102 protein-coding genes and 1 tRNA gene (1 of these 103 running past the window's edge) are annotated in these 115343 nt (G+C 56.5%); 70 read left to right on the top strand and 33 right to left on the bottom strand.

The features are described from left to right. A protein-coding gene (locus O4G22_RS10995; protein ID WP_306701789.1) for a hypothetical protein crosses the window boundary here: on the top strand, nt 1–1560 show its 3' portion. The gene continues 1350 nt to the left of window position 1, outside the view; the window shows 1560 of its 2910 coding nt (coding positions 1351–2910); its start codon lies off the left edge, out of view; the stop codon is at nt 1558–1560. Between the two features lie 18 nt (nt 1561–1578). Then, nucleotides 1579–2688, top strand: a complete 1110-nt coding sequence (hemW, locus tag O4G22_RS11000; protein ID WP_306701790.1) for a radical SAM family heme chaperone HemW — start codon at nt 1579–1581, stop codon at nt 2686–2688. 129 nt (nt 2689–2817) lie between these two features. On the opposite strand, the gene O4G22_RS11005 is transcribed toward hemW, so the two are convergent. The 3 genes from O4G22_RS11005 to O4G22_RS11015 all read right to left on the bottom strand — a co-directional run bounded on the left by O4G22_RS11005 (nt 2818) and on the right by O4G22_RS11015 (nt 6091). Beyond that, nucleotides 2818–3597, bottom strand: coding sequence for a hypothetical protein (locus tag O4G22_RS11005; RefSeq protein ID WP_306701791.1), 780 nt, complete (start codon nt 3595–3597; stop codon nt 2818–2820). Between the two features lie 36 nt (nt 3598–3633). Then, nucleotides 3634–4914, bottom strand: coding sequence for a serine--tRNA ligase (serS, locus tag O4G22_RS11010; RefSeq protein ID WP_306701792.1), 1281 nt, complete (start codon nt 4912–4914; stop codon nt 3634–3636). 319 nt (nt 4915–5233) lie between these two features. Next, on the bottom strand, nt 5234–6091 hold the full coding sequence (locus O4G22_RS11015) for a carbon-nitrogen hydrolase (RefSeq protein ID WP_290488570.1): 858 nt from the start codon (nt 6089–6091) through the stop codon (nt 5234–5236). A gap of 103 nt (nt 6092–6194) precedes the next feature. On the opposite strand from O4G22_RS11015, the gene O4G22_RS11020 reads away from it, so the two are divergent. The 8 genes from O4G22_RS11020 to O4G22_RS11055 all read left to right on the top strand — a co-directional run bounded on the left by O4G22_RS11020 (nt 6195) and on the right by O4G22_RS11055 (nt 16795). Next, nucleotides 6195–7199: an AAA family ATPase gene (locus tag O4G22_RS11020; protein WP_094136184.1), complete on the top strand. Its 1005-nt coding sequence runs from the start codon at nt 6195–6197 to the stop codon at nt 7197–7199. A 38-nt stretch (nt 7200–7237) separates the two neighbouring features. After that, nucleotides 7238–8140, top strand: coding sequence for a DUF58 domain-containing protein (locus O4G22_RS11025; RefSeq protein ID WP_290488571.1), 903 nt, complete (start codon nt 7238–7240; stop codon nt 8138–8140). A 117-nt stretch (nt 8141–8257) separates the two neighbouring features. After that, entirely contained in the window at nt 8258–8830 is a 573-nt protein-coding gene (pth, locus tag O4G22_RS11030; RefSeq protein ID WP_094136216.1) for an aminoacyl-tRNA hydrolase, read from the top strand. 150 nt (nt 8831–8980) lie between these two features. Then, entirely contained in the window at nt 8981–11506 is a 2526-nt protein-coding gene (locus tag O4G22_RS11035; RefSeq protein ID WP_297546316.1) for a transglycosylase domain-containing protein, read from the top strand. A gap of 12 nt (nt 11507–11518) precedes the next feature. Next, a complete protein-coding gene (locus tag O4G22_RS11040) occupies nt 11519–12961 on the top strand; it encodes a hypothetical protein (RefSeq protein ID WP_297546319.1) in 1443 nt (480 codons plus the stop codon). Between the two features lie 26 nt (nt 12962–12987). Continuing rightward, a complete protein-coding gene (locus tag O4G22_RS11045; protein WP_295980452.1) occupies nt 12988–14376 on the top strand; it encodes a TonB-dependent receptor in 1389 nt (462 codons plus the stop codon). Between the two features lie 263 nt (nt 14377–14639). Further along, nucleotides 14640–15302, top strand: coding sequence for a hypothetical protein (locus tag O4G22_RS11050; protein ID WP_297546322.1), 663 nt, complete (start codon nt 14640–14642; stop codon nt 15300–15302). A gap of 221 nt (nt 15303–15523) precedes the next feature. Beyond that, nucleotides 15524–16795, top strand: a complete 1272-nt coding sequence (locus O4G22_RS11055; protein WP_297546324.1) for an adenylosuccinate synthase — start codon at nt 15524–15526, stop codon at nt 16793–16795. A 420-nt stretch (nt 16796–17215) separates the two neighbouring features. Here the strand turns inward: O4G22_RS11055 and O4G22_RS11060 are convergent, their stop codons facing one another. Continuing rightward, nucleotides 17216–17926, bottom strand: a complete 711-nt coding sequence (locus O4G22_RS11060; protein WP_297546326.1) for a PEP-CTERM sorting domain-containing protein — start codon at nt 17924–17926, stop codon at nt 17216–17218. Nucleotides 17927–18397: 471 nt separating this feature from the next. Between O4G22_RS11060 and O4G22_RS11065 the strand changes: the two genes are divergently transcribed. The 7 genes from O4G22_RS11065 (at nt 18398) to O4G22_RS11095 (ending at nt 26112) form a co-directional block, all read left to right on the top strand. Continuing rightward, nucleotides 18398–19879 carry a carbohydrate porin gene (locus O4G22_RS11065; RefSeq protein ID WP_306701793.1) on the top strand — a complete coding sequence of 494 codons (1482 nt, stop codon included), beginning with the start codon at nt 18398–18400 and terminating at the stop codon, nt 19877–19879. Nucleotides 19880–19964: 85 nt separating this feature from the next. Then, on the top strand, nt 19965–21185 hold the full coding sequence (locus O4G22_RS11070; protein WP_256943544.1) for a hydrogenase small subunit: 1221 nt from the start codon (nt 19965–19967) through the stop codon (nt 21183–21185). Nucleotides 21186–21212: 27 nt separating this feature from the next. After that, nucleotides 21213–22970 carry a nickel-dependent hydrogenase large subunit gene (locus O4G22_RS11075; protein WP_306701794.1) on the top strand — a complete coding sequence of 586 codons (1758 nt, stop codon included), beginning with the start codon at nt 21213–21215 and terminating at the stop codon, nt 22968–22970. Continuing rightward, nucleotides 22967–24139, top strand: coding sequence for a cytochrome b/b6 domain-containing protein (locus O4G22_RS11080; RefSeq protein WP_094136195.1), 1173 nt, complete (start codon nt 22967–22969; stop codon nt 24137–24139). Before O4G22_RS11075 ends, O4G22_RS11080 begins: the two co-directional genes overlap by 4 nt. Before the next feature lie 21 nt (nt 24140–24160). Beyond that, nucleotides 24161–24706 (top strand): HyaD/HybD family hydrogenase maturation endopeptidase, encoded by a 546-nt coding sequence (locus tag O4G22_RS11085; protein WP_306701795.1) that lies wholly within the window; start codon nt 24161–24163, stop codon nt 24704–24706. After that, nucleotides 24699–25040, top strand: a complete 342-nt coding sequence (locus O4G22_RS11090) for a hydrogenase maturation nickel metallochaperone HypA (protein WP_295980437.1) — start codon at nt 24699–24701, stop codon at nt 25038–25040. Before O4G22_RS11085 ends, O4G22_RS11090 begins: the two co-directional genes overlap by 8 nt. A 157-nt stretch (nt 25041–25197) precedes the next feature. Then, the gene (locus tag O4G22_RS11095; RefSeq protein WP_290488580.1) at nt 25198–26112 is read left to right on the top strand and encodes a hypothetical protein; all 915 of its coding nucleotides are present in this window, start codon (nt 25198–25200) and stop codon (nt 26110–26112) included. Between the two features lie 95 nt (nt 26113–26207). Here the strand turns inward: O4G22_RS11095 and O4G22_RS11100 are convergent, their stop codons facing one another. After that, nucleotides 26208–26609 carry a DUF4870 domain-containing protein gene (locus O4G22_RS11100; protein ID WP_306701796.1) on the bottom strand — a complete coding sequence of 134 codons (402 nt, stop codon included), beginning with the start codon at nt 26607–26609 and terminating at the stop codon, nt 26208–26210. A 187-nt stretch (nt 26610–26796) separates the two neighbouring features. Between O4G22_RS11100 and O4G22_RS11105 the strand changes: the two genes are divergently transcribed. Further along, nucleotides 26797–27528: a hypothetical protein gene (locus O4G22_RS11105; RefSeq protein ID WP_306701797.1), complete on the top strand. Its 732-nt coding sequence runs from the start codon at nt 26797–26799 to the stop codon at nt 27526–27528. Between the two features lie 195 nt (nt 27529–27723). Here the strand turns inward: O4G22_RS11105 and O4G22_RS11110 are convergent, their stop codons facing one another. From O4G22_RS11110 to O4G22_RS11130, 5 genes are all read right to left on the bottom strand, one after another. Continuing rightward, nucleotides 27724–29994 carry a beta-hexosaminidase gene (locus O4G22_RS11110; RefSeq protein WP_306701798.1) on the bottom strand — a complete coding sequence of 757 codons (2271 nt, stop codon included), beginning with the start codon at nt 29992–29994 and terminating at the stop codon, nt 27724–27726. Between the two features lie 377 nt (nt 29995–30371). Further along, nucleotides 30372–31019 (bottom strand): NAD(P)H-dependent oxidoreductase, encoded by a 648-nt coding sequence (locus O4G22_RS11115; protein WP_306701799.1) that lies wholly within the window; start codon nt 31017–31019, stop codon nt 30372–30374. A gap of 31 nt (nt 31020–31050) precedes the next feature. Next, nucleotides 31051–32142, bottom strand: a complete 1092-nt coding sequence (hisC, locus tag O4G22_RS11120) for a histidinol-phosphate transaminase (RefSeq protein WP_295980427.1) — start codon at nt 32140–32142, stop codon at nt 31051–31053. A gap of 326 nt (nt 32143–32468) precedes the next feature. Then, entirely contained in the window at nt 32469–32606 is a 138-nt protein-coding gene (locus O4G22_RS11125) for a hypothetical protein (RefSeq protein ID WP_179218369.1), read from the bottom strand. Further along, nucleotides 32603–32815: a hypothetical protein gene (locus O4G22_RS11130; protein ID WP_012421162.1), complete on the bottom strand. Its 213-nt coding sequence runs from the start codon at nt 32813–32815 to the stop codon at nt 32603–32605. Before O4G22_RS11130 ends, O4G22_RS11125 begins: the two co-directional genes overlap by 4 nt. 155 nt (nt 32816–32970) lie before the next feature. Here O4G22_RS11130 and O4G22_RS11135 point away from each other — a divergent pair, with 155 nt between their 5' ends. Beyond that, nucleotides 32971–33462: a helix-turn-helix domain-containing protein gene (locus O4G22_RS11135; RefSeq protein WP_094136206.1), complete on the top strand. Its 492-nt coding sequence runs from the start codon at nt 32971–32973 to the stop codon at nt 33460–33462. Between the two features lie 227 nt (nt 33463–33689). On the opposite strand, the gene O4G22_RS11140 is transcribed toward O4G22_RS11135, so the two are convergent. Next, nucleotides 33690–34841 carry an acyltransferase family protein gene (locus tag O4G22_RS11140; protein WP_306713887.1) on the bottom strand — a complete coding sequence of 384 codons (1152 nt, stop codon included), beginning with the start codon at nt 34839–34841 and terminating at the stop codon, nt 33690–33692. A 140-nt stretch (nt 34842–34981) separates the two neighbouring features. Between O4G22_RS11140 and O4G22_RS11145 the strand changes: the two genes are divergently transcribed. Next, complete coding sequence (locus tag O4G22_RS11145; protein WP_094136209.1) at nt 34982–36628, top strand: fumarate hydratase; 1647 nt, start codon at nt 34982–34984, stop codon at nt 36626–36628. A 141-nt stretch (nt 36629–36769) separates the two neighbouring features. On the opposite strand, the gene O4G22_RS11150 is transcribed toward O4G22_RS11145, so the two are convergent. Further along, nucleotides 36770–37306, bottom strand: coding sequence for a hypothetical protein (locus tag O4G22_RS11150; protein ID WP_306701801.1), 537 nt, complete (start codon nt 37304–37306; stop codon nt 36770–36772). Between the two features lie 174 nt (nt 37307–37480). On the opposite strand from O4G22_RS11150, the gene O4G22_RS11155 reads away from it, so the two are divergent. Further along, a complete protein-coding gene (locus O4G22_RS11155; protein WP_094136211.1) occupies nt 37481–37933 on the top strand; it encodes a 6-pyruvoyl trahydropterin synthase family protein in 453 nt (150 codons plus the stop codon). Nucleotides 37934–38032: 99 nt separating this feature from the next. Here the strand turns inward: O4G22_RS11155 and O4G22_RS11160 are convergent, their stop codons facing one another. From O4G22_RS11160 to ffh, 3 genes are all read right to left on the bottom strand, one after another. Beyond that, complete coding sequence (locus O4G22_RS11160; protein WP_290488589.1) at nt 38033–38791, bottom strand: hypothetical protein; 759 nt, start codon at nt 38789–38791, stop codon at nt 38033–38035. A 119-nt stretch (nt 38792–38910) separates the two neighbouring features. Beyond that, nucleotides 38911–40560 carry a beta-N-acetylhexosaminidase gene (locus tag O4G22_RS11165; RefSeq protein ID WP_306701802.1) on the bottom strand — a complete coding sequence of 550 codons (1650 nt, stop codon included), beginning with the start codon at nt 40558–40560 and terminating at the stop codon, nt 38911–38913. A gap of 128 nt (nt 40561–40688) precedes the next feature. Next, on the bottom strand, nt 40689–42128 hold the full coding sequence (gene ffh / locus O4G22_RS11170) for a signal recognition particle protein (protein ID WP_295980412.1): 1440 nt from the start codon (nt 42126–42128) through the stop codon (nt 40689–40691). Nucleotides 42129–42239: 111 nt separating this feature from the next. On the opposite strand from ffh, the gene nadA reads away from it, so the two are divergent. The 15 genes from nadA (at nt 42240) to O4G22_RS11245 (ending at nt 60829) form a co-directional block, all read left to right on the top strand. Further along, nucleotides 42240–43175, top strand: a complete 936-nt coding sequence (gene nadA / locus O4G22_RS11175) for a quinolinate synthase NadA (RefSeq protein WP_306701803.1) — start codon at nt 42240–42242, stop codon at nt 43173–43175. A 16-nt stretch (nt 43176–43191) separates the two neighbouring features. Further along, nucleotides 43192–44205 carry an SAM-dependent methyltransferase gene (locus O4G22_RS11180; protein WP_306701804.1) on the top strand — a complete coding sequence of 338 codons (1014 nt, stop codon included), beginning with the start codon at nt 43192–43194 and terminating at the stop codon, nt 44203–44205. Nucleotides 44206–44559: 354 nt separating this feature from the next. Continuing rightward, a complete protein-coding gene (locus O4G22_RS11185) occupies nt 44560–50289 on the top strand; it encodes an RHS repeat-associated core domain-containing protein (protein ID WP_306701805.1) in 5730 nt (1909 codons plus the stop codon). Nucleotides 50290–50295: 6 nt separating this feature from the next. Further along, the gene (locus tag O4G22_RS11190; RefSeq protein WP_306701806.1) at nt 50296–51099 is read left to right on the top strand and encodes a hypothetical protein; all 804 of its coding nucleotides are present in this window, start codon (nt 50296–50298) and stop codon (nt 51097–51099) included. A 698-nt stretch (nt 51100–51797) separates the two neighbouring features. After that, nucleotides 51798–52106 (top strand): hypothetical protein, encoded by a 309-nt coding sequence (locus O4G22_RS11195; RefSeq protein ID WP_306701807.1) that lies wholly within the window; start codon nt 51798–51800, stop codon nt 52104–52106. 68 nt (nt 52107–52174) lie between these two features. Continuing rightward, nucleotides 52175–52345 (top strand): hypothetical protein, encoded by a 171-nt coding sequence (locus O4G22_RS11200; RefSeq protein WP_306701808.1) that lies wholly within the window; start codon nt 52175–52177, stop codon nt 52343–52345. Between the two features lie 808 nt (nt 52346–53153). Next, nucleotides 53154–53345, top strand: a complete 192-nt coding sequence (locus O4G22_RS11205) for a hypothetical protein (RefSeq protein WP_143245555.1) — start codon at nt 53154–53156, stop codon at nt 53343–53345. Nucleotides 53346–53392: 47 nt separating this feature from the next. Continuing rightward, nucleotides 53393–53734: a hypothetical protein gene (locus tag O4G22_RS11210; protein WP_306701809.1), complete on the top strand. Its 342-nt coding sequence runs from the start codon at nt 53393–53395 to the stop codon at nt 53732–53734. 358 nt (nt 53735–54092) lie between these two features. Then, nucleotides 54093–54674 (top strand): NADH-quinone oxidoreductase subunit NuoB, encoded by a 582-nt coding sequence (gene nuoB, locus O4G22_RS11215; RefSeq protein ID WP_094135966.1) that lies wholly within the window; start codon nt 54093–54095, stop codon nt 54672–54674. 45 nt (nt 54675–54719) lie between these two features. Further along, nucleotides 54720–55304: an NADH-quinone oxidoreductase subunit C gene (locus O4G22_RS11220; protein ID WP_297405681.1), complete on the top strand. Its 585-nt coding sequence runs from the start codon at nt 54720–54722 to the stop codon at nt 55302–55304. A gap of 35 nt (nt 55305–55339) precedes the next feature. Beyond that, nucleotides 55340–56146, top strand: a complete 807-nt coding sequence (locus O4G22_RS11225; RefSeq protein ID WP_306701810.1) for a hypothetical protein — start codon at nt 55340–55342, stop codon at nt 56144–56146. Next, nucleotides 56143–56454, top strand: coding sequence for a hypothetical protein (locus O4G22_RS11230; protein WP_012421181.1), 312 nt, complete (start codon nt 56143–56145; stop codon nt 56452–56454). Before O4G22_RS11225 ends, O4G22_RS11230 begins: the two co-directional genes overlap by 4 nt. A gap of 12 nt (nt 56455–56466) precedes the next feature. Continuing rightward, on the top strand, nt 56467–57594 hold the full coding sequence (locus tag O4G22_RS11235; RefSeq protein WP_306701811.1) for an AMP-binding protein: 1128 nt from the start codon (nt 56467–56469) through the stop codon (nt 57592–57594). Between the two features lie 280 nt (nt 57595–57874). Continuing rightward, nucleotides 57875–60655 (top strand): tetratricopeptide repeat protein, encoded by a 2781-nt coding sequence (locus O4G22_RS11240; protein ID WP_306701812.1) that lies wholly within the window; start codon nt 57875–57877, stop codon nt 60653–60655. 30 nt (nt 60656–60685) lie between these two features. Next, nucleotides 60686–60829, top strand: a complete 144-nt coding sequence (locus O4G22_RS11245; RefSeq protein WP_179218344.1) for a hypothetical protein — start codon at nt 60686–60688, stop codon at nt 60827–60829. 122 nt (nt 60830–60951) lie between these two features. Here O4G22_RS11245 and O4G22_RS11250 read toward each other — a convergent pair whose 3' ends face one another. The 8 genes from O4G22_RS11250 to O4G22_RS11285 form a co-directional block, all read right to left on the bottom strand. Continuing rightward, on the bottom strand, nt 60952–64653 hold the full coding sequence (locus O4G22_RS11250; RefSeq protein ID WP_306701813.1) for a LamG-like jellyroll fold domain-containing protein: 3702 nt from the start codon (nt 64651–64653) through the stop codon (nt 60952–60954). Between the two features lie 152 nt (nt 64654–64805). After that, a complete protein-coding gene (locus tag O4G22_RS11255) occupies nt 64806–65504 on the bottom strand; it encodes a PEP-CTERM sorting domain-containing protein (protein WP_306701814.1) in 699 nt (232 codons plus the stop codon). 399 nt (nt 65505–65903) lie between these two features. After that, nucleotides 65904–67226 (bottom strand): Gfo/Idh/MocA family protein, encoded by a 1323-nt coding sequence (locus tag O4G22_RS11260; RefSeq protein WP_290488379.1) that lies wholly within the window; start codon nt 67224–67226, stop codon nt 65904–65906. Between the two features lie 31 nt (nt 67227–67257). Continuing rightward, a complete protein-coding gene (locus O4G22_RS11265; RefSeq protein ID WP_306701815.1) occupies nt 67258–69360 on the bottom strand; it encodes a M3 family metallopeptidase in 2103 nt (700 codons plus the stop codon). A gap of 327 nt (nt 69361–69687) precedes the next feature. Then, nucleotides 69688–71301, bottom strand: a complete 1614-nt coding sequence (locus O4G22_RS11270) for a tetratricopeptide repeat protein (RefSeq protein WP_306701816.1) — start codon at nt 71299–71301, stop codon at nt 69688–69690. Between the two features lie 13 nt (nt 71302–71314). Next, nucleotides 71315–73072, bottom strand: coding sequence for an arginine--tRNA ligase (gene argS / locus O4G22_RS11275; protein ID WP_306701817.1), 1758 nt, complete (start codon nt 73070–73072; stop codon nt 71315–71317). Nucleotides 73073–73237: 165 nt separating this feature from the next. Next, nucleotides 73238–73381: a hypothetical protein gene (locus O4G22_RS11280; RefSeq protein WP_164907766.1), complete on the bottom strand. Its 144-nt coding sequence runs from the start codon at nt 73379–73381 to the stop codon at nt 73238–73240. Between the two features lie 274 nt (nt 73382–73655). Further along, nucleotides 73656–74510 (bottom strand): hypothetical protein, encoded by an 855-nt coding sequence (locus O4G22_RS11285; RefSeq protein WP_306701818.1) that lies wholly within the window; start codon nt 74508–74510, stop codon nt 73656–73658. A gap of 184 nt (nt 74511–74694) precedes the next feature. Between O4G22_RS11285 and O4G22_RS11290 the strand changes: the two genes are divergently transcribed. After that, nucleotides 74695–75195: a GNAT family N-acetyltransferase gene (locus tag O4G22_RS11290; RefSeq protein ID WP_094136078.1), complete on the top strand. Its 501-nt coding sequence runs from the start codon at nt 74695–74697 to the stop codon at nt 75193–75195. Next, a complete protein-coding gene (locus O4G22_RS11295) occupies nt 75192–75461 on the top strand; it encodes a TlpA disulfide reductase family protein (RefSeq protein WP_256943539.1) in 270 nt (89 codons plus the stop codon). Before O4G22_RS11290 ends, O4G22_RS11295 begins: the two co-directional genes overlap by 4 nt. Nucleotides 75462–75545: 84 nt before the next feature. Here the strand turns inward: O4G22_RS11295 and O4G22_RS11300 are convergent, their stop codons facing one another. Beyond that, nucleotides 75546–75920, bottom strand: coding sequence for a TfoX/Sxy family protein (locus O4G22_RS11300; protein ID WP_306701819.1), 375 nt, complete (start codon nt 75918–75920; stop codon nt 75546–75548). Nucleotides 75921–76136: 216 nt separating this feature from the next. Here O4G22_RS11300 and O4G22_RS11305 point away from each other — a divergent pair, with 216 nt between their 5' ends. Both O4G22_RS11305 and O4G22_RS11310 read left to right on the top strand, forming a co-directional pair. Next, complete coding sequence (locus tag O4G22_RS11305; protein WP_306701820.1) at nt 76137–76949, top strand: phosphotransferase-like protein; 813 nt, start codon at nt 76137–76139, stop codon at nt 76947–76949. 129 nt (nt 76950–77078) lie between these two features. Continuing rightward, nucleotides 77079–77166, top strand: a tRNA-Ser gene (locus O4G22_RS11310). Between the two features lie 124 nt (nt 77167–77290). Here the strand turns inward: O4G22_RS11310 and uvrA are convergent. Further along, complete coding sequence (gene uvrA / locus O4G22_RS11315) at nt 77291–82813, bottom strand: excinuclease ABC subunit UvrA (protein WP_306701821.1); 5523 nt, start codon at nt 82811–82813, stop codon at nt 77291–77293. 212 nt (nt 82814–83025) lie between these two features. Between uvrA and secA the strand changes: the two genes are divergently transcribed. The 24 genes from secA to O4G22_RS11435 all read left to right on the top strand — a co-directional run bounded on the left by secA (nt 83026) and on the right by O4G22_RS11435 (nt 106615). Further along, nucleotides 83026–86379 (top strand): preprotein translocase subunit SecA, encoded by a 3354-nt coding sequence (secA, locus tag O4G22_RS11320; protein ID WP_306701822.1) that lies wholly within the window; start codon nt 83026–83028, stop codon nt 86377–86379. Nucleotides 86380–86453: 74 nt separating this feature from the next. Next, entirely contained in the window at nt 86454–87554 is a 1101-nt protein-coding gene (locus tag O4G22_RS11325) for a GNAT family N-acetyltransferase (RefSeq protein ID WP_094135981.1), read from the top strand. Nucleotides 87555–88254: 700 nt separating this feature from the next. Beyond that, a complete protein-coding gene (locus O4G22_RS11330; protein WP_306701823.1) occupies nt 88255–88836 on the top strand; it encodes a hypothetical protein in 582 nt (193 codons plus the stop codon). After that, nucleotides 88830–90554, top strand: coding sequence for a terminase gpA endonuclease subunit (locus O4G22_RS11335; protein WP_306701824.1), 1725 nt, complete (start codon nt 88830–88832; stop codon nt 90552–90554). Before O4G22_RS11330 ends, O4G22_RS11335 begins: the two co-directional genes overlap by 7 nt. A 3-nt stretch (nt 90555–90557) precedes the next feature. Next, entirely contained in the window at nt 90558–90836 is a 279-nt protein-coding gene (locus tag O4G22_RS11340) for a hypothetical protein (protein WP_306701825.1), read from the top strand. Between the two features lie 34 nt (nt 90837–90870). Beyond that, entirely contained in the window at nt 90871–92415 is a 1545-nt protein-coding gene (locus O4G22_RS11345; protein WP_306701826.1) for a phage portal protein, read from the top strand. 18 nt (nt 92416–92433) lie between these two features. Continuing rightward, the gene (locus O4G22_RS11350; RefSeq protein ID WP_306713888.1) at nt 92434–93567 is read left to right on the top strand and encodes a head maturation protease, ClpP-related; all 1134 of its coding nucleotides are present in this window, start codon (nt 92434–92436) and stop codon (nt 93565–93567) included. A 66-nt stretch (nt 93568–93633) separates the two neighbouring features. Then, nucleotides 93634–94017, top strand: coding sequence for a hypothetical protein (locus O4G22_RS11355; RefSeq protein WP_065529383.1), 384 nt, complete (start codon nt 93634–93636; stop codon nt 94015–94017). A gap of 39 nt (nt 94018–94056) precedes the next feature. Further along, entirely contained in the window at nt 94057–95061 is a 1005-nt protein-coding gene (locus tag O4G22_RS11360; RefSeq protein ID WP_306701829.1) for a hypothetical protein, read from the top strand. 85 nt (nt 95062–95146) lie between these two features. Then, complete coding sequence (locus O4G22_RS11365; RefSeq protein WP_131072323.1) at nt 95147–95479, top strand: hypothetical protein; 333 nt, start codon at nt 95147–95149, stop codon at nt 95477–95479. Then, complete coding sequence (locus tag O4G22_RS11370) at nt 95476–96246, top strand: hypothetical protein (protein ID WP_306701830.1); 771 nt, start codon at nt 95476–95478, stop codon at nt 96244–96246. The genes O4G22_RS11365 and O4G22_RS11370 overlap by 4 nt, the downstream gene beginning before the upstream one ends. Before the next feature lie 21 nt (nt 96247–96267). Next, complete coding sequence (locus tag O4G22_RS11375; protein WP_306701831.1) at nt 96268–97599, top strand: hypothetical protein; 1332 nt, start codon at nt 96268–96270, stop codon at nt 97597–97599. Nucleotides 97600–97657: 58 nt separating this feature from the next. After that, entirely contained in the window at nt 97658–98362 is a 705-nt protein-coding gene (locus O4G22_RS11380) for a hypothetical protein (protein ID WP_131072326.1), read from the top strand. A gap of 4 nt (nt 98363–98366) precedes the next feature. Continuing rightward, the gene (locus O4G22_RS11385; RefSeq protein WP_306701832.1) at nt 98367–98825 is read left to right on the top strand and encodes a hypothetical protein; all 459 of its coding nucleotides are present in this window, start codon (nt 98367–98369) and stop codon (nt 98823–98825) included. Nucleotides 98826–98860: 35 nt separating this feature from the next. Next, the gene (locus tag O4G22_RS11390; RefSeq protein WP_131072328.1) at nt 98861–99067 is read left to right on the top strand and encodes a hypothetical protein; all 207 of its coding nucleotides are present in this window, start codon (nt 98861–98863) and stop codon (nt 99065–99067) included. Then, the gene (locus O4G22_RS11395) at nt 99057–99809 is read left to right on the top strand and encodes a hypothetical protein (RefSeq protein WP_102758870.1); all 753 of its coding nucleotides are present in this window, start codon (nt 99057–99059) and stop codon (nt 99807–99809) included. Before O4G22_RS11390 ends, O4G22_RS11395 begins: the two co-directional genes overlap by 11 nt. A gap of 3 nt (nt 99810–99812) precedes the next feature. Beyond that, the gene (locus O4G22_RS11400; RefSeq protein ID WP_306701833.1) at nt 99813–100229 is read left to right on the top strand and encodes a hypothetical protein; all 417 of its coding nucleotides are present in this window, start codon (nt 99813–99815) and stop codon (nt 100227–100229) included. A 15-nt stretch (nt 100230–100244) separates the two neighbouring features. Further along, nucleotides 100245–100694, top strand: a complete 450-nt coding sequence (locus O4G22_RS11405) for a hypothetical protein (RefSeq protein ID WP_306713889.1) — start codon at nt 100245–100247, stop codon at nt 100692–100694. 12 nt (nt 100695–100706) lie between these two features. Next, entirely contained in the window at nt 100707–103043 is a 2337-nt protein-coding gene (locus tag O4G22_RS11410; protein WP_306701834.1) for a hypothetical protein, read from the top strand. Nucleotides 103044–103073: 30 nt separating this feature from the next. Then, on the top strand, nt 103074–104732 hold the full coding sequence (locus O4G22_RS11415; RefSeq protein WP_306701835.1) for a hypothetical protein: 1659 nt from the start codon (nt 103074–103076) through the stop codon (nt 104730–104732). Then, on the top strand, nt 104729–105130 hold the full coding sequence (locus O4G22_RS11420) for a hypothetical protein (protein WP_306701836.1): 402 nt from the start codon (nt 104729–104731) through the stop codon (nt 105128–105130). Before O4G22_RS11415 ends, O4G22_RS11420 begins: the two co-directional genes overlap by 4 nt. Before the next feature lie 12 nt (nt 105131–105142). Beyond that, nucleotides 105143–105583 carry a hypothetical protein gene (locus tag O4G22_RS11425; protein ID WP_306701837.1) on the top strand — a complete coding sequence of 147 codons (441 nt, stop codon included), beginning with the start codon at nt 105143–105145 and terminating at the stop codon, nt 105581–105583. A gap of 4 nt (nt 105584–105587) precedes the next feature. After that, entirely contained in the window at nt 105588–105866 is a 279-nt protein-coding gene (locus tag O4G22_RS11430) for a hypothetical protein (protein WP_102733875.1), read from the top strand. Nucleotides 105867–105922: 56 nt separating this feature from the next. Beyond that, nucleotides 105923–106615 carry a M15 family metallopeptidase gene (locus O4G22_RS11435; protein WP_306701838.1) on the top strand — a complete coding sequence of 231 codons (693 nt, stop codon included), beginning with the start codon at nt 105923–105925 and terminating at the stop codon, nt 106613–106615. A 348-nt stretch (nt 106616–106963) separates the two neighbouring features. On the opposite strand, the gene O4G22_RS11440 is transcribed toward O4G22_RS11435, so the two are convergent. The 5 genes from O4G22_RS11440 to O4G22_RS11460 form a co-directional block, all read right to left on the bottom strand. Then, a complete protein-coding gene (locus tag O4G22_RS11440) occupies nt 106964–107383 on the bottom strand; it encodes a helix-turn-helix domain-containing protein (protein WP_198153335.1) in 420 nt (139 codons plus the stop codon). 43 nt (nt 107384–107426) lie between these two features. Further along, nucleotides 107427–107633: a type II toxin-antitoxin system HicA family toxin gene (locus O4G22_RS11445; protein WP_249852103.1), complete on the bottom strand. Its 207-nt coding sequence runs from the start codon at nt 107631–107633 to the stop codon at nt 107427–107429. Between the two features lie 143 nt (nt 107634–107776). Beyond that, on the bottom strand, nt 107777–108856 hold the full coding sequence (locus tag O4G22_RS11450) for a hypothetical protein (protein WP_306701839.1): 1080 nt from the start codon (nt 108854–108856) through the stop codon (nt 107777–107779). A gap of 25 nt (nt 108857–108881) precedes the next feature. After that, a complete protein-coding gene (locus tag O4G22_RS11455) occupies nt 108882–109559 on the bottom strand; it encodes a hypothetical protein (RefSeq protein ID WP_249852101.1) in 678 nt (225 codons plus the stop codon). 84 nt (nt 109560–109643) lie between these two features. Further along, nucleotides 109644–110294: a hypothetical protein gene (locus tag O4G22_RS11460; protein ID WP_249852100.1), complete on the bottom strand. Its 651-nt coding sequence runs from the start codon at nt 110292–110294 to the stop codon at nt 109644–109646. 101 nt (nt 110295–110395) lie between these two features. Between O4G22_RS11460 and O4G22_RS11465 the strand changes: the two genes are divergently transcribed. After that, nucleotides 110396–111304, top strand: coding sequence for a hypothetical protein (locus O4G22_RS11465; RefSeq protein ID WP_306701840.1), 909 nt, complete (start codon nt 110396–110398; stop codon nt 111302–111304). 66 nt (nt 111305–111370) lie between these two features. On the opposite strand, the gene O4G22_RS11470 is transcribed toward O4G22_RS11465, so the two are convergent. Both O4G22_RS11470 and O4G22_RS11475 read right to left on the bottom strand, forming a co-directional pair. Then, a complete protein-coding gene (locus O4G22_RS11470) occupies nt 111371–111703 on the bottom strand; it encodes a helix-turn-helix domain-containing protein (protein ID WP_306701841.1) in 333 nt (110 codons plus the stop codon). Between the two features lie 158 nt (nt 111704–111861). Next, entirely contained in the window at nt 111862–112239 is a 378-nt protein-coding gene (locus O4G22_RS11475) for a hypothetical protein (RefSeq protein WP_306701842.1), read from the bottom strand. A 112-nt stretch (nt 112240–112351) separates the two neighbouring features. Here O4G22_RS11475 and O4G22_RS11480 point away from each other — a divergent pair, with 112 nt between their 5' ends. Then, on the top strand, nt 112352–112630 hold the full coding sequence (locus tag O4G22_RS11480) for a hypothetical protein (RefSeq protein ID WP_306701843.1): 279 nt from the start codon (nt 112352–112354) through the stop codon (nt 112628–112630). A gap of 12 nt (nt 112631–112642) precedes the next feature. Here the strand turns inward: O4G22_RS11480 and O4G22_RS11485 are convergent, their stop codons facing one another. Then, on the bottom strand, nt 112643–112858 hold the full coding sequence (locus O4G22_RS11485; protein ID WP_306701844.1) for a hypothetical protein: 216 nt from the start codon (nt 112856–112858) through the stop codon (nt 112643–112645). Between the two features lie 414 nt (nt 112859–113272). Here O4G22_RS11485 and O4G22_RS11490 point away from each other — a divergent pair, with 414 nt between their 5' ends. The 4 genes from O4G22_RS11490 (at nt 113273) to O4G22_RS11505 (ending at nt 115106) form a co-directional block, all read left to right on the top strand. After that, nucleotides 113273–113593, top strand: a complete 321-nt coding sequence (locus O4G22_RS11490) for a hypothetical protein (protein WP_306701846.1) — start codon at nt 113273–113275, stop codon at nt 113591–113593. Then, nucleotides 113574–113846 (top strand): hypothetical protein, encoded by a 273-nt coding sequence (locus O4G22_RS11495; RefSeq protein WP_102758885.1) that lies wholly within the window; start codon nt 113574–113576, stop codon nt 113844–113846. The genes O4G22_RS11490 and O4G22_RS11495 overlap by 20 nt, the downstream gene beginning before the upstream one ends. Nucleotides 113847–113853: 7 nt before the next feature. Further along, nucleotides 113854–114261 (top strand): hypothetical protein, encoded by a 408-nt coding sequence (locus O4G22_RS11500; protein WP_306701847.1) that lies wholly within the window; start codon nt 113854–113856, stop codon nt 114259–114261. A gap of 239 nt (nt 114262–114500) precedes the next feature. Continuing rightward, nucleotides 114501–115106, top strand: coding sequence for a hypothetical protein (locus tag O4G22_RS11505; protein ID WP_306701848.1), 606 nt, complete (start codon nt 114501–114503; stop codon nt 115104–115106). Nucleotides 115107–115343: the final 237 nt, after the last annotated feature.

Here is a 115343-nt window from a genome sequence, read left to right on the forward strand (position 1 = left end):
TACATGTACCGCCACGGCCAGCTGAGGCGCAAGAGGGACCCCTTCCCCACCCCGGTGGAATTCTTCTCCTACCTGGTGGATAAATATGAACATTGCGGCGATTTGCGCGACGTGGACCGCAAGCGTGTGGAATGGACCGGCGTTTCCCTGGAAGGAACGCCCTGGCCGGCCATGATGGCCCTTTCGGAAACGCGCCCCCTGCGTGAGTGCGACAGCGTGTGGGAACGCTACATGGGCCAGCGTGGGCCGACCCGCCTGTGGCTGTACGGCCCCTACCGGTCGGATGACGATAAAGAGCCGCCCATCCTGTTCAGCTTTGACCCGGATCCGGAATGGTCCCGGGAATCCAACGAACGCAAGCTTCATGAAGGCGGCGTGTGCGGCACCATGTCCCTTATCTCCCGCAATTCCCAGATCGCCCGCGGCATCCCCGCCGCCCCCGCCGGACAACCCGGCCACGGCAACCTGATGACCACCCACTTCACCGGCAACGGCTGCTGGCTGAGCGTGGGCCAGAGCGTGGACACCCTGAAAGCCACCACGGGATTCTGGTACTTCCGGGATTCCAGCGCGCCGCGCACCGGCAATGCGGAATACCATTCCGGACTGGCCCTGTCCATGAACCTCGACTATGAAAAGTTCATTGACAGCCGCTTCGCCATGAACATTTACAAACTGGCGGGCGCCGGCTCCTCCCCGGAAGAGGCGGCCGACCCCTCCGGCACGCTTCCCAAGGCATTCACGCAGACCGCCATGAGAACTGTGCTCAAAGCCAACCCGTTCTATACGGAAGCCTGGTACACCCTCTTCAAGCAGGAGCCCCAGGACCTCATGGGAGCCACCAAGATGGTGGATGAAGTGAGGGAGGCCCTGCCGGACGGCATGGGCATCAGGAAACTCTGGAAAACGCGCAAATACGTTCCCTCCGTAGGCCGTGGCGACAAAAACGGCAAAGACATGCTGGCCAACCACACCAAGGAATACGTCAACGTACTCTGCTCCGTGATTCTTGAAAACGCCCTGAAGCAGGAATATGATTACAAAACCTTCCAGTGGACCGAACTCATGTCCTGGCTCAAATCCGAATCCAAGCGCAACTCCTACCCGGAACCCCAGGCCGCCTATCAGATCGCGTACGCCAAGGCGCAGGGCACGGACAGGCTTAAAAGGACGGTGGACAGAGGGTTCAAGAAAGCCGCCAGCTTCTACCGGGATGAAAACAATGCGCTGAACGCGCCCAAGGATGTGGACCAGGAAGAAATGTCCTTCTCCCTGGACGCCCTGTGCCAGGCCCTGCCCAAGGAAGAACTGATCCCGTGGATGAAAAACATGGTGGACACCTGCCCGGACGGCTTCAAGTATAAGCCCAAGAATAAAAAGGAAACGAAAATCCACCCCTTCTACGACACCCTGACGAAAAACTACATGTCCCTGGCTGACGAATCGGAAAAATCCCGCGTCAAGACGGAGATGAAAGACGCTTCCGACAGGATTCTGGAGCTTTCCCAGAAAAAGAAGGGAGACGGGGAATCATCCTCCGGACGCCGCCGGAGACGCTAATCCCCCCCGCCGCCCCAGTTGCACCTTTACGTCCACATTCCCTTCTGTCACCGCATCTGTCCGTACTGTGCCTTCTTCAAGCACACCCCGGCGTCCACGGACATGAAACTTTTCATCCGTGCGCTGGGGCGGGAAGCGGAATCCCGCGCCGCGGCCCTGTCCATGAGCCGCGGAGGGGAAACAGCCACCCTTTACTTTGGAGGAGGGACGCCCTCCATGCTCTCGGACACGCATCTGGGGCGTCTCATGGAAACCCTGGACCGTCTCGTGCCCGTGGACAGGCTGGATGAATTCTCCTTTGAGGCCAACCCCGCCACCTTTACGGAAAAAAAAGTGCGCTTCTGGCGCAGCCTGGGCATGAACCGGGTTTCCCTGGGCGTGCAGTCCCTGGATTCCGGCATCCTGCGTCTGCTGGGGCGCGAACATACCCCGTCCCAGGCGCTGCGCTCCGTGGAAATGCTGAAAAATGCGGGAATGCCCCATATCAACATGGATCTCATGTTCGCCATTCCGGGGCAAACCCTCTCCATATGGGAAGCCTCCCTGAAAGAGGCTGTCCGCGCCGGCACGGACCATATCTCCGCCTACAACCTCACCTATGAAGAAGACACGGAATTCTTCCGGAGCCTGCTTCGGGGGGAAAAAAGGCAGGATCCGGATGAAGACGCCGCCTTCTTTGAACTGGCGGAACATGTGCTGGAGGCGGCGGGCATGCGCCACTATGAAACGTCCAACTACGCCCGGGAAGGCTGCCAATCCCCTCACAATATGGCCTACTGGAAGGGAGAGGACTATGTGGGCATAGGCCCCGGCGCGGTCAGCACCATCAACGGCATGCGGTACTCCAACACGCGGGACACGGACGCCTACATACGCAGCACGCTGGAAAACGGCCTCCCCCTTTCCGAACAGGAACCCGTCACCGCGGAAGACTACCGCCTGGAACGCATTGCCCTGATGCTCCGGACGGATGAAGGATTGCCGCTGAAATACATTCTGCCGGAATCCCGCCCTCTGCTGGAACAATACCGGGAACTGGGCCTGGCGGACATTTCACCGGAACAAAGGCTCATCCTGAAAGGCCGCGGCCGCCTGCTCGTGGACGCCATCGCGGCGGAACTGTGCTGAAAGCAAATTTTCCCTCCTTTAGAGTTCAGCTGCCTCCGGAATCCGGCAGGAACCGGGCGCAGAAACAGCCGGGCACGGGCCATCTACAGACATCCCTGTGGAACGTAATACACAATAACAGCCGCGTATTTAATCAATCTGGAACTGGTGCGCCATTTTTTTCAACCACCAGTCCCGGTGCCGCATTTCATCCCTGCTGCGCTCCAGTTCCCGGAGTTCGCTGCCCCGCAGCCCTCCCTTCATGTACCGCTCATCCAGCTTGCGCGCCTCCATCCGCGTATCCTTCCTCAGGGCCTTGTAAAACTGGGCCCCCGTGACCAGGCCGCCGGCGGCTCCGCTCCGGCCCACCAGATTCATGTAAAGTTTCCTCAACCTGTTGTAATCCTCCACCACCCGGTTGTATTGCAAGGCGGCGTACTGGTAGCGTTCCTTCCAGTCTTCCGCTCCCGGATTGATCAGCCGGTCCTCTACGGAGCCGGGTTCCGGCGCGGGTTCGGGAGGAACCTGGCCGCCGGAAGGCAGCGGCGTAAGCGGCGGAGGCTGGGGAACGGGCCTGCGGCTTGTCCTGGGGACACCGCCGACCGTCACGGAAAGGGGGGACCGTTCCTTCAGCAGGGCATCCACGCGCGCCTGTTCCAGCGTTTCCAGCAGATGGGCGCGCTCTTTCTGCAGGGAGGCATTAGAATCACGCTCTTCAGAAAGGGATTGTTTCAGCGACCGCATGCCGCCGGACATTTCCGAGTAAACCAGCGCATACGCCCCAATGCACCCCAGCAGAAAACCCAGGCCCAGCAAGATTCCCCTTTCCCGCCACGGTCCGGGGCTGCGTTCCGGAGCCGGTTCCGGAACATCCGGCTCCGGCTCATGGGAAACAGTCAGGTAGTGTTCCAAGGGGCCCTCGTCAGGCATGGGCTGATTCAGGGTTGGGACGGGAGAAACGTCGGTTCAGGCCTGTTCCGGACGGATGCAGTCCGCGCCGAAATACGGCACAAGCGCTTCCGGAATCCGTATGGAGCCGTCCGGCTGCTGGTAGGTTTCCAGAAGGGCCACGTACAGCCGCGGCAGAGCCGTTCCGGAACCGTTCAGGGTGTGGCAGAACTGGTTCCTGCCGTCGGCATCCTTGTAACGCAGGCGCATGCGGCGCGCCTGGTAGTCCGTAAAGCAGGAGCAGGAGGAAACTTCCAGATACTGACCCTGTCCCGGAGCCCATACTTCAATATCATACGTCTTGGCGGAGGAAAAGCCGAGGTCGCCCGTGCAAAGTTCAATCACGCGGTAGTGAAGCCCCAGCTTCTGAAGAATGGATTCCGCATGGCCGCGGAGCACTTCCAGCTCCCGGAACGAGTCTTCCGGCTTCAAAATCTGCACCAGTTCCACCTTGTCAAACTGGTGGACGCGGATCATGCCGCGGTTGATGCGGCCGGCGCTTCCGGCTTCCCGGCGGAAGCAGGGCGTGTACGCGGCCATCTTGATGGGCAGGTCGCTTTCCTGTAAAATGGTATCCCGGTACAGGTTGGTGACCGGAACTTCCGCCGTGGGGATCAGGAACATCTGCTGGTCTTCCGTGCCGTACATGTCTTCCTCAAATTTGGGAAGCTGGCCGGTGCCTTCCATGCACTCCCTCTTCACCACAAACGGAACGCCCACTTCCTGATAACCGTTTTCCACGGTCTGCGTATTCAGCAGGAAGTTGATCAGGGCGCGTTCCAGACGGGCGCCCGCCCCGCGGTACACCACAAAACCGGAGCCCGTAATCCGCGCGCCGTCTTCAAAGGAAATCATGCCCAGATTCGCGGCCAGTTCCACATGGTCTTTCGGGTTTTCAATAGCGGGCTTTTCTCCCCACAGCTTGATTTCCGGGTTGGCCGTTTCATCCGCGCCCACAGGGCATTCCAGATGCGGCAGGTTGGGAATGTTCATCAGCAGGGAGTTGAGCTGGGCCGCATTTTCCTCCGCGACACGGTCCAGTTCCCGGATGCGGTCCCCGATTTCGCGCACGCGCGCTTCAATGGAGGACGTGTCTTCCCCCTTCTTTTTGAGCATGCCGATCTGCTTGGAGGTGGCATTGCGCTCGGACTGCAAGGCCTGCTTTTCCGTTTCGGCATTGCGGCGCGCCTCATCGCAGGCCAGAACGTCATCAACAAGCTTCCACGCGTCGCCGTTGCGGGGCTTTAACCGCGCTTTCACTTCTTCCGGATTTTCTCGTATTACACGGATGTCGAGCATAACGCGCACAGATTGCACTCCATCCCCCCGCCACGCAAGCCAAATGAACGGCCCTTCATGGAAAAACTGCACATGCCATAACGTGCCTTTGGGGTCGGAGCGCCGCGGTTATTGTGGAAAATTCAGATGAAAGGCATCAAGATTGCCGTCATCTGTGACTGGCCGGGAAACTCTTCCTCCCTTCCCAAGCCGCCGTTTTTGAAAAACGGCGGCTTTTTTACGCCATCTTTCCCCGTAAGAAAAACTTCCCGGACCTGCCCCCGCTGCCGCTCCAAGGATTCCTCGGAATACATCAACCGGGCAGAGGGGCGGGGCAGGTTCACCTGCCCCAGCGTTCCGTAATGCCGCCGTAGGAGTCTATGCGGCGGTCGCGGAAGAAGGGCCAGATGCGGCGGTGGTCTTCCAGCGCGTCCAGATCCAGGTCCGCGTACAGGATGGTTTCATCGCTGACGGGGGCCTTCGCGATTACCTGTCCATAATAGTCCGCCACAAAGGACTGCCCCCAGAATTCGCTTTCCCCTTCCGTCCCCACGCGGTTGACGGCGCAGACGTAGCAGCCGTTGGCCACGGCGTGGCCGCGCTGCACGGTTTCCCACGCGCAGTGCTGCTGTTCCCCCAGCAGGGGCTTTTCCTCCGGCAGCCAGCCGATGGCCGTGGGGTAGAAAATGATTTCCGCCCCCTGCATGGCCGTCAGACGGGCGGCTTCCGGGTACCACTGGTCCCAGCAGATGAGCACGCCGATGCGGCCGAATCTGGTGTCGAACGCCTTGTAGCCCAGGTCGCCGGGGGTGAAGTAGAATTTTTCTTCAAAGCCGGGGTCCTGCGGAATGTGCATTTTGCGGTACATGCCCAGAAACGAGCCGTCCGCATCCACCACCCAGGCGGTATTATGGTAAAGCCCGGTAGCGCGCTTTTCAAAACCGGAGGCCACAATCACCACGCCCAGTTCCGCCGCCAGTTTCCGGTGGGCTTCCGTCAATTCCCCGGGAACAGGTTCCGCCAGGTTAAATAAATCGCATTCCTCCGTCCTGCAAAAGTATTCCGTAGTAAAAAGTTCCTGGGTGCAAACGATCTGCGCGCCGTTGGCGGCGGCTTCACGGATGGCGGCTTCCGTCTTCTCCTTGTTTACGGAAGGCCGGGCATCTGCGGACAGTTGAATGAGTGCAATTTTCGGCATGCCCCTTCCTTACCCCGTTTCCCTGCCCATTCCAAGCAGGGAAAATGAACGCGGCGCGATTATTTGGTGGAAAACGGCCCGGAAAGTGCTATGAAATTGCAATATGGAACCCGCCACCCCCACTCTGCCCGACGACGACGTAGCCGCCATTGACCGCCTCGGCGCCATTTACAAGGAGCTTTCCTCGGAATTGAGCAAAATGATCATTGGCCAGCAGCGCGTCGTGGAGCTGCTGAGCATCGCCCTGTTTTCCCGCGGCCATGCCCTCCTGATGGGCGTTCCGGGCCTGGCGAAGACGCTGCTGGTCAGCTCCGTGGCAAAAACGCTGGACCTCAGTTTCAACCGCATCCAGTTCACGCCGGACCTGATGCCCGCGGACATTACCGGCACGGACATCATTCAGGACGATTCCGCCGGCGGCAAGCGCCAGTTCGAGTTCATCAAGGGCCCCGTGTTCGCCAACATCGTGCTGGCGGACGAAATCAACCGCGCCCCCGCCAAAACCCAGTCCGCCCTGCTGGAGGCCATGCAGGAGCGCCGCGTCACCGTCATGGGCCGCACCTTCACCCTGCTGCCTCCCTTCTTCGTGCTCGCCACCCAGAACCCCATTGAGCAGGAAGGCACCTACCCCCTGCCGGAAGCCCAGCTGGACCGCTTCATGTTCCTGATTGAAGTGGATTACCCCACGGAGGAGGAGGAAATGCGCATCGCCCGGGAAACCACCGGAACCCGGAGCGAGGAGCTCAGGCACATCCTTTCCGGGGAGGAAATCCTCTTTTACCAGGATCTGGTGCGCCGCGTTCCCGTTCCGGAGCATATTTACGAGTATGCCGTGAAACTGGTGCGCGCCACCCGCCCCACCCTGGCAACTTCCCCGGAATGGGTAAAGCAGTATGTGGCCTGGGGCGCAGGCCCCCGCGCCGTCCAGTTCCTGATTCTCGGGGCCAAGACCCGCGCCGCTCTCCAGGGCAGCTACATCGTCCGCAGGGAAGACATAGACGCCATTGTGGAACCCGTGCTGATGCACCGCGTGGTCACCAACTTCGCCGCGGAATCCCAGGGCATCACGCCCCGTAAGGCCGTGGCGCGCCTGGCGGCGGAAATCTGACCGCCGTCCCGGCATCCTCCATTCCCTTTCCCTGCCCCATGAAATACCTGAATCACAACCTGCTCAGCCGCCTGGGGAACCTTCCCCTGGAAGCGCGCCACAGCATGACGGGGAACGTATCCGGCCGCCACAGAAGCGCCAGCCGCGGCTCCTCCGTGGAGTTTGCGGAGTACCGCAAATACGTGGCCGGAGACGATACGCGCCGTCTGGACTGGAAAGCGTATGCCCGGTCGGACAGGTATTACATCAAGGAGTTTGAAGCGGATACCAACCTGCGCGCCTACATCGTCATGGATCTTTCCGGCTCCATGAATTATCATCCGGAGCAGGTGGAAACCAAGTACATGCGCGCGTGCAGGCTGGCGGCCAACCTGGCTTACATCGCCATCCGGCAGGGAGACGCCGTGGGGCTGAGTTTTGCCCGGCAGACGAAGGACGGCGCCACGCTGCACATCCCCGCCTCCCGCCGCCCCGCCCACCTGAACGTGCTCATCAGCCAGATGGACACGCATTACCCTAAAGGGGAAACCGTCCTTCCCGATACCCTGCATGAACTGGCGGAACGCGTCGGCCGCCGCGCCCTGGTGCTGATTTTTTCAGACCTGTTCACAGATACGGCGGAGCTTAAAAACGCCCTCCGCCACCTCCATTTCCGCAAGCATGACGTCGCCGTCTTCCATCTGGTGGACCAGCAGGAAATAGATTTTGACTTTGACCGCCCCATCCGCTTCGTGGACATGGAAGGCGGCGGCTCCCTGATTACGGAGCCGGACCTTATCGCGGACGAGTACCGGGCGATCGTGGCCAATTATCTGGAGGAAACGCGCCGGATCTGCACGGATATCAACGCGGACTACCGCCTGGTCAGAACCGGAGATTCCCTGGAAGACGTGCTGACCGGCTTCCTGATGGGACGGCAGAAAAAGAAAACGGCCGGATAAAAGCCCGGCTGTCTCACGGAACGGTTGATTGCCCCGCGGAACGGATGCAGGATGCCCGTGCGCTCCCCGGATTTGCAGGCAGCGTCCGTTTTCATCTCTTTCCCTCTTTTTTCCATCGTGGACGTACCCGTTAAAATGATCGTGGGCCTGGGCAACCCGGGCAGAACCTATGAAGACACCCGCCATAACGCGGGGTTCATGGTGCTTGACCGCCTGGCCGCCCGGTGGGGCGCCGCGTTCAAGGCGGACAGGCAGCGCAAGTGCGAGGCGGCGGCCGGCCCCGGCGTTCTGCTGGTGAAGCCCTCCACATTCATGAATGAATCCGGCCTGTGCGTGGGCCCCATGATGCGGTTCTTCAAACTGGACCCCCGCAGCGTGTTCGTCATCCATGATGAAGTGGATTTCCCCCTGGGCGTGATGAAACTGCGGGAAAAAGGCTCCGCAGGCGGCCATAACGGCATGAAATCCCTCATCGCCCACATGGGCACCCAGGAATTCCCGCGCCTCCGTTTCGGCATCGGCCAGCCCCGGGGCAAAGGGGAAATGACAGGGCACGTGCTGGGCAAGTTCCGCCCGGAGGAACGCGAGCTTCTGGACGTGACGCTTGCCAAGGCGGCGGACGCCGTCCTGTACGCCATGGAACACGGCATCACCAGGGCAGGCAACATTTTCAACGCCGTTCAAGGCTGACCGCCGCATGAAAGGCCGCTCCCGCCTGCGCCATGGCGCATGCCTTCTTTTTTCGCCCGCCCTTCATGTACGGTATTGCTAAACAAACGGGAATCCGTTAGGATTTTCGCACGTTTTCCCTTTCCTCGGGATTAATCCTGCTTCATCTTCATGGCTGAATTAAGTTCACAAGCTCCCCGCAGGCACATGCAGGCCAACAAAAGGCGGAACCCCAAGGCAAAGCCCAGGGAACGATTCTGGAGCTTTATCCGGAAGCTGGCTCTGTGGTGCCTGGTGATGGCGGTTATCGGCGCGGCCGTGGGATACTTCGGGTTCATGATGGCCTGGAAACGCTATGACAACTGGGCGGCGGAATTTGACCTGGAACGCATCAATGACCTGGAAAAGCCCAGCATTATTTATGACCGGAACGGGGAGGAAATAGGCCGCATTTATGTGGAAAACCGCAGCTACGTCACGCTGGACAAAATCTCCCCCGCCATGATTAATGCGCTGATTGCCCAGGAAGATTCCCGCTTCCGGGAACATCCGGGTTATGACTTCCTGGGGATTCTGCGGGCAGGCCGGGAGTATATCCACAACAGCGGGGACGCCAACCAGGGAGCCTCCTCCATCACCCAGCAGCTTGCCAGAAATGCGTATGACCTGAAAAACCGGGCCAAAGCCAGGAATGAGGGCAGCTTTGGCCGCAAATTCGTGGAAATAGCGCTGGCGCGCCGCATTACGGAACGGTACAGCAAAGACCAGGTGCTGGAGTTTTACCTGAACCGCGTTTACTTCGGCAGCGGGTTTTACGGCATCCGCGCCGCTTCCCTGGGCTACTTCGGCAAAGAGCCGGCGGACCTGACCACGCGGGAGGCAGCCTCCATCGCCGCCCTGATCAAGAACCCGAACGGGCTTTCCCCCCTGAACAATCCGGCAAGCAACCTGAAATGGCGCAACCACGTGCTCAACCGCATGGCCAAAGAAAAATACATTACGCCGGATGAAGCGGAACGCCTCTCCGCCATGGACCTGGGGCTGAACCCCAAGCCGCTGAAACGCGGCGTCTCCCACATTTACGACCGCATTTCCTCAGAAATCACCGCATACCTGGGGGAGGAACGCGTCAATGCCGCCGGGCTTAAAATTTACACCACCATTGACAGGCAGCTTCAGGAAGTTACCGGAAAAGCCCTGGAACAGGCCCTGGAAAACGTTGAAAAACACCCGGACTACCGGCATCAGAAGGCCGCAGACTACCACAGCGGTTCCGCGAACAAGCCGCGTTATCTGGAAGGAGCGCTGCTGGTGGTGGACAACAAATCAGGCGCCGTCCTGGCCTACCACGGCGGCAGGGATTACACCAGGCGCCAGTATGACGCTATCAAGGATGGAGCCCGCCCCACCGGCACCGCAATCCTCCCCTTCCTGTACGCTACAGCCTTTGACACGGGAAAAAGCCCCGTCACCCGCATCCTGGACGATGCCATTGACAACCGTCTGACGGGCATCGGCGGCTCGGAAGGAATCCTGGGGGAATGGGGAGCGGAAAACTCCAAGAACCGTTATGAAGGCATGATTACCGCCCACCGCGGCCTGTCCGCCTCCAAAATTGCCGCCTCCCTGCGCATGGGGATGGACATGGGCACGTCACCGTTCGTCAAGAAGCTGACGGATTTCGGCATTCGCAAGCCCGTGAGGGAAGCGGGAAGCACGGAAGTCAATCCCATTTACCGCCCCAAGATTTTCGTGGGCACGGAACCCGCCTCCCTGAAAGAAATGACGCTGGCCTACACCGCCATCCCGAACGGAGGCTCCCGCCCCCAGGATATTTACTATCTGGACAGGATAGAAGATGAAGACGGCCAGCTGATCTGGGAATCCACCCAGGCGATTGAAACCAGAAACAATGCCCAGGTGCGGAAGGGGGCCACGTCCACCGCCACGGCTTTCCAGCTTCACAACATTCTGAATTCCTCCCTGAAAAACGGTTCAGCCCGGCGCGTGGCCCCGCATCTGCCGAAAAACTTCAAGGGCGGCGTGAAAACGGGCACCACGTACGACTTCGCGGACAACTGGCTGTTTGGCTATGACAGCCGCATTACCTGCGGCATCTGGGTAGGCTTCCTGGAAGGGAAAAAACCCATCTATCACGGAGCTTTCTCATCGGACACCTGCGCTTCCGTGCTGGGCGCCGCCATCACGGAAGCGGAACGCCTGTTCCCCGCCGGGGAGCTGCTCCCGCCCCCCAGCGTGGAAAGGGTGGAAATCTGCCTGACCACCGGGAAAAGGGCCACGCACAGCTGCTATGACATTGACCCGTCGGATAAAAAATACCGCCGCCACACCATATTCGAGTACCTCCGCAAGGGGGATTCCAGCCTGCCCTTCTGCGACCTCCACGGGGAGGACATTTCCGCGCCCGTTTCCACCTTCACGGCCCAGAACCGCATTCTTCCCCTGCCGCCCATCCTGCCCACCAGGCCCATCCTCCAGGGAGACGATCCCTACCGCACGGAGCTGAACCAGGTCCCGGCCAACCGCAGCTTTGAGCTGCTGGGGGCTGGCGAAAACGTGCCAGAAGCCCAAGCCCTTTCCGCAGATCCCGTTTCTCCGGACCATACGGATACGAGCATTACGCTCCCGGCGCCCAAACCCATTACCATTCCCGTCCCGGAATTCATCCACCTGTAACTTTTTCCCCTCATGCCCTCCCCATCCCAGGATACGGTAGCCTGCACATGCCCGTCATGCGGCAATCTTTTCGCCGTGAAGGCGTCTTTTCTGGGACGCCAGGTAAAATGCCCCATCTGCACCGCTTCAGTCACAGCCACTCCGGAAGAACAGCCCAACCCGGAAACGGAAGAACAGGATGCCGTCACGGCCGTCAAACGGGAAGAAGCGCATTCAGCATCCCCGGGCCGGATGCCTGAAGCCGCAGAAAAAGCGCCCGGAACTCCGGCTCCTGCCGCCGGGACGCCGCACCCCTCCACGAACGCCGCGCCGCGCGCGCCGCTTGTACCCAAGAAAAAGACGGACAAACGGGCCATTTCCGTTCACGCGCCTTCCCTTCCCGGTCCCGCCGGCCCCACCACAAAAATCCGCAAACGGAAAGAGGAAAACGCCGCTCCGGCCATCGCCGCTCCGCGCAGCGCCTCCCTGGCCCCGGAAGAGCCGGAATACCAGCCCACCGCCGCGGACATCGCGCGCAGCGAACGCCGGGCCACCTGGCATATCTGGCTTTTTGTCTCAGGGCTGATTCTGTTGCTTCTGGGCATGTTCATGTTCCTGCGCGGGAAGGATATGGAAGCGGCAAGTTCCAAAATCCTGAATATCTCAGACCGCTTTGTGGATCATGAAGCGCTTTTCTCGCAGGAAGTGAATAAAGACCTGCTGGAAAAATTGCAGCAGAGGGAACGGCAATACCGGCTCATAGCCCATTCCCGCAGGGAGGAAGACCGGAAAGCGGAATCCATTTCCCCCCATATCACGGCAGCCATGAATGAACTGGCCCTCTACTGCATGGCGGGCTCGGACGAAGAGAGGCTCAACCACGTCATGAATCCCGCCGCCGTGGCTCCCAAAATGGCCTATTGGGCCTCCTACGGACAATACAAGGACTATCTGCCCCAGGAAGCGGGCAGGAGCTCCAAGAACGGAGACCTGCTTCAGATTTCCGTGCTGATGGACGACAACATGATCCGCCCGGCGATTTTCCTGTATGACCGGGATTCCGGCAAATGGAAGCTGGACTGGGAAGCCTGGGAAGGCTATTCCCCCATGACTCCGGCGGAGCTGGAAGCTGAAAAACCCTCCTCCCCCGTCCCTGTCAGGATAACCCTGAGCATGTCCGGCATCTACCAGCCGCCCTTCCTGGAGGAATCCTCCGCGGAAAGCTACCGCAACGCGTCTTATCTCAATTTCTCCCTTGAGTTCCCCAACGGGGAACGCGTGAACGCATATGTGGACAGGTATTCCCCGCTGGCCCTGGAACTGATCAGGCTGCTTCACAACGGCCCCGTACGCGCCTGCGTGCTCATTCATTACCCGGCAGACCTGCCCGGCAACCGGGCCGTGCTGATTGACCGGCTCCTGTACTCCGGTTGGATGAGCGACGCCACCCGCAAGCTTCTTCCCACCAATAACTGAAAACCAAGAACCGGTTCCCGCTTTCCATGAGTTCCAAAGCATTAGCGCAAACACAGGATAAAGCCCTCCAACTCAACCTGGCTTCCACCATTTACGGCACCTTCGCGGAAATCGGCGCCGGACAGGAAACGGCCAACTGGTTTTTCCGGGCCTCCGGAGCCGCCGGAACAGTGGCCAAAACCATCTCCGCCTATGACATGACCGTCAGCGACACCCTGTACGGGCCGGTCAAGCGTTACGTTTCTGAAGAACGCCTCAAGGGCATGCTGGACTATGAGTTCAGCCAGCTCATCAACCGCCTGGGCCCCCAGCGCGGCAAAGACACCCGCTTCTTCGCCTTCTGCAATACGGTAAAAGTCAAGGGCTACCGGGACAACGGCCCCTGGCACGGCTGGATAGGGGTGCGCTTCCAGCTGAAACCGGAGGCAAAACCGTCCGACCTGATTATCCACGTCCGCCTGAACGACCCGGACCACGACCGCCAGATGAAGGACCTGGGCATTCTGGGCGTCAACATCCTGCACGCCGTCTTTTTCAAAAGGGACCGTCTGGAGGAATTCATTGAATCCCTGGTGGACAACCTGGATCCCCGGCTGGTGGAAATAGACGTCGTCCGTTTTGAGGGCCACGGCTTTTCCATGGTGGACAACCGCCTGTTCGCGCTCCAGCTTGTCCAATCCGGCCTGACGCCGGCCACCCTGTTCCTGGCAAACGGCCAGGTGGCCCAGGCGGCGGATGTGCTGTACAAGCGCCCCATCGTGCTGATGAGGGGCAGTTTCAACCCCGTCTGCAATCTGCATCTGGAAGTCATGGCCCAGGTGAAAAAAACCTTCCTCTCCCACATCAATGAGACGCAGGCGGACCGCTGCATGGAAATTTGCGAAATATCCATGAACAACCTGCTGCGCGGCGATGATGTGGACCACCTGGAATTCCTGGACCGGGCGGACAGCCTCAAGGCCCTCGGCAAAAACGTGCTGATTACCAAAATGGCCCGTTTCGACAACCTTTCCGGGCTGCTCGCGCGCTACACGCGGGAGCCCATTGCCATCGCCCTCTCCATCGGCCTGCTGAATGAGCTGTTCAAGGAAAAATGGACGGAGGATATTCCGGGCGGCATCCTGGAATCCTTCGGCCGCACCTTCCAGAACAAAACGCGCCTGTACGTCTCCCCGTGGCTCAACCGCAAATCCGGCGAATTCGTCACGGCACGCACCTTCCGCGCCCCGGAACAGTACGTGCACCTGTACCAGCACTTCCTGGCGAACGGCCTGGTGGTGGACGTCCCCTTCTTCAATGAATTCCTGCTGCGCCATACGCCGCGGGACATCCAGCGCATGATCGCCGCGGATGAAGACGTCTGGAAAACGCTGGTTCCCGAGGAAGCGCACCGTTCCGCCCTCCATTTCCGGTAACGTGTTTGAAAAAAAAGGGCTCCCGGCCTTTGGGAGTCGTTTTTCGGCAGCGGATTACATTCCGGTGCATGTCGGATTTCTCTCAATCGTGGTAAAAACAGGGAAAACGGCTCTGTCCTGGCTTGAAACAGACGATCATGGAAAAGTTCCAATTTTATTAAAAGGCTTTCCATGAAAAAATAACGTTGACTCCGGATATGTAAATCATCATATATAGCGTGGAAACGCAAATAGCGCGTTCCTGATCAACACTATTAATAATCATGAAAAAATCTCTCCTTCTTTCCATTCTTGCTCTCTCCCTAACGGGTATGGCTTCCGCCGCCTCGTTTATTTTTGAGGAAAGCCAATGGACATGGAATAACACCACCGGCACTCTGGATCTTGGAGAAGCCGCTCTGACTGGCCTTCAAGACTGGACGCTGAGCGCAACCATCTCCCTCAACGGTACAAGTGGAAATAATTGGGGAAGCACCTTGCTGGCCTCCGGAGCCAACCCCACAGCAGATTCCTTCCCGAACGGATTCCAGTTTTACATGTCCAACACCAATGGTCTGGTGACCAAAGGCATTCCCAGCAGTGACTCCGGAGGAGAGGCGACCTACGGCACTACAGCGTTTAAAACGGGTCTTATCACCATTGACATGGCCTACGATTCGTCTGCAAAATCCCTAACGTGGACCGTTTATACCCAAGGGGACAGCACGGAGGAAAAACTCCTGTATGCCACTGCTACCCGCACGGAGTTGAATTCTTTTTTCCAAAACGGTCAGATCACGCAGCTGAGTTCCATGTTAAACAAAGACAACAGTTCTCCCTCTGCTATTCAGTCCGTCTCCATCAATATTGTTCCCGAACCGGCTACAGCCGTTATGGGATTGTTAGGCATTGTTGTTCCGGCCATGCGCCGCAGGCGTCGTTCCTGACCGATGCCGACCAAGTTATGTAGAGGAAATCCAAATTTTCCTTATTCCATCCTTGGTATCCCGTCTCACGCTGCAGAAAACTGTCTCCCGTTCCGCCTCTCCCGAGGGGGACGGGATATTTTTTCCACAGCTCAGCCTGATCAGGAAAACTTAACAATTCCGTAAGATTGTCTTGCCATAAGGCGGGAATCTCATTAAGGTCTCCGAGTTCCATTTTTATCATGAATACCATTATTATCGGCTCCCAATGGGGCGACGAAGGCAAGGGCAAAATGATCGATTTCCTGACGGAATCCGCCGACGTGGTGGCACGCGGCCAGGGCGGCAACAACGCCGGCCATACCGTAATCGCCAATGGAAAGAAATACATTCTCCACCTGGTTCCCTCCGGCATCCTGTGGCCGGACAAGCTTTGCGTCATCGGTAATGGTGTGGTGCTGGACCCCATCGGCCTGGTGGAGGAAATCAAGGAACTCCGCGGCCAGGGCGTGACCATTACAAAAGACAATCTTCTCATCTCCGACCGCGCCCACGTCGTGCTCCCCTTCCACAAGGAAATGGACGCCGCCCAGGAATCCGCCCTCGGCAAAAAAGCCATCGGCACCACCAAGCGAGGCATCGGCCCCACTTACGCGGACAAGGCGCGCCGCATCGGCGTGCGCATGGCGGACATGAGGGACCCCGGGATTTTTGACGAAGTGCTGCGCCGCCGCATTAAGATGGCGAATGCGGAAATGGAACGCATGGGCCTTCCCGCCATGGATGAAGAAAAAATGGTGGCGGAAGTAAGCGCCGCCGCGGATGTGCTGCGCCCCCACATTACCAACACCATTCCGGTTATGCACGACGCCGTGGCCTCCGGAAAAAGCATTCTTTTCGAAGGGGCCCAGGGAGCTTACCTGGATGTGGACTTCGGCACCTACCCGTTCGTCACCTCCTCCAACACCTCTTCCGCCGGCGCCTGCACCGGCACGGGCGTTCCCCCGCACAAGATTGACCGCATCATCGGCGTCTGCAAGGCCTACACCACCCGCGTGGGGGCAGGCCCCTTCGTCACGGAGGATGAAGACATCTCCAACCATCTGCACAGCATGGGCCGCGAATTCGGCGCCACTACGGGCCGCCCCCGCCGCTGCGGCTGGGCTGACGGCGTGCTGCTGCGCTTCTCCGCCATGTTCAACGGTTTTGATGAAATGGCCATGACCAATCTGGACGGTTACGACAAGTGCCCGGAAATCAAAATCTGCACGGGCTACGATCTGGACGGGGAAATCCTGGCCTACCCGCCCGCCACGGTAGACGAATGGGAACGCTGCAAACCCGTGTATGAAACGGTGCCCGGCTGGATGCAGGATATTTCCGCCTGCCGTTCCTGGGAAGAAATTCCGGAACAGGCCAAACAATTCGTCAAGCGCATGAGCGAGCTCATCGGCTGCCCCGTCACGACCGTGGGCGTAGGCCCTGACCGCGAACAGACGATCGCCGTGCAATAAGCCTCGGCAAATCTTGATGATTTCCTTCAAAGCAGTCCCGCCATAACGTGCGGGACTGCTTTGTTATGTTCAGGGTAAAAAGACAAAACACGCATTTCAACGCTTTTTCCGCAACCATTTCTCCGCGGCAACGGACATATGGAAAATTTATTTTCCGCACCGCATCACTGCGTGAAACGCGGCAATGCCTTCAACAAGGCCTCCAGGATGGATGCAAACGGCATCCCTGCCGCTTCCAGATCAGGAAAAAAGAAATCATCCGCAACGGTCCGGCAGAAAACGCGGCGCAACAGGCCTGGGAAAACCAGGCGTGAGATTTCCGGAAACAGGTTCGCAAACACGGCCATTTCCCACCCGGCAATAAAAAAGGAGGCGGGATTTTTCCCGCCTCCTGCAAAAAACAACAATGACTTCCGCGGCTCAGGCGCGTCTGCGGCGCATCATCAGGGCAGCCAGACCAATCAGGCTGAGGGATGCCGTAGCCGGTTCCGGAACGGCAGCCGCCGCAATGGCGCTAAGGTTGGCTTCCTGGGAAGCGTTAGCCTGCAGCGTGGTATTATCTACGACGAGGTACTTGACGTAATCCGTGCCATAGGTGAATGAAGTCAGGGCTCCGAAATTGCTTGATTTCAACGCCCCTTCAGTCCCACTGTAGGTAGAGGCAGTTCCTTCGGAATCAACCAGGGTCAGATAAGTCCAGGTACCGGTGCTGGTAATTTGATAAGTAACGGCGATGGACTCATAAGTGTTGTCGGCGAACAGCTGCCCCAGTCCCGAACTCAGGTTGACTGCAGAACCATTGACGGGGCTGATCGCGCGGGTGTAATTCGTATTTTGCCAGGAACCGTAGAGGCCCGCGTTGGGAGAGGTGCCGATGCCCAGGCCTATATAATTATTGTTGGCCGAGAAAATAGTTCCGGAGACGTTGCCTGCCAGAATGGCGCTTTGGAAAGCCTGAGCGTCCAGAGCCATCGTCACGGAGAAATTGCCGTAACCGGAGTTGATTCCTTCCGTCAGGGTGTATGAGCCGCCGGCCAGCTGCAATGCACTGGAATCCAGAGTAAGGACGGGCTCCCCGTAGGCCAGGGTAAACAGAGACGCTGCAACCAGCGTAATAAATGCCGTTTTCATGTGCTGTAGTAAACGATAAAAATGGAAAGGAAGCGGTCTTATTTCTTCCTGACGCTTGGTGTAACGGATTAGAAATCCGCAGTCAATACTATTTTTTCACAGGAAATGGATTTGGCCAACCCTGCCCGTCACGCACACAGATATTTTCATCAAAAACATTTTGTTAAAAATTTTTGTATTCTATTGAATGAGATATATTTATTATTTTTTTCACGCCATTGATTCACTAACCCGGATTTCTAATCCGCGTCTCATTCGGGCTCTTTTCAGGGGATATTGTTGCATGACTTTTTTCCGCCCGTGAAAAATACCTCCATGTTCATCTTAATCATATTTTACTTATTTTCAAATAAGAACACCTTAAAAAAAGCTGACTTGAACAACTGTTCAAAGATGCGGCTCTCAAGCTATTCGCGTCAGCATCGGGCGGAGTTATGATACTTCCGGGAAAAGTCTTGTCTGACTGTCCATATGAGACATGTCATTCTTCCTTCCGCGTGCGCTGTCGCCGTCGCGGCCTCCTGCCACCCCGTCCTCGCCCAACAGGCGGCTCCCGCCGCGGCTGCCCCTGCCTACCTGAACACGGAACGCGGCCTGCGCGTGAAAACCCTGGAAGGCAGGGAAATAAGCCCCAGCCTGATGAAAGGAATGCGCCCGGAAGAACAAATCACCAGGAGGACGCCCGGCGTCCCCACCAGGCCCAGCGTGCTGCTCCAGCATGAGGGCAGGCCCTCCGCCCCCGGCATGGAATGGTTTGCGGCCAGGCCGCTCAAGATGATGCCGTATCTGGACAGTTCCTACGTCTTCGGCAATACCTGCGCGGAACCGGACGCCTGGATACGGGAAGACATGATTTCCACCGGAGCGCAGAAGCTCAAAACCGCCCTTTCCAGGTACGGCATCACTTATTCCGCCCAGTTCGGATTCAATTACACGGGGCTGACGGGCGGCGGCCTGAACGGAAAAACGGATTTCCCCTCCTACAATGGCTCCCTGCTGACCAATATCACCATCTTCCGCAATCATTCCACGGGCAGCGGCCTGTACCTGGCCTCCGAATTCGATTTCGGCAACGGCTTTGACTTCAATGAAGGCAGCCAGGGCCCCCAAACCACGCTGGGTTCCCTCCAGAACCCCACCAGTTCCTTCCAGGGCCCGCACCCCCACCTGAGCAATCTGAGCCTGGCATGGGTGGGCGCGGGGGGAAAGCTCCTGCTGATGGCGGGGCAGCTGGACACCACCAACTACATGGACCACAACGCCTACGCCAATTCCCACAACAATAACCTCACCAACAGCGTTTTCGGCAATAATCCCGTACTCCCCCTGACGGATAATTCCCTGGGGTTCCATTTCGCGTGGCAGCCCACTACCTCCTTTTACGTGATGGGCGCCACCGCCGCCAATAACATGACCCAGAATCACAATCCTTTCCGGAACCTGAATTCCGACAACTGGACGAACGTGCTTGAATTCGGCTACATCGCGGAAGATTTCTGCAACATGGGCCCCGGCGTGTACCGCCTCCAGCCCTTTTTCACCACCAGCAACGGAGAAAACGGGGGCGGCGTGGCCGTGAACTTCCAGCAGCAGCTGGGCCGCGGCAGCCACCTGGGGTGGTTCTTCCGCGGCGGCTGGGCAAGCGATGACGCCGCCACGCTGACCGGCGTGCGCTGCGCGGCCACCACGGGGCTGGTGCTTCTCTCCCCCTTCCGGGGAAAAGGCGCTTCCAATGACGGCTACCTGGGCCTCGGCCTCCTCTGGCAGCAGGGGGCCAAAAAGAACGGCCCGTACGTGAACAGGAATGAATACGGCATTGAATTGACGTACGTGGCCCAGGTGACGCCCACCATGACGCTCCAGCCTGATATTCAGCTTGTCAAGAATCCCGTCAATGGCCGCCGGGGGCAAACGGCGGTGGTTTTCCAGATCCAGAACGTCTGGTCCTGGTAAACGCCCTCCCGGAAAATTGGAAAATATTGATCGCATTTCCCGGAAATCCTGTCTAAATGGAAATGTTCTTATTTGGACCACGCACATGAAGCGCACTCAGCAACCTTCCATGCAGGAGGCGGAGCAGGCCTCCCTGAATCATGAGATTTTAACTACATGGCGTCCCGGGGAGACTCTGGGGGAACACATGGAGCGCCGCGGCGTCAGCCGGCGCGAATTCAACAAATGGTGCCTGAAAATGATCTCCCTGATGGGCGTCGCCACGGTGACGGGCGGCGTTTCCAACGCCCAGGAGATTGCGGATAAAATGGCCGCATTGAAACGGCCCGTAGTCGTCTGGCTCCAGCTCCAGGAATGCACCGGATGCCTGGAAAGCACCATCCGCAGCTATAACGAGGAAATCGGGGACATGGTGCTTTCCGCCGTCTCCATGCCTTACGTGGAACTGCTGATGGCCCCTTCAGGGGAGGCCGCCAACCAGGCTCTGGAAGACGCGGTCAGGGAGCCCCACATCCTCGTCATCAACGGGTCCGTCCCGGTCCATGACGGCGGGGTGTACTGCACTATAGCCGGGGATACCGTGGAAAACATGCTGCGCCATTGCGCGGAAAACGCCTCCTATATCCTGGCCGTGGGCTCGTGCGCGTACTTCGGCTCCATCCAGGCCGCGCGCCCCAACCCTACCGGGGCCGTGGGCATCCGGGACATCCTGACGGACCGCACGGTCATCAACGTGCCCGGCTGCCCGCCCATCGGGGACGTGATTACGGCCGTCATCATGTACATCCTTACGTTTGACCGCGCCCCGGAATGCGACCAGGAGTCTCGCCCGCTGATGGCGTACGGCACCCGCATCCACAATAATTGCCCGCGCCGCGCCCATTTCGACGCCGGACAGTTCGTCAACGTGTTTGACGACGAGAACGCGCGGGAATGCTTCTGCCTGTACAAGGTGGGCTGCAAGGGCCCGGACACGTTCTCCCCCTGCCCCATCGTCAAATGGAACGGGGGCGTCAGCTTCCCCATCCAGTCCGGCCACCCGTGCATCGGCTGTACGGAGCTGCACTTCTTTGACCGCATGACTCCGTTCTACAAGACGCTGCCGAACGTGAACGGCTTCGGCGTGGAAGCCTCCGCCAACGTCATCGGGGCTGTGGGCGTAGCCGGCGCCGGCGCGGCCATCGCCGCCCATGCCGTAGGCTCCGTCATCCATTACAAGAAGCAGCACATGAAGGAGGAAGCGAACGTCTCCCTGCCCGCCTTCGGGGACGCTCCCGGCTCGCCCGACAAGGAAACTGAAGAATAGCCAGAAGCCCCTCACCACCAGATTACCATGAGCAATTACACATCAGCGGACGTTCCGGAATCCAGCCGGGTGGTCATTGACCCGGTGACGCGCATTGAAGGCCACCTGCGGGTGGAAATGGAGGCCGGGGACGGCGTCATCAAAAACGCCTGGACGTCCACCACGCAGTACCGCGGCATTGAGGTGATCGCCTGCAAGCGGGATCCCCGTGACGTCTGGGCTTTCGTGGAACGCATCTGCGGCGTCTGCACGGGCACGCACGCCATCGCGGCCCTGGCCGCGGTGGAAGACGCGCTCCAGTACCCGGTGCCCGTCCAGGCCCGCCTCATGCGCGACCTGGTCAGCGGGGCCCTGGGCATCCAGGACCACGTCATCCATTTTTACCAGCTCCAGGCCATGGACTGGGTGGACGTGATGTCCGCCCTGAAGGCGGACCCCGCGGAAACCGCCGCCATCGCCAAATCCCTTTCCGACTGGCCCCTGTCCTCCGCCTCGTATTTCGCCGGAGTGCAGAAGAAGCTGAAGGACTCCATCGCCTACGGGCAGTATTCCATCTTCACGAACGGCTACTGGGGCCATCCGGCCTACAAGCTGCCGCCGGAAGTGAATCTGCTGGGCGTGGCGCATTACCTCCAGGCCCTGGTCTGGCAGCGGGACATGATCAAGATCCACACCATTCTGGGCGGCAAGAACCCGCACCCGAACTTCCTGGTCGGCGGCATGGCCTGCGCCATCAACATGAACAATGACCAGGCCATCAACCAGTTTTCCCTGAGCTACCTGAAGCAGCTGGTGCAAACCTGCCACGATTTCATCCACAAAGTATATTATCCGGACATTGTCGCCATCGCCGGATTTTATAAGGACTACGCCCATATCGGCGCGTCCAACCCCAACTTTTTCTGCACCGGGGCTCCGTCTGAAATCAACGCGGGCGCTCCCGCCGGCAAAGGCATGATCAAGCCCGGCGTGCTGCTGAACGGGGACTACAGGAACGTGCTCCCCTTTGACCAGGACAAGATCAGGGAATTCGTCACCAGCTCCTGGTACAAATACTCGGAAGGCAGGGACGCGGGCCTGGCACCGTATGACGGGGAGACGAATGCGGACTACAACGGCCCCAGGCCGCCCTACAAATGGCTTTCCGACCGCCCGCAGTACACCTGGGTGAAAGCCCCGCGCTATGACGGCCACGCGATGGCCGTGGGCCCGAACGCCCGCATGATGATTGGCTACGCCCAGGGGGTTCCCGCCATCGTGGAACGGGTGGACGCCGCCTGCGACAAGCTGGGCCTGCCGCGCGACAACGCTTTCATGAACTCCACGCTGGGCCGCGTGTACGGCCGTGCGCTGGACGCCCTGATCAACGTGGACATGATGGTGGACCAGCTCCAGGAAATGACGGACCGCATCAGGAACGGGGAAACCGCCACCTTCAACCCGGAAAAATGGGAGCCGGAAACCTGGCCCTCCTCCTGCAAGGGCGTGGGCTGGGTGGAAGCGCCCCGCGGCAGCCTGAGCCACTGGGTGCGGATTGAAAACGGCCAGACGGCGAATTACCAGGCCGTGGTCCCCAGCACCTGGAACAGCTCCGGCCGGGACGCGGAAGGGCAGATGGGGCCATACGAATATTCCCTGGCCCATACCGGGAAACACCCGCTGGTGGACCCCTCCCGCCCGGTGGAACCCCTGCGCACCATTCACAGCTATGACCCGTGCCAATCCTGCGCCGTCCATTTGTTTGACGAAGAAGGGGAAGCCATTCTGACCAGACAGGACCCGTGAAAACGACTCTTATCGATAACGACCTCACCCTGGCGGTGGAGGATGCCATTCCGGCCAGTCCGGTGTACGCTCCGGAGGAAATCCTGGCCCTGGCCGTGTGCGCCTCCCCCAACGGCAGCAGGGACGCGGGAGACCTGGCCCTGCTCCACGCCGCGCGGGAACGCGGCATAACCCTCCCTTACGCCCAGCGGGAAAACTCCTGGGAGGCGCCCTCCCGGGAGAGGCCGTACAGCACGGCTGTTCTGAAAGCCGCGGATAAGGCGGACGCCGCCCCTTTCATGGTAGCCCGCGGCAATCTGAAAGCGCTGGAAAATCTGTGCGAAGTCAGCTCCCTGGAAAAGGAGCGCATGAACAAGGCTTTCAAGGAACATTCCCCCTCCGGCTTTGAACCCGTGGCCGTGGCCGTCCACCGGTCCGGCGCGCCGTGGCGCCTGCTGGGCGTCGTGCCCATGCACGCCATGAGGGACGTGCGCCGCCTCTCCATGGCCAGGGCCAACTTCCGCTACTTCCACGTCTGGGACTGGCCTCTGCGCGTGCTGCACTGGACGTGGGTGCTCTGCATCATCGGCCTGTCCGCCACCGGCATCTGCATCGCGGAAGGGTGGTTCCTGAAAATGGGGGATCTGCACGGGGCTTTCCAATTCGGGACGCTCCGTTTCGTGCATTATGCGCTGGGGTGGGTCCTGGTGGTGGTGATGATGCTGCGTTTTTCCTGCTTCTTCATGGCCTCCAACAAATACCAGAGCTTCCGGGCCCTGTTCCCCGTCTCCAGACAGGAGTGGAAGGATCTGTACGCCACGGCGGTGGACTACCTGTTCGCCCGCAGTTATGACGGCCCCCGCTACATCGGCCACAATCCCCTGCAGCAGTGGACATACACGGGCGTGTACGTCCTGTTCACCACCATGGTGGTGACCGGGCTGGCCCTGTACGCCCTGTATGAGCCGCGCCACTGGTTCTACCGCTGGTTCATGCCGCTGAACGACCTGATAGGCATTCCGTACGTGCGCCTGGTGCATCTGGTGGGCATGTGGTGCTTCATCATCTTCGCCATGATCCACGTGTACCTTTCCATCCTTTCCGGGAACGTGGACCGGGACGGCACCATCTCCTCCATGTTCAGCGGCGGACGATGGCTGCGCAAGGGCGTCAAATTCCGGGATGAATAACTCTCCGCTCTCCCCTCTGCCATGAAACCGGAGCCATACACGGAAGAACTGCGGGGCTGCCCCGTGAAGGGGAATGCCTATCCCGTGCTCGTGCTGGGCATCGGGAACCCGCTCATGGGGGATGACGGCGCGGGCGTGGAGCTGGCCCGCCGCCTCCAGGAACGGGATTACGGCCCGCTGGTCCACGTGGAGGAAGGGGGGACGCTGGGCATGACCCTGCTGCCCCTGCTGGAAGATGCGGACACGCTCATCCTGCTGGACGCCGTCAGGACGGGGGCCCGGCCGGGAACCGTCGTCACGCGCAGCCGGGAAGAACTGCCGCGCCACTTTTCCCGCGTGATATCGCCCCACCAGATAGGCATGAAGGAAGTGCTGGGGGCGGCCCAGCTGTGCGGCACGCTGCCGCGCGCCATCACGCTGGTGGGAGTGGAGGCCCTGCATACGGATTTTTGCCGCCCCATGTCCGCGGAGGTGCTGGAAGCGTTGCCGAAGGCGCTGCACACGGCGGAGGCCCTCATCGCCCGCGCCCTGGCGGAACATCAGGCCCGGAAAAACGCCCATGCATGAAGTAGGCATCATGGAAGGCGCGCTGGACATGGCCCGGCGGCTCATGGAAAAACACGGAGGCAGCAGGCTGAGGCGCGTGCACATGACCCTAGGCAGCCTGAGCGGCGTGGTGCCGGAAGCGCTTCAATCCGCCTTCCTGGCCCTGAAAGACTCGTATGCGGCGCAGGATGCGGTCCTGGACGTCACCTGGGTGGAGGCCGTGTGCCGCTGTGACGCATGCCGGGCGGATTTTTCCTTCACGGAACACGGCTACATCTGCCCCGGCTGCGGAGAACCGGCCCTGGCCATCCTGCGCGGGCGGGAACTGGAGCTGACCCGCGTGGAATGGGAATGAACAGCGCTTCTTCCGGAAAAAATAAAGGAAATTTGCCCGAACATTTTCCCCGGACGGAGAGTCTAATCCCGTTGGGGCGCCTCCACCGCGCCGCAAACGTCAAACCAGCTATGCAACCGGAGCCATGAGCAATATCAACCCATTTATTCTAACAGGGATGATGCCGCTTTCAGCCTCATCCATGAACCGGGTCTCCTACATGTGCCCTGTCACCATCAGCAACGATGTGGTGCAGGGCCAGACGGACATTCAGGATTCCCTTACCGTTGATTCCGGCGGAAATCTTTACATCATCAACGCCCCCGTTTACGTAGGCGGCCCCAATCAGCCGGACCACGGGCACCGCACCGCCCACCTCGTCATCCGGAACGGAGGCGCCATGACGCTCCTGGGAAACCTGCCGGACCATATGACCGTTTTCCTGGGGGACAAGGCCAACGGCAGCCTGGAAATCAACGGCGGCCGCCTTCTGATGGGCCAGGGGCGCATTCAGGGCTCCAGGGAGCATGAAGGCAGAATCGCCATGGCGGACGGCTGGCTCTTCGCCTCGGAAGTGGATCTGCCGGCGGAGGGCTCGGAACTCGTCATCAGGCACGGCCTGATGCGGATTAAAAAACTCTCCGGCAACGCGTCCACCCGCATTTACGGCGGCGTCCTGCATGTGAAGGAGGAAGCCCGCGCCAGCCGCATCCATTTGATAGACGACGGCGTGCTGCTGCTGGGCAGCGTCACCAGCCAGCCCTCCGCGGACGTCATGGCCGGAGCCGGCATCAACTTCCGCGGGGACGGCGGGGCGCTGGTCATCCGCATCCCCCACCCGGAACATGCTCTGACGCGCACGCGGGAAGCGGAACACGTCTTTGACGAACTGCTCCGGAGAGGCAAGCTCTTTCATGACAGCGAACCCATGGCCAGCTTCCAGGGGTTCCACATGAGGGAGTTCACGGGACATGACGGACTGACGTACGCCGCGCTGCGCCCCTCCGCCCAGCTGGACGCGGAACAGAACCAGGTCACCCGCCTGCTCCATGCGTTCATGTACGGCGGCGGTGAAAAGGACATGCCCATCTAATTCCCTCCGGCAAGGAAAGCCCTCATCAAAAAAACCGCCGGCATTCAGCGCCGGCGGTTTTTAAGTCTGTTGATCTGTTGAGAAACGGAAAAACGTTATTTCAGGAATTTAATCGTGAAGGGAGGCACATAATCGTAATCCCCGTTCGCCGCCTTGACGGCAGCGATGATGGAGAAAACGATCCAGGCGATGACCACCACGGGGGCGAGCACGAACCCGATCAGGATCAAACATGAAAGACAGGCCGCAACCGTATAGATCGCCCAGGAAATCTGGGCGTTCAGAATATTCTTTCCTACTTTGTCCACCAGAGGGTTGGCGTCCCTCCAGACCAGCCAGCAGATCAGGGGAGGAATAATGTTCACGCCGGCGGAGCCTCCGAAAAAGACGGACACCAGCGGGGAAACCGCCGTCAGGATAGCCTGCGTTTTATCCGATTGTTTCTCAGGGGCGGGCTCCTGAACCGGTTCCTGGATGATTTGTTGTTCTTCGTCCATAAAATGAAAGCAATGGAAAGCGGATGAAGGTGAACGGAAACCTTTTCCGCTTCATTCCGCCTTAATGAAACCTTTTTTACATATTCCTCCCCGTAGTCAAGCTTCCAGACCGTCCTTTTCCTGCATAAAAAACGCTCTCCGGCAATCATCCTTGCCACCACAAAGGCCGGGAGCCATACTGCCGGACATGACCCAAGCCCTGACGCTGCTCGTCTTTTCCGTCTGTCTGGGGGCCTGTGCCCCGGAAGTACGGGAAATCCCTCCTCCCGCCTCTTCCGTCACCCGCCGTGAAGCCCTGGCAGCCAGCCGGGCCTACACCTCCATGATTTGGCGGGGCTCTGTCCGGAATGTCCGCCACGAAACGGACGGGGACGGCATCCGGACAGACACGCCGGACGCCTCCGCAGCCGGATATGATGCCGGAGCATGGTGGAAGCCAGGCATGCGCTCCACCGGCATGCCGTATAAATGGGGCGGCTTCGACACCCCGCGGCAGTTCTCCGAACGCCTGAAGGCGGACGCAGCCAACGGAGGGCTCCCCGCCGCGGCCGGAGACATGGGCACCCCGGAAAAGCAGGCCGCGGGAGACGCCGCCGTCAGCCGCTTTGCCGCCGGAGTGGACTGCTCCGGCTTCGTCTCCCGCTGCTGGCGGCTGGACAGGCCCTTTTCCACACGGGAACTCCCCGCCCTCTGCACGCGGCTTCCCTCCTGGGAAGACCTCCGGACGGGAGACATCCTGATCGCGCCGGGGCGCCATGTGCTCCTGTTCATTCAGTGGGAGGGAACGGAAAAGAACAGGTTCCTGGGCAGTGAAGCCGGCCCCCTGCCTGCCTGGAAATGTTCGGAGCATGTGTTCAGCCGCCCCATGCTGGAAAACAGCGGCTACCGCCCCATGAGATACAGGGGCATGCGGGACTGAAAACAGGTTCCTGAGCATCCGTCATCCCCCTTCTTTCCCGGAACAGGAACAAGAGGAAAGACATCGGGAAACATTCCGCAAGTTCTTCGCCCTCCCTTCCATAAAAAGAAGCCCGGCATCCCCCATGCGGCAGGGATGCCGGGCTTGCCGGCCAGTACGACCCGCCAAAGGCGGCGGACGTTCACATGCCGGGAATTACAACGGCTGTACGTTCATATGGAACACCTTCCCCTGGAAGGAGGAGCCAAGTTCCTTCAGAGGCAGAATGAACGTGGAACGGTGCACTTTGGGACGATGCTTGAAGTTGTCCGGAAAATCCTTGGCCTTGTCGGAAAAATTCTTCAGCACGGCAGTTCCGGCAAGCTCCCCGTCAAGCAGCAGGCTGGTTTTTTCCGGTTCCCCCACAATTTCCACCTTGACCTTCCGGCCCACGGGCAGCTTGGCGCCGAAGGAAAATTCCAGAGAATCGTCACGGCGGAATCCGACGGTGCCGTCCTTCATGACCGCCAGCAATTCTCCTTCAGGAGCGGAAAGAAGCACCTGCTCTTTCCCTTCCGGAGCGGCAGTCAATTCCAGTTCCATCGTCAGGCGGTAATTCGGCCCCAGGGCAGGCTTGCCCAGCTTCTGGGGGAGGGCGGAAGGCTTCACCGTAAAGGGCTGGTTATCCTTCCATTTGTGCAGGGGATTGGTGCGCGGAGCGTTGCCGATGGAGGAAACCAGCTCACGATGCTGCTCAAACGTATCCGGAGCCTTGGCGGTTCCCCACAGTTTCTGGCTGAGCACGTCCATGGAACCGGAAATGATCCCCCAAATGTCATAAGGGGCGTATCCCGTATGCATAATGTCCGTTTCATCATTCCAGACGGCGAAGGTGCCCCCGAGGAGCTGGGGATGCCCGGAAGGTAGCGTTTCATTGCCGATGCGGTTGGGAATCCAGTTATTATACAATCCCTTATGGTTTCTGTCCATCCGGTAGTAACCGGCAAAGGGAACGATATAAAGGGCCCCGTCGTTCGTATTGATCACATCATAGCCCTGGTTGACGGCCTCCCACGCTCTCATCCAGCCGGTATTCCAAAGGTTCATCTGGACGCCCTTGCTGACTACCGGGGTCTTGCCCGGCTTGGTGCTCAGGCTTCCCCAGATGCGGGGCGTATAACCGCGCTTGAGGGCATGGCTGAGCACGGCGTTCGCAAAGTGGCGGTAATCTTCCTTGTCCCCATAGAATTCATCCGCCCCCACATGCACCACGCCGCAGTCCGCGAACACGGGACGGCCCAGCTTGGGGTCCTTCAGCAGGTATTCGTCAAAAACCTTGCTCACCAGGTCAATCGTTTCCGGGTTGGCGGCGTCCAGCATCTCGCAGCGGCGCTTCTCATGATTCATGGGCCCTTTGTAAATGAGATCGGGCCGCAGGCGGGTAAAGGAAAGGGCATGCCCCGGCGTGTCGAACTCCGGAACAATATTGACGCCGTACTTCTTGGCATAGCTGACCAGGTCGGCGAATTCCTTCTTGGTATAAAAAAGGTCCTTGGCCGTCAGGGGCGTGCCGTCCTTCCCCTTCATGTTGGATTCCAGGCGGAAGGCCGCATAGCTTTCCTTGAACGGATCATGGCCGTTGTCCACATAATGCTCGTGGAAAATATAGTTGTTGTTGATGACCAGGTGCAGGTCATTCATCTTGTACCAGGCCATGGTGCGGATCACGTCCTTCAGGTAACTGAGGGGGTAAGGCGTGCGCGCGACATCAAGCATGAAACCGCGGAGCTGGTAGCGCGGGAAATCCACGGCCGTGCCGCAGGGCACGCTGCCGGGCGTCTGGCGGAGCATCTGCAGCAGGGTGCGCGTACCCCAGAACAGGCCGGTGGGAGCCGCCGCGCCAAGACGGACGCCGTCCCTGGCAATCTGGAGCCGGTATCCTTCCCTGCCCAGATTGCCGCCCTTCACCAGGGAAAGGGAAATATCCGCCTTCGCCCCGGGGGCGACGAGCTTGACCTTCTTTCCCAGCACGTCTTCCATATCCGCCGCGAACAATTTGCCCAGCTCCTTGTCCGGGCATGCTACGGTAACCGTATTCCCCAGCTTGTATTCTCCCTGCCCCCCCTTCCATTGCAGGATTTCCGGGATGATCCGCGGCTTGGGATTGCCCTGGGCGGCCTGAGGAGCCTGAAGCATGATTTCATAATCCTTGCTGACGGCTTCCTTGCCGTCCTTGGTCACCTTGAAGCTGACGTTGACGGGGGTATCTGAAATAACAGGGGCTATCTTGCCTTTGCTGTTAACGAGCTGCTCATAGTCGGCCCCTAGCAGTTTAATCTGGGCTCCGGAAGCGCTCGGCATGGGCAGCTGCTTTGCCCCGGCTTTCACCGGGGGGATGGAAAGGGAATCCGCAATCTGCTTGGCGTCCTGCCCCATCAGGGGAGATGCGGCAAGAACGGCGATCATCAGGAATAGGTTGTTCTTCATGTTCTGGTCTTGTTTAGGAAAAGGAAATGTCTGATTAGCTCCAAAAACTACGCGGCCGCCGCCCCTTTCTTGCAGAGAAAGGGAAAAAAGCGGAGGAATTCTCCCTCTCTACGCCGGACGAGACAGCCACTCCGCCCAAACGGATTGCCGCGCGCCGGGCTTCACGAAGGAAAACCGCCGGTCAAAGGGGGAGACTTTCCCTCTTGTTTCAATAAATTATTATCCCAAAGAACCCGTTGTTGGCGAGATAAAAAAACGGAAGGCCCGTGCGGCAGCCAAAAAAGACGCCGCGCGGCGGCCCAACGCCGCCCCACGGCAAAAAACGGGAGCCGCCGCCTCTGCCGGGGACAACCGGCCCCGGACAGGAATAAATAAAATCAGGCGCGGATATCCATCACCTCTCCGGCGGGAAAGCGCACCTTGGCCTCGCGGGCATAAGAGTCGTCCTTGGCGCGGTAGCCCAGCGCCACCCCCACCACGGAGCGGTACGGCGTGCCGTCCAGCCCCAGAATTTCATCATATTTGGCGCTGTCCATGCCGCCGATCGTGCAGGAATCCACCCGCAGGGCGGCGGCGGCGCTGAGCAGGAACCCCACGGCGATGTACACCTGGCAATCCAGCCACGCATGCATCTTTTCCGGCGTCAGCGCTTCCACGTAACTGGTATAGAAACCGGCGGAGGAAGCCAGCTTTTCCGCGGAAGGGCGGCGCGTGAATTCAATCTGGGCCAGGTAGCGGTCCACATCCCGCCTGGTGGCGGAGCGCCGGGAGCACAGCACCACGTAATGGGAGCAGTCCTCCACCTGGGACTGGTTCCAGGAAACCTCCCGCAGGCGCGCCTTCAGTTCCCTGTTGGTCACCACGACAAACTTCCAGAGCTGAAGCCCCAGGGAGGAGGGGCTGAGACGCAGGCTTTCCGCCAGCGCATGCCAGACAGGCTGCTCAAGGCGGGCTTCGGGATCAAATTTCTTGCAGGCGTAACGCCATTCCAGACCGTCAATATACTGTTCCGGGGAAATCGTCATGCAGGGTGAGACAGAAAAACGGAGAAACTGTTTAAAGAACCTCTTTCAATACCTCAATGCAGCGGGCGTTCTCCGCGGGAGTGCCCACGCTGATGCGTATCCATTCCGGCAGTCCGTACCCGTCCTGCGCGCGGACGATGACCCCCCTGGCGAGCATATCCTGGAACACCTGCCTGCCCCGGCCCACCTTCACCAGGATAAAGTTGCCCTGGCTGGGAATCCATTCCAGGCCCATTTCCCGGAAAGCCTGCTCATAAAAACGCATGCCTTCCTTATTGTTCTCCACGGTGCGGCGCACATGCTCCCGGTCCTCCAGGGCGGCCAGGGCGGCCTCCTGGGCCAGTACATGCAGGTTGAACGGAGCGCGCGCCTTGTGCAGCATGCTGCAAACCTGTTCCGGAGCAAGGCCGTAGCCCACGCGCAGCCCCGCCAGGCCGTAAGCCTTGGAGAAGGTGCGCAGAACAACCACGTTGCGGCCTTCCCGCACAAATTTGAGGGTATCCGGAGGATTGTCGGAAAACTCCCGGTACGCCTCGTCAAAGACCACCAGCACATGTTCCGGCACCTTCGCCATGAAATCGTCTATTTCCTGCTGCCCTACGACGGTGCCGACGGGATTGGTGGGATTCGTAATGAACACGACGCGCGTATTGTCCGTAATGGCGTCCAGGAAACCGTTCAGGTCATGCGTCCAGTCCTCCTTGTTGGGCACTTCCACGTACGCGGCGCCAAACAGCTTGGACATGATGGGGTACATGGAAAAGGCGTGTTTGGCGGCCACCACCTCCGCACGGGGATTCAGCAGGGCATGGCAGATCAGTTCAATCACTTCGCTGCTGCCCGTGCCCACTACTGTCTGGTTGAACTCCACGCCGCAGAACTCCGCGATGGCGGAACGCAGGCGGAAAGCCGCGCCGTCCGGATAGATGTTCACGCCGGCTGCCGCACGGGCAATCGCCTCCACCGCTTTCGGGGACGGCCCCAGGGGATTTTCATTAGACGCCAGTTTCACAATATCATGGGGATCCAGGCCCAGTTCCCGGGCCGTCTCCTCAATCGGCTTGCCCGGCTGATAAGCCACCAACTCCAGCACATGCTGATTTGCGAAACTCTCAATACTCATAGCGGCGGCATGTTACCGCCATTCCCCGTTTCTGGCAATACGGATTTCCATGCGGCCGGACCTTGGGAATATGGCAGCCTTTCAACCGCGCCGGCGCTGCCGGAAGAAGGCCCCCTTTCCCGGAATTTCCCCCTTCTTCCTGAAACGCCTTTCTTCCGGAGAAAGGCAGCCGTCCTCCTTCTCCGGCAGATTTCCTCCTGCTTCAAAGACGAGCCGCTCAACAAGTTCTTCCATGCTCAAGGAGGGTAAAACATTCCCCTTAAAAGAAAGGGGAGACGGCATTCCGCCATGAGCGGGGAATCGGCCCCGCGGACCGCCCCGCACGCCTATTTTTCACGTCTGCGGTCCCCGCGCGGACGGCTGCGCAGAGTCTGGTATCCGGCCACAAGAAAGGCGAACGCGGTCACCGCCAGAAAGGAACGGAACAGCCAGGCCAGAAGTTCCCAGTAAATCTCCTGAGTCATGCGGAAGGTTTTTTGCCGGAATCGGGAACGTTTCCCAAATCTTCCCGGAGGCGTTTGACGGCACAGGCAATCAGGGTGGCCTTATCCAGCTGGCAGCGTTCCATGTTCAGCGCGTCCGCTTCCGCATCCCGGAAGAAATGGACCGACAACGGCATTTTCCCCTTGATTTGAATTTTTTTCTGACTCTTTTTTTTATTTTCCGTCTTCATAAAAATCCTTTTTTTGGTGCAATAACGGCCTCAACTGCCCTTTTGCACCTCAACAATGCACCTTAAACGGTATTTCCGTCAACAAAAATATACCATTAAAATGACTTTATGCAAAAAAGATTGAAGAATCGCACCATTTTCGTTACAAAAGGCGCATGAGTGAGAATCAGGACGAACTCAAAATGCAGATCAAGGCCTGGCTGAAACAGCAGAACATTTCCCGCAATGATTTTGCGGCGGAATGCTTCGTGTCTCCCAACACGGTCCGCAACTGGCTTGCCAAGGTAGCCATCCCCAAAGACAAGGAAGCTCTCATCCGGCTCATGATGGAAAAGACGGAAAGGGAGAAAAAATTGAAGCAGGCGGCAAGAGCCAATTGGAAACCCTTTGTCGTCATGCTGAGTTTCGAGGATTACAAACTCATTGAAGAAGCCGCCAGGATGGACAACATGACGGTGGAGGAATGGGCGGAAGCCACCCTAATCAAGGATGCCCAGAAGAGGATGAAAAATTATTACGACGACGAAAACAGCCTTCCGGACAATGTATTCCTGGCGGCGGAAGTCCCGGAGGAATACGGAGCGCCCAGGCGTTCCGGCCCTTCATCGTCACCGCCTTCTTCTTCCCGCCGCAAACCGCGGCACTAAATCATGGAGGGCATGGCATCCCGCCAGCGCCACCCCTCTGGCTGCCCCGCCTGCCGGCGTGCAGTTCCGCCGAACGCTTCCCCAGGAGCCGGGAACGCCGGTCGTTTTTGCGGCGTGCCGGATCCGCTTTTTCCCGTCCACCGTTCTCAACAATTTCTATTTCACGTTGATGGCGAGTCAACTCTTCTCTCTGTTGCTTCCCTCCGTCTTCCGTTTCCCGTGGTTCTTTAAAAGCTTTCCCCTGTTCCGGGCATCGGGGTCCCGGCGTCCCTTTCCGATGACTGATTCCTCCCTGAAAGGCCCCTGATTGAAGAAACCGTTTCATCACGCGCACTGCGCCGCTCTTGCCGCTGGCCGGCATGTTTCACATGGGCCAGATACGGCAGAAGGAACGGGGCGAAACGTTTCAGGGCAAAATAAAACAGGACGATGGCCGCAAACACCAGCAACGGAGTGAAAACGGCGAGAACAGGCTGGATTTTCATGACGGGAGGCAGGAAATCGTAAATGGGCCAGTGCAGCATGAACGTCAAAAAGCAGGCGGGAGCCAGCAACGCTATTTTCGCGGACAGGCCGGGCAGATGCTTTTCCATCCAGATGCCTGCATACATGATCATCATGACTCCCAGAAGCATGCCAATGGCCGTCTCTTTCCACAGGGGAATCATTCCGGCGGAATACAGCGCAATCAGCACAACGGGCATAAAAATGCTCACCCAGAAAAAAATGCCGAACTTCTTATTCAGCACCAGATGAATATCGTCAATCTTCCGGGAACTGAGCGCAACGCCCAACAGATAAAAAGCACAGGTTCCAATGGAAATCGTCTCCATGTGGTCCGGCGCCACGTTGAAGAAACAGAAAAAGAGGAGCACCGCAGGAAACAGCAGGATTTTGACGCGGACCAGAAGAGGCGTCAGCAACGTGAGAATGATAATGTCCCTCAGGAACCAGGAAGGGCCGATGGGAGGAACGGCATGGGAGTCATCCACGGAGAAAAGGTTGATGCCCGGAAGGAAGACGTCCCGAATGCCGATCAGATTCTCAAGGCGGAAGGAAGCTCCGTCATGAGGCAGAACAAAGAGCACGTACAGCACATTCCAGAACATGAATGGAATGAACAGCCATAAAGCCCGGTTGAACGCCTTGTTCCAGGTGATGTTCCTGCCCAGGAAGTACCCTGCCAACACCAGGAAAAAAGGAACCCTCCCCAGATAAAAGAGATGGAGGCTCACTGACTGGAGAAAGGGAGAGGACAGATGGACGTACATAATCAGGAGGGCGGCAATAACCCTTGATACGTCAATCCATAAGACACGTTTTGAGGGAGAAGGCGCAGACGTGTCGAGAATCGGAGGCTGGTTTTGAGCGTTATACATTTAAGCGGAAGAAAAAGTAATGCAGGCAGGAGCCAAAGTCAATTACTCGGAACCGTTTTGGGAAATGGGCGGCGCATTGGGGCAGCCCTGATTTTTTTTGCTCGAACCGGATGCGGAGCTTCGCTATATTATCTTCCGTTATGGCAACACCGGATTTTCATTATCAGGACCCTTTTCCCATGGAAAAGGACGACACTCAATACCGCCTCATCACGTCCGACTATGTGAGCGTGGGCGACTTTGAAGGACATCCCATGCTGAAAGTGGAACCGGAGGGCCTGCGCCTGCTGGCCGCGGAAGCCTTCCATGACGTGGCCTTTTTCCTGCGCCCCGCCCACCTGAAGCAGGTGGCCGCCATTCTGGACGATCCGGAAGCCAGCGCCAATGACAAAAGCGTGGCCCTGACGATGCTCCGCAACGCGGAAGTGGCGTCCGCCGGCATTCTGCCCTTCTGCCAGGACACGGGGACCGCTACCATCGTAGGAAAGAAGGGCCAGCAGGTCTGGACCGGCTGCGACGACTGCGAACAGCTTTCCCATGGCGTTTACGACGCCTATACCCAGAACAACCTGCGCTATTCCCAGACGGTGGCGCTGGATATGTACACGGAGAAAAACACCGGCACCAATCTTCCCGCCCAGATTGACCTGGAAGCGGTGGAGGGCATGAAGTACTCCTTCCTGTTCGTCGCCAAGGGCGGCGGTTCCGCCAACAAGACTTATCTTTACCAGGAAACGAAGGCCCTGCTCAACCCGGCCACGCTGAAAAAGTTCCTGGTGGAAAAGATGAGCACCCTGGGCACGGCGGCCTGCCCCCCCTATCACATCGCGTTCGTCATTGGCGGCACTTCTGCGGAAAAATGCCTGAAAACCGTGAAGATGGCCTCCACGAAGTATTACGACAACCTGCCTACTACGGGCAACGAATACGGCCGCGCCTTCCGCGACCTGGAACTGGAAAAGGAATTGCATGAAGAAGCGTGCAAGCTGGGCCTGGGCGCCCAGTTCGGCGGCAAGTGGTACGCCCTGGACGTGCGCGTCATCCGGCTGCCCCGCCACGGCGCCTCCTGCCCGGTGGGCCTGGGAGTCTCCTGCTCCGCGGACCGCAACGCGAAAGCCAAGATCACGCCGGAGGGCATCTTCATTGAACAGCTGGAAACCAACCCCGGCCAGTATATTCCGGAAGCCCTGCGCATGACCTCCAGCGAAGCCGTCTCCATTGACCTGAACCGCCCGATGAAGGAAGTCCTGGCGGAACTGGGCAAACACCCCGTCACCACGCGCCTGAGCCTGAACGGCACCATCATCGTGGCGCGCGACATCGCCCACGCCAAGCTGAAGGAACGCCTGGAAAAGGGCGAAGGGCTGCCTCAGTACATGAAGGATCACCCCGTGTACTACGCCGGCCCGGCGAAAACCCCGGAAGGCTACCCCTCCGGTTCCTTCGGCCCCACGACCGCCGGCCGCATGGACTCCTACGTGGACCTGTTCCAGGAAAACGGCGGCTCCATGATCATGATCGCCAAGGGCAACCGCAGCCAGCAGGTAACGGATGCCTGCCAGAAACACGGCGGTTTTTACCTGGGCTCCATCGGCGGCCCCGCCGCCATCCTGGCCAAGAACAACATCAAGAAAGTGGAATTGCTGGAATACCCGGAACTGGGCATGGAAGCCATCTGGAAAATTGAAGTGGAAGACTTCCCCGCCTTTATTCTGGTAGATGACAAGGGCAATGATTTCTTCGCTAAAATCCGCGAAGGATGGGCCTGCGCCGGTTGCGGGCATTAAGCCTGACCCGGAAACAAGATGATTCGCGGCCGGAGTCCTTCGGGGCTCCGGCTTTTTGATGCTCCGGGTTCATCCCTTCCTCCCGGTCCGGACGGCGTGAATATCCAGGGGGGAAACTTCCGGTATTCATCATGCGCTTCTTCACGCAAACAGGTAATAAACCAGCATCAGCGCCAGATTGACGCCGGCAGCCAGCAGCGCCCTGCCCGGCCTCAAATACCGCGCCTTTCCAAGAAAGGCCGCCAGCGCCGCAAAGACGGCGTACAGGGAGATCCACATCACAAAAAATGCCGTCAGGCTCCGCTCGTTCCCCAGCCTGGCCTGGGGCATGTTCCCGCCAGGGAAAAGAAACGGCAACGCCGGAAGCACGGCGTAAATGACATATACCCAATCCCTGGCTATCACCCTGAAAGAGACCGTCAGCGGCTCCTTGTCAAACAGAATATTACGGGAGCAGGCGTTCCGCGTCTTTTCCTTCCTCAGGGCGCAGGGCAAATAGAAGGGAAGAAGCATCAGCGCCAGGACAGGCCCGGCATATAAAATGGCGGCCATTCCCGCTACGAACGCGAAGGAAGCGGCAAAAAGGACAGGCACGCCCGCCATAAGCAGGAAAAGAAAGGCTGTGCTGCGCTCCGCCTTCTCCCCCATTTTCAGGAAAGACCATGAAAGATAAGCCACTGGGTAAAAATATGGTTTTTTGAAGTCTGCCAGAAATCGAGGCCGTGCGCAAGGGAAAGCCGCCCACAAACATCCGGTGCGGCAGAGACCCAGCCCTCCGCACGCGGCAAGAGGGGAACCAGACAGACTCTGATTGGGATTGCCCCGCGCCCGCGCCCGCGTTATCCTGCCTCTATGGTCTACCGAATTTGCAAATCCATTGAACTGGAAAGCGGGCATCTCCTGTCCAAACACCCCGGCAATTGCAAATTCCCGCATGGCCATACGCGCTCCGTAGAGATGGTGTTCCGGGCGGAAACGCTGAATGCCAATGACATGGTGCTGGATTTCAAGGCCGTCAAGCAGATGATGGGGGATTTCCTCCAGCAGTTTGACCACTCCCTGTGCGTGAATACGGAGGACCCCAATTACGCCGCCTTCGTGGCCGCATACGGGGAGCGCATCATTCCGTTCGACCGGGAAGACCCCACCAGCGAGGTGATGGCCCGCACTATTTTCAACGTTGCCCGTCACGCGCTGGAAAAAGCCAGGGAGAACCCCGGCGAATATCCTGTGAGGGCCTGTGTGGTGCTGGAACGCGTACGCGTATGGGAAACCAGCAGTTCCTGGGCGGAATATGGGGAATAACTGAAACAGCGCGTTTCCCGCCGGGCGGAACGCTCCGCAAAGATTCCCGGCCCCGGCCGGAGGCACGGCCGCAATGCAGCCCACCCCGGAGTTCATCCCTTAAAAGGGATTCAGGCATATCATGCGTTTCTGCGTCCAGTGCCCGTAAGCGGAAGAATATACATCCGTAATTTCCCGGGCCCATTCGTCAATGGTGCGCTGATGGTGGGCGTATTTTTTAAAATCCTTGGTGTCCACGCCCAGCAGGGAGCTGTGGTCTTCCTCATAATCCGCAAATTCGGAAACGACGCGGCCGGACTCATCCTTCAGGCGTCCCGCCATGGCAATGTGCCCTTTCTTGATGAACCGTTTGACCAGCCCTCCCCCCTTGATGCCGCTCAGCGCCGTGACAAAGATGCCGGCCCTGGCATTCGTGGGAGTGATGGAAATGATGGCGAGTTCCAGCGTATAGGCCCCCCTGGTTCCCGGAGGCACCATTTCAAAATGCGGATTTTCGGCAACCTCCTTTTCCATTCTGGTTGCAACGCTCTTCTGGAAATATTCCGCCAGGCTGCGCAGGGCATCAAACCCTTCCGCGGTATCCGGCCTTACATCCATGTGCGCCGTATCCACCGGAACAACAGCCATCAGGACTTTTTTGCCATCCACGCCGTTCACCCTGTCATTCCAGATTTTTTTGTCATCGGCATTCCAGTACGCGTCAAAGGGAATATGGGAATCCTTATTTTTTACCTGATGAGCAATAAATCCTGTCTGGGGAACATGTTTGAAGTTATTGGAACAAGACACTACCGCCATGCAGCCAAGCAACACGAGAGCCATCAGGGAAGCTGAGAATAAAAAACGGTGTTTCTTCATATCAAGTAACAGGCAGAATCGTTTTTATCATGGCCCGGCACCAGCTGTCAATAAAACCTGCGGGTGAACATCCGGGGCGGCGGCCTCCTGCCGCGCGGAAGGGGCCAAAGCGGGAATGCCTAGTCTTCTTCCCCCATGGGGCGGTATTTCACGGCCAGTTTTTCCAGGATTTTCAGGGCCCTGGCGGCGCGGCGGCGGAAGGATTTGTAGTCCCGGGGGTCGCAGTCGCTCCAGGCGCGTTCGGACAGGGCCAGGGCGCGCGGCCACGCCATGTATTCCACCAGCCCCATATTGTACAGGTATTCCGTCCAGATGTTCGCCTGGAGGCCGCGCACCCTCGCGGCTTCCTCCGGGGAGAGTTCCGGCAATTCATAGCCGTACACCTGTTTGAGCGGAATAAGGCCTCCTACGGCTTTCGGCTCCGTGGACGCGGCAGACTGGTAATAGTCAAAATAGAAATGGGAACACGGCGCCAGGATGACGGGATGACCTTTCCTGGCCGCCGCCGCGGCAAAGCCGTTGCCGCGCCACGCCATGACGAGGATGCGTTTGTCCGCCTCCAGTTCCCCGGCTTCATCCCAGACAATGGCGTCATAGCCGTCCTTCCGCACGTAGTCCGCAATCTGCTGCAGGAAATCCCGGCTCAGGGCCTTGAGGTCCTTCTCCCTCAGGCTTTTTAAGCGGTTCTGGCAATACCGGCATTTTTTCCATGCCTCGGCAGACACCTCGTCATGGCCCAAATGAATGGGGGAGCCGGGCGGAAAGACGGCCTTGAGTTCATCCACCACGTCTTTCACGAAGCGGAGCGTTTCCGGCCGCCCCATGCAGACGGCGTCCCGGCCTCGTTTCCCTTCCACGGGGAAGTCCACGCCATCGCAAATCAAATCCCCGTAGGCATGCATGGCCGCATAGGAATGGCCGGGAAGGTCTATTTCCGGAACAACGGTGACCTGGCGGCTGTGCGCATAGGCAATGATCTCCCTCATCTGCTCCTGGGTGTAAAAACCGCCGTAGGTAGCTTCCGGGTCATGCTCCTGGATGGCGAGTTTCACTTCCTGCCAGTTCCACTCCCCGTCAGCGAGCGGAACGCGCCAGGCGCTCATGGAGGTAAGCAGCGGATATTTTTTAATTTCCAGGCGCCAGCCGGGACCGTCCGTCAGGTGCAGGTGGAGGCGGTTGAGCTTGAATAGGGACATGGCGTCAACCATGCGCTTGACTTCCGCCACGGTGAAAAAGTGGCGGGAAACATCCAGCATCATGCCCCGCCATTCAAAGCGGGGAACATCCCGGAGGGAAAAAACGGGTACGGAAAACCCTTCCCCGGTCCGGTTGGCGTTCAACACCTGAACCATGCTCTGCCACGCGTAGAAAAGGCCCTGGGGAGCCGCCGCTTTCAGATGCAGGATGCCCCTCCCTTCCCTGTCGCGCACCAGGCGGGCTTCATATCCTTCGCCCGTCCCCGAGGGGCTTCCCTCAACCGAACAAACGGCGTCCGCAGACGCCCTGTCACGGGTCATGGAGAGGCCGGACAAAACGCCCTGGGCGTTGAGCACATTGAGGAGGGCTTCCACTACGGGAACATCCTTTTCCGACGCATACACCGCCAGCCGCTGCGGGAGATGAGCCACGGCGGCCCGGTCAGACCTGCATGCGGAAGGCGCTGGGAGCAACACCTCCTCAGCCGGCAGCGTTTCCGCCATGCCCGCGCCCGGCACTCCGGACAGAGCCAGCCATGCGGCCAGCCGGAAACAACGCCCCTTATTCATCATTCAGGAAATACGGGCCGCCCTTGTCTCTTCTTTCAATGGAAGGAGCTTTCCCTCAGGCCCCTGTGTTCCGGAAAGCAAAGGCGCGGCCGTATTCAGCCGCGCCTGCCAGTTTCCATCCTTTTTTACATTTACCTGCGTCCGCCAAAAAGGCCGCCGAGACCGCCACCCAATCCACCCAGGCCCTTCAGGCCTCCCAAACCTCCGCCCATGCCGGGAAAACCGGGCATCTTGCCCCCCTTCCCTTTCATGGAAGCCATCTGCTTCATCATGGCGCCCATTTTGCCCTTGCCGGACATCATCTTGCGCATTTCGGAAAAATTCTTGATCAGCTTGTTCACTTCCATCAGCGGGCGGCCGCAGCCCGCGGCAATGCGGCGGCGGCGGGACGGATTCAACAGGTTGGGATTGCTCCTTTCCTTGGCCGTCATGGAGAGCACAATGGCTTCCATGTGCTTCATCCGCCTGGGGTCCAGGGCGCCTTCCGGAAGCTGTTTCTTGATTTTGCCGAAGCCGGGGAGCAGGCCCAGCAGTCCTTCCAGCGGTCCCAGGCTCTGCATCATTTTCATCTGGTCCAGAAAGTCGTTGAAATCAAATTTGCCGGACATCATGCGGTCCATGGATTTGGCCGCCTGCTCTTCGTCAATGCGCGCGGCGGCATGCTCCACCAGCCCGACAATGTCGCCCATGCCCAGAATGCGGTCCGCCATGCGGCCGGGGACGAAGGGGCCGAACTGGTCCAGTTTTTCCCCCTCACCGGAAAATTTGATGGGCTTGCCCGTCACGGAACGCATGGAAAGAGCCGCGCCCCCGCGGGCATCGCCGTCCAGCTTGGTCAGGACGATGCCCGTCACGTTCACGGCACGGTCAAAGGTCTGGGCCACGTTCACGGCCTGCTGGCCCGTGGCGGCATCCGCCACCAGGAGCGTTTCCCGCGGCGCAAGGAAGGAGTGCAGATGGCGCAGCTCGTCTATCAGGGCTTCATCCACCTCCTGACGGCCCGCCGTGTCAAAAATCATGACGGTCCCGTTCTGGGTCCGGGCCCATTCCAGAGCCTCGCGCGCCACGGCCACCACGTCCCTGCTGCCGGGAGCGGGCTTATAAACGGGCACTCCTATTTGTTCCGCCAGCGTGGCCAGCTGGTCCACGGCGGCGGGGCGCACCAGGTCGCAGGCCACCAGCAGGGGGCGGCGCCCCTCGTTCTTCAGGCGCAGGGCCAGCTTCGCGCTGGTCGTGGTCTTGCCGGCGCCGTTCAGGCCCACCACCATGATTCTGGCAGGGTCCGTCAGGTCCAGCCCCACGGCGTCCCCACCCAGCAGGGCGGCGATTTCATCACGGAAAATTTTGACGATTTGCTCTCCGGGCTTGATGGATTTGAGCACTTCCTGCCCCATGGCCCGTTCCTTCACGCGGCCGATGAATTCCCGGGCCACGCCAAACTCCACATCCGCCTCCAGCAAGGCCAGCCGAATGTCGCGCAGGGCGTCTGCAATATTTTTCTCGGAAATCTTGCCTAGGCCGCGAAGCCTCCGGAACGTGTTATCCAGTTTATCTGCTAAAAGTGAAAACATAATCGTATGATGCGCCAGACTGTGCCACATTTCCCCCTTCCCGTCAACAAGCGCGCCCTGCATGGGACATGATGCTTGACTTGCCGGGGGCTTCGCCCCATCTTTTCCCGCATGGCACCCTTTGACCTGAAAGAGGAAATTTTACGCCTGAAAGAAGAACGCAACGCCATCATTCTGGCGCACAGCTACCAGACCGGGGATATCCAGGACATAGCCGACTACGTGGGCGACTCCCTGGGGCTGGCCTACAAGGCGCAGAATACGGATTGCGACGTGATCGCCTTCTGCGGCGTCCATTTCATGGCGGAAACCGCCAAAATTCTTAATCCGGACAAAACCGTCATTCTTCCGGATGCTGACGCCGGCTGTTCTCTGGAAGCCTCCTGCGACGCCGGTGAGCTGGAAGCTTTCTTAAAAGAAAACGCCCATAAAAATTACTATGTAGTGGCGTATGTGAACTGCTCCATCGGCGTCAAGGCGCTGGCGGATGTAATCGTTACTTCCGGAAATGCCGTAAAAATCGTCTCCCAGGCTCCGCAGAACCGCCCCATCCTGTTCGTCCCGGACCAGAATCTGGGCGCTTGGGTAAGCCGCCAGCTTGGCCGCCCCCTGGAACTGTGGAACGGGGCCTGCCACGTGCACATGGAATTCACGCGGGACCAGATTCTTGCCCTGAAGGAAAAGCACCCCGGCGTGCCGGTGGTGGCCCATCCGGAATGCACGGAGGCCGTGCGCCTGCTGGCGGACCATATCTGCTCCACGGAGAAAATGATTCCCTATTGCACGGAAAGCCCCGCCAAATCTTTCATCATTGTGACGGAATCCGGCATTCTGCACCGTCTCCGCAAGCTGGTTCCGGGCAAAGAATTCATTCCCGCGCCCACGGAGCAATGCTCCTGCAGCACCTGCCCGTTCATGAAAATGAACACGCTGGAAAAACTGTATCTGGCCCTCCGGGACCTCTCTCCCGCCGTGGAACTGCCGGAAGACCTGCGCAGAAGGGCGGAAGCCCCGCTGCTGCGCATGCTGGAGCAATCCCAATCCTGACCCCTGCCTTTCCCGCATGATACGCCTTTCAGACCACATCGCGGCCGCTGGCGGCTGGCTCTCCCTGGAAGCTTTCATGCAGCTGGCCCTGCACCACCCGCAGGAAGGGTACTACTCATCTTCCATTGAAAACATCGGTCAACGCGGGGATTTTTCCACCACCCCCACGCTTTCCCCCATCCTCGCAAAAGCCATTGCCGCGCACTGGAAAGAAGCCTGCGCCCGCTGCGGCAGGCGGCTGCCCCTGCTGGAAATAGGCGCCGGTTCCGGCGCCCTGGCCGTCAAAATCCTGGAGCGGCTGGGATTCTGGAACCGCCTGAATACGGACTACGTGATTGTGGAATCTTCCCCGCGGTTGCGCGAATTCCAGCACCTTCTGCTGGGAGGCAGGGCCAAAATTTATTCCACCATGGAAAAGGCGCTGAAACACTGCGGAGGCAAGGCCTTTATTTTCTCCAACGAGCTGGTGGACGCTTTCCCGGCGCGCGTATTCGAATACACGGAACAGGACTGGAAGGAAGTGGGGCTTGTCGTGAAAAACGGAGCCGTCCGGGAAGAACTGCGCCCCGTCCGGCAGCAGCCGCTTTTCTCCCATATACTGGAATACGGTTCCCAACCGGGGCAGCGGGTGGAAATTCACGACTCCTACGCGCGCTGGTTTACGAGCTGGCTTCCCCACTGGAACATGGGCGTCATGACGGTCATCGACTACGGGGATGAAATGGAGCGGCTGTACTATCGCCGCCCCCGGGGTTCCCTGCGCGGGTACAAAAGCCACCAGGTGCTGACCGGAGAGGAACTGTACCGTAACCCCGGCCTCACGGATTTAACCTGTGACGTCAATTTTACGGACCTGCTGGAATTATCCCGCAACTGTCTGGGAGACACAGTCACTTTCATGACCCAGCGGGACTACCTGCTCCCCCATGCGGAGAACACGCCTCAGGATGCCTTCCTGACGGATGAACACGGAGCCGGAGGGCACTTCCACGTACTCATTCAGGAACGCCAGCGGCAGCAACCGGAATAACCCTTAGACGCCAAAACACCGGGAGTTTTTTCATTACCGGGTTTCCTTGAGCGAGGAATAAAATACCAGATAGCCGCTTTCCTGGGGATTTGCCGGCAGCCAGGAAGGTAGGGCATCTATCAGGGAGACTTTCTAACAAATAGAAAAATAATTGCGTCTATAGATAGAAAGTACTGATAGTAAGACAATGCCATCATCCTTTGGCAGGAAACATCTGTCACCTTTTATAAAAAATCAAAAATATTCAAACAAAATTCTATCGACACAGGCTCTGGATAACCCTATTAAGAAAATGGTCATGGGAGGATTGCGCTCATCTTGTTTTATTCATTAATCCCAACTCTTTAATGCCTTATGAATCCCCCTCATCATTCTTCCATTCCTACTTATCGCAAATGGTACTTTGGAGCGGGAGGCAGCGTTGGCGCGCAGGGCATGAGGGCAGTTTCGGAATCCGCGCCGCTGCCGTTTGAAGCAATCCGGATTCATGAGGAAAGGAACGTGGGGCCGCCGAGCACGTCGGCGGACGGCTACAGCGCGCAAGGCACGTTCACCATCCCGGAAGGAGCGGACGGCAAAAAACTTTACGGCACCTGCTCGCTCTTCCTGGGGGTGGACGACTGGGGGAGCCTGGAGGTAAAAGACTCCGGCGGCAAGGTGGTGGCGCAGGTGGACCTGAAGGAAAACCCGCAGACGGCGGGAGCGCAGGGGGGGCACAGCTACCACACGGGAGTCGGCGGGGCGCAGCTCCCCTCCGGCGCCTACACCTGGGAAGTCAGCCAGACCAACATCGACTACCAGCCGGCCAGCGGCAACACCTCCATCTGCAACTACAGCATCGACGTGATTCCGACGGAGCCGGGGGGCAGGAAAGAGCCCGAACCGTGTCCCTGCGAAGGAAACACGTGCGACGAAAGCGGCGGAACGCCGCCCTCCCCTTCCCGGTCGGGTCCTGGCGGGGCGGGAATGGAAAGCGGCGTCCTGGGAAACTACAGCTCGGCGGGGTGCAGCGTGACGGCGGAAAGCACGGCCACGCTGATGTACTGGTCGTGCAACTTCGGAGCGTTCCGTGGGCTGGGAGGCATCCCGGCCGGAAGGGTGGAACTGAGGGCTGAGAAAAATACCTCCGGCCTGGAAAACCCGGCGTCATTGGCCTACAACCATCCCCTGAACAGCCGTCTGGACGTGCCCGAAGGAGGCATTGTCCCCGGAGCGCGGTTCACTCTGGCGCAGGGAGGCCGGGAAATTGCGATGCGCTGCTACACCAACGGCGCGGTACTGCCCATCGGGGTGGACACAGGCGGCGGAGGGCGTGCGGCGCTGGTCACGGCGGAAGGCCAATCCTGCCTGCGCTGGGTGGTGGAAGACGGCAGCCAATACCTCTTCTCGGCGGAAACGGGAGAGCTCCTCTCCTACACCACCACCGACAGGCAGGTCATCTCCAACGCGTCATCCTATCTGGACGTCAGGCATGCCGAAGACGGCTCGCTGAGGCAGATATGGAACCTGTGGGACGGCCTGCTCAACGTGGAAAACGTCACGGCCGCGGGCTACGCCATCGCGCTCTATACCCCTGGGCAAATCACCGGAACGGACGAACAGGGATTTTATACGGTCGCCGGAACACCCTTCAAAACATTTGCCCTCTCCCTGTCCGCGGACGGCCGCTTCACCATCACGGAACAGGCGCCGGCCAGGCAGCCCTACGCCGTCACCTGGTGGAACAGCGGCCTGGCGTGGAACATGAAGAAAGGAACGGGGGAAGACGCCATCACGACCCTCCGCACGCGCACGGAACTGGAACCGGAAGACGCGGTCTGGCTGCTGGTCACGGAAACCTCCAAAAACGGAATCGTGGCGGCGCGCGCCTGCGCCATCTACCAGACCACGGACGTCGGCGACCTGCTGCTCGCGCTGACGGAAGGCTACCAGACCCCGGAGGCGCAAACCACGCAATACGGCTACGACCAGTGCGGCAGGCTCAAAACGGAAATGGCCATGGACGGCAGCCAAATTCATGACGCGTACGACCTTTACGGGCGCCTGCTCTCCCGCGACGAACCGTGGGCGGAAAGCGGGCGGCGCATCACGCGCTACACCTATGCCTATTCGGGAACGGACAACTTCAGCGACGCCCCCGCCACGGAAACGGTGGACCTGCTCCCGCTGGAAGGGCATGTCAAAACGCTCACATCCACCACCTGGAACTACACGACGGCCAACCACATCAAAAGGACGGAAAAAAAGGTCACGGGACTGGGCGTGGCGGGCACGCGCCTGACGGCGGAAGAACAATGGCTGGCCGGCGCCGCCAACATCCATGCCCGCGGGCGCACGCGGTTCAGCCGGGACCTCAACGGCGTGCAAACCTGGCACGACTACGCGGCCGCGGCGGAGCACGGCGCCCTCTACACGGAAACGGTGGAAACGCGCGTCAACGGAAAAACCGTGCCGGGCCAGAGCACGCGCACCACGACGTGGATCACGGCGGAAGGACAGCGCGTCCGGGAAGAAAGCTACGCCCTGCTCACCGGCGGGGAATGGGCGCTCACGGGCAGCGCCGTCTACGAATTTGACACGCAGAACCGGTGGGTGAAGCGGACGGCGGGCCATGGGCGGGTGACGCAGCGCGAGCTGATGTGCGACGGGCGCCTGCTGTGGGAAACCGACGAAAACGGCATCAGGACGGACTACGCCTACGACACGGCGCGCCAGCTGACGGAAACCACGCGTTCCGCCGTGATGGACGGGGAAACCGTCGTCACGCCGGAAACCATCACCACCTACGCCCGGGATGCGGCGGGGCGCGTGCTCTCCACGCGCCGGGACACGGGGGCGATGACCACGCAGGAAAGCGCCATCTACGACCTGCTGGGAAGAACAACCTCCACCACGGACGTCCTGGGCCGGGTCACCGCCTACGCCTACAGCGGGGACGGCCTGACGGCGACGCGGACCGCCCCCTCCGGAGCCACGTTCGTCACGCGCAGCGCGCCGGACGGAACGGTCCTGGAAGAATCCGGGACGGGGCAGCGGCACGTCATCTACGCCATCGACCTGGTCAGTGACGGCGTGCGGACCTTCACGAAAACCGTCTCCGGGGAAACGGAAACCGAGCTGCAGCGCAGCATCGTCAACGGAGCCGGGGAAACCCTGCGCACGGGCGTCCCCAACACCGTCGGCGGAGTCATTTACACGAGGCGCACCTACAACGCCAAAGGGCAGCTGATCAAGGAACAGACGGACGCGGGCAACGCGGCCACGACGATGGCCCCGACCCTGTGGGAATACGACGCCTTCGGCAACAGAACGAAAGAAACCTGGAAGCTGGCCGATCCGGCCACCGTGTCCAACTCGCGCATCACCGCGTGGAGCTACGGCGCGGAACAGGCGGAAGACGGCGTGTACCGGGTCGTCACGGCGACCAGGAACAACGGCCGGGGAACGACCTGCGACGAAACGCGGAAAACGCTTCTTTCTTCCCTCTCGTCCACGCTGGAAAGCAAAGACATTTCCATCGATCCCAGGGGAAATATATCCACGCAGTGGAGCGAGTACGGAGCGGGCGCCCTGCGGACGCAAAAGAGCAGCATCCCCACTTCCGACATCACGGCCACCGCTACGGTCATCGACGGTTTTATCATCTCGCAGACGGACCACGCAGGCGTCACGACCACGCAGACCCGCGCCTATACGGAAACCGGCGTCATCTACGCCCATACGGACGGCCGGGGCAACACGGTCACGACGCGCACCGACCTTGCCGGGCGCACCGTCTCGGTGACGGACGCGGCGGGCAATACGACCGCCACGGCCTACAGCCCTTATTTCGACCTGCCTGCCGTCGTCACCAACGCGCTTGGGAACACGACGCGCTACAGCTACGACCTCCGGGGCCGCAACACGGCGCAATGGGGAACGGGAACCCAGCCCCTGCTCTTCGCCTACGACGAGGCGGACAGGATGACCAGCCTCACCACGTTCCGGGAGGACGCCGGCGACATCACCACGGATCCTACAGGGCGCACGGACGGAGATGTCACCACGTGGAGCTACGATGACGCCACGGGCCTGCTCATCCGCAAAACCTGGGCGGACGGGACGCATGAGGACACGGCCTACAACGCCCTGAATCTCCGCTCCACGCTGACGGACGCGCGGGGGGTGGTCACCACCTGGGGCTACAACCTGAAAAAGGGGGTCAACAACTCCGTCTCCTACAGCGACTCCACGCCCGGCATCCAGTATGCCTACAACTATCTCAACCAGCTGACCCAGGTCACGGACGCTTCCGGTACGCGCGTGCTCACGTACACTCCCTATAACGAACCGGACACCGACGCCATTACCATCGAAGGCGCCTCCTGCCAGCTCCAGGAACACTACGACACTTACGGACGCTCCTCCGGCTACGCCTTAACGCAAGGAACCGGCGTTCTCCAGGAAGTGAACCAGGGCTATGAAGCCGACGGGCGGCTGGCCAGCGCCGGAATCATGCACGAGGGGGAAGAACAGACATTCTCCTACGGCTACCTGGCGGGAAGCAATCTGCTCTCCAGCCTCGCGATGCCCGACGGCATCGTCCGGGAACTTTCTTACGAACAGCGGCGTGATTTGATCAGCGGCCTAGACTGCCGTCTGGGGGAAACCGGGCTCGTCTCCCGGACCCAAAGCTGCGACGCCCTGGGACGCCCGGTCACCCGCACGCAGCGGCGGGGAACGGAGCCTGCCCGAAGCGACAGCTTCAGCTACAACGGCAGAAACGAGCTCACCGGCGCTGCCCTGGGCGCCGCCCCCTACGGTTACAGCTACGACAATATCGGCAACCGCAAGACCGCGCAGGAAATAGAGGAGGAGTTTGCCTACGCGGCCAACGAACTCAATCAGTACACCGGCATTGAAGAAAGCGGGGAAGCGCCTTTTGTTCCGACGTACGACGACTCGGGCAACCAGACGCTCATCAGGACGTCAACGGGCATCTGGACGGTGGCGTACAACGCGGCCAACCGCGCGGTGAGCTTCACCAGCCAGAATGGAAACACGATTATTGAGTGCGGCTACGATTACCAGGGACGGCGCTACATGAAGAAGGTGACGGTTAACGGCACGGTCGTCAGCCACGAACGCTACCTGTACCGCGGCTATTTGCAGATAGCCGCCCTGGACATGCTTAACAGCCGGAACGTGATTCGAACGCTGTTGTGGGACCCTCTGGAACCGACAGCCACCCGCCCCCTGGCCCTCATGCAGGATAATACCCTTTACTGCTACGGCATGGACTTCAACAAGAATGTGACGGAGGTGTTCGACGCACAGGGAACGATCGCGGCGGCTTACGACTACTCGCCCTATGGACAGGCGGCTTCCACGGGAGACCTCGTCCAGCCCGTCCAGTGGTCCGGCGAGATGCACGACGAAGAACCCGCCCTGGTCTATTACAATTACCGCTATTACAACCCAAAAGACGGCAGGTGGATCAATCGCGATCCCATCGCTGAACAGGGTGGATGGAATTTGTACGGGTTTGTTGGGAACAGCACTCAAGATCAGGTTGATGCTTTGGGGTTGGAAAATAAGGAAAAAGAATTTCTTGGATATATTTACGATCAAACTTTAGAAGGGACAGACATATACATTTGTGAAACAACAGGATTGAAAATAAATGACAAAATTTTAAATAACACAGTTACAGCATCCATGAACGCTTTCAAGGAAGCTAATAGTGCTAATCAAGCGGCAAGCAATATTAGATATGCAAAAGATTTTAGTAAAAAAGTATCTAAACTTTATAAAGTAACTCCCGGAACAAAAATTCCCGGAGTAAAAATTTCTGCAATTGAAGATATAATTGATTTTGTCTATATAAAAAGAGATGAAAAAATTGCGTATCAACAATTTTATGAAGCAGCGACACGGTATCAAACGCTGAAGAAAAAGACATTCTCAAGTTGTTTTGAATTATGCGTGGCCATGGGAGAGTATGCAAAAATATTTTTAAAAAATGATTTAGGAAAAGGAATGGTTAAATTTTCTACTGACTATTGTATTTCTAAATGTAGTAAAAGACATAAGACATTAGATTAATAAATCATGAAAAATATCATCAATATATTCATATTTAGCTCTATAATAATAAACATAGTTCAGGCACAGGATGATATAGCAACCTTAAAACAGATAGTTCAGTCCACAGATTTATTTCAAGATTTTCCTATAATAAAATTTATAGATACTAATAAAGGGCTAAATGATACTAAAAAATATACACAGATACCATATTATAGGGATAGATTTGAAGCTTGGAAAAATATTCGAATAGCGACATCTGGAGTTATCAAATTCAAAAAAGGCAATGTAGTAGGTAGATCATATGATGTTATTCAAATAGACCAGCAAACAGGAAAGCCTGTTCCAAGTTTTTGTATGTTTGGTGGTCGAGATGCTGCAATTTATATATATCAAGTTTTGAAAATCGGACAAACCATGTATTTGTGCCACCAATGGTACAATGAATTATGGGAACCTGCTCATAATGAATGGGGAATATCCAGTGTAATAATCAAACACAATTCTCTACAAGACAGAGCTATTATGTTCTTTTTGGACAAGGAAAAAAAATCATATGCCTTACCATGTGGAGTTGCCTCAGCCTTGTATGAGAAAAAAAATCAAAAGATTGTATTAACATTTTTTGATCGTAAAAATCAGCTTACTGAGCTGAATAATGAAGAATACCGTATTTCTAAAATAGAAGCTTCATATGATAATGACGATATAACATGTTATCTGAATGATGAAAAAATTGATATGCAATGGTCCAAAATAGGAAATTGGAAAGAAATGATGATTTATAATTTATGGACTTATGGCAACGGAATTGATTGGAAAAATTGACACTCCCCCACCCAAAGCCAGGATGCCCGATTGCCTGCACGCAACGGCGAAGAACGGACCAACTTTTGTTGGAAGTTCCGTGGCGATGTTTCTATTGAAATTATTAATGAAGGAAATGAATTTTATATAAATGCTATATAAAGCAACTAATACAACATCTGCTACTTCATTTTTTTATTACCCAATGCCTAGTTGGTCTTCTGGCTATCCAATGGGAAATTGGACACAAGTATATATTTGGAAAGAAAAAAATAAAACAATAAACAAAAAATTATTTCAATTATGCCCCTAATATCTTGTTTTTTATTAATTTATTTATCATCCCTTTTCATGTCTATATATAAAAGATTCAGATATATCTTTTATTTTTAGTACTATATCTATCATTATAGGTTGCATTCCTATTGTTTTGATTACATTCATAATTTGTTTTGAGCACGGAATAATTTTAGGCATTTTTATAGGATTACTACTGCTGTTATTATTATTTATAAACAAAATAATTAAATTTCTTTTTGAAATATTAAAACAAAAAAAATACAACAGAAAACTCATCATTAACTATATTTCATTTTAAATATCCATTACCTGAATACAGAGATTCCGATAAATAGATACTTCATTTTTCATAGTAACACGATGGAGGAAAGTCGCTAAGCCTACATGGGACAAAGATATAGCAAGTAGCCGCCCTGGACATGCTCAACAGCCGTAACGTGCTCCGCACATTGTTGTGGGATCCTCTGGAACCGACAGCCACACGCCCCCTGGCCCTCGCGCAGGACGCTTCCCTTTACTGCTATGGCATGGACTTCAACAAGAATGTGACGGAGGTGTTCGATGGAGATGGACGTATTGCGGCGGCTTACGATTACTCGCCCTATGGACAGGCGGCTTCCACGGGCAGTCTCGTCCAGCCCGTCCAGTGGTCCGGCGAGATGCACGACGAAGAACCCGTCCTGGTTTATTACAATTACCACTATTACAACCCAAAAGACGGAAGATGATCAATCGTGACCCTATCGCTGAAAAGGGTGATTGAAATTTGTATAGGCTCATCAGCAATAAAATCAACATGGAAACAGACTTATTAGGAAAAGATAGATACATATCGCAGTTAACACCTAATAAAATATTAAGTACTTCACATACATTACATGTAGGGGCTACTGTTGATTTATGGAATAAAGATAAACAAACAGAAATATGGCGTAAAATTGAAATAAAAAAACTGAGATCCATTTAACTAATCCAGAAATCATGCCTTATTCCCCTGTTGAAGATATAAATATGTTTAAGGAATTCAGCAAGATATAAAATCACTTTCTACGTATAATATATTACAAATAAATTGTCCAAATTGATTCCATAAGTCTATTTGGTATAAAAAAAATACAACCGTTCATAAATAATTATGAAAAACGTAAAAGAAATTGTTGAAACAATGATATCATTTGATATCTTCTTTCAAGAAAAAAAATTTAAGAAAAGCAAATCTATTTTCAGCTATATTTTATTTGTATATTTATTTTTTGGATGCATGCTTATTTTACCTGATGACTATAGATTTTTTGTGCTGCCGGGCAAATATGCCAGTAACATTGATGATAAAAATCTCAGATACATTTTATTTCTATTTTTAGCATACTTGTCATATATTGTATCATTCTTCAGCTGGTACGAATGCATCAAAAAATCAATATCCCTGTTCATCATTGTTTATTTTTCCCTATGTATGTTATATTCTTTTTATATTGGAATATCTTACTAAATCAAATAATTAAGGCTCATGCCTAGCTGAGAGATTCGTTTTTCAAATTTGTTAAAATGAATTGGTAGATCCTTATTGTGCCAATGATAAAATCTATATTCCGTTTTTTTGAGATGAATAGGAAATAATGGTAATACACAATCTCGAATTTACTTAATCTTGTTTTAGCAACATTTCAAAAGTTTTCAATGCCGTGAAAAAGTAATAGTTAATTTCTACAAACAAGTGGATTTTCTGTATTAACGGATGATTTATAATATTATTTTGGACTTTAAAATATTATTTGATTATATACCGCGCGGTGAGCTTCACCAGCCAGAATGGAAACACGATTATTGAGTGCGGCTACGATTACCAGGGACGACGCTACATGAAGAAGGTGACGGTTAACGGCACGGTCGCCAGCCATGAACGCTACCTGATACCGCGGCTATTTTTAGACAGCGCCCTGGACTGCCGAACACCGAACAAATAGGATAAACAAAGAAGAACCATCTATTTCTGTTTATCATAACAAATACCATGCTTGATTTTCTCGTTCTTCTTCTGGATATCCCGTGCCTTCTTGCCGATTTTTCCCCTCGCGCCAAACATAAGGGAGAATCACTGTACTGGCGTTTCCTGGGGATTTTTTTGCTGGCGGCAGAACTGGCCATTCTATTTTTATGGGATATTACGGAAAGCATGTCCGCTCTTGCAGCCTGTATCACTCTGGGCCTCTGGCTGATCGCTCATCTCTCCATCCGCGCCTTCAGGAACAGGAAAAACGTAAACGGCCCCTCCGTCCTTTCCGCTCCGCCATTTTCTTCACAGGTACCACAAAGAAATGAAGCTCCGGCCACGCATCCCCTTGAAAGAAAATAGCTATATAATATATTTATTTTCAATAATTTTCAATTATATCTCCGACTTTTTGTCATACAATTTTCTTCTTTTTGAACGGATGTTCCTGTTTGGGGCTCTAACCTGCATCAGCAACAAACCGGGCGACGGGAGGTAGAGAGACCGCCGCCCATTATGGGGAGTTCTGAGTTTCATAGGTAATATAGTTGGATAAAAAACCCGCACGGGGGAAACCCTGTGCGGGTTTATTCATCCCCCCTCCCGTGAGGCCGGAAAACAGGGCCGGAACAAGCCGCAGAAAATCATGGCTGAACCAAATTAAGGCTTGAGAGTTGAAGGCATCTCGCTAATCTGACTTCAGCAAGAATCATCTGTTATCATGGTCACCACGAACGAACCGAATATTTACGAAACGGGAGTACTGGACTCCAATGCGGAAGGCAATTTTGTCTATACCACCCTGGACGCCGCCATCAACTGGATTCGTAAAAATTCCCTCTGGCCCATGCCGATGGGGCTTTCCTGCTGCGCCATTGAGTTCATGGCCGTGGCCTGTTCCCGTTATGACCTTTCCCGCTTCGGCTCGGAAGTGACGCGTTTTTCCCCCCGCCAGGCGGACGTAATGATTGTAGCCGGCACCGTCACTTATAAAATGGCCCTGGCCGTCCGCCGCATCTGGGACCAGATGCCGGAACCCAAGTGGTGCATCGCCATGGGCGCGTGCGCTTCCACCGGCGGCATGTTCCGCTCCTATTCCGTGCTCCAGGGCGTGGACAAGATTCTCCCCGTGGACGTTTACATTTCCGGCTGCCCGCCCCGTCCGGAGGCTATTTTGGAAGCCCTGCTCACCCTGCGCAAGAAGATGGATACCCAGCAGCCCGCACGCACCTTCTTCAAGAAGGAAGAGCCTCGCGAAGCCAACGCTCCCGTCCCGGTCAACACGGAAATGCCTCTTGAGTAAGTTTTTCCAACGTTTCTTCCGTTCCACTTTTACCATTTTTTCTCCATGCTTTCTCTAGAATCACAGATTAAAACCGCCGCAGACAACGCCCAAAACCGCTTTGGGAAAGACGTCATCACGGACCGCTACGAATTCCGCGGAGATATTACGCTGACCGTCGCGCGCCAGGCTGTGGCGGATGTTGTCCGCTGGCTGCGGGATTCCGCCGGGTTTGATATGCTGGTTAACCTTTCTTCCGTGGACAATATGGGGGAAAGCCCCCGCTTTGAAGTCAACTACACGCTGACGCAGTCGGAAACAGGCGCGAACCTGAGCCTCAAGACGAAGGTGGACGACGGCGAAGAAGTGCCCAGCGTCACGGAAATTTTCCAGTCCGCCAACTGGCACGAACGTGAAGCATGGGACCTGATGGGCATCAGGTTCTCAGGCCATCCTGATTTGCGCCGCATTTTGATGTGGGAAGGCTATCCTTACTTCCCCCTGCGAAAGGATTTCCCCGTTCAAGGCGTACCTACTGAACTGCCGGGCGTCGCCTTTACGGAGGCGGCTCCCACCCAGGGAGCGCCGTTCGCTACGGAACAAGGCCGCTGCCCCAGCGCCTGCCGCGAACCCCGGTCCCATAAATTCTAGCCCATTTTCCAGCCCCGCAAGGCGGGGTCCCACCCATGACCCGACTCCCCTTCATCCTGCCCATATGCATCATCAGCCTGTTCAGCGGCTGCCAGGACGCCAACCCGGCAGAACGGGAATGGAAGGAGCAGTTATATAAAAACCTGGCCATCGTGGGGGCTAGAAACTGGATTGTCATTGCGGAATCCTCCTTTCCCGCCTACACGGGAACCGGCATCAGAACCATGGTTTCCGACAAAACGTCGGACGAAGTGCTTCTGGATGTGCTGAATATGCTGGAGGAGGAAGCCCACGTGGTGCCCCGCATCATGATCAGCTCGGAGCTGCGCAGCGTTACGGAGGACTATGCTCCCGGCATTAAGCGTTACCGCAACAATATCAATAAAATGCTTCCTGGGCGCCAGCATTTTGAACTGATGAGCCGCACGATCAATTCCCTGATCGAAGACGCGGCCAGGCAGTTCAACGTGCTGGTCATTAAAACCAAGACATCCCTGCCTTATTCCAATATTTATATAGAACTGGATTCCGGATACTGGAATTCGGAATCGGAAACAGCGCTCCGCAAGTCCCTGGAAGCCAGGGACGCCGCCAACCGCCGCGCGGCCCAGGACAGAGTGCTGGACGTGCCCCTGGTTCCGGGAGCCGCGCCCGCGCCACAGGGCGTCAAGGAGAACCCGCCATTGCCAGGAGCCCCCACCTCGCCCACGGACAATCTGCCGGAGCTCCCGCGGGAAAACCGCCAACCGGCTTCCCCCTCCGGAAACAAGGCGCCCGGCGAGCCTCCGCCTCCCATCAGGGATCCTTTGGGAGGGAAAACCGCCATTGCCAGATTTTCATGAACCATCATATGGACAAGGCTACAGAAGAACGCCTCCGCGCGGAGGCATGGGTAGGGGACGCCATTCTGGCGTTGTACGTCAGGGAATGGATTCTGGCGGAGGAAGGAGCAATCAACGGCAAGCTTTTCGTAGAATTCACCAGCAATGATTTTCTGCGCCGCACCGGCAACGCCACAGGCGTGGAAGCGGAGATAGGCCGCACTTTCAAAGCGGGCGGCCTGGAAGCAGCTTATGCATGGATTGAACACCATTTGAAGCCCCGCATGGAAGAACGCTGGCACACCCTGCGCAGAAAGGCCCTCCGGTAAACTGCCGCCGCCATGCCCGCCTCCGGAACACCCCTGCCCTGGGACCGTGGCAACGGCCCTTGCGTGATGGCCCCGCCCCATTTGAGAGGCTGGGCGGAAGAGGCCGCCGCCTTTCTTTCCCGCCGGGGCATGGATGGAATCACGGCTTTCGCCACCTCCGGCTCTTCCGGTTCGCCTCCCAAAGCCATTTTATTCACCCGCCGCGCTCTGGATATATGCGCGCGCGGGGCATTGGAACATCTGCATGCGGAAAACGGGGACTGGTGCTGTCCGCTACCTGTCTGGCATGTGGGGGGCGCCATGATTTATCTGCGCGCGGCCCTGGCCGGAACCGCCGTCCATACGCTCCGCGGTAAGTGGTGCCCGCAGGCCTATGCCGACCTGATGAGAAGCTCAGGAGCCAGATGGTCCTCCCTGGTTCCCACGCAGGTAGTGGATCTGGTCCGCCTCGGCCTCCGAGCGCCTTCCACCGCCGAGTGCATTATTGTAGGCGGCGGCGCGCTGGACGCGGAGACGGGACGGAAAGCGCGCACCCTTGGCTGGCCTGTAGTGCAGAGCTACGGCATGACGGAAGCCGGCTCCCAATTAGCCACGGCCCTTCCCGGAGATTCCTACCATACGGACCGCCTCTCCCTTCTGCCCCATTGGGAAGTTCAGACGGACGAAAAGGGCCTCCTGCGCTTCCAGGGGGAAGGGAAATTGTCCGGCCGTCTGCTGACGCAGCCCCATGGAGGGTTTCTCCTGGAACGGGTCGCTCCGCAGGAGTGGTGGAGCACCCGCGACCTGGTACGCCTGGAAGGACGTTTGCTGACCTTTCTGCGCCGGGCGGACAGACTTGTCAAAGTTCTGGGGGAACTGGTGGATCCGGATGCCGTCCAGGACGTTTTGCGCCGCAGCGTTCCGGAGGCTGTCGTGGAGGCAGTTCCACATCCGCGCGCCGGAATGGAACTGGTTGCCTGCGGTCCTTCCGCCGCCCTTCTGGAGCAGGCCTGCCGCGCATGGAATGCGGCGGCCCCAGGCCCCCAGCGCATCCGCGCCGTTATGGAAACGCCCATCCCTCTCACAGTCATGGGAAAGCTGGACAGAAACCGGCTGCGTTCCCAGTTGAGCGATCATCCGGAACAACTGAGGAAAATTTAATAAAAGGCCATTTTCCGGGGATATTCATCAAAAGAATCCGAACCGGACGGAAGAAAGAAATACGGCGGGCTTGGAATCCCTTATCCACTTCATTCATCCTGTCTCCCGGAAAGCCATTTTCCTCCGCCTTGCGGGCTTCCGCATACATCTCCGGGACCTTCCTGTCCGACTCCATTTATTTTCTTAAAAAAAGAACGTGACATGACCAATAATTAAACATTCAGACACGTGAAAAACGCTTGTAGGGCAGAGGTTTTTCCTGCTAGAAAAGAGTTGATCCATGCGAGCCCGTCTTTTGCTTATTCCCTTTATTTTTTCCGTTCCGGCTTATGGCCAGGACATTCCATCCGCCACAGCGGCAAATCCTCCCGGGCAGGTGGAATACGTTCCGGTCCGGGATCTTTCCCAACTGCCTATGGACGGCGGCTGGACGTACGGGGAAGTGCTGGACAAAGCCGCGGCAGGAGACTTCCGGGCCAATATGCTGGCCGGGGAATACTGGATGGGTCTTTATTACCTGAACCGGGGAGACCTGCCGCTGGCCTGCCTGGAACACATGCAGCATTTTTTCCGTAACGCGGCCACGGCATCCGGCCATCCGGCTCCCAAGCTCATGATGACGGATCCTTACGGGATTTTCGGGATTTTCAAGGCGCAACCCATGCAGCCGGAACACGCGGAATGGCTGGCTGCCTGCCGCAAGCTTGCGGAAAAGGGAGACATGGACGCCATCACGGCCCTGTACACCGTCACGGATCTTCCGGAAGCCGAGTTGAGGCGCTACCTGGCCCCCCTGGAAAAGAAGGCAGCTTCCGGCGATCAGGATTCGCTGGCCCAGCTCGCTTTCATCAAAGTGGACTGGCTGAAGGAAGACCCAGCCAAAGTTATCGAGCCCCTGAAGAAATACCGAAAAAACGCCAAACCGGTTCTTCTGGCGCGGACAGGGGAACTGGCCCTTGCCCTGGACGGCGGCCCTTCCGGCACCGGTAAGGACGGCAGGGAATGGAGGGACACGGCCATTCAATTCCTTTCCCTGGCTGCGGAAAAGGGGCACGCAGGAGCCATGCGGCTTCTGGCGGAAATGACGAAGGAGACCACCCCGGCACAGGCCGGAAAGCTCTTGGCGGAACTGCGCTCCAGAGGGGATCTTGAAACCCTGCTGGCAGACCTTTCCGCCGGCATGAAGGGAAAAATGGGTGGAGGGAAAAGCTCATCTCTCCAGCCTCTGTTTGATCAGGCCAGGAAACTGGGCAGCAATAACGCCTTCGCCTGGTACGCCCAGTTGATTTCCGAAGCGCGGCCCCCGCAGGAACGGGAGCTGCGCAAAGCGGCCCTGGATCTGCTGTCCCTTCATGACGAACGGGGCATGCCATACCTGAAGGAACCGCTTTCCTTTCCCCCAAAAAAACTCCACCAGCTTCCCCCCTACGCCAAGACGCATAAGGAGCTTGAGCTGGCCTCCCAGCTGGGGGACGCAGATTCCAGCGTACAGTTGGGCGAGCTGTGGAAGGAGGAACTGGCCAATACACAGGATTCCGTAGGGAAGGCCCACGAAGCGCGGGAAAATATGCGCGTATGGTACAGGCAGGCGGCGGAGGAAGGCCATCCCCTGGCCAGGCTGCGCCTGGCCCAGATGGAAAACCCGGACTTAATGGACAAACCGTCCGCAGAACCCGCCAGAACGCTGTTGAATGACTGCCTGGCAAAAGCCGCCGCAGGAGATTTTATCACGCTGAAAGGAATTTCCGAATACGCCACGCCGGAACAGTGGGAACAGCTGACTGCCGCCCTCCGCAAAAAAGCTCAGAGGGGGGACGCCCGCAGCCAGGCAGACCTGGCATACCTGATGTTATTCAGTTACAGGAGCGAAGAATCCGGCTATCCGGAAGCTCTGGCCTGGGCCCGCCTTTCCGCCGGACAGGGAGATCCCTGCGGCATGTACGTGCTCGGCCGCGCCCTCATTTATGAATTCGGCCTGGAAAAACGCATGGCCGAGGGGGATTCCTGGATGTTCCGGGGAGCCTTGAAAGGCCATGTGGACGCGGCGGACATGTGGAGTTCCAATAATGAGAACCTACAGCCTTACAGCGCCATGATGCACGGTTTGGCGGCACGGGGGCATATTCCTTCCCTTCTTTTCCTGGCCAACCAGACAGCCTATCCCCAGAATACGGGGGAGACGACGATCCTGGGCAACGGTTCCCCTTCCGCCTACCAGCAGGTCAAGCTGACCCTGAACGGCGGGGACGCCAGCACTCCGCCGTGGCTCCGGAAGCCGGAACAGAAAGGTAAGGAGGAAGATGCTCAAGCGGATGCCGGAGCCGTTCCTCCCTGGATGACCCCGTCCGGCAGGGAACGCCAGGCTCCGGCCCCGAAAACCATCAATCCGGAAGCCGTGAAATTTTGGGAACAGGCCGTAGAACTCGGCAGCCTGACAGCTCTGGACGAGCTGGCCAATTATTATGAAACCGTGGCCGGGAATGTTCAGGAGCCTGCGGAACGGCAGCAGCTCCTGGCCTCTGCCATGACGGCGGCCACCGCCCTGGTGAAAAAGGAGGACGTACGCGGATTCAAGAGGCTGGCCCGCTATTACGAACTGGGCATCGGCGTGCAGCCGAACAGGGAGCTGCACAAGGATTATGTGCTGAAAGCCGCGGAAACCAGAGACCCGGAGGCTCTGGTGGAGAAAGCTCGCCTGCTTATCAAGGGAGAGGATATGGAGCCGGATCCGAAAATGGCGCTGAACATTCTGACCGACCTGGAACAGAACCAGACGCATGCGGTGTCCGGCATGCATTTCCTACTCGGCTACTTGCATGAAGAAGGTCTCGGCACCCCGCAGGATATGGCGCTGGCCTATCAGTTTTACGTCAAGGGTGCGGAGCAGGACGACGCCAAGTGCATGAACAACCTGGGGTCCATGTATGAACGTGGAACCGGCGTAGCCAAGGACTTGTCTGAAGCCCGAAAGTGGTATGAACGGGCGGCGGAGCTGGGTAATGAAGACGCCCTCGCCAATGTGGAGCGGGTGAGGGAAAAACTCAACATGAAGAAAAAATAGACTCTTTTCCCGCTCCGGGAATACCACGGAATGGCGGTGGAGCACAAAGCTTTGGCCGAAGATTTTCCTGCAGCCGGCAGAAAAGCGCGCAAAGCGGGCGCGATTTTTTTAAGCGGCCCCTTCCTGTTTCAAGGTAAGCAAATGCCTTTGAAATTCGCGCGTCTTTACAAATAGCCGTCCGTCGCGGCACGGATACGAGAAACGCCTTCATCCGGGCCATGCCGCGCCGGGCTGGGAGGGCTCTCTCCAAAAACGGAAGCAGGAACAGAAGTTTTTCAGAAAAGGCGTACCCGAAGTTATTCCCGCGTCACTTTCAACCGCAGAAACCGGCGTTCCATCCCGCTTTCCCGTACGGGTTCCGCATCCCAAAATTCGGCGGCCGTCTTTCCGGCGGTTTCCACTTCTCCCAGGGAAATCCAGTCGGCCAGGTCCGTGGAGGCTTCCACCTCATGCTTCACGTCCGTCGCCTGCGGATTCACAGGCCAGCGCAGCACCAGATGCATGCATCCGTCCTCTCCCTCTTCCAATGTTACTTTCGTAACGCTCCCGCAGGGTTTCAGCGGATCCTGCCCCGTGGCGTATTTCATCAGGTTGGTGATGCCATCCCCGGCAGGAACGGCATCCATAGCCGTCCGGTCCGCGGCAGCATCCGGCGGGAAGGAGTCCTGCACCCACTTGTCGTAGCCCGTCAGTTCGGCGCCATCCTGCGTTATGGTGACGGAGCATTCCTGTTTGTCGGAAGAACGGAAGATTACCGTTCCGGACCGTCCGGCGGCGGATTTGTTTTCCGCTGCCGTCAACATGACCGTAGTACGGCCGATCCCTGAAACGGCGGAGGCGGAAATCCAGTCCGGACAGTCTGCAACCACCCAGCCAAGAGTTTCCTCTTCCGACTGCACTTCCACCGCCACGGCGCCGCCCCCGGCAGGGATGGTTTCCCCAGCAGAAGAAAGGGCAAAGGGGCTCGGCGTATCAGGATAAGCGGTGGAGGAAACATAACGGTTGGCGGCCCGGAGCAGGCAACATTCGTCAAAGTAGTCGTTCTTCCCGGAGGAATCCGCCACATCCATTCCCAAATCCCAGTACATGAATCCGGCCACTTGCTGTTCACTGATGTACCGGGCCTTTTTCCTGATCGTATCCACACCGTTGAAGTGCAGCGTCTTCACTTTGCCTCCGCCGTAATTGAAGCTGGCGGAGTCCAGGGAAGAGTCTTGCCTCACACCGGCGCAGGTTGAAACAATATCCCGGTAAGCGCGAATATCGGCGCCCTGCCCCGCTCCCGGAGTTCCCTGGAACGGCGCGCTGAGCATGATCTTGGAGTCCGGATACCCCCATGAACGGTACGCTCCGCATGCGGAAACCATGCTGTTGTATCCGTTTACGTCAATTTGGGGGCCATAGTTCTGGAAGGTGAAGTAATCCACATACTGCATATAGGCCACAGGAAATTTATAATAGTAAGTATGCAGGGAAATGGTAAAGAACATGTCCGGAGAGGCTGCCCGGATGGCTTTTGCCAGTTCTCCGTAATTCCTCCAGGCGGCCGTGTTGTTCTGCTCAATCCATTCAAAGTCCAGGTCCAGCCCGTCCAGTTGATGCTTGCGGACAACTTCCGCCACATTTTCGGCAAAAGCCGCACGGGCATTCGCGTCAGACAGCATCGCGGACCAGTTCCCGCCGGATATCCCCAGACGTATCCGCATGCCGGAAACGCCTTTAGTCAGCCTGCGGAGAATACGCACATGCTCCACCCAAGAAGCTGTATCATGACCAAATTGGTCACTTGTCCCCCAGCGGCCCATCAGCAGCCTGTCTCCCCAGCTATGCTGCACAGCCGTACCAAGCCGGGCCGCCGCACGGGCCTCATGCCACACACGCATTTCATCAATCCTGCCGTCCAAATCCCTTCCTATGACCGCATTGGCGGTTCCTTCCATTTCCCCCGCATCCGCGGCGGCCGTGCTCACGGCATTCCCGTTCACATAAAAGGATGCCGTACCCGCGGAAGAATTTCTGACGAAGGCCAGCCAGAAATACCTGCCGGCCTCCACAGAAGGCAGATCCGCCACCCAGGCTTTATCCGTCCCTGTCTGGATACGAGCCTGATAATGGCCTTCCTTCCATTCCAGCCTCATGGAAACGTTGTCATTTTCAAACAGCACCGCCTCCTGACCGTCTCCGTCCAAAGCCATGCGGACTTCCACGGTGAACGCTCCGGAGCTGCCGGCGCCCAGCAAACCTCCGCCCACGTTCATATAAGCCCCCTGTCCGGAGAAGTCCAGGACATTGGAACATTCTCCGTCAGACGGCAGCAAAACCACACCAGAGCTTTCCGTCACGTCATTGTCCGGATATTGAAAATTGAGAGAGCCATTCGCGGCCGGCGTGACGGAATTGATGTAGATTAAATCGGAATTGTTGATGAGGTGCGCGCGCGACGGCCAGTCATAAATGACATGTACATTTCTTACATATGCCGTCACCAGCATGTAGCGGAACGTTTCATTATCCGTGACGATGGAGAATTCAGCCCCTTCAGGGGCAACCGCCTGGTAAGGGCGCACAAAGGCGCTGCCTGTTTTTTCCGAGAATTCCGTCCACTTGGCATCACGGAAATCCCCATCCAGACGCCAGCAGCCCACCAGATTCCCATACCTGGGATGAGACAGGGACAACGGGCCGTTCATGAAGAAGTCATCTTCCTCCCCGCCCAGGGCTGTGTTCCAGAAACGCAGTTCATCCAGAGCCCCCTTGAAACCCGCTTCCAGCACAATCCCCTTCCAGCCTGATTTCATGGCCTGCAAGTAAGGCGTCCGAGGCGAGGAAACAGCCAACCGACCATCCACATACAGACATATATCCTCTACTCCCACGGAAACGGCCACATGGTGCCACGCTCCCGCAGCCAATTCCTCCCCGGCTGCTTTCACGGAAGCGACGGAATCCCCATCTGGAGCAGACAGAGCCAGGAAACCGTGATCCAGGGAAACACACGCATTCCCCAAAGAGATGATTTTTCCCGTGACGGCGTCATCATTGGGCCTGACCCAGAATTCGCAGGTTAACTGGTTTTCAGCCGTCCATGTGGAGGACGGCACAGGCAAAGCAAGAGAAGAAGGCAGAAAAATGAGCGCCTTGTTGTGCAAGACGCTGACAGGCCGGGGCTCCGGAACTTCCGGAGCCGGGGAATCATCCGTGCTGACAGTAACGGCATTTAATTCCATGCGGCCGGAAGCGCTGCTGTTCGCCTCCTTGGTCACGTCAAACACCAGCCTGCCCTGTTCATCCGCGCAGGCCTTCCACTCCACCGCCAGATAGGCGTCCTGTCCCGATGAATTGGAAAGACCGGAAAACCGGTTCCCGGAAAGATTCCCCATGGAGCTTTGGAGCCCCCGTACGCTCACCAGAGATCCGCTGACCAGCGTTATGGATTCATAAGCAGGCGCATTGTGCCCGCAGAAGAAAGATACCGCATATTCCTTGCCCGCCTGGAATCCGGAGAAGGAAAGTCTTGCCGTAGCGGAAGCGGCCGACATTCCGTTGGCGCTCAGTCGCATGCTCGTATTGAAAGCTTCGCAGCCTTTGGGAAATTCAAAAGCAGACGGCGCGTCAGCGTTCGTACCGTTGTGCCGGTGTTTCCCTCCTTCATACCAGGTATACCGGGTGTTGGGTTCCGCCAGCGTATAAGAACCGCCAGAACTGCATTTGGCGGAGACGGTCAGGGAAACCATCCTGCCGAACAAGGCTCCCACCGCCACAGACGATGAAGAAGACGCCGCACCATTTCTGATTAACGGAACGGCGACAAATACATTGGCGCCACCCGACGCTGTTGCCGGCATGGTTACATTGGTCCAGCCCTCCTGTGCCGTCCCGGAACCATTGCCCAGGTCCACGCCGAAGCCGGCTGTCTCCGCCGCCTGCAAAATACAGACGCCTCCCGCAAAAAACGCTGTCAGCAAATAGGCTGCACTCTTGAAAAACGCCTTAACCATAAATACCGTCCGCCATTTTATCCGATCCTGTCCATCAATCCAGCAAAAAACCGTGTGGAAAGCGGATAAAAAAGGAGGGGATGAATCATCCCCTCCTTTCACAAAACCGGCTTTGACAAAGTCTGCCCGGCTAAATCACTTGTCCGCCTCCATCAATCCCTGCGGCGGCGCAGAAGAAGAGCTCCCAAACCAAGGAGCCCAAGGGATGCCGTAGCCGGTTCCGGAACAACTTCCCCGGAAAGACTGATATTGGTAATGTCAGCGGCCATACCGGCACCAGACCCTAATGATGAAGTCTCCATAGAATTGAATATCAACCCATAAGATGAATAATTCCCCGCTCCGCTCAAATCCAGGTCAACGGAAACGGAAGTTGGGCTGCTCGTCAGGGCCGTCTTGGCGTTTTCCAGCGTCCACGTCCCTATGACTGAGGATGTTCCATCATCCGAGAAACCATAGACATTGCAAATGTATTTGCATTCAAAAGACCCAAGAGAACCTCCCCAAGAAGCGCTTTTGGAAATGTCAAAAGACAAAGTTGCAGAATCCGTCCCGGACGGCATCTCAAATTTGAGCCCGGCAAAATTTCCCCCCGCATTATTGGACGCCACAGCTCCAATTTGCAGCTTGAGGGTTCCTGCTTCAAACCCCACCTGACCATTCAAGGAACTGTTTTCCCAAGTTCCGTGCCATTCCTGAACATTGTAACCGAAGACATCTTGAGGAGAAATCCCGGAAGAAGAAACACCCGTGGTTCCTGCCCCTGTTGGAGACAGGTCAACGGAAAATGAAGCAGCATTAGCCATGGAGGCCAAGGCCAAAACCGCCAAGAGAGATAATGTTTTTCTCATAACGGTATGTGTCATACCGAATTTGGAATCCGGCGTCAACGTAAAATTATAAAATGGGAAAAGCGTAAACCTGTTACCGTATTTTTCCCTCCAGTACTGACCGGAGGACAAGACAAATTTTCCCTCTCCATTTTTTATAAACACGCAGGAAAGAAAACGATATCCCGCTTCATCCTCTTTTCGTGAAGATAGATTTTTCAAATTAATTATTAATGCATTACATATATAGTTAATAGAAATCCCGATAATCGGAACATTTTTTGATACAAAAATATCCTATCTCTTGCATTTGCGCTGCGGATTCCAAATTCGTTTAAAAAAAGGATGGAATTCCATATATAAAAAGCGCAGACACTCGGAATGTCTGCGCTTTTTGTTCCCAACCACGGGAAAAACGCATCAATAATCCAGACTTCCGTCCGCCACCTTGCGCTCGAACTCAGCCACATCCACCACCTGACCGGTCAGCCGGGCGTGTTCCGTGGCAAAGGCCATGACATGGGAATGGGCGGATTCTTCAATGGAGGTGGTCATATCTTCCGGAGAGGGCACCGTCAGCATGTCATCATACAGAGCCTCAATCAATCCCCAGTCGCCTCCGCCGTGCCCCTGGTATCCTCCGGCCAGCTCCTCCAGCTCCACCACGCGGGTTTTGCCGCCAAAGTGGGGCGTCACGGTGATTTCACCGGGGCCGTTTTCCTTGTAGAAGGCCCCGGCGCGGATTTTGCCTTTGGTTCCGTACACTTCAATGTGGCGTCCCTGTTCGAAAGCCGTCATCGTGAACGTGCCCGTCAGGCCTCCCTCAAAGCGCATGATGGAAACCTGGTGGTCCGGCTGGTCGTTGTCGCACTGGAGGTAGTCCCTGCCCCACGGGGAAGTTTTCAGCCATTCGCAGATTTCTTCCGCGGTAGCTTCCTGCGCACGGTCATACACCATTCCCAGCCAGCGTTTGCATTCGTCGTCCGTAGCGTATTTGCGGGCGTCCCAGGGGTCTTCCCCCACCGGGGCGGTCCAGTCCGTGCAGCGTTCCGGCCGGGGGGATGAGAGCGTCTTTTTCGTAAAGAAGGTAAGCTCTCCGAAGCTGGCGACGGAGAGGCATTTACGCCGTCCCATGAGCCAGTAGAGGATATCCATGTCATGGCAGCATTTGGCTACGATCATGGGAGTGGAGGTCTTGCTGTTGCCCCAGTGTCCGCGTACGAAAGAGTGGGCGAAGTGCCACGCCCCCACGCCTTCATTGGCGTTGAAGGTGATGACGTCCCCGATTTCCCCGCTGTCGATGATTTTTTTCAGGGTCCGGTAAAACTGGGTGTAGCGCAGCACGTGGCACACGGCCACGCGGCGCTTCAGCGCACGGGCCATATCCCTAAGTTCCAGCGCTTCTTTCAGCGTCTTGGCAATGGGTTTTTCCAGCAGGACATGATAGCCCAGCTCCATGGCCTTCCTGCAGGGAGCGTAATGGTAGTCGTCCTGTGTGCCGATGATAGCCACGTCCGCCAGGCGCGGCTCCGCCAGCAGGGAGGCGGCGTCCTTGAACAGACGGACGGAGTCCCGTTCCTCCTCCGGGGCAAAATCGCGGACGGCTTCCGTGCGCTGTTTGACGGGATCCGCCGCGGCGGCAATGCGGTAGCGGTCTTTTTGTTCCATGGCCAGCTTCATGTAAGTGCGCGTACGGGAACCGCAACCGACGCCGGCGAGAGAGAGTCTCTTTTGTTCAGACATAAGGATTGTTCAGATAATGTGGGTAAAGAGGTTAAAGAACGCCGGATTTGACCAGCAGCGCTTCCGCGTCCGGATCACGGCCCATGAAGTCGCGGTAGAGTTCCGCGGCGGGCTTGCTGTTGCCCTTGCTGAGGATGCAGCGGCGGAAGTCGCGCCCGGTTTGCGGGTTCAGCACTCCTTCCTTCAGGAAGCGGCTGAAAGCGTCCGCTTCCAGCACCTCCGCCCATTTGTAGGAGTAGTAGCCGGAGGCATAGCCCGTGGGATCCGCGAAGATGTGCGTCAGGCGGCGCGCCACGGAAGGGCCGCGGTCCGTCATCGGCACCCGGTAGTCCGCCAGGATGCGTTCATCCGTTTCTTCCAGCGGAACGCCCTTGTACTGCGGCCAGTTGACGTGAAGCTCCAAATCCAGCTTGCCGAAGCAGAGCTGGCGCATGAAATCCGTGCCGCTCATATAATTGCGGGCGGAGCGCATTTTGGAGAACAGTTCGTCCGGTATTTTTTCACCCGTTTCATAGTGGGCGGCGAAGAGGTCCACGGATTCCCTCTCCCAACACCAGTTTTCATTAATCTGGGAGGGCAGTTCCACAAAATCCCAGGCCACGTTGGTACCCGCCAGGGACTTCACTTCCACGTCGGAAAGGAGCTGGTGCAGCAAATGGCCGAATTCATGAAAAATGGTCTCCACCTCCCGGTGGGACAGCAGAGCGGGCTTGTCCCCCACGGGCTTGGTCATGTTGCCGACCATGAGACCCAGATGGGGCGCGCGGGGTTTGCCGCCATGCGGCGGTTCCCCTACGCTCAGGCAGTTCATCCATGCCCCGGCGCGCTTGGAGTCCCGCGGATGCCAGTCCGCGTAAAAGGAACCCAGGTGCTCCCCGCTTTCCGCATCATGCAATTCATAGAACAGGACGTCCGGATGCCATACCTCCACCGCGCCTTCCAGCGCTTCCCCGGATTCACCGGGTTTGAACGCCACCGTAGGGCGCGGCGTCACCGTAATGCCGTACAGGCCGGAGTAGATGGAAAAGAGTCCTTCCATGACTTTTTCCACGGAGTAATACGGGCGCAGGTCTTCCTCGTCAAAAGCGTACAGTTCGCGGCGGCGTTTTTCAGACCAGTAGCCGGTTTCCCACGGGGAAAGTTTTTCCACGGGTTTTCCGGTTTTTTCCTCCTTGTATCTGCGGACGGCTTCCATGTCCTTCAGGAAAGAGGGCTTTACCTTGTCATGCAGGTCATTGATGAATTTCAGGGCGTTGGCCCCGCTCCCGGCCATGCGGCGGGAGGTGGCGTAATCCGCAAAGCAGCCGTACCCCAGCAAATGGGCTTTCCTGTCCCTCAGTTCCAGGATTTCAGCGATGAGGGCTTCATTATCGTATTCACCCCCTTTTCCGATGGAACAGGAGCCCTCCCACATGCGGCGGCGCAGACTGTCCGAGTCCGCAAACTGCATGACAGGCTGGAGGGAGGTGAATTTCTGGGTGAAGCGCCAGCGGGGATCTTCTTCCGTGCCGTGGCCGTTGGCCAGGGCGTCCAGGCGGGCGGCCTCCTTCACGGAATCCGGCAGCCCGGAGAGTTCCGCCTCATCTTCCACAATGAGTTCCCAGGCGTTGGTGGAGTCCAGCACGTTTTCCGCGAATTTCTTGGTCTTCAGGGAGAGCTGGGCTTCTATTTCCGCGTATTCCGGCTTCACGTCGTCCGGCAGGTCCGCCCCGCTCTCGCGGAAATCCGCCAGCGTTTCCTGGATGAAACGCTGCCTGACGGGGGAAAGGTCTTCCACCCAGTCACAGGAGGCCGCGGCTTTCAGCACCGTCCACAGGCGCGGGTTCAGAGGCACGGAGGAGGAGAAGGCCACCACTTCCGGCAGCATTTCCCCGATGGCCTCCCGCTGGGCGGGTTCGTCATTGACGGAGTCCAGGTGCATGATGCGGCCCCAGCCCAGGTGCAGGTCCTCGGAAGCCTTTTCCAGAGCGCCGAAGGTGCTTTCATAAGTCAGGGAATCCAGCGGCTGGTCACAGATGGCCCGGATATTCTCTTTGGCGCGGGAGATGGCTTCCGTGATGTCCGGCTTGATGGCCTCCGGCGTAAGCCGGGACCAGGAAACCAGAAAGGCGGGGTCCAGATAGGGATGGTTCATATTGCTTGATGTATGATGTTATTGAAAATGAAAACGACCGCGTTCCGGCATTTGCCGCAACAGCCATGAAAAAATAAAACTTACCATGTTTCAGAGACATCCGGCGGAACGGCCGCGGCCTGCTGGGCATCTTGATGAATGCGGCGGGGACGGAATCCGCCCTTTCGGGCACGGCTTCACGCCCCTTTTTTATCACCGCAGGCTTATTTTTCAAGATGAACAAGCTTCCTGCCCCGGGATTGGACGTCATGTTCCAGCGCGATGCGGGGAAATGCCGTTTCCAGTCCAAAACCGGGCGCCAGAACCGTTTCCACCGCTTATTCCGGATTATTTTCCGGAAAAACGGGCCTTGTCCAGGGTCTCCAGAACTCCGGCATGGTTCGGGAAGCGTTTCAGCGCCTGTTCGCACATATCCGCGCATTCCCGGAATTTCCCGGCTTTCAGGTAGGCGCGGGCCAGAACCCATTCCGCGGGGTATGGCACTACGGGAGGCAGGAGCAGGGAGGAAAAACGCTGGCTCCGTATGGCCTCAGACATCCAGACATTGGCGGAATCCGGAAACATGAGGGAGCGGATTTCAGAAGAATACAGGCTGCCCATCTGGAGGCAGCGCGCCCAGTAGGAAACGCTCATCTGCCTCCGGGCGGCGTCCGCGCCGTCCATCAGCAGCCGCAGAATGCCGGACATCTTGTCAAAGGAGGACGCCACGGCATCCGTTCTGCCCTGCCTGGCGGCGTAACATGCGCCCATGTATTGGGTGGCCACGGCGGTCATGCCGTTGCTTAAATCTGGAAATCCCTTGGGAAGAGGCCCCGGAAAAGCCTTGAGCACAAGGGCCTGCCGGGGAATGACAGGCCGGGCCAGCATCAGGCGCGCAGGCAACGTCCTGGCCTCCCATAGCTGAAGCAGGGTTCCGGGAGCCAGCGGATGCTTTTTGTCCAGGGGAACGGAAGCGGCTCTGGAGGCAATGGCCTCCGCCTTTTTGTAATGGCCGGCGCAGAATTCGGAAACGGCACGGTAAAGGATGGAGCGGAAGTAGGCGTCATCCAGCGCGGGAGGCACATTTTCTGCCTTTTCCCAGGCCAGGCACAGATTTTCAGACTCCTTGAAAGCAGCGGAAGCCCCTTCATAATCACCTGTGCGGAACAGGCAATGGCCCAGCAAATGATGAGCGGACGCGGAAAAGGGGTTGGCGGCCACGGCCCTGCGGGCGGTTTCCACCGTTTCCGGAGAAATGGATGGAGCCACTTCCTCCAGCAGGGCACGCATGAACAGGGCGGCCTGGGAGCCGGGGCGTTCCTTCAGGACGGCTTCCACCACGCGGACGGCTTCCTTCTGCCCTTCTCCGGGGTTGCCCTGCCCGTCAAAGCCGTCCCGCAGGAGCATGGCGTAAAAGAGGGGAGCGTACGGGTCGCGCTTCCAGGTGGAACAGATGGTTTTCCACGCTTCCTGCGCCTTCACGGGGCCATCCATCAGCAGCACGGCCAGGGCATCCGCATAAGCGCGTTCCTGTTCCGGGCAATCCGGACGGAGCGCCAGCTCTTTCATGCGCTTCATGGAATGGACGCGCTGTTCCTGGAAAGCGGGTCCCGCGCCCATCAGGCTCATGCACCTGCCCCAATGGGCCATGAGGCAGTCCGGGTCCAGACGGAGAGCGGCGTCAAATTTAAGGAAAGCCCGCATGTCCCCGAACGTGAGCAGATGCGTCATTCCCTCCAGCACCAGCATTTGCGCGGCGGGAGATGAGGAACCCACCATCATCGGCTCCACGCCGGGCGGCAGCACGGCAGGCTGCGCCGGAACGCCGGCGCGGAAGACGGCTTCCCGCCAGCCGTTCAGGGACGGGCTGTTCATCCAGTACCCGTGTGCCCCGTCCGCGGCGGCGGAAGAACACCCCGCCACGGCGGAGGCCAGCAGGACATGGAGGAAAGAGGCGGCCATACGGAAGAAACGGTTACATCCTGTCCGGAAGCTGGATGCCCAGCAGGCCCAGCCCGTGCTTCAGCGTGCGTGCGGTCAGCTCGCACAGGGCCAGGCGGGAGTGCCGCACCGTCCCTTCCGACTTCAGGACCGGGCACGCCTCATAGAAGGAATGGAAAGCCCTGGCCAGGTCAAACAGGTAGGCGGCCAGCATGTTTGGACGGCAGTCGTCCAGCACCTGCGGCACCACTTCCCCGTAGCGGGCCAGAAGCCGGGCCAGATGGATTTCCGCGTCTTCCGAAAGCTGAATGGGGGCGGACCAGTCCAAAGGCCCGCCGTCCAGCTTGCGGAAGATGGAGCGGACGCGCACGTAGGAGTTCTGGAGGTACGGGGCCGTATCTCCCTGAAGGGCCAGCATCTTGTCCCAGTTGAAAACATAATCCGTCATGCGGTTCTGGGAAAGCTCCGCAAACTTCACGGCGCCTATGCCCACCACTTCCGCCACGCGCTTCTTGTCCTCCTCCGGCATGTCCGGGCTCTTCTCCTCCACCACGCGGGCCGCGCGTTCAATGGCTTCATCCAGCACATCCTGAAGGGAAACCGTATCCCCGGAGCGCGTCTTAAACGGCTTGCGGTCATCCCCCAGAATGGAGCCGAACGCGATGTGCCGGTAGTCCCCGTCCATGCCGCGGCGGCGTTGCGTGGAGAAAATCTGCCTGAAATGCAGGGCCTGCGGGGCGCCCACCACGTACCAGATGGAATCCGCGCCCCACGTCTTGATGCGGTGGTCCAGCGTCGCGAGGTCCGTGGTGGCGTACAGGAAGCCTCCGTCCGCTTTCCGGATAATGCAGGGGTTGGCGCGCCATTCCCCCTTGTCCTGTACAAGGAAGGGGTCTTCATTGAGAGGCACGGAACCGTCGGAAAACACGCAGATGGCGCCGTCGCTCTCCCGGGCCATTCCGGCGGCGATCATGCCGTCCACCAGCGGGGCCAGGGCATCATTGTAAAAGCTTTCCCCCAGCCAGTAATCAAAATGGATGTCAAGCTGGTCGTAAATCTTGGAAAGGCCGGATTTGGAAACTTCCACGCAGCGTTTCCAGATGGCCAGGTTTTCCCCGTCCCCGGCCTGGAGCTTCACCAGTTCCGCCTTGCAGGTATCCAGCAGTTCCGGCTTTTCCTTGCACATCAGGTTCACATCCTTGTACACCCGCAGCAGCTCGTCAATGGGGTTGGCGGCCAGCGCCTGTTCATCCAGAATATTCTTCCAGCCCCACAGAATCATGCCGAACTGGGTCCCCCAGTCACCAATGTGGTTGTCCGTAATCACATGGTGTCCCACGAAGCGGGCCACGCGGGAAAGGGCGTCACCAATGATGGTGGAGCGGATGTGGCCCACATGCATCGGCTTGGCGACGTTAGGAGCGGAAAAGTCAATGACAATGGTTTTGGGGTCCTGCACTTTTTCCACCCCCAGCCGGTCATCCGCCAGCATGGCCAGCAGGCGCGCTGCGTAAAATTCCGGCCTGATGCGGAAATTGATAAATCCGGGCCCGGCAATCTCCAGAGAGCACACGGCATCCTGCCCTATCCGGTCCGCCACCTGCTGGGCGAGCGCACGGGGATTCGTGCGGCACCGCTTGGCAAGCACCATGGCGGCGTTGCTCTGGTAATCCCCGAACCGCAAATCAGCGGAGGGCGTCACCGAGGCGTGAAAATCAGCGGGAAGCTCCTCCCCCAACACCGCTTTTAACGCGGAGGACAACTTTTCTTCAAGAATTCCGGGTATGGTCATGTCTGTCCAGATGAACGGACATTCCACCGCCGTAGTCAAGGCGCAACTGTCATCAAGACATACCTTTTCCGGTAAAAACAACAGGACGGAGATGACATCCCCGTCCCAGCCGGCGAACCGGACGCCCGGCGCCCGAATCCGCCTTTCACTTCAGCGGGCGCTTCCCTAGAAGGAGCGCATTCTGGAAGTCTTCAGCCACGCTTCCAGTTTCCTGGAGGCCCTGGCCTCCCTTTCCCGTTTCTTTTCCGGCACGGACTTTCCGGAGAAAGCCTTCGCCAGAACCGATGCCAGTTTTCTTTTCATTTTCATCTTATTGATATTACAGGTTTTGTTCCTCCGTATGCGGGGCTTTGGGGAATCTTCCCGTGCCCCCCTCCGGGGAACACCTCCTACATACTGTACCAGGTAAGTTTAGTCCATAAGAAAACCAGGCATTCCTTGTCATACTTGATACAATAAGATATAAGACGTTAATCAGAAGAATCTCACCAAACGATACGCTGCCCGGGTTCCAAACAGATCCGCACCCCATGATTTTCCGCTCAGGCGCCGGAAAGGCATTACAGGAAAAGAGCTTCCCGCTTCATTCCCCCCTGAAATCATGTTTCTCCGCTTTCCACAGGAACATGCGCCGGTACAGGTGGTATTCCGTCACGCAGAGGATGGGCATGCCGATGACGCCGATGAACGGCAGCAGGCGAAACAAATGGCGGCACAGGAAAAGCACCACCATCAGGAAGCTTTCCCGGTATACGGTCATGTACAGGGAATACGGATTAATGAGCGTTCTCTTGTACAGGGAGGAAGCCAGCAGCGGCCCCAAAATGGGAATCACCCCCAGCACGACCACGGCAGCGAAGGTCCACCCCCTGCGGCGGCCAATATACGCATCATACCGGTTCACGGACTCCTCCCCCTGGAGCACCGCCCTGCCGCAGGCGGGGCAGCTCTGGTCAAGAGAGGGCTCACGAAGCGGCTGCCCGCAGTAAAAACACCGCCGGTAGCTGCGGAGAACTTCCTCATGCCTTTTCCATCCGGAGGGAGGAACCACGGTGCGCAGCCTGGAATATCCTATCCAGTTCAGGGCGCGTGGGGACGGATTGGACGTGCCGCACTCCGGGCAGTGCAGGCCGCACGGGTACATCATGGAGCCGCACTTGGAACAGAAAATGCGGTGGGCATATTCCCGGCGGCGGCAAAAAATGAAGAAGGCCCAAAGCCCCAGCCCTCCCAGCAGGGCCAGGATAATCGCTATTCCCGGGTACAGAAGGGAATAAGCAACCAGGTATTCCGACCAGGAATGATCCGACTGGTGCATGAGGGATTCCGGACCGATGGGATTTTGCGCCACATCCGGAAGCTGGCTTACATATTTTTCACCCATGTCCCTCAGAGGCCCCGCGGGAAGCCATTGTTGTATGGGGATGGGTTCTTTCATGACTGGACATGCAAAGTTCGCAATAAAAACAGCATTTCCCGGAGGCTGTCAGAAAAACGGCGGCGTTCAGCATAGGATGTCTCCGCCGGAATAGGTAGGGGAAAATAGGCCATGCCGGAAAATTCCGCAGGAAATGGGGAGGAGGCCCTTTTCATCCGACGCTTTTCCGTGTAATATTCCTGACATGCCGACTCTCCGCCAAGCCTCTAAGGACGACATCACGCTGATCCATGAACTGGCCAGCCAGGCTTTTCCGGCCACTTACCGGAACCTCCTTTCCAGAGAGCAGATGGATTTCATGATGGACTGGATGTATTCCCCCGCCAACCTGGAAAAACAGATGGAGGAGGGGCACGTGTACTTTATCGTCTCCCATGAAGGCAAGGACTGCGGCTACCTGTCCGTCCAGCCGGAAGGCCCCGGCGTCTTCCATTTGCAGAAAATCTACGTTCTGCCCGGCTTCCAGGGCCTGCACATCGGAAGCTTTCTGTTCCGCCACGCCATCAGCTACATCAGGAGCATCCATCCGGAACCGTGCCTGATGCGCCTGAATGTGAACCGTTATAACACCCGGGCGGTGGAATTTTATCAGCGCATGGGCATGCGGGAACTGGAACGCGGGGATTTCCACATCGGACACGGGTATTATATGACAGACTACATCATGGGACTGGATATTGCCTGAAACACCTCTCCCTCAGAAAAAACTGTCAAGTCTTTCCTAGCCGGGCGCGGCCCCGGAGCCCGCCCTGCATCGCCAGCATGCCGCATCTGCAGGAATTGCAGGAAAAATTCCAGTCCAAGGGCTTTACCGTCATAGGCAGCCACTGCCAGATTCCGTCCCCCAGGGTCAAACAGTTCCTGGAAGAAAAGAAAATCACTTTCCCCATTTACCAGAGTCTGAGCATTCCGGAGGCCCCCTGCCCGGGCGGACTGCCGCCGCCAGCCTGAAGAAGAGCCTCTCCTCCCTGGCCGCTCCGGAAACTCCCGGAAAATAACCTTTCCCTCAAGCAGCCATTTCCTGCCGGCAGACGTCTAAGGGCGCCTGCTTCTTTTTTCACCGGACACCTTTTTCTTCCTCCCCTCCGGAACCGCCGGAGCAGCCAGAACGGAGCATGTTTCCCTGACAAGGGAGGAGATGGCCCGGTCATCGTCCAGCTCCGTCACCAGGAAATGCGGCCTGGCGCCGGGATAGGGACAGCCCTGCTCCTGTTGCGGAAACATCTTCAACCCCGGCTCCGTTATCTTGACATACAACTGGTTGTCACACACCAAACCGAAGAATGTCCGGCCGCAGTACAATCCGTAGTCCCCAAACATTTTTCTGAAGGAAATATCCCCGGCATGCCGGAGCTGGAAACAAATATACTCTACTACATCCGGGGAAGAAGCCATGCCGAACTCTCTCATGCCTCCCTTACCCGCTGCAAGAAGCAAATGACAGCCGGGAAGGCTGACGGCAGGAACGAGGCATCCCCGTTATTGACGGGAAAAGGCGCAGCATGCCCCACGGAGTCATGACGGACGGCATCCATGCCGCCGCGGCCGCTCCGTAAGAAGATCCTCTCCCGCCCCTGCCCGGCAAGCCACGAACGGCGGCAATTCCGTCCGCACGAAGCCATTCTTATGATTGCCCTGACGAATCTTTTTATTCATGATGCCCATGAACCTTCCATGACCGCCGCGTCCGACATCCTCAGGAAACCAGCCTGCATCTCCCGTCAGGAAGCCCCCTCCCTTATGGAAGGGGCCGGAACCTGCCGGACGGAAGACGGCGATCAAAACACCTCCGCGAGCCGTCCGGAAAGTCATGAAACTACGGGGAAAAACCCGGCGACAGGGAAAAAGAAAGGAGGCAGGTTCCGCCTGTACTGGAAAGAAGAGCCTGTGGAGAAACGGAAAGCTCCCCGACCGCGGAGCGGGCGCGTTATCCTGCTCAACGGAGCCTCCAGCGCGGGAAAAAGCACGCTGGCCCGGAACTTGCGGCTTCTGCTGAAAGAGGAAGCCATGATTTTCTCCATGGACGATTATCTGGCCATGAGCCAGGGAAAGCATGAAACCGCCCTGGATGCCGTCAGGGAATCCGGCCTGCCCTTCATTGAATCTTTCCACGCCGCCATTGCAGAGGCGGCCCGGAAAGGCGCCCTGGTCATCGTGGACCACGTCATCGGCGAATCCCCCCGCTGGATTCAGGACCTCCTGAACCGCCTGGACGGCATCCCCCGCATCCTGGTCAAAGTGGAATGCCGTCAGGATGTTCTGCTGGAGCGCGAGCGGCGCCGCACTGACCGGACCCCAGCCCCGGCCCATGCCCAGCGCCAGCACGCGGGCATCCACCGCCATTTCCCGCATGATTTCTCCATAGACACTTCCGAAGACGCTCCCCGAAAATGCGCCATGCGGCTCATCAGCCTCCTGCCGGGAGAATTCCTGCCCTGATGCCGCGGGAACAGGCGGCAGCCTCCCATTTGGGAAAACGGGCTGTTCCCGCAAACATGCCGGAAAGACATGAATAGGACTTTACAGAACCGCCTTCGTTACGGTAGCCTGTGCCCGCGCTTGTTGCATGGAGAGATGGCAGAGCGGTTTAATGCAGCGGTCTTGAAAACCGCCGTGGGGCAACCCACCGTGGGTTCGAATCCCACTCTCTCCGCCAAACTTCTTTAATGCCGGGCACAAGCCATGCCTGTTTTCGCGGAACAGAAAAAGGCAGACGAATACGGCGACCGCCCCGGCATTCCCGGAACGGCCCTGAGTGTCTTATCAATCCTTCCTCCCGCCTAAGACTCTCCATCCAGTTCCCGGCGGATGTATTCCGCCGTGGGAGAGTCTTTTTTGGCTATCTGTTCCGGCGTGCCTTCCGCCACGATGGTTCCTCCGGCATCGCCGGGGCCGGGGCCCATGTCGATGACGTAGTCCGCTTCCGCCATGATTTCCGTGTTATGTTCAATGACGATGACGGTGTTTCCCTGGTCCGCCAGACGGTGCAACACGTCAATGAGCAGCCGCACATCCCGCGGATGCAGGCCGATGGAGGGTTCTTCAATCAGGTACAGGTCTCCGGGCAGCTCCCTGCCTTTCATCAGGGCGTTCCGGCTGACGCGCCGGCCCTTGATGAGTTCCGTCACCAGCTTGAGCCGCTGGGCCTCCCCGCCGGAAAGCGTGTTGGAGGCCTGCCCCAGCGTCAGATAGCCCAGGCCGGTTTCCGACAGCAGTTTGAGGGGGTCCGAGATGCGGGGCTGGCTTTCAAAAAATTCCGCCGCTTCCGCAAAGTCCATCTGGAGCACGTCCGCAATGGTCTTCCCCTTGTACCTCACGGTCAGGGTGGCGGCGTTGTAGCGTTTGCCCCGGCAGGTCTCGCACGGCACATAGCAGGGGGGCAGGAAGTCCATTTCCAGCTTTTGCATGCCCGTACCCTTGCAGGATTCACAGTTGCCCTGCCCCGTATTGAAGGAGAAGCGGCCGCGGTCAAAGCCCAGCCTGCGGGCGTCAGCCGTCTGCGCGAACAGGGTCCGGATGTCGTCCAGGAAACCCACGTAGGTGGCTGGGGTGGAACGGGGCGTTTTGCCGATGGGGCTCTGGTCCACGCCGTACACCATGCGGATGGAGTCAAAGCCGGAAGAGGTTTTCCATAATTTTCTCTGGTCCCTCGTGAGCTTGTCGCCGATGGCCTGGCGCGCAGCCAGACGGATGGTTCCCGTCATCAGGGAGGTTTTCCCCGCACCGGACACGCCGGTGAGCACCGTCAGCCGTCCCTTGGGAATGGCCGCGTTCACGTCCTTCAGATTGTGCAGGCGGCAGCCCTCCACGCGCAACCACGCGGATTCATCCTTTTTGGAAGGAATCCTGCGCCTTTTCCCGCGGTAGGGGTGCCTGGGCTTATGGTGCAGGGCCGCGCCCGTGACGGAGTCCGGCATGGCGGCCAGTTCCTCAAAGGTGCCCTGGGCCATGATTCTGCCGCCGTGGATGCCGGCTCCCGGCCCCATGTCCACAATATGGTCCGCGCACCTCATGGTATCTTCATCATGTTCCACCACCAGCAGGGTGTTGCCCCGGCGTTTGAGTTCATCCAGCGTGCCCAGCAGCAATTCGTTGTCCCGCGGATGCAGGCCGATGGTCGGTTCATCCAGCACGTACAGCACGCCGCGGAGGTGGGAGCCCAGCTGGGAAGCCAGGCGGATGCGCTGGGTTTCCCCGCCGGAGAGCGTCGTGGCGCTCCGGTCAAGGGAAAGGTAGCCCAGCCCCACCCGCTGGAGAAAGTCGAGGCGCTGCGTGATTTCCGCCACGACGTCACGGGCAATGAGCGCTTCCTCCCGTTCAAATCGCCACCCTTTGACCAGTTCCGCGGCGGCCACGGCAGGCAGGGAGGCAATGTCACCGGGAGTCACGCCCTGAAGCCGCACGGAGCGGGCAAATTCATTCAACCGCACGCCCCGGCAGGCAGGGCAGGTTGTTATTCCCTTGTCATCGTCCGCCTGCCGCGCCAGTTCCCTGTCATATTTCAATTCGGCTTCCAGCAGGGATTGCGCCTGGTCTTCCTTTACTTTCCCCTTGCCGACGATTCCATGCCCGCGGCATACGGGGCACCACCCGCGCGGAGAGTTGAAGGAGAACGTGTACGGTTCCAGTTCCGGGAAGGATTGCCCGCAGGAGGCGCATGCCAGCCTGGTGCCCATCAGTTCCGGGCGGCCGGAACCGGGCGGGAGCACTTGCAGAAACCCTTCCCCCATCTCCAGCGCGGCATGAACCGCCCCGGCAAGCTTTTCCGGCGGCCAGGAGGCCTCCGGCCGTGCAACGACCAGGTCCAGGTCATGGCTGGAATAGCGGTCCAGCGGCTGGAATCCGCTCAGGGGAACCAGTTTGCCGTCCACCCACATTTCCTCATATCCCTTTCCTTCCGCCCAGCGGGCCAGGTCGGCGTAATGCCCCTTGCGCCCCCTGACGAGGGGGGCCAGCAACGCGAGCCCGCCATGTTTTTTCAGATCCCTCGCCACCAGCTCCACCACTTCGGATTCCGACCTTTTGCCCACCGGAACGCCGCACTGCGGGCAATAGGCCTGCCCCAGTTTGGCATACAGCAGACGCATGAATTGCCAGATTTCCGTAACGGTTCCCACGGTGGATTTGGTGCCTCCGCGGGACATGTTCTGTTCAATAGCCACCGTGGGGGGCAATCCGGTCAGGCGGTCAATGTCCGGACTTTCCAGCTGTTCCGTGAATTGCCGGGCGTACGGGGACATGACGTCCATGAAACGCCGCTGCCCTTCCGCGAAAAAGATATCAAAGGCCAGGGAGCTCTTCCCGGAGCCGGAAAGCCCGGTCAGCACGGTCATTTCTCCCCGCGGCACGTCCAGATCCACGTTTTTCAGGTTGTGGTGGCGCGCTCCCCGCAGGGCCATGACGCCTTCCGGTATATCCATGTCCGCGGATTCCGGGACGGCGGCGTCCGTAGGGTCGTAAACGGAAGGGTTGCCTTCCAGCACATCCCTGAGGTATTTGCCCGTATATCCCTTTCCGGCGGCTACAATTTCCTCCGGCGTGCCCGTGGCCACCACATGGCCGCCTCCGGCGCCGCCCTCAGGCCCCAGGTCAATCACGTAGTCCGCGGATTTGATGAACTCCGGGTTGTGTTCGATGACCAGCAGGGTATGCCCCTGTTCCACCAGCTCCCGGAACACGGCCAGCAAAACTTCAATGTCCGCAAAGTGAAGCCCCGTTCCCGGCTCGTCCAGAATCAGCATCTTGGAGCTGTTCGCGCCGGAACCGATCTGGTCCAGCAGGATTTTAGCCAGCTTCAGGCGCTGGTTTTCACCGCCGGAAAGGGTATTCAGAGGCTGCCCCAGGGTCAGGTGCCCCAGCCCTACGCGCTGAAGCACGCCCAGCTTGGAAGCGATGCGGGAGGCTTTGGCCCCTTTTTCCGCGCTGAAGCATTCCAGCGCAGCCGCTACCGTCATGCCGAGCACGTCCGCAATATTCCTGCCGTCACGGTACACGCTCAGCACTTCACTCCCGTACCGGGAGCCGCGGCACAGCGGACACTGCACGAAAATGTCGGAAAGAAACTGCATTTCCACCTTCTCACTCCCCATGCCCATGCAGCGCGGACACCGGCCGTCCCCGCTGTTGAAGGAGAAGAAACCGGGCTTCATGCCGCGCACGCGGGCCGTCTCCGTTTCCGCGAAGAGGGAGCGTATTTCTTCAAAAACTCCGGCATAAACGGCAGGGGTGGAGCGCGGGGTGCGGACGATGGGGCTCTGGTCCACCATCACCACCTCATCCAGATGTTCCCAGCCCTTGATGGACTTGACGCGGGCAGGTTCTTCCTCACATACGGCCCCTTTCTCCACCAGCGCGTTCAGGTAAAGAACATCGTGGGCCAGGGTGCTTTTCCCGGACCCGCTGACGCCTGTCAGGCAAGTGAAGACGCCCAGGGGCACTTTCACGTCCAGTTTGCGCAGGTTATGGCGCGTAGCGCCGGATACGGTCAGAAACCGGCGCGGCTTGCGCCTCTTTTTGGGCACCGCGATGCGTCGCCTGCCGGAAAGAAAAGCCCCCGTCAGGGATTCCGCAATTTCTCCAATCCGGGCAGGCTCCCCGGAATAAACCAGCCTTCCCCCTTCCCGTCCGGAACCGGGGCCCATGTCCACCAGGCAGTCCGCGGCGCGCATGACCGCTTCCTCATGCTCCACCACCACCAGGGTGTTCCCGCGCTTTTTGAGCCGGTTCATGGCGGAAATCAAACGGGACGTATCGCGGGGATGAAGTCCAACGGTAGGTTCATCCAGCACAAACAGCGTATCCGTCAGGGATGCGCCCAGACAGGTGGTCAGGCTCACGCGTTCAATTTCCCCTCCGGACAGGGACCGCGTGGAGCGGTCGGACGTCAGGTAGCCCAATCCCACTTCATTCAGATATTCCAGGCGGCTCCTGAGTTCCGCCACGGCATGTTTCAAGCCGGGGTCTTCATCCGCCCGCGGCGTCACATACCTATCCACCCAGGCCAGCAGTTCATCCATGGGCATGCCGGAAAGTTCCGGCATACTTTTGCCGCCCACCTTGAATTGAAGGGCTTCCGGCCTCAGGCGCAAACCGTGGCAGGAGGGGCATTCCTGATATGTGCGGAAACGGCTCAGATACACCCGCACGTGCATCTTATGCGTGCGGCTTTCCAGATATTTGAAAAAGCCCGCAATGCCGTACCACAGCCCCTGTTCATACATTTCATCCGGGTCATCGCCATCACCGTACAGCAGCCAGTCCCGCTCCCATTGCTTCAAATCCTTCCACGGCACATCCAGACGGACTTTGCGGGCGTTTTTGCGCCAGCCGCGCATCAGGTCCCGCTTGCATTCGGAAAAGACTTTCCCGTCCCCCTCAAAAATATGGATGGCCCCGTCATGAACGCTGAGTTCCGGCTTGATGCACCGGTTGTAGTCAATCGTGATGACGCGCCCGTAGCCGCGGCATTCCGGGCACGCCCCCAGGGGGGAATTGAAAGAAAACAGGCCCGGCCGCGGCTCCATCAGCGGATGCCAGTCCCCGCGGAATTTCAAAACGGACAGCCAGACGCCGTCCACACGGGGAATCACATGGGCCACGCCGCCGCCCAGGCGCATGGCCGTTTCCAGCGCTTCCAGCCTGCGTTCCCTCTGGTCTTCCGTCAGCCTCACGCGGTCCTGAACCACCAGCAGCGGTTCTCCTTCCTCCAGCGTCCAATCCTCATCCTCCAGCCGGAGGGTCTCTCCATGCGCAAAAGCGCGCAAGTACCCCTGTGCCACCAGATTCCTTTTCAACGCGGGAAGATCCACAGATTCGGGCCGCGCCACCTCCAGGCAAACCATCACTTCCGTTCCGGCGGGGAAGTCCGCATGCAGTTTTTCATCAATGGTGCCCGGCGTTTCCGGCTTGATTTCCCGTCCTGTTTCCGGGTCAATGCCCACGGCCAGACGGGCGAAAACAAACTTCCAGTAATCATTCAGCCCCGTCATGGTCCCCACCGTGGAGCGGGATGTCCTGACGGAGTTGCGCTGATGCAGGGCGATGGCCGGAAGAATATTCTCTACGGCGTCCACGTCCGGCTTGTCCATGCGGTCCATGAACTGGCGCACGTACGGGGAAAAAGTTTCCATATAACGCCGCTGGCCTTCCGCGTACAGCGTGTGCATGGCCAGACTTGTTTTCCCCGAGCCGGAAGGTCCCGTCACCACCGTCAGCCGCCCCAGGGGAATATCCACATCCACATTCTGCAAATTATGCTCACGGGCGCCGCGGATGCGGATGCGCCCATCCTCGCAATGACTCATGGAGAAAGAATATTATTAATTTGGAATCATTCCAAGAGAAGCGCCTGTCATGAATCCGGGTTTCCAGCGGCGTCCAGCCAGGTCCAGCCTATTACGTCATCATCGGCACAAATGGAGGGCCGTGCTTGCATTTCTTCCGGCAGCCGCTAGTATTTTTCGATTCTTAGACCGCTGAAAGCGACTCTACCTCGTCAATTTTCAACAAGACAAAGATGATTAAGTGGATTCTAACCAAGATTGTCGGCACTAAAAACCAGCGTGAAGTGCGCCGTCTGCGCCCCATTGTGGAACAAATCGTTTCCATTGAAGAATCATGGAACGGCAAGGGACAGGAATTCCTGCTTGAGAAAACGAAGGAATGGCAGGGGTACCTCCATCGCTTCCTCCCCATGGATCTGCCCCCCGTGCGCATTGTGGAAGCCGCGCCCAGGGAAGAGCTGGAGGAAATAGCCGCCAAACTGAACGCCCGTTTTGAATCCCTGAAAGAAGAATTCGCTTCCCTCCCCACGGTGGAAGCCACCCCCGCCTCCATTGAAGAAGGGAAAGCCGCCTGGAACAACATCACGCCCCAGTTTGACAAGCTGCGCGAACGTTATCTGAACCAGATACTGCCGGAGGCCTTTGCCGCCGTCAAACACGGCGCCCGCCTGCTCTGCGGGGAAGAACGCGATATCTGCGGACAAAAACAGGTTTGGGACATGGTCCACTTTGACGTGCAGCTACTGGGCGGCATTGCCCTGCACCGCGGCTACATTGCGGAAATGGCCACGGGAGAAGGGAAAACGCTTGTCGCCACCCTCCCCGTTTACCTGAACGCCCTGACCGGCATGGGCGTGCATGTGGTGACCGTGAACGATTACCTGGCGCGCCGCGACTCCGAATGGATGGGCATGCTCTTCCAGTTCCTGGGGCTGACTGTCGGCTGCATCCAGAGCATGATGCCCTCCCAGCTCCGCCGGGAGCAATACGCCTGCGACATCACTTACGGCACCAACGCCGAATTCGGCTTCGACTACCTGCGTGACAACGGCATGGCAACCTCCAAGTCCGAACAGGTGCAGCGCGGGCACTACTTCTCCATTGTGGACGAAGTGGACTCCATCCTTATTGACGAGGCCCGCACCCCCCTCATCATTTCCGGCCCCGCGGTCGTCACCCGGGAACAGCAGTATGATACCCTGCGCCCCGCCATTGAGCGCGTGGTGAAGGCCCAGACGGACCTTTGCAACGAACTGATGGCGCAGGCCCTGAAAGCCCAGGAGGAAGGCCGCACGGAAGAAGTGGGCCGCTGCCTGTTCAAAGTAAAAATGGGCCAGCCCCGCCACCGCGCCTTCCTGCGCGCCATGCAGGACCCCGAGCTGCGCCGCATCGTGGAAAAATATGAACTGACCCTTTACCAGGATACCCGCAAGAAGGAACTCTACAAGCTGAAGGAGGAAATGTTCTTCACCGTGGATGAAAAAACCCACGACGCCGACCTGATGGAAAAAGGCAGGGAAGTCATCTCCCCCGGCCATCCGGAAGATTTCGTGCTGCCGGATCTGGGAACCGCCTTCGCGGAAATGGACGAAGACCCGCGCCTGACGGAAAAAGACAAACTGCGCCGCAAAAATGAACTGACCAAACAGCTTGACGAAACGGGAGCGCGCCTGCACACCACCTCCCAGCTGCTGAAGGCCTACTGCATTTACGAAAAAGACGTGGAATACGTCGTCAAGGAAGGCAAGGTCATCATCATCGACCAGAATACGGGCCGCGAAATGCCGGGACGCCGCTGGAGCGACGGTCTGCACCAGGCGGTGGAAGCCAAGGAAGGCGTGGAAGTGGAACGTGAAAACCAGACGTACGCGACCATCACCATCCAGAACTACTTCCGCCTGTACAAAAAACTGGCGGGCATGACCGGCACGGCGGAAACGGAAGCCGCGGAATTCCATGATATTTACAAGCTGGACGTTCTTCCCATCCCGACCAACCGCCCCTGCATCCGCAAGGACCAGAATGACCTCATCTTCAAATCCCGCCGTGAAAAATTCAATGCGGTGGTCAATAAAATCCAGGAACTTCACGACAAAGGCCAGCCCATCCTGATTGGCACGGCCAGCGTGGACGCCTCCGAAACGCTCTCCCGCATGCTCAAGAGGGCCAAAATCCCCCATGAAGTGCTGAACGCCAAAAACCACCAGCGCGAAGCGGAAATCGTGGCGCAGGCCGGCAAGCGCGGAGCCGTCACCGTCTCCACCAACATGGCGGGCCGCGGCACGGACATCAAGCTGGGCGAAGGCGTAGCCGACCTCGGCGGCCTCTTCGTTCTGGGTACGGAACGCCATGAATCCCGCCGCATTGACCGCCAGCTGCGCGGCCGCTGCTCCCGCCAGGGGGACCCCGGCGCCTCACAGTTCTTCATCTCCTTTGAAGACGACCTGATGCGCAACTTCGGCGCGGCGGAACGCATGACCAAGATGATGGAACGCCTGGGCGTAGCCGACGGCGAAGCCTTGGAACACAGTTTCCTGAACAAATCCGTGGAATCCGCCCAGAAACGGGTGGAACAGCGCAACTACATGTGGCGCAAGCACGTGCTGGACTATGACGACGTGATGAACAAGCAGCGCGAAATCGTTTACGGATACCGGAATGAAGTGCTCTCCACGGAAAACCCGCGTGAAATGATTTACGATATTCTGGAAGAAGTAATCGCTACGCGCGCCCATGAATTCCTGGACCCGGATGCGGAAGGCGTCACCCACCCGGACGAATTGCTCGCCTGGATGAACGCATCCTTCCCGCTGGGACTCACGGCAGAGGCTGCCAAACTGGAAGAACGGCCCATAGACGACACCATCGCCTTCCTCACTGACAAGGTCAAGGCTACTTACGAAGACAAGGCCTCCCGCGAACGCCCGGAATACCTGGACCACATGGAACGCCAGATCATCCTGGGGGCCATTGACAAAATGTGGCAGGAACACCTGTACAACATGGACTCCCTGCGGGAAGGCGTGCGCCTCCGCGCCCAGGGGCAGAAAGACCCCCTGGTGGAATACAAATCGGAAGCCTACGATCTCTTCATCACCCTGATGGAAAGCATCAAGGGAGAAGCCATCAGCAACCTCTTCAAGAGCACCACCAACCTGGACGCCTTTGAGGACTTCCTGGCCAGCCTGCCCCAGTTCGAATCTTCCGACGAAAACCAGGAAGGCGGAACCAGCCTGCCTGAAATCGGTTTTGACGGCATGCCTTCGGACCTGCTCTCAGCCCTGAGGGAACAAGTCTCCCGGGTACGTGAACAACAAGCCGCCCAGCAGGCGGAACCGGAACAGGCCCCGGCCGTCATTTCCGACGCCACTACCATTGGGGAAGGTTACAAACCCGCCGTGGCGGAACCCAAACTGGTCATGCCCAAGCGCAAGGTCAGCGTCGTCCTCCGCAGGGAGGAAGCCTCCCAGGCGCCGGCGGCAACGCCCTCCTCCGGAGACGGGGAAGAAACTGCCGTTACTCTGGACTCCCAGGACTTCGCGGAAACCATGGACAACCGGGATTCTGCGGATACCCGCACATTCTAAAAACGCCACGCATCATTTACAGACCGGGGGAAGCGGATATTCCCGTTCCCCCGGCCCCAAACTTCCGGTCCGCCTTGGCTACGCTCCCGCCCAACAAATCCGCCAATGTCCGTTCCGTGCTGGAGTATGTTCCGTACTTCAGGGATAAAATCTTTGCCGTGCATGTGGAACGCCCCCTGGTGGATTCCAGGGAATTGGTGGACGCTTTGCTGGATCTGGACGTACTGCAGGAAATAGGCGTCAGGCCCGTCCTGATTGTGGAAGGGGCGGACGCCTCCGCGCTGTACGAACACACGCGCGTCTGTGAAATGCGTTCCGCCCTGGTGGAAGCGCCGTTGAAAGGCGGCCAGCTTGTCCGGGAAAGAGTCCGGGAAATCCTGGGGCGCCACCAGATTCCCGTGGTGGCTTCCGGCCGTTCCGGCTCTTTTGACCCGGAATCCGTCCATATGGCCTTCAGCCTGGGGGCCTCCAAATACATTGCCCTGCTCAATGACCACAAGGTTCCGTCTCTGGATGGCCGCCCCATTGCCGCCATTCTGGAATCGGAAGTAGCGGGGCTGGCAGGAAACGTAACCCACCGCGAACTGCTTGACCAGGCGGCGGAAGCCTGCCGGGCGGGAATCCCCCGCGTGCATCTGCTGGACGGAAAAATGCGCGGCGTGCTGGTGGAGGAACTCTTCTCTGAAGAAGGCGTAGGCACTATGGTCCACACGGACTCCTACCGGGAAATACGCCCGCTGAAGGAAGAAGACATTCCGGAGCTCCTCTCCATGATCGCCCGTTCCGTGGTGGATTCCAAACTGGTCAACCGGAATTACGAAGACATCGCCGCCAGGATGGACAGTTACTACGTGCTGACCCTGGACGACAGCATCGTGGGCTGCGTTGCCGTTTATCCCTACCCGGAACACCACAGCGCGGAACTGGGCTGCCTGTATATCAAGCACCGCCATGAAGGCCGCGGCTACGGCCGCGCATTATGTGAATTCGCCAAAAGGAAAGCGGAGGAAATGGGCATGGACTTCATCTTCGCCCTCTCCCAAAGCGCCGTCCATTACTTCCGGGACCGCATGCATTACGCGGAATTTTCCCGCGATAGCCTGCCTCCGGAACGTCTGCGCACCCTGGAACTCAGCGGTCGCAAATCCGGGGTTTTTGGCCTCAGATTGAAATAAGAAACCGGCCGCATGCCGCGCGCGCCTTTTTTGAACCTGTTTTCTCTGGAAGGAAAGTAGGCGGTGACAAGCCCATGCTCTTTTTTATGATTCAACTGCAAGACGGGAAAGAAATTTTAGAAAATATCCCTAACTCGCATTCATTACAGAATTGCAACAACTCTTGATATTCCAGAACCAGCGGCCAGGATGGGAATCCTGCACATCTCACCAAATAGCAAACCCCTTAAATCCAATGATTTAAGGGGTTTTGAAAATGGTAGCAGGGAGGTGATTTGAACACCCGACCAAAGGCTTATGAGGTCTTTTTCCTTCTACTCATTATCAATTAGTTATGCGTTTTGTATTTTATTAGTGCATTATAGTGCATAGTTTATAAATATGCTTTGTTTGTGGCAATGTTGGCAATGTGTATGCTACTACGCTATACGCGCGCACAAGCGCGCACGAGAAGCCTTATTTAGTCCTCTTACATTCCCATGATGGCCTGATCCAACCCCGGAAGGGGGGTAAGGAATCTCTTTGCCTGGGGCCGTTCCGATCGGTGCTTGGATGACTGGCGGGGGTATTTTTCTGAAAGTGGAACGGAGTTTTTACGGAACGCAACGCCGTTATTATTAGCATGTTGTAATATAAAAATCCAGCGGAAAACGGAACAGACAGAAAGAGAAAGCGGGGAATAAGGAAAAGGAAAAATAGCATGCCAAGACGACCAACGGAAGACAGTTTGAAAGTGCGGGCTCTGGCGAAAGCTCACGGCAAAACGGAGCGCTGGGCCCGGAAACAGCGGGAAAAGAACACGCCCATGTGGCAAGAATTCTGTGAAGGGAAACAGGTGGTCAGCCCGGCAAAACGGGAAGACGCCCAGGAAAGAACGGATCTGGAAAAAGCAGAACTGATTTGCACGGAAGCCTGGGCCGCATGGCAAGGAATGAACGGATTGCTGAACGCGGCCCTGAAAGATCCCGGCAAGCAGGATATTATTCCGTCCCTAGCCCGCGCCACCAGGGAATCCCGGAAACAATGGGAAGATGCCACCAAGCACCGGGAAGCGCTATTGCGTGCGGCGGGATTATGGATCCCGGTGGAACGGGTCATGGCAATCCGCACACACTTGAAACCTCTTGGATCCGTCATTGAAAAGCTGGAAGTGAACATTGCGGGCCGCCTGTCTCCGGAAAACCGGCATGAATTTTATCAAGCCTTTGAAACCGCCATGCCGGAATGGAACACGGGAATCCGAAAAATGGATGAATATATCACAAGCCTGTTGCCATGCTAGAAGATCTCCTATTTCAGCCACGGGGAAGTGTAGTGGAATGGGTAGAACGGGAATTGAGGCTGCCGCGGGAAACCTCCCCCAATGCGCCGGGCCCCGTGTCCCTGGATCGTCAGCCTTACATGCGGGAACCGCTGGAATGCCTACGTAATACCCGAATTGAACACTTGTATCTGGTTTGGGCAGCCCAAACCGGAAAAACAACGCTGGATCTCCTGGCCCTTGCCTATTTATTGGAACACGATCCCATGCCCTTGCTATGGGCCCTCCCATCCGATAATCTGGCCGCGCCCTTTTCCCGCAACCGCCTTCAGCCGTTTCTGAAAGCAAATCCCTGCCTGTCCCGGCATATCCTCCGGAATCCCGCATCTTTTGCCCCGCTGGAAATGACGCTGGACAATATGCCGATCTACATGACCGGCGTGACCAGCCCGGCCCGTCTGTCATCCCGGCCCATTGCTTACGTTATCCAGGACGAAGAAGCGAAATTTGAACATATCAACAAAAAGGAAGCGCATCCGTCCGCCCTGATCGAAGAACGTACAAAAGCCTTTCCCCGGCGGTTGATCATCCATAGCAGTACACCGAACGTTGAAGATGAACCCTACTGGCAGGGCTACAGCCTGACGGATTGCCGGGAATACTTCATGCCCTGTCCCCATTGCGGGATGTGGATCCGGTTTGAATTCAGCCGGACAACGCTGGTTTGGGACGGAGACAGCCTAGAAGAGATTGAAGCCAGCGCCCGCTATGTCTGCCCGGATTGTTCACGGCCCATTTATGACGCACAAAAAATAGACATGATGCAGGCGGGCGAATGGAGGGCCACCAATGAAGCCGCGCATCCGTCCCGGCGCGGGTATCATTTGAATTCGCTTTATTCCCCTTTCGTCTCCTTTGGTCAGTTTGCCCGTAAATTCGTAGAAAGTTCCCGCGCCCTTCTGGCGCAAATGGAATTGCAGAACTTCCGGAATTCCTGGGAAGCCCTGCCTTACTCAAAATATCAGGTTAAAGTGAAAGATCAGGCTGTGGAAGCCCTGAAAACTACCGCGTACCGTCGGGGAGAAATGCCCCCCGTGGAACCGCTGTACCTGGTGGCCGGCTATGATCCGGGGGAACTACAAACGCATTGGGTTGTTTGCGCCGTGTCAGCCGGCGGGGAATTATGGGTTATCGACTGGGGAACCATCCTAAGTTTCCGGACGGAGGGAGGCCGGAAAGGCGTTGCCGCCCATTTCCCCGGATTGCAGTATCAGGCCGGGGATCAGATCTTTCAGCCGGCGCTGGGATTAGTAGATTCCGGCTGGAGCGCGGAAGCGACCTATACGGAATGCGCCCTGATGCCCGGCCAGCTTTATCCAACAAAAGGATCCGCCGCGGGTTTTGGCGTCTGGAATCGCACGGATTTGAAAACGCATCCGGGCCTTGAACTGTACACCTATCAGGACCGGGCCGCAAAAATCGAACTATACGCCGAACGCATTGCACACGGACGCGGCCCTGGGCTGCACCTTCCGGGGAACGCGGATCTGGATCTGATCAGGGGATTGAGCGGGCAAGTACTAGAAGAGAAACCCGGCAGCCCCAGCCAATGGAAGAAAATTGCCGGAGACCACTATGGCGACTGCGTGAAGCTCTGCATGTTTTCCTGGTGGGTCCTGAAATCATCCGTCCCGGATCCCGAACCGGAAGAAGAGAGAGAAAGAGACGGCGGGGAATAAGGTATGAGCGGATTTTCTCAAGAAAGTTTAGATGCCCTGGCGGAGACTTACAGCCTCCAGGAACTCAAGGCCAAAAGAAAGGAAGTAGCGGACAAGCTACTTGAACTTGACATGATCACATCCGCCAGCGGGGGCGGCGGCAGTAGCTACAGCCGGCAACAACGCATGGACGCGGAAAGCCTACTGGCCGCCCTGAACATGGCGATCAAGGCGAAGACGGGGCAATCTCCGAATCCGGGACAAAGCGTTACTATTGTGGGATTTAAGAATACAGATTATTGACATGAAACGACGCAAGAGAAAATACAAGTTACGCATGAACAAGGCAGATTTGGGCTCCATGCCGGAGGCCCTGAACCAGCCCCGCACCCTACCCCCTCAAATGTTCGGAGGCATCCAGGGCGCCCTGCCCTGGGCTAACGGCATGTTGTACTGGCCCACGCTGGATGACGCCGCGGAAATGGATGATTATGACCGGGCCGCCGTCATGCGGGCCGCCCGTTACCTGTACAAAAATTCAGGAGTAATCCGGAAAGCAGTCCGGGACATTTGGCTATTGCAGGGCTGCCTGATGCCTATTCCTACGACGCAAGATCGGGACTGGAACCGGAAAGCCCGCGCGGCCTTTCTGGCGCGGGTGGCCAGCCCCGCCGCTTTTGACGTTACGGGAAAATTATCCTGGAAAACCATGCAGGCATGGGCCGAAAGGAAAACCAGCATTGACGGCGATTGCCTGTGCGTTCTGGCCCGCGGCCTGGACGGCGGGGGAATGGTGGCCTGGTACAGCGCGCCGAAGATAATCACCCCGCCGGGACTGGGTAAAGAAGACGGCTGGAACCAGGGAGTGAAAACAAACGCACAGGGGCGCCCGGTTGCTTATGGACTGGAAACGGCGCCGGGCCGCTGTATCGTCATCCCCGCCGGCTGTGCCATCCTGTACCAGCGGGATCCGGATCCGGCGGTTCCACGCGGGGAATCAGATCTAATCCACGCCATCCGGCACGGGGTGGATATTGCGGAAATACATGGCTTTACAAAAGCAAGCGTGAAACTGTCCGCCGCCGTGGGATTTGTCGAAACGAAAACGGAGGCAGACAAGGCCCCCGGAATGGCCGCCGCCATTGGGGGCAAAAAGAACCCGGGCTGTGACGAAAAGCCGGAAAATCCGGCGCAATCCTTTGAAGTCGTCACCGGCGGCGGGGCCCGTGTAGTCAGCCTTGCCCCAGGGCGGGATCTGAAAGCCATTTATGACCAGCGGCCATCCCCCAACGTAGCCGCCTTCATCCGCGATTTGCTTGCGGAAATCGCCTACGGCGTGGGACTGGACGCAGAAGTCCTCTATGACATCAACACGTTAGGAAGCGCGGCGGCCCGGCTGATCCTGTCAAAATTGCGGCGCTGGATCGACGAACGGAAAGACGCGCGGGAAGTGTACATGAACCGGATTTACCGGCATATAGTAGCGCTGGAAATGGAGGCGGGGCGCCTCCCCCGCTGTAAAGATCCCGCCTGGGAAAACGTGTCCTGGGTGGGTCAGCGTGATTTGACGATTGATTTAGGCCGTGAAGGGGGCCTGGCAATCAATCTGATCCGGGAAGGACTGGCGGACGCGGACCGCTGGACGCTCGCCACGGAGGGCATGACCGCGGAAAGCATTTTGGACCGCCGGGCGGATTTGTTGCGCCGGGCTCATGAAATTGCCGAATCCTCCGGCATCCCCATCACGGAACTTTTGCCTGGCGCCATCGGCTCCACACATGCGGCCCATGACGTTCACCCAGGCCCGCCTCCGGAAGACGATGAACCGGAAAATGCCGGCAACGGGGAAAAGAGCAAAAGAGACGGCGGGGAAAATATATAGGGAAACCTGTATTATATCATGAATAGAAAAAAAACATACCAGTTGCCCATGCTGACCATGCAAGCCGGAACCTCCGGCGCCGTGGCGGTAGTGGACGTTACCGGGGTTATTGGGTGGGATGACGCCCAATGCCTTGAATTTGCCGATAAGCTGAAAGCCGCCGCCAATCAGGGCGCGTCCAGCATCACCTTGCGCGTCAACTCGCCCGGCGGGGACGTTTTTTCCGCGTTGAGCATGTATGATGCCATCCGGTCATGCAAGATGCCTGTCCGAGCAGAAGTCCATGGCCTGGCCGCCAGCGCGGCAAGCCTGTTGTGCATGGCCGCCGATACGGTAGCCATGAGCGAAAGCGCTAAATTCATGGTGCATCAGCCCTATGCGGGCGTTTGGGGGAACCCGGATGAAATCATGAATTATGCGGCCATGCTGATCAAGGAACGGGAAAAAATGTTCGGCATTTACGGCGAAAAATGCGGGAAATCCTGGGAACAGGTCAGCAATGACCACAAGGCAAGCGTCTATTACAGCGCAGCGGAAGCCATAGCTTACGGCTTTGTGGATGAAGTCATCCATGACGACGAAAGCGCCGGAAACGGTGAGGATGAAGAAGAAAACGCCGGAGACGAAGACGACGAATCCACATCCACCGCGGAAACCGGCAACAATGACGAAGAAAACGACGAAAGCCCTACAGGGGAAGAAGGGGAAGACGAAGACGAGGAAACCGCCCCGGCGGCAGGCATGACCGGAAGCCGCCTGAACCTGAAAAACGCCGCGGGGGCCATCTGCATGCGTATTTTTGGCCTTACGGGATCCGGGAAGAAGAAGGATCCCTTGAAAGCGCTGAAAACGCAGAACAGCCGCCTAGCCGCCATGAACAAGGGCCTGAAGGCCCAAGTGGCGAAGCTGAAAGCCGCCCAGGATCAACAGGCGTCAATCACGGAACAACTGGTGGAAAAACAGGTTACGGCCAGATTGGCGGCCCTGAATATTCCCGCTTCTGATCTACCGTCAGCCACGGAAACCGAAATGACCGCCCCGGCGCAAACGGTAGCCCTGCCCGCCAGCCGGGAAGAATTCATGGCCCTGTCCGTGGATGACCGCCTTGCCGTCACATCCGCCCATCCGGAGGCCGTGAAAAAATGGCTTTGAGCGCGATTGAGATTCCTACGTCCCGGCCCGTCAGACCGGTGAATCAACCAAGAAAGAAATCATACGATGCCAACTCTTTACGGTACAACGCCGGAATTCGGGATCAAAAACAGCGAATCCGGGATCCTTGTCGAAAGCATGAATTTTGACGGGTCCATGGAGAAATACGAACAGAAGGATCATATGGGAAAAGTCATTGGTGTTTACATCATTGACGAAAAATTAGGCTTCAGCATGTCCGGCGCCCTCCCCCTGGGAGGGGATTATACGCTGACCATGGGAAGCACCCTTCTTTTGAACAATACCATTCCGCCCATTTGGAACAACACGCCAAAAGCCACAACGGTATTCATCGAGACTGTCAAGCGCAGCATGACCAACACGGGCCCCGTGAAACTGGACGTAAGTGGAACCGTTTATGCGTTCGGAAGCGCTTCTTCCGAAGAATAACAACATATTAACATTCAACTATTAGAAAACAAAAAACATATGACTATCGCCAATAAAGGAAACAAGCCGTTTAATATGAAGGATCTGTTCCCGGTCACGAATTTGACCGATCAGAAGCCCAGCATGCACATGACGGAAAACACGAACAGCATTGCCGGCCTGGGCTGGAAAACTGTTGCAAGCAAAAGCCTTGCCGCGGTAAGCGAGGTTTTTGCCCCGCTGGACCGTTATACAACGGACTACACGGACGAAATTGTGACTTTTGGGCCAGGGCGGGCCGTCACGCTAACCATTGAAATTGCCAGGGAAGTAGGGGAAGCCCTCAAGAACCCGGAAGATTGGAACGTTTCCGCCGTCAAAACGGATGCCGTCAGCATTGAGTGCAACCGCTACAGCCGCCCGTTCCTGGTCACGTCCTATGACATGGCCGCCGGAAGCCGCCTGGAAGGGAAGCTGAACAAGGCTATTGAAACCGTAGCCAAGGCCGTCCTGAAGGACTTGCACACGCAGATCAAGACCGCCGCGCCGGAAGTAATTTCCGGCGTGACGCTGGAAAGCTTCACGCCGGAATACGTGGCAACCGTGCTTTCCGGACTGATCATCCCGGAAGTGTCCGCCCTGACGGTGAATCCCACCTACCACGCCAAGCTGACGCCTTATAACGCGGACAGCCTGAAATTGGAAACCGGCGTGTACGGGATTGGCGGCATTTACAAGGCTACCGGCCTGGAAGCCCTGTCTGACGATAAAAAAACCATTGGATATATGGGATATGAAAATGCCATCGGCATCATCAGCCGCCAGCCCTTGATTCCCACCGAAAACGGCGCCATTTTCGTTTCCGAACTGGGCAGCGTCGGAGGCATCAAGCTTTACCTGAAACAATGGGTTGTGCCTGGGATGGAAGGGGTTATGCACTCCGTAGAAGCCGCCGTGGGAACCGTTGTGGCCCTGCCGGAAAATCTGCGGTTGTTGAGTACCGCCGCCGCGGCATCCGGAACCGCGTCCGAAAAAGACGCCGGAGAAGAAGACCCCGCGGCATAACCTGTCCGGTATTTGTTGAACTATGGGCCGCCGTCGGAACCGTGCAAACGTCCGGGCGGCGGCCCTTTTTCCGAAATTATCATCAATGAGTGTACGTGAGTTATTAACCGCCGGCGGGAATGACATGATCCGGGAATTGGGGGAACGTGTACGGCTGTTGCGCAAAGGGAACGTGTATGCGGATTGTTACGCCGTTGTTTCCCCCGCCGCCGTGGGGTACACCGTGGAAATTGGAGGCGCGGAAAAACAGGTTACGGCACATTGCATGTTGAGAGCCCATGACCTTCCCAAGCTTCCGCGGGCCGGGGACCGCCTCACCGTTTCCGCCCCGCTGGGGGATCAGCCGGTCATATATTATATTACCACGGTAACGAGCGGCAACACGGATCCTATGATCCACATGGATCTTGCATCATGAAAGTCCGTTCGGAATTCAACATGGCCGGCTTCACCCGGCTTTGCCGGGAACTGGAAGCCGGCGCCCAGGAAGCGGCCCATGAAGCCGCCCTGGACTATGGCCGGATTTTCACCAAAGCGGCTATTGACTGGACGCCGCCTTCAGGCGGGGGAAGAAATGGCGCCCGCGTCCAGGGAGCGGAAGCGAAAAACCGCCAGGAAACGCGGATCCGCTGGGATATTATGGGCTCTGAATTTGCCAAGCCCCGCTATTACCGTTCCCGCGGCCAACTGATGACTTATGACGACGGAGCGCACCATCTTTCCCCGTTCATGCTCGCGCGCCCTAAAGATCCCGTGCTGATTGTGGATCCGCGCACGCACTTGAAACGATTTGGGATGAAACGCGGGCGGAAGGGAATGAAGCTGGACTGGCACGGCCCGCGGGCCTGGACGACAAAACAGGCCCTGACCGCGGAATATAAGCGGCGCCTGGCCCGCGTGGGGCGCATGGCCGCCGGATGGATGGCCGGAGCGGTATTGAGCGGACGGAAAACCGGCATCCCCGCCTGGGTGAAACGCCACGGAACCGGCGGCGGGCGGGCCCGGCTGGTGAACCGCCGTGGAAAGTGGGAAATAATCATTACCAATTCCACGGCCTACCACCCAAATATGAACTTTATTATCAATCAATTACTTGATGAAGTAGTGAAAGCCAAAATACGGAAGCGGGATGAAAAAGTGAAATCATGGCTGCTGAAAAAGGCGCAGCGCACCATGAGGGGATAACCGGAAACATATCATGAAATCATGATACCTATTTTCAAAGCAGGCGATCCTTTAAGCGCAGGAAAATTCAATGCTCTTGGTGACAGCATCCGCCACCTGTCAGAAAACGTCAGCACCGCAGGGGAAATGATGGTTCCGCAGCATTTTGACGCCCTGCCCCTGCCGGAAATGGATTTTGCGGTCCTGTACCGGAAGGACGACGCGGGGGCCTGGGGCTGGTGTTGCCACCAGGGGCGCGTAATTGTTAAAGGAAAAGAATATGTTGTAGGGGAAAAAGAATGGACCCTGATTGCGGGCGATACCTACACCGGGGGGATCAAGCTTGTTGTCACGCTGGATGATGCCGGGGAATTTTCTTCCGGCGTGGTTCAGGAAGGAACCGCCACGGAAGGAAGTGGAACCTCCCTGGAATTTTCGTTGGCTAACATAGGGGATGAACTGGTTTGGCAGCACGCCGGGGGGCCTGTTTATATTATCCGCCCGGACGAAATTGTCATTAAAGCCGGGAAAGGAATTCAGGCGGAGGAAGACGAAGAAGACGGCGCAAACGGAAATAAAATAAAAACATGGAAGATCAGCGCCTTGATTGAAGACGCGAAAGAACCTTCCAGCGCGGACTGTTCGCTGATTTACGAAGAAAAGGAAGACGGCGGGAACGCTGATGGAGATCCTTATAAGCTTAAATTGTTATGTTCTTCTGACGGTTCGGTCAACATTAAGGATGAAGAAGGAAAACTGTCTTTGTCCGCCCAAAAAGTGGAACCTGGGGATGGCCTGGAATGGAAAAAGGACAAGGATCAGAACGGGAATGACATTGATACGCAGATTTTACAGATCAGGATTGATTCAACGGCGGTAGATTCCAAAACGCCGGGGGAAAATGGAAAATGGCCACTGTCTTTGTCAGTTTCTCCGGAGGGTTTGGCCGGGGAACTTGATTTAACGGTAGATACCAGCGTTCATGATTTAGGTGGAGGCGCTAAGGTAGGATTATCCACGGCGGCAGGGGCTCTTTCTCTTATAGTTACTCCTGGGGGCGACGCGGAAGAATTGAGTTTTCGCACCCCTTTGCGGAAAAATGGAAAATATGTGGTGCTGGATTATGAATCAAGTTGGTCTGATGCTGTCAACGGCGTGAAGGCAGGCTTGTTTATCCGGAATAATAAATTGGCTGTGGAGCTGTACGCGGAAACGGAGCCGGATGGCTCTGATAGTCTTATAAGCGATTCCTGGACCGCTCTTGTATGCGACAGCGACCATGCAATACGCCTGCACCGGGACGAAAACGGAAAAATCTATATCCAGCAGGGGGAATGGATTGTGACCTCCAAAATTTATTCACCGATAAATTAAATAAATGAACTACGCAATATTTTTATATCGAGACGATCACCAATGCTTGAAAATATGCATGGAACAAATACGGAGAATAGACCAGGCCGCCCAATTTTATTTATTTGATGACGCGGCGAAGCCTTTATTCCCGGCACAAGTCCCCACAGGAAATGATATATTTTACAAAATCACCTATTTTGCCCGCGGGGGGAACCTGAACGGCCTGGAATGCGTGCGCGGCATGCTGGGGTGCATGCTGGACATCCCAGGGGATGATCCGGTCATCAAGATTGACGCTGATACGTTGCTGATGGATCCGGCGGAAATCACGCGCAGCCTGAAAGACCGCGGAAAGGTGGCGGGAGGGATGCAATGCCGTGTGCCGCTTGCCTGGGCCGGCTGCTGCTACTGGATCACGCGTCCGGCCATCAAAGCCGCGCTGGAATTGCTGTCCCGGCGGGAATGGCCGGAAAATGCCCGTCAGGAATATCCGGAAGACCAGACCATTTCAAAAATTCTGTTATACCTGTACGGATCAGCCGGGGTGGACGTGCTGGAATTCCGGGGCGGGCGGCGTCTGATTGGCGTTCGGACGTGTGATCCGCGCGATCTGGCGGAAATCGCCCGCCTGGCGCGCGGCGGCGTGTGCGCGGTTCATTGCGGGCAAATGGCGTTTTATCATCCTATTGTGGAGCGTGACGGAGGGACGATCCGGGAAGCGTGCGCGCGGATCATGGAAGCCGTGCTGGAAGGGAAGCTGAAAGAGAAAGAGGGGATATAGTTATATGCGTGAAATAACCAATACCACATCCATTGTTTCCGGCGATCTGCCCCAGGCGGAAGTGAACGGTCTGAAAGTCCGGCCTGTCAGCCTGTCAAGCATGGCTATGCTGGAACTCCTGAATAACTCCTGCCTGACGCAACTGAACCGCCGCCGGGAAGGTCCATTGTTGGAAGACGGCGCGGAGCCTGCGGAAAATCCTCCGGAAAAAATGAGCATGTACGCCCTGGCGGAATTTGTCTGGATCCACGCGGCGCCGGAAGAAGACGTGGTGCGGCTGGTGGCCGGCGGCGGTTTTGACGATGCGGCAGCCATCCGCCGGGCCGTCCTGGCCTTTTCCGGAAAAGTGGGTTTTGGCGCGCTGGGGGAAATTGTGGCGGGCATGACGCGCGAAATGAACGCGATCATGTCTGCCCAGGCGGAGGGGATCAAGGATCCGGACGGAGCGCCCTCAAAAAACTAGCGGAGCCGGACGGGTGGGCGGGATTGATTATGATCATGGCCCGCGCGACCGGCTGGACGGAATACTATATCAAGCACATGCCGTTGAAAATCCTGCTCCAATACGTCCATGCGTGGCTGGTCCAGGAAGGCAATGCTACCCGCTGGGCCTATGCGGACCGGGCAAAACAACGTGCCATGCGTTTCCGGATTGCTGAAATCATCGAACAGGACAATTCATTTTTAGCTACTTATGGCGATTGAACAAGTACAGCGCAGTTATTGCGTAGTCAATAAAGGGAAAGGGGAGCCTGTCTCCGGGGGCTATACGGAAGAAACCTGGGAAGGAACCTGGGCTGAAATGTGCGCCTATGCGGACCGCCAATCAGCCGCCGGCGGGGATTTGTGGAATATCACAGCCACCGTTACCCGGAAAGCCGGGGATTTTGCGGAATGCCGGGTGCGCCGCCAGGCCATGGACGGGAAAGAAGAGGAAGAATTTGAAATGCCGGGAAGCACCCGTGAAAGCCCGCAGTATTCCCTTTCCGTGACTTGCGTGCCGCAGCCCATTTTAACGCACACCCTTGCGGAAAGCTATTCCGGGGAAACGCTGGACGCCCTGAAAAGGCTGGTGAACGGGGGCTGCATGGGGTCTTTGGTGGACGTAACCAAAGACGGGCAGCCATTGCAGCAAAAAACCATCAGAAGCATTCTTGGGGATGATAACAGTAAATTGATTGAAAAGATAAAAAAGGGCGTCACGAGCTTTTACAGCCCGCAAATTGTGCTGCAAGCCCGTTACAAAGTAACGGATCCCGGAACGATCAATTATCAGAAAGCATGCACGATTGCCGCGCCGCCGGGCCCGTTTGAATCCCCGTCCGGAAAATTCAACTGGCTGTGTATGGGGACGTCCGTGGAAGGATCCGGGAAGGAATGGCAAGTGACGGATTCCTACATGCTTTCCGGTCCGGACGGCTGGGACGAAGACATCTACGGCAAATAAACCATGAATACCGAAATTGTTGCACAAATTATTGCGGAGGCGCTTCAGGAACGCCCGGAATTCGCCGGCGTGCCTGTCTGGGAACCAACGGACGGCGAGAAGGAAGGGGACAAGGCCCTTCTGGTGAATGTAACTGGCGCGGATGAAATCATTTCCGGAAATTTCACCTACCAAATTTCCGGTGAAATCATGTACCGGCAACGGTACGCGGAAGCGGAGCCCGCCGCCCTGGCGCTGGACGTAACTGCCTTTTCCCGCGCCTGCGCGGAAGTCATGGCCGCGCTTGCCGGACGCCGGAACGGCCAGGACGCGCCCGCCGCCTGGGCAGTCCTGGGGGCGTCATCATCCCCCGCGCTTGCCGGCACATCGGAAACGTTCATGGTTTATAAGTGCAGTTACGAATTATTCATTCAATTTTAACAAATTATCAATATTATGCCGGATAAAAAAAACGAAGACGGCGGCGCCATCCTGACGCCGGAAGATTTTGACAGCACGCGCAACACGGAACTTGCCGCGTGCCTGATCACATTGGGGTTCCCCCTCCTGAACAACACGCCGGGCTTTTCCCGCGTGATTGGCGAAGGGATCGCCGGGCCCGGCGGGGCTGTCACCTGGTGGTTTGGGAAACGCAACCGGGATGGGAAATACACCATGGGAGAAGTGCTTTCGCGCTGGGAAGATTGGAACTGGCTGAACGATCCGAACAACCTTGATCCTCTGGCCTATATCATCACGGGCTTTCATAACAAGCGGAGGCTGGTGGATGAAGTGAAAAAGCGGGAAGTCATGGTGCTTGTGCAATCCGGCGCCCGCCATGCCCTGTTTTCCAAAAACTGTTCCCGTTCCACCCTGGACCGGGTAGAGCGATTCATGGGATTTTAACCGTTTGAAGCAATGTCTGACGTAACTGTGACGCTGGGAGCGGATGCCGCTGAATTCAAGCAGGCATTGACGGAAATTCAGAAATCCGTGGATTCCCTGGTGAATTCCACCACGGCTAAAACAGCGCAGCTTGGCCTTGCGTTTTCCGGCGTGAAAGACATGGTTTCCACGGCCTTTGCCGCTATTGACGGAGCTGTTCAAAAGGCTTTTGATTTTGTCGCGCCGTCTGCGGCCATCCAACGCGTGGAACGGGAATTGACGGGCCTGACGGGAAGCGCGGATGAAGCAAAGCGCATCCTTGAAACCATCAACGAATGGGCCCTGACCTCCCAATATACCCCCACGGAAATGTTCAAAAACGCCGCCCAGTTAATCCGCGGCGGCATTTCCGAAAGTTTCGCGCCTGATCTGGTCCGTCAACTTGCCACGATCGCCCAGGGGGACCAAAGCAAAATGAATGCCCTGGTGGCCGCCATGGTCAAGGGTTCCGGGGGGCTGAAAGGTTTTAATTCTGAAATCATGGAGGCATTCAACGCCGCCCAGGTGGATCTGATGGGAGCCATGGAAAAAACGTCCGGCCTGTCCGGCTATGCCCTTCAGGAGAAACTGAAAGCCGGGATTGGATTTGACGACGTGGCCGCCGCCATCCGGGAACTTGCCAAGGAAGACGGCCCCCTGAAAGACGCGGAAAAGGAAGTGGGGGAAAGCTGGGAAGGGTTGCTGAAACGGGCGGAAAACGCCTGGGGCAACCTGCAGGAAAATTTTGGAGCCGGCTTGCTGGGGCCGTTAAGCGCCCTTTTGGAGCAAGTGGACGCCCGGCTGGCGGAATGGGGGGATGGCGCCGCGGAATGGGGGCAAAAAGCGGGGGATCTCCTGTTCCGGGCCGCTGATGCCGCCATGGCGTTAGGCGAGGCGGTAGGGCCCGCCCTGGCCCTCATTGCGGACAATGCGGATCATGTCTCTACAGCTGTTCTTGGGATTGGAGCGGCGTTTCTCACGTCCCGGTCTCAAATGGTGGCCGCCATGGCGCAGACAAAGGGCAGCCTGACGTCCATGTCCTCCTGGGTATTGCTCGCCAAAGGCAGCTGGGCGGGATTGTGGAATGCCATCCGGACGGGCGCCGCCACGGCGGCGGGCGTGGTCCGCGCCGCAGCGGCGGGAATCGCGGCATCTGTCCGCGCTGCCATGGTCGCCATCAAGGGCGCCATTATTTCAACGGGGGTAGGTTTGGCCGTGGTGGCGATTGGTGAAGGGATCTCTTACATTTACCGGCAGCTTTCCGGAGCGCCGGCAGCCCCAGCCGGCGGGGAGCATGACCAGGAAGCCCGCACCCGTGCGGGCGATCGCGTGAGAAAAGGACAATTTCTTGATAATGAATGGAGAGCGTATGAAGAAGGCATGAAAAATGCCAACACGGAAACGGATGTGGACGCCGTGGGGAACAGGATCTTGAACAATTTGCGCCGTGCGGAAGAAGAACTGGAATATGTCGCCAAGACCGCCGGCGAAGAATCGGAGGAATGGAAGGATCAGGCCGCCGTGGTGGGGAGCCTGACGGATCTTTACACCCTTTATCAATCGTCCCGTGAAGAAGCCCTGGCCCGGATCCGGGAACAGGCCGCCGCGGAAAAACGCCTGGCAGAACTTGCCAAGGAACGGGAAAAGGCGGAAAGGGAAGCGGAGCAGAACCGGAAGAAACTCCGGGAACTGGAAGCCTCCTGGCTGAAAAGCGAATCTGACCGTACCTATAAGAAAAAGAGCCTCCGGGAACGCGGGGAATGGCTGGACCGGGAAGCCCGCGGCATGGGTTCCGAGCCCGGCATGGCCGGCATCACGTCCCGCATTGCCGAATTGTCCCGGCAGGAACCTACGGATGCCGTGATGAATCAAATTAAGGCCCTGGACGATTTGAGGAAAAAATATGCAGAACTGTCTGACGCCAGAAAAGATTATGAAAAAATGGAATCCGGGGCGCGCCGGAATCAGGAGTTAATGGCCGCGGAAATAGCTGGGCTTGATCAACGGGCGCAAAAGATCCGGGATGAAATAGCCCTGCGGGAAAAAACGAAAAGCTACCAGGACGCCGGCATGGATGAAAAGGACGCCGCTGAAATGGCCCGGCGCGACGTAGCGCTTGAACGGATCCAGACCAGGCAGAAATCCCTGGGAGACGGCCCCGGCCTGAATGACATTATCAAACAAAGCGGCGTTGAGGTAGGCAACGGCGGAAAGAGCCTGGGCCTGTCATCCTCGCTCCTGTCGGCAACGGAAAAGCAAACATTTACGTTGAAGGAAATACAAAGGATTCTTGAAACCTGGAAGCCCGGCCAGATCGTCCTGGCCGAATAAGGGCAAAAGAGACGGAGGGGATATAGTTATATGCAAGAACCCGCTACATTCAATTTTTCCGCCACGGCACATGTTCCGGGGGAGCTGGTTTTGACGCTTGATCCGCCGGAGGAAGTGGATCTGGCCGGCTGCACGGTCCGCGCCGCCGTTGCTATGTCCGGCGGCTGTGTCCGGCTGCTGGATTGCAGCGCCGTCAATCCCGAAAATATTGTTGCCATCAATTTTCCCGGACTTTCCGCCGGATGGGCTTTTTATGACGTGTTCCTGACCTTCCCAGGAGGTGCGGAAATGCCGCTCCTGAAGGGGGAAATAGATATTGCCCAACGTGTCACGCCGGCGGATCCGCAACAGCGTGCAGAATGGTACGTAACGGCCACCCTGCCCGGCGCGGAAACAGGCCGGGTGGAAATTATTTTGGGACAAGGCCCCCGTGGCCCCCAAGGGCGGCCAGGGGACAAAGGAGAACCGGGAACCCTGGAATCCAACGTTGGCGATGTGGACATTGGAGGGGCCCTGACCGCTGAATCGGCTGCCATCAACGGGCCATTGATCGCTGGGATACCGGATGGCACCGTTAGCGCGGGGACTTGTAATCAGATTTACGGCATCACGAGATTTTGGCAGTCCCTTGATGTTCGGGACGGGGGATGGTGGCGCGGAACAATAATGTACGAATCGGGCATGCTTAACATTGCACAAGGGGCAAGCCTGAACTGTATTGGCCCCGCAACTGTTGCAAGCACACTTAACGCCAACGGCGGCATCAATATTCCGCTTGCCGTGGGAGCGCCAACAGCCACGGGGGGAGTTAATCGCCTGTACGCCGCTGGACTGGCCGGCGTGACGGGCCTCTTTACCCTGCCGGCTTATCTGGACACGGGCGCGGTGACGGCGACGGGGACGGCGGCAACTACCGTTCTCATCCCCGGACAGTATGCACAGACGAACGTGCGTGCCGGGACGCACAGCACGATTGTGCATTATTTTGCAGGGCCCAAGGGACAATGGAATTATTCCAGTTTTGCGGGTTTTGCCGTCCCATGGCAAATAACGAATGCAGGGAAATTGACCGTGAGCATTGGGCGGGGGACAAAGCTGGTGCGGAAAGATTTAACGCTGGATTCTTACAGCATCATCCCCGGAAATGATCTGGCCTATAATACCGGCGAAATTCTGGATATTACGTTTGACAATGCGCGCGATACGGCGCGCGGCGGGTATGTCGTCCGCGTTCGGGAAATCTACGCAGCCGAGACCGCGCGGATCTGGAAGGTAAAGACTACAACCAGCTTTATTCCCTCAACCAATAACGAACCTATCCCTTATATTGTCAACAAGGTTATTTATCAGCAATATGCCCCCCGATCGTACAATGCCGTGGATTATGGGGACGCCTATGGCTCATTGTATTTGCTGACAGGCGGGGGAAGCAGTCAGCAACTTTGGAAGATTGCCGCGGTGCGCGGCGTGACCACCTTTGAAACGGGCACGGGGTTTTCCTCCATTGTGACAGATATACCGGGAATTTCCGGTGGATCTGTCAACGTGTTTGTTGGGGCGGCGGAGCGCACCAACTACCAGCCGGGGAATGAGAACCCGGTTTATTACGCTCTGGAAGCTCTGGCTGTCAATGCCATTGAATCCGAAGAAACGGCTGATTTTGAAGATATTAACATTCCGATAGAATGAATAACGCAGAAATACAGATTCAGTTCCCCAAGCCGGGCAACTGGCAGGAATTCATCTTGACGCCCATTTACCATGCCGCGGGCGGTTATAGACCTCCGGCCCGCTATACAGCGGACGAGATACCCGCGGAACAGGCCCCGGCAATGCAGGCCGTCGTTGCCGCTCTGGTGGGCATGGGTGAGGACTGGCAGGCGGTGCAGGTGTGGGCCAGACTGACGAAATTTTACGCTCCGGAAATGGAGAATCCCATGAGGGAGGGGGAAGCGGTGGAACTGACTGTTGAGGCCGTCAATGCCCAGGGAGGGCGCAGAATGTTCACGTCCCGTGACTATCCCGAATTTACGACTGCTTCACCCGCCGCTGTGGAGTTTTTCAAGTTTTTCACTACTAATCAATAACAACATAATCATATGACTACTAATAATCAATGCAATCATGCCGAGGCTATCGCCAAGGATTTTTATAGGGTAGTTTCCGAGGATAACGGCAGCGGCTGGAAGTCCTGGGAAGATTTAACCGATTCACAGCGGGAAGCGTTTGTGCGATTGGCGCAGCAAGCCCTGCCCATTATCGGCAGGCACGCACTTTGTGATGTCCGGGACTACCTGGGCAAGGCATCTGGCACGTCCACTTGGTGGAAAAAGGTTCTGCTGGGCTTGGCCTACGCCGCTGTTGGTGCTCTTGGTTTTTCCCTGTTCCAGGGCTGCGGTCATTCCGTTGACGTAACGCCAGAAAAGACGGTGGTCTGTAAGGGCAGCTCCTGTCTGGTGCTCGAACCGGGGCATATCTCCTACAGTCAGGCCCAGCCGGAAACGGACGTTCCGCCCGTCGTTCAATCCCTGAAAAAGTGAAGCCATGACCGGATCTGTTGTCAACGCGGGCCTGCTGGGGGCTAATGCCCTGTCCGTGATTGCGTCCGTCACGTCAGGCAACCCGTTTTTGGAGTACATTCAAAACGGGGCGAGCGTGGCCGCGGTCATGGGAATTTTTCTGTGGCGGGAAATGAAACGGGCGGAACGTTATGAGCGGCTTTATGACGAAGAACGCAAAAAACGCATTGATGCGGAAAATAAATGTTCCGGCTGTGAGTTCGTCCGCAAGGCGCATGAAGAATTCCTGGACAACAGGGACTAGTTTCAACTGTAAAGTTTTTCTTACAAGTTCCAACCTTTTAACAATTAAATAATTATATGATTATCAAAGAATATCAGGAATTCAAACCCGTTCAGCGCGCCCTGGGGCTGAAGGCGGATGGGATGCCGGGGCCTAAAACGCTGGCCGCTGTAGCTCTGAAATTGCGCTGTCATGAAATATGGTCCGCGGTCCAGGCCGCCGTGAACGTGACGCCTGACGGCATCCCCGGCCCTGCCACGGCCCGCGGCATTGCCGCCGCCCTGGATATTGCCCTGCCCCGGTCCTGGCCTGACCAGGCAACCGTCCGTGCCGGGCTTTCCATTTTTGGCCGTGCAGGAGATGAAAGCAACCTTGTTTCCCTTGTCCCCCCTTATCCTTTATATTATGAGGGAAGGCCCGTGAAAACGATCCGCGTGCATCAGGCGATTGCCCAGGACGTTCAGGCGGCCCTGGCGGAAGTCCTGGCCGCATATGGCCTGGACCGGATCCGCGCGCTCCGCCTGGACCAGTATGGCGGATCCTACAATGACCGCAGCACGGCGGGCGGCAAAAGCAAGAGCATGCACGCCTGGGGGATTGCCCTGGACTTTGACCCGGAACGGAACAGTTATTCCTGCAAAGCCCCCCATGCCGGGCTTTCCCGTCCGGAGTGTGAAGAGTGGTGGCAGATTTGGGAAGCCCATGGAGCCGTTTCCCTGGGCCGCGAACGGGATTATGACTGGATGCACCTTCAGTTTGCCCGGCTGTGAAATAATAATCTTTTGAGCGTCAAAAAATTATATATAAAAACATCTTGCGGAAAGTTCCGTTTTTCTGTATATTGGCCTCGCCGGTTGATCCGGAGCGGCAGGGAATGAACCCCGCCGTTAATAGAAAGGATTAAATCATGACTTGATCAAATACAGCGACCTAATACAACGGCTGATTGAGCTTCTTATAGTTCTGTTCAGCTGACAAAAAGGCCCCGGCTGCTGGAACAGCCGGGGCCGATGTTTTAGAAAGGAATCAATGATTGACTACATTGACCTAATACGCCTTTACTATGCCCTTTCCTGCGGATTTGTCAAGCAAGCGTTTGTCATGCGTGATCAGCGGCGTTATCTGGTTAAGACGGCTTCCGGATTCCGTTCCAGAATCTCCAGAAGTTTAGCAGCCGCTCCTGATGGGGTACGTTCCCCGCTTTCCCATTTTTTCAGGGTGGATATGGAGGTTCCCAGGAGTGCGGCAAATTCTTTCTGGCCCATGTCCAGGGATTGCCGCAGTTTGGCAACCTTGTTTTTTGCAATCCAATTCCGCCGGGATCCCGGAACAACCACCCGGATCCCCCTGGCGGGAAGATCATCCCCCAGAGCGTCCAGTAAAGCTTCTTCCGCCTGATCCAGTTCGGCATTGACTTCTTCCACGGTTTGACCGCTTACGCAGGGATAAGGGGTAAGCTCCGGGAGTTTCCCCAGATATTTCCCGTCCTCGTCGGACCAGTAAATGATTCTCGTGTAGTGTGCTTTTGTTTTCATCATATATCTTACTAATTTTTTGTCAGGGATGAGAGTGGAGGAAGGGTTATTCACCCTTCCTTTGTTTTTTGGCTTGCTCTGTCATGCGTTTCACGGCTTTTTCCTGGTAGTGGTCGGCATCGTCCCCCAGTTGTCCGCTAAGGACCCATGACAGGGAACCCAGCTTGAACACCCGGTGGGAGCCTTTACCGGGGAATTCTTTGAAACCCGCTTTCAGAAGGTCTTGCCTTAACTCTCTTCTCTTACGTGGCATGCGCGGATATTACCACATTGTGTTCTTTTTAGCAAGCAAAAAGTGTACTTTGTGAACATTTTTTATATTCATCGTAAAAAAACCCCGGCTGTTCCAGCAGCCGGGGCCGATTGTTTAGAAGGTGAACATGTGATGTTCGGCAATCAATACGCTTTTACTGTGCCCTTTCTTCCGGATTTGTCAAGCTGATTGCGTTCCAGCACTTCCGGGAGTTTGCCCGGTACTCTTACAAGGTACTTCATATGATCTATAAAAGAATCTCCACATTCCAATGTGTCTTGGAAAATTAGAATATTTTTCTCATTCGCAAAAATATCATTTAATTTTTTTTCAAAAAAATCTTCATCATCAAGTTGCCTTTCCAACACGCGATATTCTTCCTTAAAAGAGACACATCCCATTACTTGGAGCACGTATTTTTGAGTATCAAGAAGATTTTCAAAAATCATTTCAATGTAAAATTTCTTATTTTCGTCATTAAGCATATCCGTATTCCGAATACGCCTTATAAAAGAATAAAATTTATGCACCCAAGGAAGAAGATCATTATATATTTTTTCAAACATTTTCCAGTTGGCATCATACTCAGATTGTTGTTCTTCATTCAAAGAGTATAAGCTATCTGCAATGTTATCACATCTTACTATTTTCGCACAAGAATAAATACAATCGGCTATTTTTGATATAGCCTCCAATCCATTTTTATTTTCAAAATGTATGCTATCACTTAAATAATTCAGATATTCCAGCTGTTTGAAAAAGAAACTATCAAACTGCTGAATTTTCATTAATCTGTTTTGGGCTTCAAATTCATCCGCCTGCCTTTTTTGCTCAGCGCGTTGCCTCTGCATTTCCTCCCTCTGCAATCTCAGTTCTTCACGTTGCAGAGCCAAATCCTTTCTTTGTAAGAGAATCGTGACAATAAGACCTATGAACGCAAGAGCAGTAAAAAAAGTATTGAGAATGTTGAATGCATCTCCAACTTCATCAAGATTTTCTGATAAAAAATCTGCCCATATATAAAAGATGACAAACAGCAATAAAATGATGATGAAGATATAACGTAGAGTTTTATTCCTCTTGCATGTGCGGATGAATCGCAGCCATACCGCTTGTTCGTCCCTGGATGCCGCTCTTGCCCGCTTAAAAGAATGTAAGTCCGTGCGCATATTGCTTGCGTGATAGCATGCTTTTTCTGTTTTTAATTTCTTGAAACGAACCATGCTATTTATTTTCAATAAATTATTTTTACATAACGCCATGTGACCACATCTTCCAACTTCTCAACTTTTTCAGTTCTGCATACGCATTGCCATCAGTCAATCTTCTATATTGTTTTAAATATTTTTCTAAACCAATAGCATATTCTTTTTGGATATACGGCATTACATTGCTTTTATCAAATTTTTCTCTGATATTAGAAAATTCCTGATCCATTTTTTCTGGAGAAATATTTAAAATATCACCATATACTGTATTATAATAAAACAAAACTTTACTATCAGTAGCCTGTCGTATTCTTTGTTTTATATAAATCTGCTGTTCTCGAACACGTTGCGCGACTTTAAAGAAATCATCAATTCTTTCAAAATCCTCTGATGAAAGAAGACCAGCCATTAGGTAAGAATATTTATCCCATTGATTCTCATCATATATTAAATCAGAATAATGAAATTCTTTCTCTTGAATAACTCTATTTATTAAACATTCTGAAGACAGATACTCAATATTTTTTTCTATATTTTTTATTTGAAGGGTGAGAATAGTTGCTGCTTTAGACATATTTTTTATTTTACTGTCATTATATGTCCACCACGTAATAAAAGCGGCAAAAAGTAAGATAAAATTCTGAACAAAATCGGACTTAAAAATAACCGACAAAATCAGGAAGGTAAAGGAACCCAAAATTATAAATAATAATTTCATGACGAATTTTTAATACATTTTCTCTCTTATTATATACACAAACAAAAGATATAATTATATAAAATCATGATTAAAATATAACAATTAATTCATTTTCAACATTTGTTGACTAGCTTTCCGGAAGGCCTTTTCCTCATTCTCATAAAGAAGGAATTTGAGGGCAGGTATTCTTTCTCCATCCATTTCAACATGTCCGTTTGGAATCGCTTTTATTTTTAACAACGTGTCTTTTGTGATGCCCTTTTTCGGAATTCCTAAAACAATATATTTGACGCTTGTATGTTCATAGACACAATTCCCATCATAATAAGAATAAGGATGTACCAGGATTCCATTCTTATAAGTTCCATATACGGCCAGCTGATAGTATTCGGAACGGTTTAATTCATTCAAGAAGCCACGCAATTTTTCCTTTGTCTGTTCTTTTTCCTCAGCCTGTTTTTTCTTTTTTTCCAATGCTTTCTCTTTCAGGGCTTCCATCTTAGCCGTTTCCCTGGAAATGATATCCGGGGTGATGCCGAGCGCTGTTTGATGTTCCGGAGCCAGTTTTGATACAGGAATGCTTTTCGTCCCTTCGTCATGACTGATTTTTGCCGTCAGGCCGCCTTTATAAGAAATGGTAGCGTTCTTGTAAGTGTCATTACCGATCGTCAATGTTGGAATAGTCACATTTCCTGCAACGGCGGGAAGAACCAGACAGGACGCTATCAGTATAGAAAACAGATCTTTTGTCATGCGTTCGTGATAGCATAATATGCCGTTTTCTGTCCAGAAATAACATTTTTCTGCGGTTTTTGGTTGACAACAGGAAAGAAGACCGTTAATGAAAAATAGTTATGATTACGGTGACTTTGCCATTTGATGAAAATGATCCCATGTTTGCGCGGAATTGCGGGAGCCGGAAAACGGATGTCTATTTATTTGAGATCGCCGGGTATGCGCTAGCCTGTGACATGGGCGGCATTACTCCTGATGCGGAACATATTCCTGATACCATGAAGGGATTGACGCGCGTCAGAAAAGAAGAAGGAGCATCAAACGTCTTATTTGCCCTGAAGGAAGGAAAAACCGCACGGGAAATTGGGGAGCTTGCTCTTGACATGATCAAGAAGCGGAATGTCATTGAGACGGAAACGGAATATTTATTCTATTATAACCATTTATGGGTCAACATGCTTCGGAATTTCTTCGTTTTCGCCGGTGAAGAAAGCGCGACACGGGAAAACATGTCTTATTTGGCTCAATTCTTACCGGACGAAAAATTTGCATGGCATCCTTTCAACGCAATGCGGCGCATGTTCACCGCGTATTTTGAGAATGAAGAGAACCGTTTGCGGCTTCTGCTTTTTCTTAGATCCCTGTGCCGCGGGGCTGTGCTTGCACTTTCTTCTTACCATGTGGAAAAACAGCTTCAGGGGAACTATGAAGAAGAAAATTTCCCGGCGTTCAAGCGTACATGGTGCCAATTTACGGGCAAGTCATCAACAGGACCGCGAAAGAACCTTGAAAAGATTGTGGAGATGTTGGGCGGCGGGGTTGTCGGGAAAGGTGCCCGTCCTGATTTGCTGATCTGGTGTGAAGAAGGGTCTCCCGCTTACAAATATGATAAGATTGGCGGGAAGCTTGCTCATGCCTTTGAACCCGATTCAGGTACGCTTGTCATTCCAGAAGAAGTTTTCTGGAAGGAAGTAGAAAAGGAAACAGGAAAGACTAAGGATCGGATTCTGGAAGAGGTTAAGGGATAACTAAAAAATTTGAAAAGGCCGGCTCCTTCCCTGGGTGCCGGCCTTTTTATTCAAACCAGAAGGTTTTTAACGACGTCTACAAGGGATAGATGCATGAGCATCTAACACGGAAACAGTCCATTCATTGACTGTAAGACCGTGAAGTTCTGCTTCCGATTTGAATTTTTCCCACTGTGAGGGATGAATGCGCACTCTAATTTCAGCGGGTGCCTCTGGAGCGGTATATCCGCAATCTTTCATAATTAGTTCAAAAAATTTAACCCTAGACGCAGGAATGGGGACTTTAGAAAGCCATTTGTCAATCTGGCTTTTTTTGACTCCGCTCCGTCTGGCTAGCTCTTCCCTGGTCATTCTGGTTGCCTTCAAGAAGTCCTTGAGCCTAGTCTTGATGTCATCCATGCGCGCATTTTTCCTAATAGGGTAAAACTGACAAGCTTTTTCTGGATATTTTACCCTTTAGGGAAAATATTATTGCGAACCATTACCTTGTGGGGTAATTTCCGATTTGTTAGAAGAAATTACCAAGTTATGGACGACATAAACCAAACCAACAATATTTATTCATCATCTTTAGGTCGCGGCATAGGTGGCGTAGAATCAACTACTGATTGCAGCAAATCCCTAACGTATTTTTCTGCTGCAACATGGTCTTTTGGATCTATATCCGGTGGTAAAAGCATTTCCCATTCTTCCGGAGTAAGCCGCACAGGAAAAGTTATCACAGCATCATAATTGATAGGAGAAGAAGATCCGACAGACCAAGATTCTTCCATAAGCTTTTTTATATATGCCACTTTTGCTGGTGGTATATCACGAGTAGGAGCCAGCCAGCAATCTACCGTACTCTTTGCAACGAAGCATTTTTCAGCAAGCCATTTTCTGTTTTTTCCAATGCGCTTCAGCCAATCCTTTATTTCCTGAACCGAATAATCCATGCAGTCTTATTAGCAAAATGCTAATGAAACCGCAAGCACAAAAATATTTTTTATCATACGCGATAATTTTTTGTTGACGGTTTACTGCGGTAACGATAAATATCTATTCATCATGAGCACAGAATATTATACAAATGATAAATTAGAACTCCAAATTCCAGTTCTTCAGTATGGCAAACTTGCTATACAGGCGGCACAACAAGGGGTGGATATTTCAAAACTAATCATCCGTAAAGCGGCAGACCGCCGGAAGGGAGAAAATTATCACTCCACGGCAGCATTGCCCCCTGTCCCGGCCCCTGAGCCCGTAACATGCCCGGCGCCGGCAATGTTCCCCACTCCCGCCCCCGTAGTGGTCAACGGCGCGGATCCTGACCTGAATTTGAGGTAATAAAGAGATGAATCACTCTTCCGTCAGCAAACGGGCAACCGCCGCCGTCAATCCTTCCGGGGTAAGCTTTTTAAGTGCTGCAAGCCCGGCGGAACAAGATAAGCGGACGATTTCCGCTTTACTCATACCGAATTCTTTCGCAACAGATTCTATTTCTTCAATCTGGGAAGATGTAAAACGAATTTGTACGGGAGTCGTAAAAGGGTTGTATTTGTCAATCGGACGCATAAAAAAAACATACTTTGTAATGTGCCGCAATACAAGATTTTACAACAACGTAATGCGCAACACTACAAAACAAGCTTGACGTTGTAATATTAAACACTACAATGAAAAGCATGAGCAAGCTATCACAACCGCTTCAGATCCGCCTGAGAGAAACAGACAATGAGGAACTGCGTTTCCTGTCCGCGGAAACGTCAGTACCCTTTGCCGTTTTGGTCCGTCTGGCCGTCCAGCATGGACTGCCGCCGTTGAAACAATCCTTGCGGATATCCGCAGAGGCGACAGCCGGCCCCATGCCGGCTACTCCCTCTGTTTCCCCTGCCCCGGCGGCTTCCTCGATGCCGTCAGCCCCTTGCCCGGTGATTGTTGCCGGGGAAGATCCTGACCTGAATTTGAGATAAACAACCGATTAGAATCATGAAAATAAATACAGCATTCAATCCGGCCCCCATGGGAGACCGGCGGAATATCAATATCATCCATGAAAGGCTCTCTAACATTCCCCCGGACGACATCATCAAAAACGTTATCAACAATGCGCGGGAACTGGTGGAAGGTCTGCCACGTGTGCAACTGGAAGCGTTGGCCGGTTCGCTGGTTACGGAAATTCTTCTGGCCCAGGGCCTGGGATGCTCTGAAATCCCCCTGAAGAATCTGGAACAAATGATGGGGATGGCCGGAGTTTATGCGAAATGTGAATTCAAGCCCAGCAACGAAAATGGAACAAGTGAATCCTGAAAGCGTGGTGGCCGTGGGGAACGTGCAAACGGCAGGGGATCAGATCAAATATCTGCCCCGCTTTTGCCGCCTGTACGATCTGCCCAAAACGCCGGGCCTGTTCCTGCCGGACAGCGCCCCCAGCAAAGAAACGCTGCGGACCTGGCGCAACAACGGAACGCTGGTCATGGTGAAAATAGGGGCGTCCCTGTTTGTGGATCTCCACATGACCTTGAAAAAGAATAAAATAAAACTCGGAGTGCTTAACAATTAGCGTTTTTATGAGCAACAAATATGCCGCATGGTATTTGCGTGTGCAAGTGAAGGATCTGGAACAGCTTCCCTTTCATCCGTCGGCGGAAAATGAGGCGGGGGAAGGATTGCCCGCTGATTTTCCGCGTGAGGAATTCACGGAGGATCAGCTTGTGCTGCTGGATGAATACTACCACGCCAAGCGGGAAAACGTGGTGAAACAGTTTTTCCGGCTGCTGCGCGTCCATCCCGGCAGCATGGATTTGACCCTGTGGCATCTGGCGCTTAATGCCGGCATCCTGGTAAAACTGCTTGGGATAGGGGATCCCCGCTCCTTTACCTGGCGGGAACTATGTGGCCGTTTGGGCGTGGGGGAAGATGTGCTTTACCGGCATAAAAAAGAAATTCTGCGCCTGATTGATGAAATAAAAAAATAACCTTCAATATTTTATGAAAACAATCAATTACAAATTCATTTTTTCAAAAACATACGACAGCCTGAAAGCGGAAGGGACAAATATTTATGTCAAACAAGAGGGTCCGGGCAAATGGGGCGCCATCCGGGGGCCGTGGAATTGGACGGGGAGAAAACACTACAGTTCTACGCCGTCAGGAGCCGTAAACAAACTGTTGAAACGAGAAGAAAAAGAAGGATGGAAATAACCTTCAATATCTTATGAAAACACATATCAAAGAACGTCCCATCCCCTTTTCCGCGGATATGGTGCGGGCGCTGCTGCAAGGCTGGAAAACACAGACCAGCCGCACGCGCGGACTTGAACGGTTCAATGGGTGGCCGGACAGGAAAATCCCCCTGGGGGAAGATGCCTGGGAACTATGTCATTTTATAAAAGAAGAGCCGGGCATCTGGCGCGCCATTTTCCAGGATCCGCGCGGGGAATGCCCGCCTGGACTGGATCCTGTGGTGAAATGCCCCTATGGCAAACCAGGAGAACGGTTATGTGTGCGAGATCCTTTTTTCAATGTGTATGATGATTGGTTCCGGCTCCTGCTGGAAATAACTGATATTGAGGTCAGGAAACTACAATCCATTACTGAAGAAGAAGCCATGGCGGAAGGAATTGAAACCATTTTTTACGATGAAGAAACGTCCTCCACCGGCTGGAAAAACTATCTGGACCCGGAAAGCATGTGCATCCGCGCCAGAGATTCCTTTTTCACGCTGTGGGATCGTCTGCACGGCGCCGGGGAAGCGGAAACGGATCCCTGGGTATGGATGATCAAATTCAAGGTATTGAAAGTTAAAGGGACAATAAAATGAAAAAACGATATACGCTTATTGGAGTAATTCATGATCCGGGGGATGAAGATTATTGCCTGCGGCTCAATGAAAACGGATACGTGCTCAATATCCTGATCACAGACCGGGAATATATCATCCCGCTAAACATCAATTTGAAAACGCATGATATTCGTACCGCCCGGAAGAAAAGGAACAATATATATAAATCGTTGTACGGGAAAGAATTTACCCTGTAAAAAGCATAAAAGCCGTACT

The sequence above is a fragment of the Akkermansia muciniphila genome, assembly GCF_030848305.1.
GTDB lineage: Bacteria > Verrucomicrobiota > Verrucomicrobiia > Verrucomicrobiales > Akkermansiaceae > Akkermansia > Akkermansia muciniphila_A.

Coding starts and splice junctions, on each gene's coding strand:
- argS (WP_306701817.1), bottom strand. CDS start 73,072: ATGACCATACCCGGAATTCTTGAAGAAAAGTTGTCCTCCGCGTTAAAA.
- ffh (WP_295980412.1), bottom strand. CDS start 42,128: ATGTTTTCACTTTTAGCAGATAAACTGGATAACACGTTCCGGAGGCTT.
- O4G22_RS11450 (WP_306701839.1), bottom strand. CDS start 108,856: ATGGTTCGTTTCAAGAAATTAAAAACAGAAAAAGCATGCTATCACGCA.
- O4G22_RS11380 (WP_131072326.1), top strand. CDS start 97,658: ATGGAACAAATACGGAGAATAGACCAGGCCGCCCAATTTTATTTATTT.
- O4G22_RS11115 (WP_306701799.1), bottom strand. CDS start 31,019: ATGACGATTTCCCCGGAACAGTATATTGACGGTCTGGAATGGCGTTAC.
- O4G22_RS11190 (WP_306701806.1), top strand. CDS start 50,296: ATGAAAAATATCATCAATATATTCATATTTAGCTCTATAATAATAAAC.
- O4G22_RS11410 (WP_306701834.1), top strand. CDS start 100,707: ATGTCTGACGTAACTGTGACGCTGGGAGCGGATGCCGCTGAATTCAAG.
- O4G22_RS11455 (WP_249852101.1), bottom strand. CDS start 109,559: ATGAAATTATTATTTATAATTTTGGGTTCCTTTACCTTCCTGATTTTG.
- O4G22_RS11095 (WP_290488580.1), top strand. CDS start 25,198: ATGATGCCGCTTTCAGCCTCATCCATGAACCGGGTCTCCTACATGTGC.
- O4G22_RS11015 (WP_290488570.1), bottom strand. CDS start 6,091: ATGCCGAAAATTGCACTCATTCAACTGTCCGCAGATGCCCGGCCTTCC.
- O4G22_RS11140 (WP_306713887.1), bottom strand. CDS start 34,841: ATGTATAACGCTCAAAACCAGCCTCCGATTCTCGACACGTCTGCGCCT.
- O4G22_RS11420 (WP_306701836.1), top strand. CDS start 104,729: ATGAATAACGCAGAAATACAGATTCAGTTCCCCAAGCCGGGCAACTGG.
- hisC (WP_295980427.1), bottom strand. CDS start 32,142: ATGAGTATTGAGAGTTTCGCAAATCAGCATGTGCTGGAGTTGGTGGCT.
- O4G22_RS11355 (WP_065529383.1), top strand. CDS start 93,634: ATGCCAACTCTTTACGGTACAACGCCGGAATTCGGGATCAAAAACAGC.
- O4G22_RS11235 (WP_306701811.1), top strand. CDS start 56,467: ATGCCCGCCTCCGGAACACCCCTGCCCTGGGACCGTGGCAACGGCCCT.
- O4G22_RS11500 (WP_306701847.1), top strand. CDS start 113,854: ATGAGCAACAAATATGCCGCATGGTATTTGCGTGTGCAAGTGAAGGAT.
- O4G22_RS11200 (WP_306701808.1), top strand. CDS start 52,175: ATGGAAACAGACTTATTAGGAAAAGATAGATACATATCGCAGTTAACA.
- O4G22_RS11490 (WP_306701846.1), top strand. CDS start 113,273: ATGAAAATAAATACAGCATTCAATCCGGCCCCCATGGGAGACCGGCGG.
- O4G22_RS11430 (WP_102733875.1), top strand. CDS start 105,588: ATGACCGGATCTGTTGTCAACGCGGGCCTGCTGGGGGCTAATGCCCTG.
- O4G22_RS11350 (WP_306713888.1), top strand. CDS start 92,434: ATGAATAGAAAAAAAACATACCAGTTGCCCATGCTGACCATGCAAGCC.
- O4G22_RS11055 (WP_297546324.1), top strand. CDS start 15,524: ATGAATACCATTATTATCGGCTCCCAATGGGGCGACGAAGGCAAGGGC.
- O4G22_RS11425 (WP_306701837.1), top strand. CDS start 105,143: ATGACTACTAATAATCAATGCAATCATGCCGAGGCTATCGCCAAGGAT.
- O4G22_RS11405 (WP_306713889.1), top strand. CDS start 100,245: ATGCCGGATAAAAAAAACGAAGACGGCGGCGCCATCCTGACGCCGGAA.
- O4G22_RS11270 (WP_306701816.1), bottom strand. CDS start 71,301: ATGGCCGCCTCTTTCCTCCATGTCCTGCTGGCCTCCGCCGTGGCGGGG.
- O4G22_RS11285 (WP_306701818.1), bottom strand. CDS start 74,510: ATGAAAGAACCCATCCCCATACAACAATGGCTTCCCGCGGGGCCTCTG.
- O4G22_RS11005 (WP_306701791.1), bottom strand. CDS start 3,597: ATGCCTGACGAGGGCCCCTTGGAACACTACCTGACTGTTTCCCATGAG.
- O4G22_RS11090 (WP_295980437.1), top strand. CDS start 24,699: ATGCATGAAGTAGGCATCATGGAAGGCGCGCTGGACATGGCCCGGCGG.
- O4G22_RS11400 (WP_306701833.1), top strand. CDS start 99,813: ATGAATACCGAAATTGTTGCACAAATTATTGCGGAGGCGCTTCAGGAA.
- O4G22_RS11070 (WP_256943544.1), top strand. CDS start 19,965: ATGAAGCGCACTCAGCAACCTTCCATGCAGGAGGCGGAGCAGGCCTCC.
- O4G22_RS11125 (WP_179218369.1), bottom strand. CDS start 32,606: ATGACTCAGGAGATTTACTGGGAACTTCTGGCCTGGCTGTTCCGTTCC.
- O4G22_RS11075 (WP_306701794.1), top strand. CDS start 21,213: ATGAGCAATTACACATCAGCGGACGTTCCGGAATCCAGCCGGGTGGTC.
- O4G22_RS11415 (WP_306701835.1), top strand. CDS start 103,074: ATGCAAGAACCCGCTACATTCAATTTTTCCGCCACGGCACATGTTCCG.
- secA (WP_306701822.1), top strand. CDS start 83,026: ATGATTAAGTGGATTCTAACCAAGATTGTCGGCACTAAAAACCAGCGT.
- O4G22_RS11505 (WP_306701848.1), top strand. CDS start 114,501: ATGAAAACACATATCAAAGAACGTCCCATCCCCTTTTCCGCGGATATG.
- O4G22_RS11105 (WP_306701797.1), top strand. CDS start 26,797: ATGACCCAAGCCCTGACGCTGCTCGTCTTTTCCGTCTGTCTGGGGGCC.
- O4G22_RS11045 (WP_295980452.1), top strand. CDS start 12,988: ATGAGTTCCAAAGCATTAGCGCAAACACAGGATAAAGCCCTCCAACTC.
- O4G22_RS11025 (WP_290488571.1), top strand. CDS start 7,238: ATGAAATACCTGAATCACAACCTGCTCAGCCGCCTGGGGAACCTTCCC.
- O4G22_RS11480 (WP_306701843.1), top strand. CDS start 112,352: ATGAGCACAGAATATTATACAAATGATAAATTAGAACTCCAAATTCCA.
- O4G22_RS11395 (WP_102758870.1), top strand. CDS start 99,057: ATGGCGATTGAACAAGTACAGCGCAGTTATTGCGTAGTCAATAAAGGG.
- O4G22_RS11255 (WP_306701814.1), bottom strand. CDS start 65,504: ATGAGAAAAACATTATCTCTCTTGGCGGTTTTGGCCTTGGCCTCCATG.
- O4G22_RS11220 (WP_297405681.1), top strand. CDS start 54,720: ATGCTTTCTCTAGAATCACAGATTAAAACCGCCGCAGACAACGCCCAA.
- O4G22_RS11385 (WP_306701832.1), top strand. CDS start 98,367: ATGCGTGAAATAACCAATACCACATCCATTGTTTCCGGCGATCTGCCC.
- O4G22_RS11330 (WP_306701823.1), top strand. CDS start 88,255: ATGCCAAGACGACCAACGGAAGACAGTTTGAAAGTGCGGGCTCTGGCG.
- O4G22_RS11155 (WP_094136211.1), top strand. CDS start 37,481: ATGGTCTACCGAATTTGCAAATCCATTGAACTGGAAAGCGGGCATCTC.
- O4G22_RS11265 (WP_306701815.1), bottom strand. CDS start 69,360: ATGAACCATCCCTATCTGGACCCCGCCTTTCTGGTTTCCTGGTCCCGG.
- serS (WP_306701792.1), bottom strand. CDS start 4,914: ATGCTCGACATCCGTGTAATACGAGAAAATCCGGAAGAAGTGAAAGCG.
- O4G22_RS11470 (WP_306701841.1), bottom strand. CDS start 111,703: ATGGATGACATCAAGACTAGGCTCAAGGACTTCTTGAAGGCAACCAGA.
- O4G22_RS11160 (WP_290488589.1), bottom strand. CDS start 38,791: ATGAAGAAACACCGTTTTTTATTCTCAGCTTCCCTGATGGCTCTCGTG.
- O4G22_RS11485 (WP_306701844.1), bottom strand. CDS start 112,858: ATGCGTCCGATTGACAAATACAACCCTTTTACGACTCCCGTACAAATT.
- O4G22_RS11210 (WP_306701809.1), top strand. CDS start 53,393: ATGCTTGATTTTCTCGTTCTTCTTCTGGATATCCCGTGCCTTCTTGCC.
- O4G22_RS11110 (WP_306701798.1), bottom strand. CDS start 29,994: ATGAAGAACAACCTATTCCTGATGATCGCCGTTCTTGCCGCATCTCCC.
- O4G22_RS11390 (WP_131072328.1), top strand. CDS start 98,861: ATGGCCCGCGCGACCGGCTGGACGGAATACTATATCAAGCACATGCCG.
- O4G22_RS11340 (WP_306701825.1), top strand. CDS start 90,558: ATGAGCGGATTTTCTCAAGAAAGTTTAGATGCCCTGGCGGAGACTTAC.
- O4G22_RS11085 (WP_306701795.1), top strand. CDS start 24,161: ATGAAACCGGAGCCATACACGGAAGAACTGCGGGGCTGCCCCGTGAAG.
- O4G22_RS11335 (WP_306701824.1), top strand. CDS start 88,830: ATGCTAGAAGATCTCCTATTTCAGCCACGGGGAAGTGTAGTGGAATGG.
- O4G22_RS11440 (WP_198153335.1), bottom strand. CDS start 107,383: ATGATGAAAACAAAAGCACACTACACGAGAATCATTTACTGGTCCGAC.
- O4G22_RS11460 (WP_249852100.1), bottom strand. CDS start 110,294: ATGACAAAAGATCTGTTTTCTATACTGATAGCGTCCTGTCTGGTTCTT.
- O4G22_RS11225 (WP_306701810.1), top strand. CDS start 55,340: ATGACCCGACTCCCCTTCATCCTGCCCATATGCATCATCAGCCTGTTC.
- O4G22_RS11370 (WP_306701830.1), top strand. CDS start 95,476: ATGAAAGTCCGTTCGGAATTCAACATGGCCGGCTTCACCCGGCTTTGC.
- O4G22_RS11060 (WP_297546326.1), bottom strand. CDS start 17,926: ATGAAAACGGCATTTATTACGCTGGTTGCAGCGTCTCTGTTTACCCTG.
- O4G22_RS11495 (WP_102758885.1), top strand. CDS start 113,574: ATGGAACAAGTGAATCCTGAAAGCGTGGTGGCCGTGGGGAACGTGCAA.
- O4G22_RS11180 (WP_306701804.1), top strand. CDS start 43,192: ATGATACGCCTTTCAGACCACATCGCGGCCGCTGGCGGCTGGCTCTCC.
- O4G22_RS11240 (WP_306701812.1), top strand. CDS start 57,875: ATGCGAGCCCGTCTTTTGCTTATTCCCTTTATTTTTTCCGTTCCGGCT.
- O4G22_RS11435 (WP_306701838.1), top strand. CDS start 105,923: ATGATTATCAAAGAATATCAGGAATTCAAACCCGTTCAGCGCGCCCTG.
- O4G22_RS11130 (WP_012421162.1), bottom strand. CDS start 32,815: ATGAAGACGGAAAATAAAAAAAAGAGTCAGAAAAAAATTCAAATCAAG.
- O4G22_RS11165 (WP_306701802.1), bottom strand. CDS start 40,560: ATGATGAATAAGGGGCGTTGTTTCCGGCTGGCCGCATGGCTGGCTCTG.
- O4G22_RS11250 (WP_306701813.1), bottom strand. CDS start 64,653: ATGGTTAAGGCGTTTTTCAAGAGTGCAGCCTATTTGCTGACAGCGTTT.
- O4G22_RS11020 (WP_094136184.1), top strand. CDS start 6,195: ATGGAACCCGCCACCCCCACTCTGCCCGACGACGACGTAGCCGCCATT.
- O4G22_RS11305 (WP_306701820.1), top strand. CDS start 76,137: ATGATTGCCCTGACGAATCTTTTTATTCATGATGCCCATGAACCTTCC.
- O4G22_RS11280 (WP_164907766.1), bottom strand. CDS start 73,381: ATGAAAATGAAAAGAAAACTGGCATCGGTTCTGGCGAAGGCTTTCTCC.
- O4G22_RS11035 (WP_297546316.1), top strand. CDS start 8,981: ATGGCTGAATTAAGTTCACAAGCTCCCCGCAGGCACATGCAGGCCAAC.
- O4G22_RS11185 (WP_306701805.1), top strand. CDS start 44,560: ATGAATCCCCCTCATCATTCTTCCATTCCTACTTATCGCAAATGGTAC.
- O4G22_RS11345 (WP_306701826.1), top strand. CDS start 90,871: ATGAACAAGGCAGATTTGGGCTCCATGCCGGAGGCCCTGAACCAGCCC.
- uvrA (WP_306701821.1), bottom strand. CDS start 82,813: ATGAGTCATTGCGAGGATGGGCGCATCCGCATCCGCGGCGCCCGTGAG.
- O4G22_RS11195 (WP_306701807.1), top strand. CDS start 51,798: ATGCTCAACAGCCGTAACGTGCTCCGCACATTGTTGTGGGATCCTCTG.
- nadA (WP_306701803.1), top strand. CDS start 42,240: ATGGCACCCTTTGACCTGAAAGAGGAAATTTTACGCCTGAAAGAAGAA.
- O4G22_RS11360 (WP_306701829.1), top strand. CDS start 94,057: ATGACTATCGCCAATAAAGGAAACAAGCCGTTTAATATGAAGGATCTG.
- O4G22_RS11300 (WP_306701819.1), bottom strand. CDS start 75,920: ATGAGAGAGTTCGGCATGGCTTCTTCCCCGGATGTAGTAGAGTATATT.
- O4G22_RS11065 (WP_306701793.1), top strand. CDS start 18,398: ATGAGACATGTCATTCTTCCTTCCGCGTGCGCTGTCGCCGTCGCGGCC.
- O4G22_RS11245 (WP_179218344.1), top strand. CDS start 60,686: ATGGCGGTGGAGCACAAAGCTTTGGCCGAAGATTTTCCTGCAGCCGGC.
- O4G22_RS11145 (WP_094136209.1), top strand. CDS start 34,982: ATGGCAACACCGGATTTTCATTATCAGGACCCTTTTCCCATGGAAAAG.
- O4G22_RS11135 (WP_094136206.1), top strand. CDS start 32,971: ATGAGTGAGAATCAGGACGAACTCAAAATGCAGATCAAGGCCTGGCTG.
- O4G22_RS11230 (WP_012421181.1), top strand. CDS start 56,143: ATGAACCATCATATGGACAAGGCTACAGAAGAACGCCTCCGCGCGGAG.
- nuoB (WP_094135966.1), top strand. CDS start 54,093: ATGGTCACCACGAACGAACCGAATATTTACGAAACGGGAGTACTGGAC.
- O4G22_RS11445 (WP_249852103.1), bottom strand. CDS start 107,633: ATGCCACGTAAGAGAAGAGAGTTAAGGCAAGACCTTCTGAAAGCGGGT.
- O4G22_RS11465 (WP_306701840.1), top strand. CDS start 110,396: ATGATTACGGTGACTTTGCCATTTGATGAAAATGATCCCATGTTTGCG.
- O4G22_RS11050 (WP_297546322.1), top strand. CDS start 14,640: ATGAAAAAATCTCTCCTTCTTTCCATTCTTGCTCTCTCCCTAACGGGT.
- O4G22_RS11475 (WP_306701842.1), bottom strand. CDS start 112,239: ATGGATTATTCGGTTCAGGAAATAAAGGATTGGCTGAAGCGCATTGGA.
- O4G22_RS11375 (WP_306701831.1), top strand. CDS start 96,268: ATGATACCTATTTTCAAAGCAGGCGATCCTTTAAGCGCAGGAAAATTC.
- O4G22_RS11040 (WP_297546319.1), top strand. CDS start 11,519: ATGCCCTCCCCATCCCAGGATACGGTAGCCTGCACATGCCCGTCATGC.
- O4G22_RS11290 (WP_094136078.1), top strand. CDS start 74,695: ATGCCGACTCTCCGCCAAGCCTCTAAGGACGACATCACGCTGATCCAT.
- O4G22_RS11260 (WP_290488379.1), bottom strand. CDS start 67,226: ATGTCTGAACAAAAGAGACTCTCTCTCGCCGGCGTCGGTTGCGGTTCC.
- O4G22_RS11100 (WP_306701796.1), bottom strand. CDS start 26,609: ATGGACGAAGAACAACAAATCATCCAGGAACCGGTTCAGGAGCCCGCC.
- O4G22_RS11365 (WP_131072323.1), top strand. CDS start 95,147: ATGAGTGTACGTGAGTTATTAACCGCCGGCGGGAATGACATGATCCGG.